The 114,161-nt window shown below is 71.6% G+C and carries 98 protein-coding genes and 10 pseudogenes (1 of these 108 running past the window's edge); 62 read left to right on the forward strand and 46 right to left on the reverse strand.

Going from position 1 to position 114,161, the window contains the following annotated elements:
• Positions 1-1,447: pseudogene (locus JF597_RS07240) on the forward strand (Secreted glycosyl hydrolase); the annotation flags it as partial.
• Between the two features lie 179 nt (positions 1,448-1,626).
• On the opposite strand, the gene JF597_RS07245 reads toward JF597_RS07240, so the two are convergent.
• Positions 1,627-2,829 carry an IS110 family transposase gene (locus JF597_RS07245; RefSeq protein ID WP_293990781.1) on the reverse strand — a complete coding sequence of 401 codons (1,203 nt, stop codon included), beginning with the start codon at positions 2,827-2,829 and terminating at the stop codon, positions 1,627-1,629.
• 210 nt (positions 2,830-3,039) lie between these two features.
• Between JF597_RS07245 and JF597_RS07250 the strand changes: the two genes are divergently transcribed.
• From JF597_RS07250 to JF597_RS07260, 3 genes are read left to right on the forward strand one after another with little or no spacing between them, the layout of a single operon-like run.
• Positions 3,040-3,780, forward strand: a complete 741-nt coding sequence (locus tag JF597_RS07250) for an SDR family oxidoreductase (RefSeq protein ID WP_293990783.1) — start codon at positions 3,040-3,042, stop codon at positions 3,778-3,780.
• A gap of 57 nt (positions 3,781-3,837) precedes the next feature.
• A complete protein-coding gene (locus JF597_RS07255) occupies positions 3,838-4,737 on the forward strand; it encodes an SDR family oxidoreductase (RefSeq protein WP_293990785.1) in 900 nt (299 codons plus the stop codon).
• Positions 4,738-4,747: 10 nt separating this feature from the next.
• Positions 4,748-5,080, forward strand: coding sequence for a nuclear transport factor 2 family protein (locus JF597_RS07260; protein WP_293990787.1), 333 nt, complete (start codon positions 4,748-4,750; stop codon positions 5,078-5,080).
• 100 nt (positions 5,081-5,180) lie between these two features.
• On the opposite strand, the gene JF597_RS07265 is transcribed toward JF597_RS07260, so the two are convergent.
• Positions 5,181-6,905, reverse strand: a complete 1,725-nt coding sequence (locus tag JF597_RS07265; protein ID WP_293990789.1) for a ricin-type beta-trefoil lectin domain protein — start codon at positions 6,903-6,905, stop codon at positions 5,181-5,183.
• A 287-nt stretch (positions 6,906-7,192) separates the two neighbouring features.
• Positions 7,193-9,799, reverse strand: a complete 2,607-nt coding sequence (locus JF597_RS07270; RefSeq protein ID WP_293990791.1) for a PA14 domain-containing protein — start codon at positions 9,797-9,799, stop codon at positions 7,193-7,195.
• A gap of 158 nt (positions 9,800-9,957) precedes the next feature.
• On the opposite strand from JF597_RS07270, the gene JF597_RS07275 reads away from it, so the two are divergent.
• The 6 genes and pseudogenes from JF597_RS07275 to JF597_RS07300 all read left to right on the forward strand — a co-directional run bounded on the left by JF597_RS07275 (position 9,958) and on the right by JF597_RS07300 (position 19,005).
• Entirely contained in the window at positions 9,958-10,971 is a 1,014-nt protein-coding gene (locus JF597_RS07275; RefSeq protein WP_293990793.1) for a LacI family DNA-binding transcriptional regulator, read from the forward strand.
• Between the two features lie 142 nt (positions 10,972-11,113).
• Positions 11,114-12,211: an ABC transporter substrate-binding protein gene (locus JF597_RS07280; RefSeq protein ID WP_293990795.1), complete on the forward strand. Its 1,098-nt coding sequence runs from the start codon at positions 11,114-11,116 to the stop codon at positions 12,209-12,211.
• 1 nt (position 12,212) lies between these two features.
• Positions 12,213-13,732, forward strand: a pseudogene (locus tag JF597_RS07285) (sugar ABC transporter ATP-binding protein).
• On the forward strand, positions 13,725-14,687 hold the full coding sequence (locus JF597_RS07290; RefSeq protein WP_293990797.1) for an ABC transporter permease: 963 nt from the start codon (positions 13,725-13,727) through the stop codon (positions 14,685-14,687). The pseudogene JF597_RS07285 and the gene JF597_RS07290 overlap by 8 nt, the downstream one beginning before the upstream one ends.
• Entirely contained in the window at positions 14,684-15,715 is a 1,032-nt protein-coding gene (locus JF597_RS07295) for an ABC transporter permease (RefSeq protein ID WP_293990799.1), read from the forward strand. The genes JF597_RS07290 and JF597_RS07295 overlap by 4 nt, the downstream gene beginning before the upstream one ends.
• A gap of 53 nt (positions 15,716-15,768) precedes the next feature.
• Positions 15,769-19,005 (forward strand): TIM-barrel domain-containing protein, encoded by a 3,237-nt coding sequence (locus tag JF597_RS07300; RefSeq protein ID WP_293991005.1) that lies wholly within the window; start codon positions 15,769-15,771, stop codon positions 19,003-19,005.
• A gap of 55 nt (positions 19,006-19,060) precedes the next feature.
• Here JF597_RS07300 and JF597_RS07305 read toward each other — a convergent pair whose 3' ends face one another.
• Positions 19,061-19,225, reverse strand: coding sequence for a hypothetical protein (locus tag JF597_RS07305; RefSeq protein WP_293990800.1), 165 nt, complete (start codon positions 19,223-19,225; stop codon positions 19,061-19,063).
• Positions 19,226-19,415: 190 nt separating this feature from the next.
• On the reverse strand, positions 19,416-19,988 hold the full coding sequence (locus JF597_RS07310; protein WP_293990801.1) for a TetR/AcrR family transcriptional regulator: 573 nt from the start codon (positions 19,986-19,988) through the stop codon (positions 19,416-19,418).
• A gap of 179 nt (positions 19,989-20,167) precedes the next feature.
• On the opposite strand from JF597_RS07310, the gene JF597_RS07315 reads away from it, so the two are divergent.
• Entirely contained in the window at positions 20,168-21,187 is a 1,020-nt protein-coding gene (locus JF597_RS07315) for an alcohol dehydrogenase catalytic domain-containing protein (RefSeq protein WP_293990802.1), read from the forward strand.
• A 137-nt stretch (positions 21,188-21,324) separates the two neighbouring features.
• Here JF597_RS07315 and JF597_RS07320 read toward each other — a convergent pair whose 3' ends face one another.
• On the reverse strand, positions 21,325-22,224 hold the full coding sequence (locus JF597_RS07320; RefSeq protein WP_293990803.1) for an NAD-dependent protein deacetylase: 900 nt from the start codon (positions 22,222-22,224) through the stop codon (positions 21,325-21,327).
• A 252-nt stretch (positions 22,225-22,476) separates the two neighbouring features.
• Here JF597_RS07320 and JF597_RS07325 point away from each other — a divergent pair.
• A pseudogene (locus JF597_RS07325) lies at positions 22,477-22,648 on the forward strand (VOC family protein); the annotation flags it as partial.
• Between the two features lie 87 nt (positions 22,649-22,735).
• Here JF597_RS07325 and JF597_RS07330 read toward each other — a convergent pair.
• A complete protein-coding gene (locus JF597_RS07330) occupies positions 22,736-23,269 on the reverse strand; it encodes a hypothetical protein (RefSeq protein WP_293990804.1) in 534 nt (177 codons plus the stop codon).
• Between the two features lie 58 nt (positions 23,270-23,327).
• Here JF597_RS07330 and JF597_RS07335 point away from each other — a divergent pair, with 58 nt between their 5' ends.
• The gene (locus JF597_RS07335) at positions 23,328-23,786 is read left to right on the forward strand and encodes a hypothetical protein (protein WP_293990806.1); all 459 of its coding nucleotides are present in this window, start codon (positions 23,328-23,330) and stop codon (positions 23,784-23,786) included.
• 133 nt (positions 23,787-23,919) lie between these two features.
• Here the strand turns inward: JF597_RS07335 and JF597_RS07340 are convergent, their stop codons facing one another.
• Entirely contained in the window at positions 23,920-24,669 is a 750-nt protein-coding gene (locus JF597_RS07340) for a hypothetical protein (protein WP_293990808.1), read from the reverse strand.
• Positions 24,670-24,836: 167 nt separating this feature from the next.
• Positions 24,837-25,488 (reverse strand): annotated as a pseudogene (locus tag JF597_RS07345) (dihydrofolate reductase family protein).
• Between the two features lie 388 nt (positions 25,489-25,876).
• Between JF597_RS07345 and JF597_RS07350 the strand changes: the two are divergent.
• The 5 genes from JF597_RS07350 (at position 25,877) to JF597_RS07370 (ending at position 32,198) form a co-directional block, all read left to right on the forward strand.
• Positions 25,877-27,892 carry a discoidin domain-containing protein gene (locus JF597_RS07350; RefSeq protein ID WP_293991007.1) on the forward strand — a complete coding sequence of 672 codons (2,016 nt, stop codon included), beginning with the start codon at positions 25,877-25,879 and terminating at the stop codon, positions 27,890-27,892.
• Between the two features lie 14 nt (positions 27,893-27,906).
• Positions 27,907-28,497, forward strand: a complete 591-nt coding sequence (locus JF597_RS07355; protein WP_293990810.1) for a TetR/AcrR family transcriptional regulator — start codon at positions 27,907-27,909, stop codon at positions 28,495-28,497.
• Positions 28,498-28,600: 103 nt separating this feature from the next.
• Complete coding sequence (locus tag JF597_RS07360) at positions 28,601-29,233, forward strand: hypothetical protein (RefSeq protein ID WP_293990812.1); 633 nt, start codon at positions 28,601-28,603, stop codon at positions 29,231-29,233.
• A 249-nt stretch (positions 29,234-29,482) separates the two neighbouring features.
• Positions 29,483-30,658, forward strand: coding sequence for a cytochrome P450 (locus JF597_RS07365; protein ID WP_293990814.1), 1,176 nt, complete (start codon positions 29,483-29,485; stop codon positions 30,656-30,658).
• A gap of 112 nt (positions 30,659-30,770) precedes the next feature.
• On the forward strand, positions 30,771-32,198 hold the full coding sequence (locus tag JF597_RS07370) for an MFS transporter (RefSeq protein WP_293990816.1): 1,428 nt from the start codon (positions 30,771-30,773) through the stop codon (positions 32,196-32,198).
• A gap of 135 nt (positions 32,199-32,333) precedes the next feature.
• Here the strand turns inward: JF597_RS07370 and JF597_RS07375 are convergent, their stop codons facing one another.
• Positions 32,334-33,746 carry a glutamate decarboxylase gene (locus JF597_RS07375; RefSeq protein ID WP_293990818.1) on the reverse strand — a complete coding sequence of 471 codons (1,413 nt, stop codon included), beginning with the start codon at positions 33,744-33,746 and terminating at the stop codon, positions 32,334-32,336.
• Positions 33,747-34,012: 266 nt separating this feature from the next.
• On the opposite strand from JF597_RS07375, the gene JF597_RS07380 reads away from it, so the two are divergent.
• The 3 genes from JF597_RS07380 (at position 34,013) to JF597_RS07390 (ending at position 38,232) form a co-directional block, all read left to right on the forward strand.
• Positions 34,013-34,909 (forward strand): aminoglycoside phosphotransferase family protein, encoded by an 897-nt coding sequence (locus JF597_RS07380; RefSeq protein ID WP_293990820.1) that lies wholly within the window; start codon positions 34,013-34,015, stop codon positions 34,907-34,909.
• Between the two features lie 213 nt (positions 34,910-35,122).
• On the forward strand, positions 35,123-35,425 hold the full coding sequence (locus tag JF597_RS07385) for a putative quinol monooxygenase (RefSeq protein ID WP_293990822.1): 303 nt from the start codon (positions 35,123-35,125) through the stop codon (positions 35,423-35,425).
• 428 nt (positions 35,426-35,853) lie between these two features.
• Complete coding sequence (locus tag JF597_RS07390) at positions 35,854-38,232, forward strand: endonuclease/exonuclease/phosphatase family protein (RefSeq protein ID WP_293991009.1); 2,379 nt, start codon at positions 35,854-35,856, stop codon at positions 38,230-38,232.
• 457 nt (positions 38,233-38,689) lie between these two features.
• Here the strand turns inward: JF597_RS07390 and JF597_RS07395 are convergent, their stop codons facing one another.
• Positions 38,690-40,024: an NAD-dependent succinate-semialdehyde dehydrogenase gene (locus JF597_RS07395; protein ID WP_293990824.1), complete on the reverse strand. Its 1,335-nt coding sequence runs from the start codon at positions 40,022-40,024 to the stop codon at positions 38,690-38,692.
• 437 nt (positions 40,025-40,461) lie between these two features.
• Between JF597_RS07395 and JF597_RS07400 the strand changes: the two genes are divergently transcribed.
• Positions 40,462-41,082, forward strand: a complete 621-nt coding sequence (locus JF597_RS07400; protein ID WP_293990826.1) for a TetR family transcriptional regulator C-terminal domain-containing protein — start codon at positions 40,462-40,464, stop codon at positions 41,080-41,082.
• Positions 41,083-41,193: 111 nt separating this feature from the next.
• On the opposite strand, the gene JF597_RS07405 is transcribed toward JF597_RS07400, so the two are convergent.
• The 8 genes from JF597_RS07405 to JF597_RS07440 form a co-directional block, all read right to left on the reverse strand.
• Positions 41,194-42,750 (reverse strand): MFS transporter, encoded by a 1,557-nt coding sequence (locus JF597_RS07405; RefSeq protein ID WP_293990828.1) that lies wholly within the window; start codon positions 42,748-42,750, stop codon positions 41,194-41,196.
• Between the two features lie 373 nt (positions 42,751-43,123).
• Positions 43,124-43,534 carry a nuclear transport factor 2 family protein gene (locus JF597_RS07410; RefSeq protein WP_293990830.1) on the reverse strand — a complete coding sequence of 137 codons (411 nt, stop codon included), beginning with the start codon at positions 43,532-43,534 and terminating at the stop codon, positions 43,124-43,126.
• 2 nt (positions 43,535-43,536) lie between these two features.
• Positions 43,537-44,343, reverse strand: a complete 807-nt coding sequence (locus JF597_RS07415) for an MBL fold metallo-hydrolase (RefSeq protein ID WP_293990832.1) — start codon at positions 44,341-44,343, stop codon at positions 43,537-43,539.
• 45 nt (positions 44,344-44,388) lie between these two features.
• A complete protein-coding gene (locus JF597_RS07420) occupies positions 44,389-45,006 on the reverse strand; it encodes a DsbA family protein (RefSeq protein WP_293990834.1) in 618 nt (205 codons plus the stop codon).
• A 119-nt stretch (positions 45,007-45,125) separates the two neighbouring features.
• Complete coding sequence (locus tag JF597_RS07425; protein WP_293991011.1) at positions 45,126-45,620, reverse strand: MarR family transcriptional regulator; 495 nt, start codon at positions 45,618-45,620, stop codon at positions 45,126-45,128.
• A 241-nt stretch (positions 45,621-45,861) separates the two neighbouring features.
• Positions 45,862-46,893, reverse strand: a complete 1,032-nt coding sequence (locus JF597_RS07430) for a serine hydrolase domain-containing protein (protein WP_293990836.1) — start codon at positions 46,891-46,893, stop codon at positions 45,862-45,864.
• Positions 46,894-47,728: 835 nt separating this feature from the next.
• A complete protein-coding gene (locus JF597_RS07435; protein ID WP_293991013.1) occupies positions 47,729-48,211 on the reverse strand; it encodes an MSMEG_6728 family protein in 483 nt (160 codons plus the stop codon).
• Positions 48,212-48,566: 355 nt separating this feature from the next.
• Entirely contained in the window at positions 48,567-49,229 is a 663-nt protein-coding gene (locus JF597_RS07440; protein WP_293990838.1) for a Tat pathway signal sequence domain protein, read from the reverse strand.
• A 308-nt stretch (positions 49,230-49,537) separates the two neighbouring features.
• Here JF597_RS07440 and JF597_RS07445 point away from each other — a divergent pair, with 308 nt between their 5' ends.
• Both JF597_RS07445 and JF597_RS07450 read left to right on the forward strand, forming a co-directional pair.
• Positions 49,538-50,281, forward strand: a complete 744-nt coding sequence (locus JF597_RS07445) for a helix-turn-helix domain-containing protein (protein ID WP_293990840.1) — start codon at positions 49,538-49,540, stop codon at positions 50,279-50,281.
• 53 nt (positions 50,282-50,334) lie between these two features.
• Positions 50,335-50,530: pseudogene (locus JF597_RS07450) on the forward strand (hypothetical protein); the annotation flags it as partial.
• Positions 50,531-50,624: 94 nt separating this feature from the next.
• Here the strand turns inward: JF597_RS07450 and JF597_RS07455 are convergent.
• Both JF597_RS07455 and JF597_RS07460 read right to left on the reverse strand, forming a co-directional pair.
• Positions 50,625-51,350: a class I SAM-dependent methyltransferase gene (locus JF597_RS07455; protein ID WP_293990842.1), complete on the reverse strand. Its 726-nt coding sequence runs from the start codon at positions 51,348-51,350 to the stop codon at positions 50,625-50,627.
• 139 nt (positions 51,351-51,489) lie between these two features.
• On the reverse strand, positions 51,490-52,626 hold the full coding sequence (locus JF597_RS07460) for an acyl-CoA dehydrogenase family protein (RefSeq protein ID WP_293990844.1): 1,137 nt from the start codon (positions 52,624-52,626) through the stop codon (positions 51,490-51,492).
• A 288-nt stretch (positions 52,627-52,914) separates the two neighbouring features.
• On the opposite strand from JF597_RS07460, the gene JF597_RS07465 reads away from it, so the two are divergent.
• A complete protein-coding gene (locus tag JF597_RS07465) occupies positions 52,915-53,367 on the forward strand; it encodes an excalibur calcium-binding domain-containing protein (protein WP_293990846.1) in 453 nt (150 codons plus the stop codon).
• A 187-nt stretch (positions 53,368-53,554) separates the two neighbouring features.
• Here the strand turns inward: JF597_RS07465 and JF597_RS07470 are convergent, their stop codons facing one another.
• Positions 53,555-53,785: a 4-oxalocrotonate tautomerase family protein gene (locus tag JF597_RS07470; RefSeq protein WP_293990848.1), complete on the reverse strand. Its 231-nt coding sequence runs from the start codon at positions 53,783-53,785 to the stop codon at positions 53,555-53,557.
• A gap of 232 nt (positions 53,786-54,017) precedes the next feature.
• On the opposite strand from JF597_RS07470, the gene JF597_RS07475 reads away from it, so the two are divergent.
• A complete protein-coding gene (locus JF597_RS07475) occupies positions 54,018-54,923 on the forward strand; it encodes a helix-turn-helix transcriptional regulator (RefSeq protein WP_293990850.1) in 906 nt (301 codons plus the stop codon).
• Between the two features lie 40 nt (positions 54,924-54,963).
• On the opposite strand, the pseudogene JF597_RS07480 reads toward JF597_RS07475, so the two are convergent.
• Positions 54,964-55,641: pseudogene (locus JF597_RS07480) on the reverse strand (AAA family ATPase); the annotation flags it as partial.
• 26 nt (positions 55,642-55,667) lie between these two features.
• Between JF597_RS07480 and JF597_RS07485 the strand changes: the two are divergent.
• The 6 genes from JF597_RS07485 to JF597_RS07510 all read left to right on the forward strand — a co-directional run bounded on the left by JF597_RS07485 (position 55,668) and on the right by JF597_RS07510 (position 61,334).
• Entirely contained in the window at positions 55,668-55,958 is a 291-nt protein-coding gene (locus JF597_RS07485; protein WP_293990852.1) for a hypothetical protein, read from the forward strand.
• Between the two features lie 483 nt (positions 55,959-56,441).
• A complete protein-coding gene (locus JF597_RS07490; RefSeq protein WP_293990854.1) occupies positions 56,442-58,775 on the forward strand; it encodes a heavy metal translocating P-type ATPase in 2,334 nt (777 codons plus the stop codon).
• A 67-nt stretch (positions 58,776-58,842) separates the two neighbouring features.
• Positions 58,843-59,040, forward strand: coding sequence for a hypothetical protein (locus JF597_RS07495; protein WP_293990856.1), 198 nt, complete (start codon positions 58,843-58,845; stop codon positions 59,038-59,040).
• Positions 59,041-59,192: 152 nt separating this feature from the next.
• Positions 59,193-59,879 carry a phospholipid scramblase-related protein gene (locus JF597_RS07500; protein WP_293990858.1) on the forward strand — a complete coding sequence of 229 codons (687 nt, stop codon included), beginning with the start codon at positions 59,193-59,195 and terminating at the stop codon, positions 59,877-59,879.
• Between the two features lie 120 nt (positions 59,880-59,999).
• The gene (locus JF597_RS07505) at positions 60,000-60,233 is read left to right on the forward strand and encodes a hypothetical protein (protein ID WP_293990860.1); all 234 of its coding nucleotides are present in this window, start codon (positions 60,000-60,002) and stop codon (positions 60,231-60,233) included.
• Positions 60,234-60,470: 237 nt separating this feature from the next.
• Complete coding sequence (locus JF597_RS07510; RefSeq protein WP_293990862.1) at positions 60,471-61,334, forward strand: endo alpha-1,4 polygalactosaminidase; 864 nt, start codon at positions 60,471-60,473, stop codon at positions 61,332-61,334.
• 17 nt (positions 61,335-61,351) lie between these two features.
• Here the strand turns inward: JF597_RS07510 and JF597_RS07515 are convergent, their stop codons facing one another.
• Positions 61,352-62,221, reverse strand: coding sequence for a polysaccharide deacetylase family protein (locus tag JF597_RS07515; RefSeq protein WP_293990864.1), 870 nt, complete (start codon positions 62,219-62,221; stop codon positions 61,352-61,354).
• Positions 62,222-62,445: 224 nt separating this feature from the next.
• Positions 62,446-62,934 (reverse strand): MarR family transcriptional regulator, encoded by a 489-nt coding sequence (locus JF597_RS07520; RefSeq protein WP_293990866.1) that lies wholly within the window; start codon positions 62,932-62,934, stop codon positions 62,446-62,448.
• An 88-nt stretch (positions 62,935-63,022) separates the two neighbouring features.
• Between JF597_RS07520 and JF597_RS07525 the strand changes: the two genes are divergently transcribed.
• On the forward strand, positions 63,023-63,610 hold the full coding sequence (locus JF597_RS07525) for an NAD(P)H-dependent oxidoreductase (RefSeq protein ID WP_293990868.1): 588 nt from the start codon (positions 63,023-63,025) through the stop codon (positions 63,608-63,610).
• 63 nt (positions 63,611-63,673) lie between these two features.
• On the opposite strand, the pseudogene JF597_RS07530 reads toward JF597_RS07525, so the two are convergent.
• Positions 63,674-64,661 (reverse strand): annotated as a pseudogene (locus tag JF597_RS07530) (alpha/beta hydrolase).
• A 13-nt stretch (positions 64,662-64,674) separates the two neighbouring features.
• Here JF597_RS07530 and JF597_RS07535 point away from each other — a divergent pair.
• The gene (locus tag JF597_RS07535) at positions 64,675-65,253 is read left to right on the forward strand and encodes a TetR/AcrR family transcriptional regulator (protein WP_293990870.1); all 579 of its coding nucleotides are present in this window, start codon (positions 64,675-64,677) and stop codon (positions 65,251-65,253) included.
• Positions 65,254-65,270: 17 nt separating this feature from the next.
• Positions 65,271-65,621, forward strand: a pseudogene (locus JF597_RS07540) (alkene reductase); the annotation flags it as partial.
• Positions 65,622-65,677: 56 nt separating this feature from the next.
• On the opposite strand, the gene JF597_RS07545 reads toward JF597_RS07540, so the two are convergent.
• Positions 65,678-66,478: a hypothetical protein gene (locus JF597_RS07545; protein ID WP_293990872.1), complete on the reverse strand. Its 801-nt coding sequence runs from the start codon at positions 66,476-66,478 to the stop codon at positions 65,678-65,680.
• Between the two features lie 394 nt (positions 66,479-66,872).
• Between JF597_RS07545 and JF597_RS07550 the strand changes: the two genes are divergently transcribed.
• On the forward strand, positions 66,873-67,502 hold the full coding sequence (locus JF597_RS07550) for a hypothetical protein (protein WP_293990874.1): 630 nt from the start codon (positions 66,873-66,875) through the stop codon (positions 67,500-67,502).
• A gap of 408 nt (positions 67,503-67,910) precedes the next feature.
• Positions 67,911-68,936, forward strand: coding sequence for a 6-phosphofructokinase (locus JF597_RS07555; RefSeq protein WP_293990876.1), 1,026 nt, complete (start codon positions 67,911-67,913; stop codon positions 68,934-68,936).
• A gap of 61 nt (positions 68,937-68,997) precedes the next feature.
• Here the strand turns inward: JF597_RS07555 and JF597_RS07560 are convergent, their stop codons facing one another.
• Entirely contained in the window at positions 68,998-69,888 is an 891-nt protein-coding gene (locus tag JF597_RS07560) for a universal stress protein (RefSeq protein WP_293990878.1), read from the reverse strand.
• Positions 69,889-70,417: 529 nt separating this feature from the next.
• On the opposite strand from JF597_RS07560, the gene JF597_RS07565 reads away from it, so the two are divergent.
• The 4 genes and pseudogenes from JF597_RS07565 to JF597_RS07580 form a co-directional block, all read left to right on the forward strand.
• Entirely contained in the window at positions 70,418-71,308 is an 891-nt protein-coding gene (locus JF597_RS07565; protein ID WP_293990880.1) for a universal stress protein, read from the forward strand.
• Positions 71,309-71,357: 49 nt separating this feature from the next.
• The gene (adhP, locus tag JF597_RS07570) at positions 71,358-72,380 is read left to right on the forward strand and encodes an alcohol dehydrogenase AdhP (RefSeq protein ID WP_293990882.1); all 1,023 of its coding nucleotides are present in this window, start codon (positions 71,358-71,360) and stop codon (positions 72,378-72,380) included.
• 5 nt (positions 72,381-72,385) lie between these two features.
• Positions 72,386-73,258, forward strand: coding sequence for a universal stress protein (locus JF597_RS07575; RefSeq protein WP_293990884.1), 873 nt, complete (start codon positions 72,386-72,388; stop codon positions 73,256-73,258).
• Positions 73,259-73,298: 40 nt separating this feature from the next.
• A pseudogene (locus tag JF597_RS07580) lies at positions 73,299-73,556 on the forward strand (phosphoketolase); the annotation flags it as partial.
• An 84-nt stretch (positions 73,557-73,640) separates the two neighbouring features.
• Here the strand turns inward: JF597_RS07580 and JF597_RS07585 are convergent.
• From JF597_RS07585 to JF597_RS07600, 4 genes and pseudogenes are all read right to left on the reverse strand, one after another.
• Positions 73,641-74,105 (reverse strand): pyridoxamine 5'-phosphate oxidase family protein, encoded by a 465-nt coding sequence (locus tag JF597_RS07585; RefSeq protein ID WP_293990886.1) that lies wholly within the window; start codon positions 74,103-74,105, stop codon positions 73,641-73,643.
• A gap of 181 nt (positions 74,106-74,286) precedes the next feature.
• On the reverse strand, positions 74,287-74,673 hold the full coding sequence (locus tag JF597_RS07590; protein WP_293990888.1) for a hypothetical protein: 387 nt from the start codon (positions 74,671-74,673) through the stop codon (positions 74,287-74,289).
• Positions 74,674-74,716: 43 nt separating this feature from the next.
• The gene (locus tag JF597_RS07595) at positions 74,717-75,070 is read right to left on the reverse strand and encodes a putative PEP-binding protein (RefSeq protein ID WP_293991015.1); all 354 of its coding nucleotides are present in this window, start codon (positions 75,068-75,070) and stop codon (positions 74,717-74,719) included.
• 21 nt (positions 75,071-75,091) lie between these two features.
• A pseudogene (locus tag JF597_RS07600) lies at positions 75,092-75,589 on the reverse strand (PEP/pyruvate-binding domain-containing protein); the annotation flags it as partial.
• Between the two features lie 236 nt (positions 75,590-75,825).
• Between JF597_RS07600 and JF597_RS07605 the strand changes: the two are divergent.
• Positions 75,826-77,571, forward strand: a complete 1,746-nt coding sequence (locus tag JF597_RS07605) for a GAF domain-containing sensor histidine kinase (RefSeq protein ID WP_293990890.1) — start codon at positions 75,826-75,828, stop codon at positions 77,569-77,571.
• Positions 77,572-77,767: 196 nt separating this feature from the next.
• Positions 77,768-78,184, forward strand: coding sequence for an Hsp20/alpha crystallin family protein (locus JF597_RS07610; RefSeq protein ID WP_293990892.1), 417 nt, complete (start codon positions 77,768-77,770; stop codon positions 78,182-78,184).
• Positions 78,185-78,368: 184 nt separating this feature from the next.
• Here the strand turns inward: JF597_RS07610 and JF597_RS07615 are convergent, their stop codons facing one another.
• Positions 78,369-79,034, reverse strand: coding sequence for a CBS domain-containing protein (locus JF597_RS07615; RefSeq protein WP_293990894.1), 666 nt, complete (start codon positions 79,032-79,034; stop codon positions 78,369-78,371).
• A gap of 567 nt (positions 79,035-79,601) precedes the next feature.
• On the opposite strand from JF597_RS07615, the gene JF597_RS07620 reads away from it, so the two are divergent.
• Both JF597_RS07620 and JF597_RS07625 read left to right on the forward strand, forming a co-directional pair.
• Positions 79,602-80,453 (forward strand): universal stress protein, encoded by an 852-nt coding sequence (locus tag JF597_RS07620; RefSeq protein WP_293990896.1) that lies wholly within the window; start codon positions 79,602-79,604, stop codon positions 80,451-80,453.
• A 163-nt stretch (positions 80,454-80,616) separates the two neighbouring features.
• Complete coding sequence (locus tag JF597_RS07625; RefSeq protein WP_293990898.1) at positions 80,617-83,016, forward strand: glycosyl hydrolase family 65 protein; 2,400 nt, start codon at positions 80,617-80,619, stop codon at positions 83,014-83,016.
• A gap of 180 nt (positions 83,017-83,196) precedes the next feature.
• Here the strand turns inward: JF597_RS07625 and JF597_RS07630 are convergent, their stop codons facing one another.
• Entirely contained in the window at positions 83,197-83,676 is a 480-nt protein-coding gene (locus JF597_RS07630) for a CBS domain-containing protein (protein ID WP_293990900.1), read from the reverse strand.
• A gap of 11 nt (positions 83,677-83,687) precedes the next feature.
• On the reverse strand, positions 83,688-84,689 hold the full coding sequence (locus JF597_RS07635; RefSeq protein WP_293990902.1) for a nitroreductase: 1,002 nt from the start codon (positions 84,687-84,689) through the stop codon (positions 83,688-83,690).
• A 354-nt stretch (positions 84,690-85,043) separates the two neighbouring features.
• Between JF597_RS07635 and JF597_RS07640 the strand changes: the two genes are divergently transcribed.
• The 3 genes from JF597_RS07640 to JF597_RS07650 all read left to right on the forward strand — a co-directional run bounded on the left by JF597_RS07640 (position 85,044) and on the right by JF597_RS07650 (position 88,931).
• Complete coding sequence (locus tag JF597_RS07640; protein WP_293990904.1) at positions 85,044-86,777, forward strand: GAF domain-containing protein; 1,734 nt, start codon at positions 85,044-85,046, stop codon at positions 86,775-86,777.
• Positions 86,778-87,128: 351 nt separating this feature from the next.
• The gene (locus JF597_RS07645; protein ID WP_293990906.1) at positions 87,129-87,617 is read left to right on the forward strand and encodes a flavin reductase family protein; all 489 of its coding nucleotides are present in this window, start codon (positions 87,129-87,131) and stop codon (positions 87,615-87,617) included.
• Between the two features lie 162 nt (positions 87,618-87,779).
• Positions 87,780-88,931: an acyl-CoA dehydrogenase family protein gene (locus JF597_RS07650; RefSeq protein ID WP_293990907.1), complete on the forward strand. Its 1,152-nt coding sequence runs from the start codon at positions 87,780-87,782 to the stop codon at positions 88,929-88,931.
• Here the strand turns inward: JF597_RS07650 and JF597_RS07655 are convergent.
• The 4 genes from JF597_RS07655 to JF597_RS07670 all read right to left on the reverse strand — a co-directional run bounded on the left by JF597_RS07655 (position 88,925) and on the right by JF597_RS07670 (position 94,079).
• Positions 88,925-89,479, reverse strand: a complete 555-nt coding sequence (locus tag JF597_RS07655; RefSeq protein WP_293990909.1) for a PaaI family thioesterase — start codon at positions 89,477-89,479, stop codon at positions 88,925-88,927. The two genes, JF597_RS07650 and JF597_RS07655, sit on opposite strands and share 7 nt — an antisense overlap.
• A 91-nt stretch (positions 89,480-89,570) precedes the next feature.
• Positions 89,571-90,545 carry an LLM class flavin-dependent oxidoreductase gene (locus tag JF597_RS07660; RefSeq protein WP_293990911.1) on the reverse strand — a complete coding sequence of 325 codons (975 nt, stop codon included), beginning with the start codon at positions 90,543-90,545 and terminating at the stop codon, positions 89,571-89,573.
• Positions 90,542-92,983, reverse strand: coding sequence for a GNAT family N-acetyltransferase (locus tag JF597_RS07665; RefSeq protein WP_293990913.1), 2,442 nt, complete (start codon positions 92,981-92,983; stop codon positions 90,542-90,544). The genes JF597_RS07660 and JF597_RS07665 overlap by 4 nt, the downstream gene beginning before the upstream one ends.
• Before the next feature lie 16 nt (positions 92,984-92,999).
• A complete protein-coding gene (locus JF597_RS07670; RefSeq protein ID WP_293990915.1) occupies positions 93,000-94,079 on the reverse strand; it encodes an amidohydrolase family protein in 1,080 nt (359 codons plus the stop codon).
• 184 nt (positions 94,080-94,263) lie between these two features.
• Here JF597_RS07670 and JF597_RS07675 point away from each other — a divergent pair, with 184 nt between their 5' ends.
• The 8 genes from JF597_RS07675 (at position 94,264) to JF597_RS07710 (ending at position 101,711) form a co-directional block, all read left to right on the forward strand.
• Positions 94,264-95,586 carry a phenylacetate--CoA ligase family protein gene (locus tag JF597_RS07675; protein ID WP_293990917.1) on the forward strand — a complete coding sequence of 441 codons (1,323 nt, stop codon included), beginning with the start codon at positions 94,264-94,266 and terminating at the stop codon, positions 95,584-95,586.
• Positions 95,586-96,317 (forward strand): hypothetical protein, encoded by a 732-nt coding sequence (locus tag JF597_RS07680; protein ID WP_293990919.1) that lies wholly within the window; start codon positions 95,586-95,588, stop codon positions 96,315-96,317. The genes JF597_RS07675 and JF597_RS07680 overlap by 1 nt, the downstream gene beginning before the upstream one ends.
• Before the next feature lie 2 nt (positions 96,318-96,319).
• Entirely contained in the window at positions 96,320-97,231 is a 912-nt protein-coding gene (locus JF597_RS07685; RefSeq protein ID WP_293990921.1) for an SDR family oxidoreductase, read from the forward strand.
• Between the two features lies 1 nt (position 97,232).
• Positions 97,233-97,676: an OB-fold domain-containing protein gene (locus JF597_RS07690; RefSeq protein WP_293990923.1), complete on the forward strand. Its 444-nt coding sequence runs from the start codon at positions 97,233-97,235 to the stop codon at positions 97,674-97,676.
• Entirely contained in the window at positions 97,673-98,821 is a 1,149-nt protein-coding gene (locus JF597_RS07695) for a thiolase family protein (protein WP_293990925.1), read from the forward strand. Before JF597_RS07690 ends, JF597_RS07695 begins: the two co-directional genes overlap by 4 nt.
• Before the next feature lie 16 nt (positions 98,822-98,837).
• A complete protein-coding gene (locus JF597_RS07700) occupies positions 98,838-100,061 on the forward strand; it encodes an acyl-CoA dehydrogenase family protein (protein ID WP_293990927.1) in 1,224 nt (407 codons plus the stop codon).
• Positions 100,058-101,173, forward strand: a complete 1,116-nt coding sequence (locus JF597_RS07705) for an acyl-CoA dehydrogenase family protein (protein ID WP_293990929.1) — start codon at positions 100,058-100,060, stop codon at positions 101,171-101,173. Before JF597_RS07700 ends, JF597_RS07705 begins: the two co-directional genes overlap by 4 nt.
• A gap of 103 nt (positions 101,174-101,276) precedes the next feature.
• Positions 101,277-101,711, forward strand: a complete 435-nt coding sequence (locus tag JF597_RS07710; protein ID WP_293990931.1) for a glutaredoxin domain-containing protein — start codon at positions 101,277-101,279, stop codon at positions 101,709-101,711.
• A gap of 22 nt (positions 101,712-101,733) precedes the next feature.
• On the opposite strand, the gene JF597_RS07715 is transcribed toward JF597_RS07710, so the two are convergent.
• The 6 genes from JF597_RS07715 to JF597_RS07740 are packed head-to-tail and all read right to left on the reverse strand — an operon-like array spanning position 101,734 to position 107,089.
• Complete coding sequence (locus JF597_RS07715) at positions 101,734-102,891, reverse strand: acyl-CoA dehydrogenase family protein (RefSeq protein WP_293990933.1); 1,158 nt, start codon at positions 102,889-102,891, stop codon at positions 101,734-101,736.
• A gap of 14 nt (positions 102,892-102,905) precedes the next feature.
• Positions 102,906-103,430, reverse strand: coding sequence for a DoxX family protein (locus JF597_RS07720; RefSeq protein ID WP_293990935.1), 525 nt, complete (start codon positions 103,428-103,430; stop codon positions 102,906-102,908).
• Positions 103,427-104,338, reverse strand: a complete 912-nt coding sequence (locus JF597_RS07725) for an SDR family NAD(P)-dependent oxidoreductase (RefSeq protein WP_293990937.1) — start codon at positions 104,336-104,338, stop codon at positions 103,427-103,429. Before JF597_RS07725 ends, JF597_RS07720 begins: the two co-directional genes overlap by 4 nt.
• A 28-nt stretch (positions 104,339-104,366) precedes the next feature.
• Entirely contained in the window at positions 104,367-105,521 is a 1,155-nt protein-coding gene (locus tag JF597_RS07730; protein ID WP_293990939.1) for a CoA transferase, read from the reverse strand.
• A 31-nt stretch (positions 105,522-105,552) separates the two neighbouring features.
• Entirely contained in the window at positions 105,553-106,323 is a 771-nt protein-coding gene (locus JF597_RS07735) for an enoyl-CoA hydratase/isomerase family protein (RefSeq protein WP_293990941.1), read from the reverse strand.
• Positions 106,324-106,333: 10 nt separating this feature from the next.
• Positions 106,334-107,089: a glucose 1-dehydrogenase gene (locus JF597_RS07740; RefSeq protein WP_293990943.1), complete on the reverse strand. Its 756-nt coding sequence runs from the start codon at positions 107,087-107,089 to the stop codon at positions 106,334-106,336.
• A gap of 101 nt (positions 107,090-107,190) precedes the next feature.
• Here JF597_RS07740 and JF597_RS07745 point away from each other — a divergent pair, with 101 nt between their 5' ends.
• The 6 genes from JF597_RS07745 to JF597_RS07770 all read left to right on the forward strand — a co-directional run bounded on the left by JF597_RS07745 (position 107,191) and on the right by JF597_RS07770 (position 113,855).
• Positions 107,191-108,333 carry an acyl-CoA dehydrogenase family protein gene (locus JF597_RS07745; RefSeq protein ID WP_293990945.1) on the forward strand — a complete coding sequence of 381 codons (1,143 nt, stop codon included), beginning with the start codon at positions 107,191-107,193 and terminating at the stop codon, positions 108,331-108,333.
• A gap of 109 nt (positions 108,334-108,442) precedes the next feature.
• A complete protein-coding gene (locus JF597_RS07750) occupies positions 108,443-109,933 on the forward strand; it encodes an aldehyde dehydrogenase family protein (protein ID WP_293990947.1) in 1,491 nt (496 codons plus the stop codon).
• Between the two features lie 25 nt (positions 109,934-109,958).
• Entirely contained in the window at positions 109,959-111,533 is a 1,575-nt protein-coding gene (locus JF597_RS07755; protein ID WP_293990949.1) for an AMP-binding protein, read from the forward strand.
• On the forward strand, positions 111,530-112,690 hold the full coding sequence (locus JF597_RS07760; RefSeq protein WP_293990951.1) for a thiolase family protein: 1,161 nt from the start codon (positions 111,530-111,532) through the stop codon (positions 112,688-112,690). The genes JF597_RS07755 and JF597_RS07760 overlap by 4 nt, the downstream gene beginning before the upstream one ends.
• The gene (locus JF597_RS07765) at positions 112,687-113,088 is read left to right on the forward strand and encodes an OB-fold domain-containing protein (RefSeq protein WP_293990953.1); all 402 of its coding nucleotides are present in this window, start codon (positions 112,687-112,689) and stop codon (positions 113,086-113,088) included. Before JF597_RS07760 ends, JF597_RS07765 begins: the two co-directional genes overlap by 4 nt.
• Before the next feature lie 17 nt (positions 113,089-113,105).
• A complete protein-coding gene (locus tag JF597_RS07770) occupies positions 113,106-113,855 on the forward strand; it encodes an FCD domain-containing protein (RefSeq protein ID WP_293990955.1) in 750 nt (249 codons plus the stop codon).
• Between the two features lie 4 nt (positions 113,856-113,859).
• Here JF597_RS07770 and JF597_RS07775 read toward each other — a convergent pair whose 3' ends face one another.
• Positions 113,860-114,161 carry the 3' portion of an LLM class F420-dependent oxidoreductase gene (locus JF597_RS07775; RefSeq protein ID WP_293990957.1) on the reverse strand. The gene runs 721 nt beyond the window's last position, so 302 of the gene's 1,023 nt are visible here — the last part of the coding sequence; its start codon lies off the right edge, out of view — the gene reads right to left on this strand; it ends in the stop codon at positions 113,860-113,862.

Here is a 114,161-nt window from a genome sequence, read left to right on the forward strand (position 1 = left end):
CAACGCCACCCTCGACGTCTACGTGGACGGCCAGTTCCTCAAGGCGATCGACCTCACCTCGAAGTACGCCTGGCTCTACGGCAGCGAGACCTCACCCGGCAACTCACCCGGCTCCGGCGCCCCGCGCCACATCTACGACGAGGCGAACCTGCTGCTCGGCAGGACCGTCCCGGCCGGCTCGAAGATCCGCCTCCAGAAGGACGCGGCCAACTCCGCCGCCTACTACGCCATCGACTTCGTCAACACCGAACAGGCCACGGCGGTCGCGAACCCGGACCCGGCCGCCTACACGGTCCCGGCCGGCTTCACCCAGCAGGACGTGCAGAACGCCCTCGACAAGGTCCGCATGGACACCACGGGCAAGCTGGTCGGCGTCTACCTGCCCGCCGGTGACTACGACACCTCCAGCAAGTTCCAGGTCTACGGCAAGGCGGTCAAGGTCGTCGGAGCGGGCCCCTGGTTCACCCGCTTCCACGCGCCCGCCTCGCAGGAGAACACCGACGTCGGCTTCCGTGCCGACTCCACGGCCAACGGCTCGACGTTCGCCGGCTTCGCCTACTTCGGCAACTACACGTCCCGGATCGACGGCCCGGGCAAGGTGTTCGACTTCTCCAACGTCTCGGGCATCACCATCGACGACATCTGGGCCGAGCACATGGTGTGCCTCTACTGGGGCGCGAACACCGACAGCATGACCATCTCCAACTCCCGTATTCGTGACACGTTCGCCGACGGCATCAACATGACGAACGGCTCCACGGACAACCACGTCGTCAACAACGACGCGCGTGCCACCGGCGACGACAGCTTCGCCCTCTTCTCGGCCATCGACGCCGGCGGCGCCGACGAGAAGAACAACCTCTACGAGAACCTGACCTCCACCCTCACCTGGCGGGCGGCCGGCATCGCCGTCTACGGCGGCTACGACAACACCTTCCGCAACATCCGCGTCGCCGACACCCTCGTCTACTCCGGCATCACGATCTCCTCGCTGGACTTCGGCTACCCGATGAACGGCTTCGGCACCGATCCCACGACGATCGAGAACGTCTCCCTGGACCGGACGGGCGGCCACTTCTGGGGCTCCCAGGTCTTCCCCGCCATCTGGGCGTTCTCCGCCTCGAAGGTCTTCCAGGGCATCCGGGTCAACGACGTCGACATCGACGACTCCACCTACGGAGGCGTCATGTTCCAGACCAACTACGTCGGCGGCCAGCCGCAGTTCCCGGTGAAGGACACCGTCTTCACCGACATCTCCATCACCGACTCCAAGAAGAGCGGAGACTCCTTCGACGCCAAGTCCGGCTTCGGCATCTGGGCCAACGAACTGCCCGAGCCCGGCCAGGGTCCCGCCGTCGGCGAGGCCACGTTCCGCAACCTGCGGATGAGCGGCAACGCCCAGGACATCAAGAACACGACCAGCACCTTCAAGATCAACGTCGAGTAGTTCCCGAAGGGCGGTGAGGGGAAGGGGCGTCCCGGCCGGGACGCCCCTTCTGTCGTGCGGTGGCGAACATCGCGACCCGCCCACAGCACCTTCAGATATGGACGGCACGTTCATTTCCTGGTTATATGGACGCGTCGTTCATTTGGATGGAACTGAACAGGAGAATCTCAATGACCGTGTCAAGCCGCTTGCGTGACCGGTGGAGCGGAGGTGAACAGCCTCTTGTCGCGCAGCATGGCCCACAGCACGTCGACCCGGCGGCGGGCGAGAGCCAGCAGCGCCTGGGTGTGGATCAGCCCCTCGGCACGTTTCTTGAGGTAGTAGTCCCGCGACGGGCCCGGCCGCATCATGGCGGACTGCGCGGACATGTAGAACAGCCAGCGCAGGCGCCGGTTGTAGCGTTTGGGCCGGTGGTAGTTGCCGGTGCGGCGGCCGGAATCGCGGGGCACGGGTGCCAGGCCGGCGTGCGAAGCCAGACGGCCGGCGTCGCGGTAGCCGGACAGATCACCGACGATGGCCACGAACTCGGCGCCCAGGATCGGGCCCATGCCGGGCATGGACTCGATGATCTCGGCACGCTCATCGAGGCGGAAGGTCTCGCGGATCTCCCGGTCGTTGTCCTTGACCCGCTCGTCCAGCGACAGGAGCTGGTGGGCGAGGTCGCAGACCAGCTTCGCCGCCCGCTTCTCACCGGGCAGGGCGGTGAGCTGGGACTGGGCGGCCTCGACGGCCCTGGCCGCGACGGCGTCGGCGCCGCGGACCTTGCGTCGTTCCAGCCAGGTGGTCAGCCGCTTGACGCCGATCCGGCGCAGTGCGGCCGGGGTCTGGTACTCAGTCAGCATGACCACCGGGCCCTTGGCGGCGGAGTAGTCGAAGGCTCGCTCCAGCGCGGGGCAGATACCGACCAGCAGGTCGCGCAGCCGGTTTACCAGCCGGACCCGGTCGGCGATCAGGTCACGCCGGTAGCCGGTCAGCAGCTGCAGCGTGGATACCAGCTCCGGCGGGGTCTCGATCGGGGTGAAGTCCCGGCGCATGCGGGCCTGGTCGGCGATGACCAGGGCGTCCTTGGCGTCGGTCTTGCCCTCGCCGCGGTAGGCGCCGGTCATCCGGTTGACGGTACGGCCGGGAACGTAGACGACCTGCTGGTCATGAGCGATGAGCAGGGCCAGCAGCAGGGCGGAGGCACGGCCGGAGATGTCCACGGCCCACCGCACCTCGTCGGCCTTCTCCCGCGCGGCCTCGATCAGCGTCAGGATCTGCGATTCGTCGTTGAGCACCTTCGTCGAGAACAGCGTCTCGCCGCCAGTGTCCACCGCCACCGCCCAGTGGTGGCCCTTGCCGGCGTCGATACCGACCCATATCCGCGCGTGCCGGGTAGTCAACCGCTTCGCTCCGTTCCTCCGTGACCAGCACTTCCACGGCCCGGGGAACACTCCGCCGACAGGTCCTTAACCAGCGATGCCCGCAGTTCTCAATCAGCAGTCGGAGCGTCCCGGAGGACCGGGCGGCCATTCTCCTGGAGCCATCAACGGCAAACACCCCATCAGCCACACCCGGTCCTCCCGGACCGCCTCACATTCTTAAGGACCCCCATGAGCACCCCCAGCACCGTCCGTGCCGCACTGGTCACCGGAGGCTCGGGCGGCATCGGCCGCGTCGCGGCCGAACGGCTCGCCGCGGACGGTTTCGCGGTCGCCGTGCAGTACGCGGGAAACAAGGCCAGGGCCGAGGACACCGTGGCCGCGATCACCGCCGCCGGCGGCAGGGCCCTGGCAGTGGGCGGCGACGTCGCCGACGAGCGTGCGATGAGCGCGGCCTTCGACGCCGTCGAGTCGGCCTTCGGCGGCATCGACGTGGTCGTGAACACCGCCGGCATCATGATCCTGTCCCCCGTCGCGGAGCTCGACCTCGACGACCTGGACCGGATGCACCGCACGAACATCCGCGGCACCTTCGTCGTCTCCCAGCAGGCGGCACGCAGGGTCCGGCCGGGTGGCGCGATCGTCAACGTCTCGACCTCGGTGGTCCGCACCCAGCTGCCGGGCTACGGCGCCTACGTCGCCAGCAAGGCCGCGGTCGAGGGCCTGACCCTCATCCTGGCCCGTGAGCTGCGCGGCCGGGACATCACCGTCAACGCCGTCGCGCCCGGCCCCACCGCCACACCGCTGTTCCTGGACGGCAAGGACGACGCCACCATCGCGAACTTCGCCAAGGCGACCCCGCTGGAGCGGCTCGGCGGGCCCGAGGACATCGCCGAGGTCGTCTCGTTCCTGGCCGGTCCCGGGCGCTGGGTCAACGGACAGGTCCTCTACGCCAACGGAGGACTCGCCTGACCCCGCCGCACAGGCCAACCCGCCCCAGCAACGTCATCGCGGAAAGGAACCCCGTCCATGTCCACCACCGGCAACGTCGTCGTCATCACCGGCGCCTCCAGCGGATTCGGAGCACTCACCGCCCGTGCGCTCGCGGACGCCGGCCACACCGTCCACGCAGGCATGCGCCAGACCACCGGCCGCAACGCGCCCCAGGTCCGGGCCGCCGCTCGCTACGCCGACGAGCACCACGTCGACCTGCGCTCCATCGAGCCCGACGTCAACGAGCAGCTCTCGGTCGACACCGCCGTCGCGGCGATCGAAGCCGAGCACGGCCGCATCGACGTGCTGATCCACAACGCGGGGCACATGGTGACCGGGCCGGCCGAAGCCTTCACCCCCGAGCAGCTCGCCGAGCTCTACGACGTGAACGTCCTGTCCACCCAGCGCGTCAACCGCGCCGTGCTGCCGGGCATGCGCCGACGTCGGCGAGGTCTGGTGCTCTGGGTGTCCAGCAGCAGCGTCAGAGGCGGTACCCCGCCCTACCTCGCCCCCTACTTCGCGGCCAAGGCCGCCATGGACTCCCTCGCGGTGTCCTACGCCGGCGAACTCGCCCGCTGGGGCGTGGAGACCTCGATCGTCGTCCCCGGCTCGTTCACCAGCGGCACCAACCACTTCGCGCACGCCGGCCACCCCGACGACACGGCCGTCGAGGCCGAGTACGAGAGCCGGTACCCCGGCCTGATGGACCAGATGGCGACGAAGCTCGCCGCCCTCGCCCCCGAGGACGCGCCCGCGTCGCTCGTCTCCGACGAGATCGCCCGGATCGTCGCCCTGCCCGCCGGAAAGCGCCCCTACCGCGTGCACGTCGACCCCGCCGACGACGGATCCGAGGAGGTCTCCCGGACCGCCGACCGCATCCGCCGCGGCTTCCTCACCCGCATCGGCCTTGCCGACCTGCTCACCGTCCAGAGCTGAGACATCCACCATGAGCATCATCGAAGTCCCCGCAGCCATCCGGACCTTCGTCGAGGCGACCAACCGCAGCGACGCCGAGGCGTTCGCCGCCGCGTTCACCCATGACGCCGAGCTCGACGACTGGGGCCACGCGTACCACGGCCGCGACGGTGTGCGCGCCTGGGACCGGACCGACAACATCGGCGTGCAGGCGCATCTCACGCTGGACGCGATCGAACCCGGCGCGTCGTCCGACACCTATGTCGCGACCCTGACCGTGACCGGCAACGGCTACAACGGCACCGGCCCCATGACCTTCCGCCTGCGCGACGGGCTGATCGCGAGCCTGCGGATCGCTCCGTGACACCACGCGGGACCTGACACGGAAACCAGGCATCGCCGGCCCGGCGGCGGCGCGGACAGGTGCGGGATCCCCGCAGGCTGCGGGTATCCCGCACCTTCGGTCACGCCAGGGCGAAGTTCTGGGCGCCGGAGCCGTTGCAGTCCCAGATCTGCAGGCGGGTGCCGTTCGCGGTGGCGCCCGAGGGTGAGTCGATGCACCGGCCGCTGGTCGGGTTGTACATCGAACCGTCGGCGTTGACGACCCAGTTCTGGTACCCGCCGCCGTTGCACGTGGCGAGTTGCAGCTTCGTGCCGGCCGCGCTGACACCGCCCGCTATGTCCAGGCACCTGCCCAGCGTGCGGAGGGTCTGGCCGTTCCAGGTCCACTTCTGGTCGAGCGAGGTCGCCTGCTGGCAGTCCCACAACTGCACCGCGGTGCCGTCGCCGCCGGTGTCGTCACCGGCCACGTCCACGCACTTGCCGCCCGGACCGTAGATCGGGGTGCCGATGGCGAAGTTCTGGGCGCCGGAGCCGTTGCAGTCCCAGATCTGCAGGCGGGTGCCGTTCGCGGTGGCGCCCGAGGGTGAGTCGATGCACCGGCCGCTGGCCGGGTTGCGCAGCGAACCGTCGGTCTGCCGCACCCACGACTGGTAGCCGCCGCCGTTGCACGTGGCGAGCTGCAGCTTGGTACCCGCGGCGCTGTTGCCGCCGGCGATGTCCAGGCACTTGCCGAGGGTCTGCAGGGTCTGGCCGCTCCAGGTCCAGTGCTGGTCCCTGGCCGCCGACTGGCAGTCCCACAGCTGGACCGCGGTGCCGTCGCCGCCGGTGTCGTCACCGGACACGTCCACGCATTTGCCGCCCGGACCGGTGATCGTCTGACCGGTCACCGAACCGCCGCCACCGCCGCCGGGAGCCTTGTTGTACACGGCCACCGAGTCGACGACCAGTTTGCCGCCGGAGACCGTGGCCGCATTCGGGCCCCCGCCGAACGCGTCCGGGAATCCGCCGCCGATCGCGAGGTCGTAGATGATGAAGAAGGGGTGGTCGATCGCGTCGGACCAGGTCGTCGCGTCCACCTGGCCGGCGTTGACCGTGAAGAAGTTGCTCCCGTCCAGGTAGAACCGGATCTGTTCCGGCGACACCGAGCGGTCGATCTCCACCGCGTAGTCGTGGAAGCCGGTCTGGCAGCCCGCACACGCGCGCTCACCCGAACCGATACCGGTCGACTCGTTGCACGGCCCGCCCGGGTTCACGCCGCAGTGGATGGTGCTGAAGTCGGAACCGCGGCCGTTGATGTCCTCCATGACGTCGATCTCGCCGGACTTCGGCCAGACCACACCGTCGCGCAGCGGCGCGCCGAGCATCCAGAACGCCGGCCAGTAGCCCGCGCCGTTGGCGGTGGTGACGTCGGGCTGCTGGAGGACGGACTCGATGCGGACGACTCCGCCGGCCGGTGCGCCGAAGGAAGCCGACTGGGTCTCCACGCGCCCCGAGGTCCATCCGCTGCGCGGGTCGGAACCGGAGTGCAGGGCCTGGAGCACCAGATGGCCCTGGCCGTCGTAGTAGACGTTCGAGGTGCTGCTGGTCATGGTCTCTATCTCACCGGTGCCGAAACTGCTGCCCGGCCCGGTGTCGTACTTCCACAGGCTCTGGTCGATGCCGGTACCGGACGCACCGTTGAAGTCGTCGCTCCAGGTGAGCGAGAAGCCCGCCGGCGTCGGGGGTACGGCCGCCTGGGCCGTGAGCGACGAGCCGGCGGTGGCCGCGAACGTCAGCGCGACGACGGGAATCAGACCGAGGGTTCGTCTCCATCCACGGCGAAGTGGTCTTGCGAGACTCCATCGCATGTACCTGACCTCCGGGTGAGGGAAATGACGGCGCGAGCCTCCTGGCACGATCCGGGACGTGCGGGGTCCAGGGCCCGCGAGTTGGGCATCGGGGCGCCTGGGAGTTTCAACGTTGGAAGGTACAGACCAATCCGCATGACAGCACGGACCGGGGACCATGTCCAGAGGGTGCGCAGGATCCGGGGCGGTCCGCCGTCGCGCGTACGGCGGCGGACCGCGCCCTTTTCACGGCCGGCGCAGGAGACTCGGCGATGCGCGGGGAGGCGTTCGCCGACTCCGGGCGGGCGTCAGGGAGCGCACCCGGCCGGGGTGGCCCGTGAGGCGTCCGAGATCAGCGCCCGCTGGGCCGTCCTGAGCCGCTGGACGTCGGGCTTGACGACCCTGCGGTCGTACGTCAGCAGGCCGTTGAGCTCACCCTCGACGTCCGAGATCTGGGTGTACACCGCGCCGTTGCCGCCCTGGCAGGCCAGCGCGTGGACCTCGGCGAGCTTGGCCAGGTAGTCGTCGGTGTAGGCCGCCGGGTCGACGTCGACGTACGACTGCTGCACGGACCAGGCGTGTCCCGGTACCGCGAGGCCGAGGCCGCCGTACTCGCCGCTGACCAGGGCACGCCGGCCGTCGGGGTGGGGCGGCAGGGCCGGACTGGGATAGCCGTGTTCGTCCATGATGTCGCCGGTGCCGCCGTCCTCGCCGAGGTTGAGCCCGGACATGGAGTCGACCAGCCGGGTCGGGTCCCAGGACTTGGCCTGGTCGGCGATGCGGGCCATGTCGTACTGGCCCCAGCCCTCGTTGAAGGTGACCCACATGACGACCGACGGGCTGCTGTAGTGCTCGTCGATCATCTGCTTCATCTCGCGCTCGTACTCGGCGCGCGCCGGCGCGGACGGGTTCACCCCGGCCGTCATCGCGGGCATGTCCTGCCACACCATCAGTCCGAGCCGGTCGGCCCAGTAGAACCAGCGGTCGGGCTCGACCTTGATGTGCTTGCGCACCGCGTTGAAGCCCATGCTCTTGTGCATCTTCAGGTCGTAGGCGAGCGCCTCGTCCGTCGGGGCGGTGTACAGGCCGTCAGGCCAGAAGCCCTGGTCGAGGGTGGCCATCATGAAGACGGGTTTGCCGTTGAGGAGGGTGCGCGGAACGCCGTTCACCTTCTCCACCCTGACCGACCGCATCCCGAAGTAGCTGCCTACGCGGTCGGACCCGACGCTCACCTTCAGGCCGTAGAGGTACGGGTCGTCGGGCGACCACAGCCGCGGGTTCCGGATGCGCAGGGTCAGCGGCCCGCCGCTGCGCCCGGTGGCGGTGGCCACCTTGCGCTTGCCCTCGTAGGCGGTCGCCGTGACCGGCAGGCCGTCGCGGACGCCCTGCGGCTCGACGGTGAGCGTGCCGGCGTCGACGTCGGGGGTGAGCTTGAGCCGGCCCACGTGGTCCGCGGCCACCGGCTCCATCCACACCGTCTGCCAGATCCCGGAGGTCGGCGTGTACCAGATGCCGCTCGGGTCCAGGCGCTGCTTGCCGACCGGCGGGTTCTCGCCACCGGCCGCGTCGGTGGGGTCGTAGACGCCGACGATGAGCTCCTGGGTGCGGCCGGGCTTCAGCGCGTCGGTGATGTCGGCGCTGAACTTGTCGTACCCGCCCTGGTGTTCGGCCACCTTGATGCCGTTGACGTACACCTCGGCCCGCCAGTCGACCGCGCCGAAGTTCAGCTGCAGCCGCTTGCCGGAGCCGATCCTCCAGCCGGCCGGGACGGTGAAGGTGCGCCGGTACCACATGCGGTCCTCGTGCCGTTCGAGCCCGGACAGCTGGGACTCGACGGGGTACGGGACGAGGATCTTCTCGCCGAGCTTCCTGCCCACCGGCGGCTGTTCTCCGGCCGTGGCGGTGGCGAACTGCCAGGTGCCGTTGAGGTTCTGCCAGTCACCGCGGGTGAGCTGGGGCCTCGGGTACTCGGGGTGGGCGTTGTCCGGACCGACCTTGTCGGCCCACTTGGTGCGCAACTCGTACGTCGACTTGTTGGCGCCGCTGCTCCAGAAGGGTCCGACAACGTTGCCATCCATGCCGGCCAGGCCGCCTCGACCGTCGTAGCGCACGTCGGCGAGACCCGACGCGGTACCGGTCTTGTTGCCGACGACGGGCTCCTTGAGTGCGATCAGCAGCTTCCGGGGGTCGGCGGAGTCCAGCCGGGCGTCCGCCAGGGGCCAGGTGGCGCCCCCGATCACGGCGTCGAGATGCTCGCCGAGACCGGCCGGCGGCGCGCTCAGCGGCCGCGCGAACTCCAGGGCGAGGGTACGGCCGCTCGCCTGGACGGCGGTGGAGACGGCGCCGTCGTAGTCGAAGCCGTCGGGCAGGCGGAACGCGGACTGCGGTACGGCCGTCTTGGTGCCGCCGGGCGGGGTCCAGCGCAGGTGGAGATTGGAACCGCCGTAGTGCTCGAAGTACTCGACCTTGATGTCGTAGGCCTTGTTCGCCGTCAACTCGACGGGCTGGCCCGCCTGTTCGACGTCCCAGTCGTCCACCCAGTGGTCGATGACCAGCCGGCCGTCCACCCACAGCCGGAAGCCGTTGTCGCCGATGATCGAGAAGGTGGTGGGACCGGTCTTCTCCGGGACGATCTTGCCGGTCCAGCGGACGCTGACGTCGTCCGACTGGCCGGTGGCGAAGTCCAGGCGCGGCTCCAGGGTGTCGAAGTCGAGGTTCGGGTCGAACCCGGTGGCTTTGAGCTCGTGGAAGTCGAAGGCGCCGGGGGCGGACTGGGTGTAATAGTCGCCCTTGAGGCCGTGGACCTCGACGGGATCGTCGGCCGCGGTGGCGGCGGGTGGAGCGGTGAGGCCGGCCAGGCCCAGTGCCGCGGCGAGCAGCAGGGCGAGGCGTTGCCCGAGGGTTCTGATGCGCACGAATCCTCCTTGGGTGAGGAAGGGTGGCGGCTCGTTGCTTCTGTCTGTACAACGTTGGAAGGAACGGCAGTTGGCATGAGAGCACGGCTCTCGGCCTGTGTCCAGGGACATGACAAATCCCCGGGGCGCGGGGCACTCATCGACGCTGAGGAGATCCCTTGCGGGTCAGCCTGAGGGACGTGGCGGAACGCGCGGGCGTTTCGATCAAGACCGTGTCCAACGTGGTGAACAACTATCCGCACGTCACCCCGGCCATGCGCGCCCGGGTGCAGGCGGCGATCGACGAGCTCGGCTACCGGCCCAACCTGACCGCGCGGCATCTGCGCAAGGGCCGCACGGGGATCATCGCCCTCGCCGTGCCCGAGCTCGGCAACCCGTACTTCGCCGAACTGGCCGGCGCGGTGATCGACGCGGCCGCGGAGCACGAGTTCACCGTCCTGCTCGACCACACGAGGGGCGAGCGCGAACAGGAGATCCTGGTCAGCCAGGGCTTCCGCGGCGGGGTGATCGACGGACTGATCCTCAGCCCGCTGACCCTGGAGGCCGCGGACCTGCGGGGCCGGCCGGGCGAGGTGCCGCTGGTGCTGCTCGGGGAGCGCGAGTACGGCCTGCCCTTCGACCACATCGCGATCGACAACGTGGCGGCGGCCCGGTGCGCGGTGCGTCACCTGCTGGGCCGCGGCCGGACCCGGATCGCCTACCTCGGTGTGCGCACCGACTCCGTGAACCAGCCCGCCCACCTGCGACTGGACGGATGGCGCGCGGAGCTGGCGGCGGCCGGGGTCCCCGCGCCGGACAGCCTGGTGGTGCCCGTCGGCGGCTGGGACCGGGACGACGGCGCGCGTGCCATGGCCGAGCTGCTGGACTCCGGTGTGCGCCCGGACGCCGTCTTCGCCTTCAACGACCTGATCGCGATCGGCGCGATGCGGGTCCTGCACGAACGGGGACTGCGGGTGCCCTGGGACGTGGCGGTGGTGGGTTTCGACGACATCGCGGAGGGGCGGTTCGGAGCCGTCACCCTGACGACGGTGTCCCCGGACAAGCAGGCCATCGCGAAGATGGCCGTGGCCTCGCTGCTGCGCAGCCTGTCGGGCCGCGCGGAGCCCGGCGGTCGCGAACTGACCGCGCAGTTCGCGCTGGTGGAGCGGGAGAGCACCTTGGGCCGACGGTGACGAGATTTCGGACGGAAGGCTTTACACGCCCCTTCCAACGATGTAAAAACCTCCCCTGAACGACGAGCACGCCGAGTTGACGCAAGAGCAAGCCTCCCCGAGAGCGCTCTCAGCTCCGGGGCCGTGCCGTTTGGGGACACTCATGAAGCCCACCGCACTTGCCCGTCGCACCTCCGCTCGAACACTTCTCGCCGCCGGCCTCGTGACGAGCCTCGCGCTCGCGACCGGATGCACCAGGTCCGAGGACGACGCGGACACGGAGCCCGCCGCCTCCCGGCAGGACGACGCCGGCCAGGTGGTCGCCTCACCCGGCACCGCCTCCGGCCCGACCTGCACCGTCGACGCCTACGGCGGCCGGAAACTCGACCTGCGGACCGCCACCGTCGGCTTCTCCCAGTCCGAGAAGGAAGCCAACCCCTTCCGGATCGCGGAGACCGCCTCCATCAAGGCCGAAGCCAGCGCACAGGGCGTCAGACTGCTCACCGCCAACGCCCAGTCGCAGTTCTCCAAGCAGATCAGCGACGTCCAGGACCTCATCGCCAAGGGCGCGAACCTGCTGGTCATCGCGCCGCTCAACTCCGACGGCTGGGAGCCGGTACTGCGCACCGCGGCCGCCAGGCACATCCCGATCGTGACCATCGACCGCAAGATCAACGCGACGGCCTGCAAGGACTACGTGAGCTTCATCGGCTCCGACTTCACCGAGCAGGGCAGACGGGCCGCGGACCGGATGATCGCGGCGACCGGCGGTAAGGGTGAGGTCGCCGTCCTCCTCGGCGCCGCCGGCAACAACGTGACCACCGAGCGCACCAAGGGCTTCGAGGACCGCATCAAGGAGAAGGCACCCGGCCTGAAGATCGTGTTCCGCCAGACCGGCGAATTCGCCCGCGAGAAGGGCCAGTCGGTCACCGAGAACCTCATCCAGTCCAAGCCCGGCATCACCGGGATCTACGCAGAGAACGACGAGATGGGCCTCGGCGCCGTCAACGCCCTGAAGGGCGCGGGCAAGAAGCCCGGCGACGTCAAGATCGTCACCATCGACGGGACCCGCAACGCCGTACAGAGCATCGTGGACGGCTGGATCTACGCGGTCATCGAGTCCAACCCGCTCTTCGGGCCGCTCGCCTTCCAGACCCTCGACACCTTCACCAGGGGCGGGAAGGTCGGGCAGGACATCGTTATCAAGGACGGCGCCTACGACGGGAGCAACGCCCGGTCGGACCTCGGCAAGGCCTACTGACGTGCTCTCGGCCACCCGGCTCTCCAAGACCTTCCCCGGCGTGCGCGCGCTGTCCGACGTGGACTTCACCGCGCGCGCCGGACAGGTGCACGCGCTCGTCGGCGAGAACGGCGCCGGCAAGTCGACGCTTATCAAGGTGCTCACCGGCGTGTACCGGCCCGACCACGGCGAGGTGACGTACGGCGGAGAACCGGTCCGCTTCACCACCCCCCGCTCCAGGCCCGGCAGGCGGGCATCTCCACCATCTACCAGGAGGTCAACCTCGTTCCGCTGATGAGCGTGGCCCGCAACCTGTTCCTCGGCCGCGAACCGCTCGGCCGGCTGGGCCTGATCGACTTCCGGCGCATGCACCGCGAGGCCGACGAGGCGCTGCGCGGACTCGGCATCCGGGTCGACGTCCACCGGCCGCTGCGCGAACTCGGCCTCGGCGCCCAGCAGATGGTCGCGCTCGCCCGCGCCGTCGCCGTCGACGCCCGCGTCGTCATCATGGACGAACCGACCTCCTCCCTCGAACCACGCGAGGTGCAGACCCTGTTCGAGGTGATCCGCATGCTGCGCGAGCGCGGTGTCGCCGTCGTCTACGTCAGCCACCGCATGGACGAGTTGTACGAACTCTGCGACACGATCACCGTCCTGCGCGACGGCCGCGTCGTGCACACCGGCCCGCTCGCCGGGCTCGACCGGCTGCGGCTGGTGGCCATGATGCTCGGCCGGGGGATCGGCGAGGTGCGCGCGGAAGGCCTGACCAAGTTCTCCGGATCGCACCGCACCGACGCCGAACCGGTCCTGAGCGCGGCCCATCTGACGGTGCGCCATCGACTGCGGGACGTGTCGCTGTCGGTCCGTCCCGGCGAGGTCGTCGGCCTCGGGGGACTGCTGGGTTCCGGCCGCAGCGAGACCGCGAGGGCCATCGCCGGGGCCCTGCCCACCGACACCGGCCGGGTCGTCGTCGCCGGCGTCCCGGTACGGCCCGGCTCGACCGCCGCGGCCATCCGCGCCGGCATCAGCCTGCTGCCGGAGGACCGCAAGAGCGAGGGCATCCTGCCGGGGCTGTCGGTCCGCGAGAACATCGCACTCGCCGCGCTGCCCGGCCTGTCCCGCTTCGGCCTCGTCGACGACGCCTGCGTCGACCGGATCGTGGAGACGTTCACGAAACGGCTCCGCATCAAGGCGGCGGGCCCGCACCAGAAGGTCGGCGAACTCTCCGGCGGCAACCAGCAGAAGGTCCTGCTGGCCCGCTGGCTCGCCCTGCACCCGAAGGTCCTGCTCCTGGACGAGCCGACCCGCGGCATCGACGTCGGCGCCAAGGCGGAGGTGCAGGCGCTCATCGACGAACTCGCCGGCGACGGCCTCGCCGTCCTGCTGATCTCCTCCGACACCGAGGAACTGATCGAGGGCAGCGACCGGGTGGTGGTCCTCAGGGACGGCGCCGTGGTCCGCGAGCTGACCGGTGACGCCGTCACCGAGGGCGAACTCATGCGCGCCATCGCCGCCGTACCCGCTGGTGGGAGCGATGACTGAACTCACCCTCGCACGCGGCACGCCCGACCGTGCCCGGCTGCTGCGTCTGCTGCAGGAGTACGGCGTGTACACCGGAGTGCTGGTGCTGCTGCTGTTCAACTTCGCCTTCACTCCCCACTTCGCCTCCGCGGAGAACTTCCGCACCCAGGCCGTTCAGGTGGCCCCGGTGCTGACCGTCGCGCTGGGCATGGCACTGGCGATCGGCACCGAAGGCGTCGACCTGTCGGTGGGTTCGGTGATGGCGCTGGCCACCTCCCTGCTTTCGCTCTACCTCGGCTACGGGCCCTGGATCGCCACGTTGACCGCGGTGATCGCGGGTGCCGTGGTCGGGGTCGTGAACGGTGCGCTGATCGCGTTCGTCGGCGTCCAGCCCATCGTCGCCACCCTCGCCCTGATGGTCGCCGGACGCGGCCTGGCCCTGGTCCTGCTGCCCCAGCTCAAGGACGTACGCGATCCGGGCCTCGCGGCACTCGGCTCCGGTGCCGTCCTCGGCGTGCCCTACCTGGTCCTCATCGCCGCGGCGCTCGCGGTGCTGGCGGCGTTCGTGATGCGCCGCACCACCTTCGGACGGCAGGTCCTGGCCATCGGCGACAGCCGCCCGGCGGCCCGGCTCGCCGGACTCCCCGAACGCCGGGTACTGGTCGTGGTCTACGTCTGCTCCGGCGCCCTCGCCGCGATCGCGGGCGTGCTGGCCACCGCCCGGCTCGCCGCGAGCGACCCCACCTCCCTCGGCACCCTGATGGAGCTGTCCGCCATCACCGCGGTGGTCGTCGGCGGCACCCCGCTCACCGGCGGCCGGGTGCGTATCGGCGGCACCGTCGCGGGTGCCGTGCTCATCCAGCTGCTCACCACCACCCTCATCAAGCACGATCTGCCGCCGTCGTGGACCCAGATCGCCCAGGCCGTGGTGATCGTCCTCGCCGTCTGCGCGGCCCGGGAACGAGGCAGGCGATGACCATGCAGACCGAAGAGGCCGGATCGCCGGCCGGCGTCGCGAGCCGCGAGAGCACCGGCGCCGGGCGCACGAACAGCTCCGAGCGGCTGAGCGGGCTCGCGCAGCAGCACGGCGCCCTGGTCACTCTCGTGATCGCCGCGGCCGCGGCATCGCTGGGCTTCGACACCTTCCTGACCGGCGACAACCTGGAGAACATGGCGCTGTCCTCGGCGTTCCTCGCCGTGGTCGCCCTCGGCATGACGTTCGTGATCGTCACCGGCGGCATCGACCTGTCGGTGGGCTCGTTGTTCGCCCTCGGCGGTGTCCTCGCCGCCTGGGGCTCGCGGTACGGCACGGCGGTGGCCCTGCTGCTGCCGCTCGCCGTCTGCGGACTGGTGGGCCTGGTCAACGGCGTGCTGATCGCACGGGTCCGGCTCGCGCCGTTCATCGTCACTCTGGCGGCGATGCTGGGCGCCCGGGGCATCCTGCTGGCCGTCACCGACGAGGGCTCGACGACGTATCTGGTCGACAAGGACTCCTGGTTCGCCGCCCTCGGACAGGCTTCCCCGGGCGGCATCGGAGTGCCCGTGTGGATCACCGTCGCGCTGTTCGTGCTCGGGGCCGTCGTGCTGCGCCGGACCAGATTCGGGCAGTACGTCTACGCGGTCGGCGGGAACGAGGACGCGGGAGCCCTGATGGGCGTGCCGGTGGCCCGTACGAAGATCTCCGTGTACACGCTCTCGGGCCTGTGCGCCGGGCTCGCCGGCGCGCTCAACGCGGCGTGGCTGCTGTCCGGCGTGACGATTCTCGGCAGCGGCATGGAGCTGGAGGCCATCTCGGCCGTGGTCATCGGCGGCACCCTGCTCAGCGGCGGTTCCGGTTTCGTCAGCGGCTCGCTCGCCGGGGTGCTGCTGCTGAAGGTCATCCAGAACGTGATCAACCAGATCGGCTCGCTCGACTCCGCCTACCAGCAGGTGGTCAGCGGGGCGTTCCTGGCCGTGGTGGTGGTGGCCCAGACATGGCTGGGCCGGAGACGGAGAGTGCTGTGAAACCTTCCTTGCCGAGAGACGGCCGCAGACTGGGCACCCTCGCCGTGGTGCACATGGCGGCTGCGGGGCTCTGCCTGGCCGTCCCGAGCCCGGCGGCAGCGGACACCGGGAGCCGGGCGGCCCGCCACGCGGCCGTGACCGTGCCGGACGCCCGCTTCGAAGTCCTGTCACCGACCCTGATCCGGACGGAATACGCGGGAGACGGCCACTTCGAGGACAGCCCCACCTTCAACGCCGTCGGCCGGAACTCCTTCACCCCGCCCTCCTACACCTCGTCCGTCAGCGACGGCGTCCTGACCATCACCACCAGCGCCATGACCCTGCGCTACCGCATCGGCTCCGGCCCCTTCGACGCCGACAACCTGACGACGTCCTTCAGGGCGGGGCCGACGCCGGTGCCGGCGGCACCCTGGCGCCACGACGTGTGCACCGTCGGTGCCCTGTGCGAGGCGGAGGACCAGCAGTACGACGGTCCCGGCCTGGCGACGGATCACGGAGGCTTCACCGGCAAGGGCTTCCTCGCCGGTTTCGAGGTGGACGGCAACTCCCTCGCCGCGGACGTGCGGACACCGTCCGCCGGCACCTACGACCTCGCCGTGCGCTACGCCAACGCGGTGGGCAGCGACGGCCACCACGAGGCACGCACCCTGAGCCTCAGCGTGGACGGCGGCAGCGACAGGACGTTCACGCTCCCGGCGACCCCGGACTGGAACACCTGGGGAGTGGCCCGCCTGCCGCTGACGCTCGGCGCCGGTCCCCACACCGTCGGACTCCATCGCGCCGCCGCCGACTCCGGAAGCGTCAACATCGACAGCCTCGCCCTCCTCGATTCCGGTGCCGCCTATCCCGGCCGGTCCGAAACCATGGTCAACGGGTGCCGTTTCGGGACCAGTTGCGAGGCCGAGGACACCGTCCTGTCGGGTTCCGCCATCATCGCCACGGACCACCGGGGCCATGCCGGCTACGGCTTCACCGCCGAACTCAACCAGGGGTCCGGTGTCTCGGACCGGATCACCGGCGTGCCCGCCGACGGTACCTACCTGCTGAACCTGCGGTACGCCAACGGCACCGGCGGCGACGGCCTGCACCAGCCCCGGACGATCGACGTCGGCACCGGCGACGGGACCTCCCACACCACCCTCACGCTCCCGGCCACCGACAACTGGGACAGCTGGCAGACGGCCTCCGTGCCCGTCGAACTGAAGGCGGGCACCGACCAGGTCACCCTGGCCTGCCCGGAGTCCACCAGCTGCCACGTCAACCTGGACACCCTGGCCCTGAGCCGGCCAGGAGAGCCGGCCCCCGCGCCCCACCTCGCCCTGGGTGGCTACCGCCGCAGCCTCGACGGACTCAACGGGGACAGCGACCCCACACCCTGGACCACGCCCGGTCTCCTGCACCGCGACGGCTGGTACCTCCTCGACGACACCCTCTCCGCTGTGTACGACACCAGCACCGGGAAGGCCACCCAACGCCCCGCCCACGGCGGCCGGCCCTACCAGGACGGCTACCTCTTCGCCTTCGGACACGACTACCGGCAGGGCCTGTCCGACCTCGCCACCCTGACCGGCCCGTCACAGCTGCTGCCCCGCTGGGCCTACGGCGTCTGGTACTCCGAATACCTCGACCGCACCGCGAGCGACTACGAGAACACCGTCGTGCCCGCGTTCCGCGCCGCGGACGTCCCCCTGGACGTGCTGGTGACGGACACCGACTTCAAGTCGCCCAACACCTGGAGCGGCTGGAACTTCGACCCGGCCAAGTTCCCCGATCCCAAGGCCTTCTTCGACTGGTCCGCCGGCCAAGGGCTGCACAACACCCTGAACGTGCACCCGAGCATCCTCGGCACCGACCCGCAGTTCGCGAAGGCCCAGAGCACGGCCAAGGGCAAGCTGCGCAAGGGCGGTTGTGCCGGCAGCGCGGGCTCCGACTGCTACACCTTCGACTTCGGCGACCCCGACCAGCTCAAGGCCTACCTCGACCTGCACCGGCCGATGGACCGGGCCGGCAACGACTTCTGGTGGCTCGACTGGTGCTGCGACGCCTCCCGCTCCTCCCGGTCCGGAGTCACCCCGGACGCATGGATCAACCAGAAGTACGCCGACCTCACCTCCTCGGAGACCGGCGACCGCGGCTTCGTCCTGTCCCGGGCCTACGGCTCCCTCCAGGCCGGCGGCTACAGCGGCGGCGTGGGCCTGCCCACCGGGCCCTGGGCCGACAAGCGCAGCACCCTCCACTTCACCGGTGACACCACCTCGAACTGGGGCACCCTGCGCGCCGAGGTCGGCTACACGCCGGGGGAGTCGGCCGCCACCGGCCTCGCCGCCGTCAGCCACGACATCGGCGGCCACAACGACGGGTACGGCATCCCCGGAGCCGAGACATACACCTCGGACGGCCAGACCCACCGCACCACCAAACTGCCCGACGACCTGTACGCACGGTGGGTGCAGTTCGGCACCTTCCAGCCCGTCGACCGGCTGCACAGCAACCACAGCGACCGCCTGCCCTGGCAGTACGGCCCCGCAGCACAGGGGGCCGCCGAGAAGTTCCTCCGGCTCCGCGAGGCGCTCGTGCCGTACACCTACACCCTGGCGCACGAGGCCGAGACCACCGGCACCCCGATCGTCCGCCCGCTGTACCTCCAGTACCCGGAGGAGGAGAACGCCTACACCGAGGCGGACAGCGAGTACCTCTACGGCCCCGACATGCTGGTCGCCCCCGTCACCACCCCCGGCACCGACACGACCACGCGGGTGTGGTTCCCGCCGGGCCGGTGGACGGACTACTTCACCGGCCGCACCTACACCGCACCCGCGGGCGGAGCCACGTACGACGTCACGACCACCCTGGACACCATGCCGGTCTTCGTCCGAGCGGGTGGCATCGTCACCACCCGGTCCGACAACGTGCCCGACGACAGCCGGAGCCCGCTCGACAAGATCAGCGTCACCGTGGCCCCGGGAGCGTCCGGCGCGTTCTCCCTCTACGAGGACGACGGCACGACCGCGCGGCCCGGCCGTACGGCGACCACCCGGATCCGCTACGCCGAGCACCAGGGCACCCGTCTGCTGAAGATCGCACCCGCCAGGGGAACCTTCCCCGGCCAGGCAGGCCGCCGCACCTGGACCGTGTCCTTCCTCGGCGTCGGCGCAGCACCGAACCGAGTGAGCGCGGACGGTGCCCGGCTGGCGCCCTCGGCCTGGCACTGGGACGCCGGCACCCACGTACTGCGGATCACCGTGCCCCCGCGGAGCATCCGCACCGCCACGGCCGTCTCGTACAGATAGCAGGGCAGGGCTCGGCAGACCTCGGCACGGCCGGCGTGCCGAGGTCTGCCGGCGGTCACTGCTCCGCGTCGGCCAGGGCCGGGGACTCGGGCTTCTCCTCGGGGGCGGCCGCGGTGCCGGTGACGATACGGCGGATCGTCTCCAGCGGCGGCTTCGGCGAACCGTCCGCGCAGAGCAGGCCGAAGAAGTCGTCGAGCGCTGTCGGCCATCGACGCGGCAACGCTCCACCCGGCCCCGATCAAGCCGCGGGCTCCGTGGGGGGCTGTCGCGTCCGGCGGTCCGCAAGGCAGTGTCCGGCCCTGTGCCGGACGGGCGCCTACGCGCCGGCGGACTGCCGGAAGCCCCGCAGTGGTGAGAGCGCGGCCCGGAGCTCGTGCGTGAGAGGCCCGGGACGCCCCGGGCGGGCGGGCTCAGCGCAGCACGACGTCGAACACCAGGCGGAAGAAGGCGTCGATGGGGGCGGAGGACTTGTCGGCGCGGGCCGCGATCAGGGCACCTTCCCAGGCGCTCAGGACGAAGAGCGCCGTCGCCGGCACGTCGAGCGAGGCGCTCGCCTGGCCCGATTCCTGGGCCTCGGTGAGTACGCGTTCGATGTGCGAGGCCCACTGCCGGAAGCCGCGCTGGACCGCCGCGCGGATCTCCTCGGAGTGGTCGGCCACCTCGGCGCCGAAGTTGCCTACCAGGCAGCCGCGGACGAAGCCGCTGTCCACCGTGTCCGAGCCCATGAACTCGAAGTGCGCCCGGAGGCGATCCAGCGGAGGCCGCCCGGCTGCGTCGAGCATGTCGAAACGCAGGCCGGCGGCATAGCGGTCGAGCGCCTCCAGGGCGCTCTCCTCCTTGCTGGCGAAGTGGTTGTAGAAAGAACCCTTAGGGGCGCCGGCGGCCGAGGTGATGTCGCTGATGCCGGTGGCGTTGAAGCCCCGGGTGCGGAACTGCTCCAGTGCCGCCTGCGCGATCTCCTCGCGCTTCGACGCACGTGCCATTCGGATCACCTCGATTTCAATATGTCCGGTCGTCTTGGCCGCTGTCAAGCCTGGTACGCGGCCCCGCGCACCCTCGGGACCGGGCTTGACGCCATCTAAGACGACTGGTCATATTGGTTGGGCTTCGGCACACAGAGTCCCGTCGGCCCTCGCCCGGCGGGCGCTACCAAGGAGTCACCATGTCCACCACCTACCGAGCCTTCGAAGCCACCGGGGTCCACAACCTGCGGCTGGTCGAGCGCGAACTGGCCGACCCGGCGCCCGGACACGTCCGCCTCCGGGTGGAGACCTGCGGCGTCTGTCACTCCGACGTCCTCGCCGTGGAGGGCCTGCGCGCCGACCCGTCGAGTCCGATCGTGCCCGGCCACGAGATCGTGGGCGTCATCGACGCCGTGGGGCCGGGGGTCACCGCATGGCACCCCGGCGACCGCGTCGGCGTCGGCTTCCTGAACGGGCACTGCGGGGAGTGCGAGCCGTGCCGCCGCGGCGACTTCGTCAACTGCCTCGACCAGGCGCAGACCGGCACGAACGTCGACGGCGGCTACGCCGAGGTGACCTACGCGCGCGCCAGCGGACTGGTCCGCATCCCCGAGGGCATGTCCGCGGCCGAGGCCGCCCCGCTGCTGTGTGCCGGACTCACCACCTTCTCCGCCCTCCAGCAGAACTCCGTCAGGGCGGGCAGCCTGGTGGCCGTGCAGGGCATCGGCGGGCTGGGACACCTCGCCCTCCAGTACGCGCGCAGCCTCGGGTACCGGGTCGCCGCCGTCGCCCGCGGCAGGGACAAGGAGCCGCTCGCCCGTGAGCTGGGAGCTCAGGAGTACATCGACAGCTCCGAGACGGACCCCGGCGAGGCGCTGGCCGGCCTGGGCGGCGCCTCGCTCGTCGTCGCCACGGCGTCGAGCGGCGCGTCCATGAACCCGCTGGTGCGCGGCCTGGCGCCCGGCGGGAAGCTCGTCGTCGTGGGTGCGGCGCCCGACCCGCTGTCGGTGGCCACCGCCGACCTGATCTTCGGCACCCGCAGCATCGTCGGCAGCCTGACGGGTTCGTCGATCGAGAACGAGGACAACCTCGGCTTCACCCTGGCCCACGGCATCCGCCCGTCGATCGAGACGATGCCCTTCGAGCGGGCCATGGACGCCTACGAGCGGATGCTCTCCGGCAAGGCGCGGTTCCGCGTCGTCCTCGACATCGCGGCCTGATCGTCACCGCCGTCACCGCCCGGGGCGGCTCACCCTCGAGTCACCGAAGCCACGTCATCGGTGTCGGCGGCGACGGCGCACTGCGACTTCGCCTTCCTGCCACGGCAAACGGCTGCGGCGCCCCCTGTGGCACCGCCTCAGTCCGTGGACCCGCCGTCGACCGCGATGCCCAACCGGTGGGCCACGGTGGTCAGGGCCGACCCGAGAGGGAGCGCGACCCGGGCGAGGGCGAGTGGGTCGCCCCGGGTCGGGTCCTGGTTGACGATCAGCACCGGCTTCCCCTCCTGGTGCGCCTGGCGGACGAACCGGAGTCCGGACATCACCGTCAGCGAGGAGCCCAGGACCAGCAGTGAGGACGCTTCACGGACCAGCCGCCGGCAGTGCTCGACGCGCTGCGGCGGAACCGCCTCGCCGAAGAACACGACGTCCGGTTTGAGGACGCCGCCGCAGCGGGCGCAGGGCACGACGCGGAAGTCCCCGACCTGCGCGTCGGTGAGGTCGGCGTCACCGTCCGGGTTGATGCCGGCGGCCACTGGGTCGAAGCCCGGGTTCTCGGCCTCCAGCCGCCGGGCGAGTTCGCCGCGCGGGCTGAAGACGCCGCAGGAGAGGCAGACGACCCGGTCGAGGCTGCCGTGGAGTTCCACGACGCCCTCGCTGCCGGCGGCCTGGTGCAGGCCGTCGACGTTCTGGGTGATCACAGCCGAGACATGGGCGTGCCGCGCGTAGGCAGCCACGGCCAGGTGCCCGGCGTTGGGGGTGGCACGGCCGAAGGTGCGCCGGCCGAGGTGGCTGCGCGCCCAGTAGCGGCGCCGCGCGTGGGCGCTGCCGGTGAACTCCTGGTAGGTCATCGGGGTGTGCCGGCTCAGGCTCCCGCCCTTGCCCCGGTAGTCGGGGATGCCTGACTCCGTGGAGATTCCCGCGCCGCTGAGCACCAGCACACCGCCGGTGCGCAGCGCGTGGACGACCGGTTCCAGATCGGTGATGCCCGGCGGCAGATCCGCGGCAGGGGTCCAGCTCAGGGTCGGGCGCATGCGCATGCCGCCAGGGTACGGAGTCGAGCCGCGATGCCGGGACGGCGTCAGCGGGCCGATGCCCCGCTCCCGTGGAGCGGGGTGTCAGACGGCCGTCAGCCGGGCTGGTCCAAGCCGTCCAGGCCCTCTCCGGCGGCGAGCCGCTCCCGAGCGGATGCGTCTCACCCGCGGCGCGATCCAGACCTTTCGCGGCTCGGCGCTCCGCGGACGTCGACAACGTGCCACCAGCTCCGTCCCAGGGACGACAGCGGGTGCCACCGGCCGCACGACATCCTGGGCACGCACCGCGTGATGTTCGTCGTCGACGACATCGAGGACACCGTCGCCCGTCTGCGCCCTCACGGCGCCGAACCGGTCGGCGAGATCGCCCGGTTCGAGGACAGCCTTCCTGCTCTGCTACCTCCGTGGCGCGGAGGGCATGCTGCGCTGAGCAGGAGGAACCGAACCACGAACGCCTCGGCGTCAGCCGGTCCCCGGGTCGCTTCGCCGGCTGAACCCCTGTTCGCAGAGCGCATCGTCAGCAATGCCTGCTGGTGAGCCAGAAGCAGGTACCGGCTCCCAGCCCGAACACGAGGTGTGCGCTGAGGTCCTCGGCCAGTGTCTTCGGGCTGTACTTCCAGATCGGCTGGTAGAGCCCGGCCTGCGGCAGGACCAGATACGCACCGGCCCACACAGCCGCGCCGAAGGGAATGCCGAGCAACGGGTTCGGGCGCCGGACCGATCCGGCGGCGATCCCGTACAGCGCACCCCAGGCGGAGCCGTACGACCAGTGCGTCGCGGTGCTCATGACCCACGCCCACCGGTCAGGGATCTCCCGCTGGGTGAACCCCTCCACCACCCGCTTCGCCACCTTGCCCGGATCCGGGGCCTCGTCCCAGCCTTCGACCGGTGCGAACTCCCAGTCCCTGGGGCTTGCGGTGCCTCCCCTGCGGCGGTACCGCAGATAGCGTGTGGCATCCATGCAGACCGTCCCCGCGACACCGGCGACGATGCCGTCGATGACGGCGGCCAGCGGCGTGAGAGGCCGTCGTCGCGGACGTCCGGTACTCATGATGCCCATCACCTCGACCACCTCGGGCAGCTGCCGGTGCCTAGGGTCGCGCTGTGGCGTGTCGGCTTGCAGGAAGTACAGAATCCCACCGGCCACCGTCGCCCGCACCCCAGGAGCGTCGCCGTCCGCCGACGGCGACCCGGCGAGCCTGCGGGCTCAGGCGGCCGGGGTGTGCGCGGACGCGTACCAGATCGGTACCACCGGGTACATCACGCGCGCCGGCAGGACCGTCGCGTCCGTCAAGCAGTTCTACTCGCCGTCCTGCGGCAAGAACTACGGCTACGTCTGGGTGTGGCAGAGCTTCCGGGACGCCGTCGGAGACTACGACGTGACCTCGGCCGTCTACAGCTACTCCCGGGACGAGGTCCTGGGCGAGCGTTCCTGGACCAACACCGCCGCCCAGGAGTTCTGGTCCAACGGCACCAGCACCGTGAGCGAGTGCACGGCCGGTTCGGGCACCGTACGGGCCGCCGGCGACCCCGCACCGGTTGGAGGCCACTCCGGCAAGCGCTGCTGAACTCATGCCCACGGTGGGGGAGGTGACCGATCGATCCTCCCCCACCTGAGGGGAAACCCACCTCGGAGCGCGGCGACGGGCGTCGCCCGGGGAGACGAGACCGCCATCCTCCCGCCCGCCTCGTGCGATCCGGTCAGGACGGGGAGGCGCCAGGCTTCGGCTTCCGGTTCACATCAGTCACGTTCGTGCCCTCCGTCTCCGGGGCCCCGAACGCTTCGACGATGACCCGATCGCCGACACCGGTGACCTCCAGAGCCAGGTGACTGCCCATCATGCGCAGGTCCAGTCGTGCCCGGAGCGCGCCCGACCGGTTCGGCATCCGGTGAATCCGCGACGCCGGGTAGTCCAATTCCGTCAGTCTCTCGTGCATGGTCCGGTAACTGGTCGCGCTCGCGTCCCTGAGCGCCTTGCTGATGCGCTTCACGTGCTCGCCGCCGTCACACTTCTCGACACCGGTCAGCGGCACCTCCTCGACCGGCTTGGCCTCGGTGGTGGCGGGAGCCGTGTCCGGCGGCGTCGGGCCGTCCACCGGAACCGGGATGTCTCCTCCGGCGTTCGGAATGCCCGGTGGGGTCTCACCTGCTCCGTATCTCGGCTCGGACGCTCCCTCCCAACCCGGCAGATCCTCGGGCTCGGGCACGCCACCACCGCTCGTGTCGGTGGGGGAGCCGGGAGCGCAGGCCCGATCGATGCGGGTCAGCAGTGCGAAGAACCGCATCTCCGGATCGTCGGCGCTCGCCGAGGCGGCCAGCGGGGCTGCCGTCGAGACGGCGCCCACTCCCGGGGTCCGATCGGTGGTGCTGTTCCGAGGGCCACAACCGGACAGGACCACGCAGCAGAGGGCGGCCGCGAGCGCGAGCCGCGGGAGGGATGCCGATCGCATGCACGCACTCTGCGGGATGCTGATGAGGGCACACATGAGTGCACGTACTCAACTCCTCCTGAGCCCCGCTCCGAGCACTCCATCTCGGCACTTGCCAAGAGGTACGGAGCCGCCCGCGACAGGGCGGCCCCGTACCTGAGACACGACACCTCCAGCGGGCCCTTGCCTCACTTCCGCCAGAACAGGTGGTGTGTCACGCCGCTCGGGCTGGGGATCACCTCCAGGTGGAACCGGTCGAGCAACTCGTCGGGGGATCCCCAGAGCCGTAGTCCGGACCCGAGCTTCACCGGCGAGACCGCCACGTGCATGGTGTCGACGAGGCCGGCGTCGAGGAACTGCCGGACGGTGGTGACCCCGCCGCCGAGTCGGACGTCCTTGCCCTGCGCCGCCTTACGGGCCCGTTCGAGGACCGTGGCGGGGGCGCCGTCGACGAAGTGGAACGTAGTGTCGGAGAGCGTGAACGACGGACGCGCGTGGTGGGTCATGACGAACACCGGCGTGCGGAAGGGGGGGCTCCTCGCCCCACCAGCCGCGCCACTCGTCATCCTGCCAGGGCCCGCGCTGGGGCCCGAACTTGTTGCGGCCCATGATCTCGGCACCGATGTTGCGCGGGAAGTCCCGCGTGAAGTAGTCGTCGAGCCCCCGGGTCCCGCCGGGCTCCGTGCGCATGGGCCAGCTCGCCGTGGCCCCCGCCCAGGCGAACAGCCTCTCGGCGTGATCGAGGCCGAACGGGTTCTCGAGACTCTGGTCCTCGCCGGCACCGGCAGCGACGCCGTCACTCGAGATGACGAAGTTCATGACCCTCAGTAGTTGTTCCATCGGCTTTCTCACCGCATCCTGTCCCATCCTCGCAGGGCCGGGCGCCCCGCATCATGACGTCGAACGGGATACGGCCGGATCGACAGCCGGACGGGAAAATCTTCCGCGGCTCCCCGGGGAGCGGTCCCGTGGGCCCTGCGGCCGTCGCTGCCACCACCTGTGTCGCAACCGTCCGACACGGTCCAGCCGGCCGTTCTGCACCGGCACGGGCCCTTCAGGTCAAGCGTCCCGGACACTTGACTCGGTAGACGCGCGGCCCGATCCTCGTCCAAGTATTGCGCGGTCCATGACAATCCCATGGTTTCGTCAACCGCGCCCTCCCGCCGACCGAGGGACGTGGGCCGTGACGCCGACTCGACGCTCTTACCGCAGACGCAAGAACGTCACCATGCTGTCGCTGCTGCTCCTGGTACTGGCCATGGCCCTCGGGCCCACCCCGAGCTCGGCGGCCGGCGACGAGTGGTGGATCCCGACCGCACGCCCCGCCCCGGACCTCCAGATCGGCGTCACCGGCGAGCCGTTCACCGGCACCGACGCGGCAGGCGAGGTGCGGGGGTTCGTCGACGCGCACAACCACCTCTTCGGCAACGAGGCCTTCGGCGGCCGGCTGATCTGCGGCAAGGTCTTCTCCGAAGCCGGTGTCGCCGACGCCCTGAAGGACTGCCCCGAGCACTACCCCGACGGCACCCTCGCGCTCTTCGACTACATCACCCACGGCGGCGACGGCAAGCACGACCCGGTCGGCTGGCCGACCTTCAAGGACTGGCCCGCGTACGACTCGATGACCCACCAGGCCGACTACTACGCCTGGGTGGAGCGGGCCTGGCGCGGCGGCCAGCGCGTGCTCGTCAACGACCTGGTCACCAACGGCATGATCTGCTCGATCTACCCCTTCAAGGACCGCGGTTGTGACGAGATGACCTCGATCCGGCTGCAGGCCAGGATGACCTACGCGCTCCAGGCGTACATCGACAAGATGTACGGCGGCACCGGCAAGGGCTGGTTCCGCGTCGTCACCGACAGCGCACAGGCGCGGCAGGTCATCGAGCAGGGCAAACTCGCCGTCGTCCTCGGTGTGGAGACCTCCGAACCCTTCGGCTGCAAGCAGATAATCGACATCCCGCAGTGCAGCAAGGAGGACATCGACAAGGGCCTCGACGAGCTGTACGCGCTCGGCGTCCGCTCCATGTTCCTCTGCCACAAGTTCGACAACGCGCTGTGCGGCGTCCGCTTCGACTCCGGCGGCCTCGGGACGGCCATCAACGTCGGCCAGTTCCTGTCCACCGGCACCTTCTGGCAGACGGAGAAGTGCACCGGCCCGCAACACGACAACCCCATCGGGAGCGCCTCCTCGCAGGCGGAGTCCGACCTGCCGGCCGGCGTGGACGTCCCCGCGTACGACTCGGACGCGCAGTGCAACAAGCGCGGCCTCACCGAGCTCGGAGAGTACGCGGTGCGCGGCATGATGAAACGCAAGATGATGCTGGAGATCGACCACATGAGCGTCAAGGCCGTCGGCCAGGCGCTGGACATCCTGGAGTCGGCCTCCTACCCCGGCGTGATCTCCTCGCACAGCTGGATGGACCTGAACTGGACCGAGCGGGTCTACTCCCTCGGCGGCTTCGTCGCCCAGTACATGCACGCCTCCACGGGCTTCGTCGCGGAAGCCGCCCGGACCAAGGCGCTGCGCGACAAGTACGGCGTGGGCTACGGCTACGGCACCGACTTCAACGGCATCGGCGACCATCCCGCCCCGCGCGGCGCCGACGCCGCGAACAAGGTGACGTACCCCTTCAGGAGCGTCGACGGCGGCTCCGTCATCGACAGGCAGACCTCCGGCGAGCGCACCTTCGACATCAACACCGACGGCGCGGCGCACGTCGGCATGATCCCCGACTGGATCGAGGACATCCGGCAGGTCGGCGGACAGGACGTGGTGAACGACCTGTTCCGCGGCGCCGAGTCCTACCTCGGCACCTGGAGGGCCACCGAACAACACCAGGCGTCGGTGAACCTCGCCAAGGGCCGATCGGCGACGGCCAGTTCGTCCGAGTCGAACCCGTTCACCAGTTACCAGCCGGGCCGCGCCGCCGACGGCGACGACGCCACCCGCTGGGCCGGCGACTGGAGCGACGACCAGTGGTGGCAGGTCGACCTGGGCTCCACCCACCTGGTCTCCCGGGTGACGCTCGACTGGGAGCGCGCGTACGGCAAGTCGTACCGCATCGAACTCTCCACCGACGGCACGGACTGGCAGACCGCCTGGTCCACCACGAGCGGTGACGGCGGCCTGGACACAGCCCGGTTCACCGGCACTCCGGCCCGCTACGTCCGCATCCACGGTCTCGACCGCGGCACCGACTGGGGATACTCGCTCTACGAGGTCGGGGTCCACAGCGCCTGAGGCGGAGGTTCACGATGGCACGCATGCCGTCGGCACGGCGACGCGAGCAGCTGACGGAAGCGGCGATCACGACGATGGCCCGGGACGGCGTCGCCAAGGCGACGACCCGGGCCATCGCCGCCGAGGCCGGCGTGTCGCTGAGCGTCTTCCACTACTGCTTCGACTCCAAGCAGGCCCTGATCGAGTCCGTCATCACCGCCCTCACCGACCACTCGGTGACCGTGGTGCGGGAAGCACTGCGGCCCAGGGCCACGCTGGAGGAGACCGTCAGGGCCGGCTTCGCGGCGTACTGGGAGCACGTCCGCGACCACCCCGACGAACACATGCTCACCTATGAACTGACGCAGTACGCGCTTCGCGAGCCTGGATTCGGGCACCTGGCCCGCCGGCAGTACGAGCTGTACGGCACCGCCTACTCCGAGCTGATCGAGCAGCTGCACCGCAGCCGTGACCTGCAACTCCGCGTCCCCGTCTCCGTGCTGGCCCGCTATCTCGCCGCCGTGACCGACGGCCTGACCCTCAACTACCTCGTCCTCGGCGACGAGTCGGCCTGGAACGACGTCCTCGACACGGTCACCGCCCACATCGCCGCTCTCGTCGCCTGACGGCCCCTCGGCGCGTCGGCTTCACGTGCACGCACCCTGTGCGGTCACACTGTCCCGACCACTACCAGCGACCCCGCCGGGACCACGAGGGACGGGCAGACGTATGACGAGGGTGTTCCGGCCGGGCGCCCGGCGCTCCCGGCTGCGCTTCGACGGCTGGATCGCGGGCCTCGGCACCACCTCCGGCACCCGCGTCGTCCTGGGCCACTGGCTCCGCTCGCCGTTCGGCCCGTTCAGCGACGTGATGGTGGAACGAGACGACGGGGAACGGCTGTTGCTCGCCCCGACCCCGCGGACGGCGGAGTTCGTCGGCGGCACCTACCGCTTCGACACCGTGCGCGTCGTACCGGTCGACGTCGCCGTCGTCGCGGACAGCTGGACCGTCACGGCAGGTTCGCTCCGCCTGCACTTCACCACCGGCCGCCGCACGCCCCTCGGCCGTCTGCTGCACGCCGTCCCGGGCCCGCTCGCCGGCCGCCCGGCGTGGGCCGTCGTCACGGACGGCGTCGCCCGCGTGCTGCTGCCCGGCGTACGGACCCGGGGCAGCGCGGGCGGAGGCCGCAGGGAGTGGTACGGCGCGCGGGACCTGCTCGCGATCCGCGAACTGTCCGGCGCCTACGACGACGAGAACCTGGGTGCGCTCGCACCGGTCGAACCGCCCGTGCGCTTCGGCTTCGGCTCGGTACCACGCACCCCCGCTCTCACCCGGGTCACCACGACGGTCGAGGCGCAGTGAGCCCTTCCCCTCCCGTGGGCCCAGGGCCGGGACCGAACTCGCAGCGCTGCGTCCCTACGAACGACGGCCGCTCCCCGTCGAGTTGAAGCCGCACCCGAGGGACGCCCCCGTCGTCCGGACGGATCCGGGCGGTGCCGGCGCGGCCTGCGGCAGCCCCGGGTGAGGAGCCCACACCCGCCGCCGACCTGGCTGCGTGCCGTGGTTACGATGACGCGTGAACCGTTTCCCTGCTCCCGGCCGGACGGCGTGATGAGCACCGCCGTGTCGTTCCCCCTCGGCGCCTCGACCACGCTCGCCGAACTCGCCCGGGATCCGCACCCGCGTCTCGCGCTGCTGCGCGCCCACGAGCCGGTGACATGGCTGCCCGAGCTGAACGGATGGCTGGTCACCCGCCGCGATCTCGCGCTCGACGTGATGCGGGACTCCGCCACCTTCACCGTCGACGACCCCCGCTTCACCACCGCCCAGGTCGTCGGGCCGAGCATGCTGTCCCTGGACGGCACCGCGCACACCCGCCACCGAGAGCCCTTCGCGGCACCCTTCCGGCCCCGAAGGGTGCACGACGGCTTCGCCGCGTTCATAGAGCAGGAGACCGACCGCCTCCTCACCGCCCTGGAACCGGCGGGCGCCGCCGAACTGCGCCGTTCCTTCGCCGGACCGCTCGCGGTGGCCGTCGTGACCGAGGCGCTCGGACTGGTCGGGACCACCACCGACACCGTGCTCAGCTGGTACGACGCCATCGTGCGGTCGGTCTCGGACCTCACCGCGGGCCTGGAGGCGGGCCCGGCGGGTCCCGCCGCGTACGCACAGCTGCGGGACGCAGTCGAGGCCACCGTCACCGACCGGGACGCCTCCTCGCTCCTCGTCTCGGCCGCAGAGCGACTGGAACTGCCCGAAGTCGCCTCCAACGCGGCGGTCCTGATGTTCGGCGGCATCGAGACGACCGAGGGAATGATCACCAACGCCCTGCTCCACCTGCTCGAGAACCCCGGCCAACTCGCCCTCGTGCAGCGCGATTCCAGCCTGCTGGACGGAGCCGTCGAGGAGTCCCTGCGCCTGGAGCCCGGCGCGGCGGTGGTCGACCGCTACGCCACCCGCGACACCATTCTCGGCCCGGCCACCATCCGCGGGGGCGACCTCGTCAGCGTCTCCCTGACGGGCGCCAACCGTGACCCGGCCGTCTTCACCGACCCGGACCGTTTCGACGTCCGCCGCGCCGAGGCCCGCCTGCAACTGGCCTTCGCCCACGGCCCGCACCACTGCCTCGCCGCCCACCTCGCCCGGCTCGAGACCCGCATCGCCCTCCAGCGCCTGCTCGAACGCCTCCCCGGCCTCCGCTCCGACCCGCAGCGCCCCGCCACACCGTACGGCCTGGTCTTCCGCAAGCCGGACGCCCTGCACGTGCTGTGGGACACCCCGGCCTGACGGCCCTCACCCGGCGACCCTGAATCTCTGCATATCTACCCTATTGTGGCTTTTGATGTCGGGTGTCAGGTTTCGGGTGTCGGGTCACTGTGGACGGGATGGAGTTGGGGCCGTGGCGTTCGCGGAGTCGGCCGACGGCGGTGCGGCGAAGCCCTCGCCCGATGCGGTCCCGGAGCCCCGGCAACGCTCCTGGGCACCGCTGCTCGCGGTGTGCGCGGGGTACTTCATGGTGATCCTGGACGTGACGGCCATCAACGTCGCCGTGCCGGTGATCGGCCGGGAACTGGCGGCCTCGCTCACCGGCATCCAGTGGATCACCGACGGGTACACCCTGGTCTTCGCCGGATTCCTGCTGACCGGTGGCGCACTGGGTGACCGGCTGGGCAACCGGCGGGTCTTCTGCGCGGGCGTGGCGGTGTTCACGCTGTCCTCCGCCGCCTGTGCGCTCGCGGCAAGCGCCCCGTTCCTCGTCGCGGCCCGGCTGGTGGAGGGGCTGGGCGCGGCCCTGATCGTGCCCGGCTCGCTGGCCCTGCTCCAGCAGGCCTACCCGGCGACGGCCGCACGCGCCCGGGCCTTCGGGCTGTGGGGTTCGATGGCGGGCATCGCGGCGGCCGCTGGGCCGCTCCTGGGCGGACTGCTCGTCTCCAGCCTGGGCTGGCGCTGGGTGTTCCTCATCAACCTGCCCGTCGGCGTGGCCTGCCTGGTATTGACGCTGCGGCACGTCACACGCTCGCCCCGGCGTGCCGACCGGGCCCTGGACTGGCCGGCGCAGTGCGCGGTGATCGCGACGGCGGCACTGCTGACCGCGGCGCTCAACGAGGCCGGACGGCGCGGCTGGTCCGATCCCGCCGTACTCGCCGGGCTGGGCCTGGCGGTGCTGGCCGCCGCGGCGTTCGCGGTGCGCGAGCGGCTCGCCCGCTCGCCGGTCCTGCCGCCGAGCCTGCTGCGCTCCCGGGCGATGAGCGGGGGAGCCGCCATCGGCCTGCTGTTCAACTTCGGCTTCTACGGCATGGTGTTCACCGCCAGCCTGGAGTTCCAGCACCAGCGCCACTTCAGCGCCCTCGGCACCGGGCTGGCGCTGTTCCCCGCGGTGGCGATGACCATGTTCGCCTCCGTCCTGTCCGGGCGGCTGACCCGCCGTACCGGCGATCGTCCGTTGGTGGTCTCCGGCATGCTGCTGGCCGCCCTGGGCCTGGCCGGCTGGGCCGCCGCGGGTGCCGACCCCGCCTACCCGTTGCTGGTGGTCCCGATGATGGCCGCGGGATTCGGTACCTCCTTCGCCCTCACCGGCTCCACCGCCACCGTGATGGGTGCCGCGCCCTCGGCGTACTCGGGTGCCGCCTCCGCCCTGTTCAACACCACCCGCCAGATCGGCAGTGCCACGGGCGTCGCGCTCGGCGGCAGCCTGCTCGCCACGGCCACCGACTACGACACCGGCCTGCGCACCGCCATGGCGGTCGGCGCGGTCGCCTACCTGGGCGCCGCGGGCCTCGCGTGGCTGTGCGTACCGGCCCTGCCGAGAGAACCCACGGCGTCCTGAGACCGTCGTACAGACCTGTGCGGGGCGGCCGGCCCGCAGCGGTGGGGCCGGTCCCGCCGGGCTCGTACCCGAAGGAGGTGAAAGGGCGGCGGACCGATGTGCCGGGGCCGGTCTGTGTCGGTGTGGCTTCCGGGGCTATGCGGTGGTGCCGGCGTGCGCCGGCTCCGGGGTGATGGCCGGTGGCTCGACGGTCGGTGCGGGCATGGACCGGCGGGGGTGGAGCTGCCGGGTGACTTCCGTCAGGTCGGCGATGAACGAGCTCGCGAGCTCGGCGGTGAACCCGGTGCGGACGACGAGGCGCAGGACCGAGACGTCCTGGCAGGGGGCGGGGAAGGTGTATGCGGGCAGGTGCCAGCCGCGTGCGTGCATGGCGCGCGAGACGTCGAAGACGGTGAAGCCGTGCGTTCCCGGCGCGAGGCGGAAGGCGAGGGCGGGGAGTTCGGATCCGTCGGTGACGAGTTCGTAGGGCGGTACGGCCCTGATGCGGGCCGCGAGGGCACGGGCCGTCGTACGGCTCTGGACCGCGAGGTGGCGCAGACCCTCGTGGCCGTACCGCAGGAAGCTGTAGTACTGCGCGACGACGTGGGCGCCCGGACGGGAGAAGTTGAGGGTGAAGCTGGGGGAGCGGCCGCCGAGGTAGTCCACCTCGAAGACCAGGTCGTCCGGAAGAGCCTCGGTGTCGCGCCACAGGGCCCATCCGAGACCCGGGAAGACGTGCCCGTACTTGTGCCCCGAGGTGTTGATGGAGGCGACGCGTTCGAGCTGGAAGTCCCACATCAGACCCGGGTCGAGGAACGGGGCCACCATCGCGCCGGAGGCGCCGTCGACGTGCACGGGGATGTCGGTGCCGGTCGCGGCCTGGTAGCCGTCCAGGGCCATGCAGATGTCGGCGACGGGCTCGTAGGAACCGTCGTAGGTGGAGCCGAGGACGGTGACGACGCCGATGGTGTTGTCGTCGCAGTAGGCCGTCAGGGTGTCGGGCGTGAGGTGGTAGCGGCCGGGCTCCATCGGGACGTAACGCGGCTCGACCTCGAAGTAGTTGGCGAACTTCTTCCAGCACACCTGGACGTTCGCCCCCATCACCAGGTTGGGGCGGGCCGTGTCCTTCACCTGCGCGCGCCGGCGCTGCTGCCAGCGGCGCTTGAGCGCGAGGCCGCCCAGCATCGCCGCCTCGCTGGAGCCGGTGGTGGAACAGCCGCGGACCTGCTCCGGGTGCGGTGCGTGCCACAGCCGGGCGAGCATCCGCACACAGCGCTCCTCCATGGCGGTGATCTTCGGGTACTCGGCCCGGTCCGCGAGGTTCTTCTCCGCGGTGTCGGCCATCAGCTGCCGTGCCTGCGGTTCCATCCAGGTGGTCACGAAGGTGGCGAGGTTGCGCTGTGCGTTGCCGTCGAGCGCGAGTTCGTCGCGTACCTGCTGCAGTACGAGGTCGGGCGGGGAGGCGGCCGGCGGCAGTTCGTCGGCGGGTCCGGGCAGGTGGGTGGCGGTGGGCGGGGTGAGGGTGTCGAGGTCGGTCGCGGAGATGACGTCGGTATCCGGGATGGGCATGTGCGTCTCGGTGCTTTCTGGTCCGTGTGGCCCCCGTGCACCTTCGACGCTAGATCGCCGAGCGGTACCGCATCTGTGCCGATTACACCGATCCAGCGACCGGTTTGCGGACCGATGAACTGAATTTTCCCTGGCGTATACGGGCGGACGGTGGCCGGGGGTGAGAAGCGGGCCGTGGGGGTTCCTCATCGGCCGCAGGCCCGTCGCCGTCGTTGTCGCCGATCTGCCGACGCCGCGGCCGCCCGTCTCGACTAGGGTGAGTCGGCATGATCGAATCCGAGATCGAGATCGGCGAGGATCTGGTCCGCGACCTGCTGCGGGAACAGCATCCGGATCTGGCCGGGCTGCCCATCCGCGAGGTGGAGGGCGGCTGGGGCAACCAGATGTGGCGCCTCGGTGACGAGTTGGCCGTCCGGATGCAGCGGATGGACCCGAGCCCCGATCTGCAGCTCAAGGAGCGCCGGTGGCTGCCGGCGCTGGCCCCGTGCCTGCCGCTGCCGATCCCGACCCCGGTGCGGAGCGGCGCACCGTCCGAGCGCTTCCCCAAGGTCTGGACCGTCATGACATGGGTCGAAGGCACGCCACTGGACCACGGCTCGATCACGCGCGTCGACCACGCGGCGGAGACGCTGTCGGGCTTCCTCAGGGCGCTGCACGTGGAGGCGCCCGCCGACGCACCGACCGCTTCGGACTTCGGCGCGCATCCCAAGGACTGCACGGACGGCTTCGACCACTTCTTCCAGGCCGTTGCCCCTGCCGACCTCGCCGACGGGATCCGTGCAGTCTGGGGCGAAGCGGTGGCGGCCCCGCGGTGGGAGGGCCCACCGGTGTGGGTGCACGGCGATCTGCATCCCGCGAACGTCGTCGTCGCGGACGGGACACTGGCCGGTGTCGTCGACTTCGGCGCACTCTTCGCCGGCGACCCGGCGTGGGACCTCGCGGCCGCCTGGCTGCTGCTCCCCGCCGGCGGCGCCGCGCGGTTCTTCGACAGCTACGCGCAGGCGGACGAGGCGGCGGTACGACGGGCGCGCGGACTGGCCGCGATGAAGAGCCTGTTCCTGATGCTGATGGGCCGGAACGGTGACCGCGGCCTGCCCGGCGGCAAGCCGCACTGGGGGCCCGCAGGCCGGTCGGCACTCGATCGCGTCCTGAAGGGCCTTTGACGGCGGCAGGGATCCTGCTGGCCCTGGCCCGCTCCGCTCCGCTCCTCGGAACGGGAACGGGAACGGGAACGGGAACGGGAACGGGAACGGGAACGGGCAGCGAAATGCGATCAGGGCGAGTCCATCGGGTCGCGGCGGGGTGCCGGCCGCGTCGCCCGAGGAGGTGGCCATGATGGTGCCTCGTGACAACAGCCCCGAGGAAGGCGGCGTGACATGGCCTATGGCTACATCGGCTCGATGAAGACCCGGCCGGGCAAGCGTGACGACGTGGTTGCGCTCCTGCTCTCCGGAGCGGAGAGTCTCCGCGAACTCGGCTGCAGCAGCTACGTGGTGGGCCTGGCCGCCGATGACCCGGACACGATCGTGGTCACGGAGGTCTGGGAATCGAAGGACCACCACGACGCATCCCTGCGGTTGCCCGAGGCCAAGGAAGCGATCGCTGCCGCCATGCCCATGCTCACGGGCGAGTTCACCAGTCGCGAACTGGTTGTCGCCGGCGGCCTCGGCGCCGGTTGACGCAGCGTTCGGCAGCGTCGCGGAGGCGGTGAGCGTCACGGTCGGGCGCGACCGGGCGCGACCGGGTGCGACCGGGCGGCGGCCACCGCGTGGATCGACGCGACCCGCACCGCGGCGCGGAGCGCGTTGGGCGCTCGGCAAGGCGCCGGACCCGTTGGCCGGACACGCGGGAACTCCGGGCTCCGGAACCGGAATACGGGACCTCCGTTTGTATCGCAGAGTTCATCTCCCAAGTGCTGCGGTCGCATTGTCTACGCGCGTATCTTGGCCCGGTCCGTACGCCCGGGCGGGCCCGGTGCGCTCGCGCACCCGCGTCATGCCGTCCGTATGAAGGAGACCCCTCCGTGTCGCACCCCTCCGAGGCCGCCGAGCCCCGCCCGCAGCGCTCCAGACGTAAGCGCGTCCTGCCCTACGGCATCGCGGGTGCCGTGGTGCTCGCCACAGCCGGTCTGAGCGTCAACGCCCTGGCCGCCTCACACGAGGCCCTGATCGCCGAGGTCTACGGAGGCGGCGGCAACTCGGGTGCCACGTACACCAACGACTTCGTGGAGCTGGCCAACGCGGGCAGCGGCCCGGTGGACCTGAGCGGGTACAGCGTCCAGTACCTGCCGGGCGCGCCGACCGCCTCCTCCAAGTGGCAGTCGACCCCGCTCACCGGTTCGCTCGCGGGCGGCGGCCGCTACCTGGTCCAGGAGGCCGCGGGCGCGGGCGGCACCAAGGCGCTTCCGACCCCCGACGCCACCGGCTCCATCAACATGTCGGGCACCAACGGCACCATCGCGCTGGTCACCGGCAGCGACCCGCTGACCTGCCTCACCGCCACCGACTGCCTGGCGGACTCGCGGGTGAAGGACCTGGTCGGATTCGGCACCGCCGTGGTGCACGAGGGCAACGGCGCGGCGGCCGGCGCGAGCAACACCGCGTCCGTGTCGCGTGCCGCCTCCCTCGCCGACACCGACGACAACGCCGCGGACTTCACCGCGGGCGACCCCTCGCCGCAGAACAGCGGGGACACCGGTGGCACCCCCACCGACCCGCCGTCCTCGCCGCCGCCCACCACCCCGCCGGCCACCCCGGCGAAGATCCACGACATCCAGGGCGACACCCGCCTCTCGCCGCTCAACGGCAAGGCCGTCTCGGGTGTCACCGGCATCGTCACCGGCGTCCGCGGGTACGGCTCCTCGCAGGGTTTCTGGGTCCAGGACCCGAACCCCGACGCGGATCCCCGCACCAGCGAGGGCATCTTCGTCTTCACCGGTTCGGCCACGCCCACCGTGAAGGTCGGCGACAGCGTCTCCCTCGACGCGACGGTCCAGGAGTACTACCCGGGCGGCCAGGACACCGGCATACAGTCGGTCACCGAACTGACCAAGGCCACGGTGACCGTGGTGTCCAGCGGCAACGCCGTGCCGGCCCCGGTCGTCCTCGACGAGCGTTCGGTGCCCGAGCAGTTCGCCCCGCAGGCGGGCGGCGCGAGCATCGAGAACCTGCCGCTGCGCCCGGACGAGTACGCCCTCGACACCTACGAGTCGCTGGAGGGCATGAACGTCCGCATCGGCAGCAGCCGTGTGGTCGGCGCGACGGACTCGTACTCCGAGCTGTGGGTGACGGTCCAGCCGGACCAGAACCCCACCAAGCGGGGCGGCACCCTGTACAAGGGCTACGACGACCCCAACTCGGGGCGCCTCATGGTCCAGTCGCTGATCCCGACCGCCCAGCAGGCGTTCCCCGTGGCGAACGTGGGCGACACGCTGGCCGGCACCACCGAGGGCCCGCTGGACTACAACCAGTTCGCCGGCACCTACGCGGTCCAGGCCCGCACCATCGGTACCGTCACCAAGGGTGACATCAAGCCCGAGGTGACGGCGAAGCAGAGCTCCTCGCAGGTGAGCGTCGCCACGTACAACGTGGAGAACCTCGCCCCGGACAACGCGCAGACGAAGTTCGACGCGCTCGCCAAGGGCCTGGTGACGAACCTCCGTTCGCCCGACATCGTCGCGCTGGAGGAGATCCAGGACAACAGCGGCGCCACCGACGACGGTACGGTCGCCGCCGACAAGACGCTGGGCAAGCTGGTCGACGCGATCGTCGCGGCCGGCGGCCCGCGTTACGAGTGGCGGCAGATCGACCCCGTCAACGACAAGGACGGCGGCCAGCCGGGCGGCAACATCCGCCAGGTGTTCCTGTTCAACCCCGACCGTGTGCAGTTCACCGACCGTCCGGGCGGCGACTCCGCCACGGCCGTCGGTGTGACCGGTACGGGTGCCGACACGCACCTGACCGCGTCGCCCGGCCGCATCGCGCCGACGGACGACGCCTGGACCTCCTCGCGCAAGCCTCTGGCCGGTGAGTTCACCTTCCGCGGCAAGACGCTCTTCGTCATCGCCAACCACTTCAACAGCAAGGGCGGCGACCAGGCGATCGACAGCCGCGTGCAGCCGCCGGCGCGCAGCTCCGAGGCGCAGCGCAACCGCCAGGCCCTGGTGGAGCGGGAGTTCGTCGAGTCACTGGAGAAGGCGAACCCGAAGGCCGACCTCGTCGTCCTGGGCGACCTGAACGACTACCAGTTCTCGCCCGCGGTCACCGCACTCACGGCGAACGGCACGATCCTCACCGACCTGGTGAACACCCTGCCGGTCAAGGAGCGTTACTCGTACGTCTACGAGGGCAACTCCCAGGTGCTGGACCACATCCTGGTCAGCCCGGGCCTGAAGCACGACGCCGACTACGACGTGGTGCACATCAACAGCGAGTTCGCCGCGCAGACCAGCGACCACGACCCGCAGATCGTGCGCGTGAAGCCGTAACGGTCCGATCGGCCTCGCCGCAACCGGCCGGGACCGGCAGCCCGCCCCCGCGGTTCTCGTTCCGCCGATCTGTGTCGGCGCGAGGACCGCGGGGACGGCGGAGAGCACCCTGACGCTCGACCCTGCGGCCCGCCCGCGCCGCGTCGGCGACGGTCGCGGGTGGTGAGACATCGCACTTCACGGTCTGGTCGCCGATGCCGAGCCGGTCGGCGATCTCGGCGTCGGTGCAGGCTTCGGCGACCAGCAGCAGCACGTCGCTGGCGGCGACCCGGACGGCGGCGTGAGCTCTTCGGCGCACGGCGGCCGCGCGCCCGCTGTCGCCTGTGAGCCCCTCGGCCCGGCATGCGCGGAGCCGGACGTGTGTCTGCACCCCTGGCATCGAGGGGGGACGGCGCGGGCCCCGGGCGGTGTGCCGTTCGGCACTGCCCGGGGCCCGGCCGCGGATCCGTGGTGCCGGTCAGGCCACCGTGCGGATCAGCTTCTTGTTGGTGAACTCCTCGATGCCGAGCCGGCCGAGTTCCCGGCCGAAGCCGGAGCGCTTGACGCCGCCGAAGGGCAGTTCGGCGCCCTCCGCGCCGACGCCGTTGACGAAGACCATGCCGGCCTCGATGCGGTCGGCGACCCGGGCGGCCTGTTCGGGGTCGGTGGTGAAAACGTAGGAGCCGAGGCCGTACGGGGTGTCGTTGGCGATCCGTACGGCGTCGTCCTCGTCGGCGGCCGGGAAGACCATCGCGACCGGTCCGAAGAGCTCCTGGCGGGCTGCCGTGTGCTCGGTGGTCAGCCCGGTGAGGACGCCCGCCGGGAAGAACGCGCCCTGCCGCTCGCCGGTGCCGTGCAGGGTGGCGCCCTCGGCCACGGCCTCGCCGACCTGCCGCGCCAGGGTCTCGGCGGCGGCCGCCGAGGAGAGCGGCGCCCCGGTGGCGGAGTCGAGCAGACGGGCCGTGAACTTCTCGACGAACGCGTCGTACAGGTCCGCGACGACCACGAACCGCTTCGCGGCGTTGCAGGCCTGGCCGGTGTTGTCCAGGCGGGCGGCGACCGCGGCCTCGACGACGGCGTCCAGGTCGTCGGTGGACAGCACCAGGAACGGGTCCGAGCCGCCGAGTTCCAGGACGACCTTCTTCAGGTGCCGTCCGGCGATCTCGGCGACGGCCGCGCCAGCCCGCTCGGAGCCGGTGAGGGAGACGCCGTGCACCCGGGGGTCGGCGATCACGTCGGCGATCTGCTCGTTGGTGGCGTACACGTTGACGTAGGCGCCCGCGGGGAAGCCCGCCTCGGCGAACAGCCGCTCCAGGAGCGCGGCGGTACCGGGACACTGCGGCGCGTGCTTGAGGACGATGGTGTTGCCGACGGCCAGGTTGGGGGCGGCGAACCGGGCGACCTGGTAGGCCGGGAAGTTCCACGGCATGATGCCGAGCAGGACGCCCACCGGACCACGCCGTACGACCGCGGTGCCGGGGCCGGAGGTGACGTCGAGGGGCTCGTCCGCGAGGAACTCCTCGGCGTGGTCGGCGTAGTAGTGGTAGATGTCGACGCAGAAGCCGATCTCGCCCTCCGCCTCGGCGAGCGGCTTGCCCATCTCCCGCACGATGCTCGCCGCGAGTTCGGCGCCGCGCTCGGCGTGCAGGTCGCCCAGGCGGCGCAGCAGCGCGGCGCGTTCGGCCACGGTGGTGGAACGGCCCCAGCCGGCGGCGGCGTGTGCGGCGTCGACGGCCGCGGCGACCTCGGCGTCGGTGGCGGTCGGGTAGGTCTCGACGACCTCGCCGGTGGTCGGGTCGGTGACGGCGTACATGGTTCCTCCAAGCGGCAGGGCACAGGGGGTAAGGGGACAGGGGGTGGCGGGAAGATCGGGGTCAGGGTTCGGGGGAGCCGGCCGGAGCGTTGCGGCGGCCGCAGGAGGCCTTCACTCTTCAGCGCGGGGGAGAGCCGGGGCCGTGGCCAGGCGATGCCGATCGCCTCGGAATGGCAGCCGCACCCCCTGCCGCCGTGGTGACGACGTGACCGGTACGGCTCCGTCGCACCTGGCCGTCGGCCCGGCTCCGCCGGCCGCTCGGCGGGGCGGCCGGTGCCGTCACCGCGACGGCAGCTGCCCAGGGGAGGCGACGGCCGACGCTCAGAACCACGCCCTGCCCTCCCTGCGCCGCTCTGAGCCCCGGCTTCCTGCCGGTCCCTGTTATTGGGCGCATAACCAATTGCTTTATTGGTTGCCCACTCAATAGCATTCGGCGTATGACGTCAAGAGCGGGCAAGCGGGTGCGCAAGGCGCCCGCCGAGCGCCGCGGCGAGATCGTCGCCACGGCGGCGCGGATCGGCCTCACCGAGGGCCTGGAGTGCGTCACCCTGCGTCGGATCGCCGACGAGCTGGGTGTCCAGCCGGGGCTCGTGGGCCACTACTTCCCCGCCGCGGACGAACTGGTCGCCGAGGCGTTCACCCATGCCACGATGAGGGAGCTCGACGGCCTGCTGCCGCCGGAGCCGGACGACCCCCTGCGCACCTTCCGGAGGTTCTTCGGCCTCACGACGAGCGCCGAGTTCGACGACGTCAGCAAGCTCTGGCTGAACGCGCGGCACCTGTCGCGCTACCGCCCGGTGCTGCGCGAGCACGTCATGAAGCAGGAGCTGCTGTGGTGCCGGCGCCTGGAGGAGCTCATCGCCGCCGGGACGGCGGCCGGGCCCTTCGCGTGCGCGGATCCCTGGGGCGCCGCCACCCGCGTCCTGGTCGCGATCGACGGCGCCAGTGCCTACGTCAACACCACCGTCGAGCACCGCAGGACGCCCACGGCGGACATGCCGCGCACCGTGGCCGAGTCCGAACTGGGCCTGGAGCGCGGCATGTTGCTCGCCGACTGAGCTTCCCCGTGCCGTCCGCCGGGCGGTGCGTGTCCGGGCGGGAACCGGACGCCCCGGCCCGCACCCGGCCGCCCGCTCCACGGGCGGCCGGCTCCGCGTCCGATCGTCCGATCACTCCTCGGCGGCGAGAGCGGCCAGCTCACGGCTGACCGCGACCTGGTGCGCCTCGGCGTCCATCCGTGCCTTCTTCGGGCTCCAGCGTCCCGCCATCAGGAAGACGAAGGGCACGAAGAGCACCTGGCCGCCGACACAGATCCACCACCACGTCCGCCACTCGCCCGGTCCGTCCTTCGACGCCTTCTGGATCCTGGCGCCGTACTCCTGCAACACCTTCAGCTGCGGCCCCGCCTTCTGGACCACGGCGAGGTCCGCCACGCCGACCTCCCGGACGGCGCGGGCGTTCAGCGCGGGCGGCACCGTGGCCGGGGTGTACTTGTTCAGCTCGGCGAAGAGCTGCGGGTGCGCGTCGACGACGGCCAGCGCGGGCGCCGCCTGAGCAGAGGCGGCCTTGACCTCGGCGCCGTGCTCGACGAGCGGGGTCGCGGAGGTGACCAGGACCGGGATGAAGGCCGCGGAGACGGCGACCACGATGCGCACCGTCCAGCCCCACACGGCCAGGCCCGCCGCGGTCGCCGCCGGGTTGTGCTTCTCCACCGTCTCGGTGAAACCCGCCATCCAGGGCGCGTAGGCGATGCCGCTGAAGACGCCGATCCCCACGAACAGCCAGGCGAAGGTGTAGTAGTCGGTCGCCGGGTGGGTGGCGCGGGTGGCGAAGACCGCGGTCATCACGACGGAACCGACCGCTCCGACGATCATGAAGGGCTTGCGTACTTTCAGCCGGTCCGAGAGCAGGCCGACCAGTACCAGGGCGATGGCGTTCGCCCCCCAGTACCAGTTGGCCAGCGCGTTGGTGCGCTGCTCGCTGTAGCCGAAGACGGTCGAGAAGTAGACGACGAAGTTGCCGACCGCCGCGTAGTACAGCAGCAGGAACACGGCGATGGCGAAGGCCGAGCCCAGCACGTCCAGGCGCATCATCTGCCGCCACTCGCCGCGGCGCAGTGCCTCGGTGTCCAGCCCCTTGGCGCGCGCCTCGACCAGCGCCCGGTCGCGCAGCGTCACCATGATCTGGTCGCGCAGCGCCGGGGACAGCTCGCGCAGCGCGAAGACCGCGACGACGAAGACGACGAACCCGGCGACCGCCGAATAGCGCAGTTCGTCCTGCCAGGTGGCGCTGTCGAGGGTGTTGCTGGTGACGGTGGTGACCACCAGGGAGCCGATGACCGGGCCCATCGTCCAGTACCCCATGGCGGTGGCCCGGCCCAGCTGTGGGGAGAAGTCCCTGATCAGCGCCGGGGTGGCGACCAGCACGATGCCCTCGATGAAGCTGACGAGCGCGAAGAGCACCAGGTAGGCGGTCTTGTCCGCCGCGTTCGGCAACCCGAAGAAGACCAGCAGGGCGGCGACCAGCAGGCCGAAGACCACCAGATTCGCCCGGCCCCAACGGTCCGCCAGACCCGCCACGAGCGAGGCGAAGGCCCCGATCGCGTTGCCTGTCACCGAGACCCAGATGAAGTAGCGGTACGTCATGCCGAAGTGCGTGATGATCGACGTCGCTACGGCGTACTGGATGTACAGCATGTAGTACAGGACGACGGTGGTGACCACCACGATCGCGAGATACGCGATGCGGCGACCCGTGGGCGGATACTCCGCCAGTTCGCGGCGGTACAGCCGGGCCAGCGGCGGGCGGTGTCCGTGGCGGGCGCGTCGGGTGCGGGTCTGTCGGCGTCGAACGGCGTCGTACTGGCGGACATACGGCTCCTCCCAGGGATACCCGGAACCAGGATGCCCGCGCCGGTGTGACGAGGACGGTGCGCGGAGACCCGGCTCCGAGAGCGTGGCCAGAGGCTAGTACCGACTAGTCGGTACGCCTAGGGGTCTGCGCAAGGTCGTCCTCCTGTACGCCGACCGGCCGGGGGCGGTGGCCGGAAGGGGCCACCGCCCCCGGCCGGGGGCGGTCACGGCTGTCGCGGTGCCGGCTTCAGCCGGTCATCGCCTCGCGGACGAGCGCGGTGTCGACGAACTGCTCGAAGCGGACGATCAGTCCGCCCCGCACCACGAAGTGGTGGGCGACGCGGACGTCGATCGCCTTGCCGGTGGCCTTGTTGGTCGCGGTGTAGCGGGCGAGGACGACGACGTTCTCGCCGTCGACGACGTAGGCGTCGTCGTGGGCGGTCCAGTCGTCCCAGTCCTTGCCCAGCCGCTCCATCACGTTGGACGTGACGCCCTCCGGGGTGCGGTAGGTGCCGGCCAGCGGGAAGCCGGCCATCTCGGTCCACTCCACGTCCGGGGCGAGAGTGGCCCGCAGCGCCGCCAGGTCACCGGCCGCGGAGGCCAGGTACTGCCGGCGCACGACATCGGCGGGTGCAGTCGATGTGGCGAAGTCGGTCATGGTCAGCCCCACTTCATCTCGCCCTTGGCGACCTTGGAGCCGATCTGGGCGGCGATCTGCATCCCGTTGGCCGGGTAGCGCTTGAGCAGGGCGTCGTTGAGCGCGGCGCCGTCGGTGGCGTGGGCGAGCTCCTCCTCGAAGGCGAGGAGATAGTCGCGGGTGGCGGCGATCGCGGAGGCGTCGGCGGGCGCGGCGGGCAGGCGGTGGCCGGGGACCACCAACTCCGGGTCGAGGGCCGCCATTTCGTCCAGGAGGCCGATCCAGGCGGCGCGGTCGCCGGGGGTGGGGGTGTCGGCGACCCAGACGTGCTCCTGCTGGAAGAGCAGGACGCCGCCCAGGAGGGCGCGGTGTTCGGCCTGCCACAGGTAGTGGCGGTCGGGCAGCGCAGCCGGGCCGCCCTTGAGCTCGAAGCGGTGGCCCTCCAGGCTGAGGTCGCCGGTGAGAGGCTCGATGTCGACCAGCCGGGTGGGCAGGTTGGCGCCGAGGGCGGCCCAGGCCTTGAGCTTGCCCTCGTAGGAGTGCTTGATGTGCTCGATGACGAGGGGCGTGGCGACGAACCTGGCGTCGGGGAAGGCGTCGGCGACCACTTCGGCGCCGAAGTAGAAGTCGGGGTCGCCGTGGCTGATGAAGACGGTGGTGAGGGTCTTGCCGGAGTCGAGGATCTCGGCGGCGAGGCGGTGGCCGTCGGCGCGGGTGAAGGCGGCGTCGACGAGGAGGGCCTCGTTCTCGCCGGTGACGAGGGTGGCCGTCTTGTTCTTGCTGCCGGCGGGGAAGTCGAGGTCGAGGACCTTGAAGGACAGGGTGCTCATCGATGGCTCCTAGGCGGGAGTCGGGGGCGGGGACGGGTGTGACCGTCAGGGCCTGTGCAGGGCGGCGAGCTGCCGGTCGACCTCGTCGGCGGTCGCCCGGCCGTGCGCGAGGGGGCTCACCCGGTCACCGTCCACGGCGAGCAGGGTGGGGAAGCCCCTGACACCGAGTGCGGCGGCCCGGTGGAAGTCGGCCTCGGCCGCCTCCTGCGCGGCGGGGGAGTCGAGGACGGCGACCACGGCGTCGGCGTCGAGCCCGGCCGCCTCGGCGACCTTCCGGTAGGTCGCGGGGGCGGAGAGGCTGAGTCCGTCGACGTAGAAGGCGTCCTGCAGAGCGGTGGCCAGCTCCGCCGCGCGGTCGGGGGCGACCTGGCGCAGGGCCGCCATGCCACGGGCCGCGGCCTCGGAGTCCATGACGAACGAACCGTCCGCGATCAGCCGGTCGTACGCCTCGCCGAACACGGCACCGGTCAGCCCGGCGATGTCGGCGTTCGCGCCCTGGACGTAGCCGAACTCCCGGATCGGGACCCGGCGCGAGCCGGTGAACAGGCCCCCGGAGACCACCTCGACCGGAAGGCCGGGGTGGCGGGAGACGACCTCGCGCAGGGTCGGGGAGAACCCGTGCGACCAGCCGCAGTAGGCGTCGAAGACATAGACGAGCTTCATCGAGGACCTCGGCAGATTGTGCTGCGCTCGCCGGTTGCGAGCGACTCGCCTGAGGAAACAGTAACTGACTCGTCAGATATTTCGCCGTATGTGTGATGCCGGTCACATGGGAGGGGTTTTCAGGGCAAGCGGGGCAGCACGTCCCGGGCCGAGTGGCTGAGGGTGCGCAGGTTGTCGGCGAACCGTTCGCGGTCCTCCGCGGGCAGCGGGGCGAGGAAGTAGCGGCGGATGTTCTCCACGTGCAGCCGGGCGGCGCGCACGCTGGTCTCCTCGCCGAGCGCGGTGAGGCGCACCAGCTTCCCGCGCCGGTCGTCAGGGTCCTCGACCCGCTCCACCAGGCCGGCCGCCTCCATCCGGTCCACCAGGCGCGTCGCACCGCCCGTGGTCAGGACCTGCTCCTGGGCGATGGCCCGCATGGACAGCCCGGCCCCTTTCGACCGGCCGAGAATGAGCAGCACCTCGAACATGAGGTGAGTGATGCCGCACTCCTGCTCGAGCGCCCGTCCCAGGATGTATCCGAGCCGGTTCGCGGCCCCCTGCAACCTCCCGAACGCCAGCACCAGCGGGTCGTTCGCGGCCTCCGCCGCCGAGGAGATCTCACTCTGCTCATCCACGTCGCCACCGCCTGTCCGGTCCTGCAAGCTCTTCATCCACTGATCATGCCGTGCCGGGGGCCCGGACGAGGAGACAGCCCGAGCGGCGCCGACGGACTGGGCCTGGCGCGACGGCACACATCTCGGACCGCACCTGGTCCCGGCGCGGCCGACCCGGGCCCGGGTCGCGCCGTCGCGCACCCAGCGGGGCTTGAGACGGCAGGTGAGCACTCCGGAGGCGGCTCTCGCGGAAACGTGCAGGTCAGTCGAGTACGGCGCAGTTGATCGCGTCCATCAGGGCAGCGCCGGTCTGGTGTGCCTGCCTGGTGAGTGTGGACGTGGCGAAGAAGAAGGCGGCCGTGCGACGGCCGGTGGAGTCGGTGACGTTGTAGGTCGCATAGCCCGGGACGATGCCGACGTGGTCCCAGACCGTGCCACAGTCGGTCTTCGCCGTCTCGATGCCCAACCCGTAGCCGAGCCCGTCCGGATCCCCCGGCCCGTCCTCCGGCACGGTGGTGCGCATCTCGGCCAGTTGGGCGGCGGGCAGCAGGCGGCCCGACATCAGCGCGCCGTAGAAACGGGACCAGTCACCGGCGGTGGACACGATCGCGGCGTCCGCTCCGTCGGCCGTGACGTAGTCGCCGGTGACGTCCACGTGGTCGTCGTGCTGCGGTCCGGCGTAGTTCCTGAAGTCGTCGGGGACGTCCGGTGGCATGTGGGCGGCGTCGGGTTCGTAGCCGTGCGCGTGCCGGCCGTGCCAGGCGGAGCCGGTGGCGTAGAAGGTGTGCCGGAGCCCCAGAGGTCCGGCGATCCGGTCCCGCACCAGCGCCGCAAGGCTGTTGCCGGTGGCCTTCTCCAGGACGGCGCCGATCGCGATGTAGTTGGTGTTGCTGTACGACCACTCGGTCCCGGGCTCGAACAGTGCCGGGTGTCTGTTCACCAGGCTCAGGATCTCCGCCGACGTCCATACGTGGGAGTCCCGGCCAGTCAGGGCCGGTGCGAGGGCGGGGTCATCGGTGTAGTCGAACAACCCACTCGTGTGGTTGAGCAGCATGCGCAGGGTGATCGCTCTGCCGTTGCGCACCTGGCCGGGCAGCCACTTGTCGACCGGGTCGGTGAGGGCGAGTCTGTGCTCAGCGACCAGTTGCAGGACGAGGGTGGCCATCACCGTCTTGGTGTTGGACGCCTCTCGCACCTCGTCGTCCGCCCTGAGCCGATGGTCCTTCTTCGTCCAGGCCGCCTGCTCGGAGATCTCGATGGGCCTGCCGTGACCGTCGTCCACCCGCACGATCACCCCAGGCACTCCTTCTTCCACCAACTTCCGCGCCAGCTCCCGCAGATGAACGCGTGTCTCCACAGTGCCGTCCTGTCGGACCGACGCACTCCCGTGGATCGTGTTCGCACTCGACGGGGCCGCAGCGAGGGGCACGACGAGGGCCGCGGACAGCGCAACTGCTGCTACGGCGCGACCCGTCAGTTGCGGGCGCCGTCCAACACGCACATTCACGCGCACTTCATGCTCCTTCGAGAATCCGGGAAGGCCGTCGGGCACGATCGGGGCACGGGGAGGAGGACACGGGACTCTGCCGGCGAGTTGTCGCCCGGCCCAGGGACGAAGCCTGCTCCGCCGGGCCCGCGCAGCCCTGGGGAATCCTTCGGAGAATAGCCGAAGGAGGGGGTGAAAAAGATGAGTACCGGCTACTCAACCGTGTTCCCGGGGTGAGGTCACGCGAGGCGCGCGGGCGGCCCTGCTGCGATCTTCTCAGGTCTGTGGCATCGCTTGTGAGAGACAGTGAGCGAGATGAGTTGTCGACCAAGATCGACCCGTCCGCGTGGACCTTCGAGGGTCCGGACGGCGCTGCGCCCCAGCCCTCAACACCCCACCCCTACCACGGAGATGTCGCAGAGCCTTGTCAACACCCTTCGGGGCGACGCGCGCGCCGACGGTCATGGGATGGCCGCACGACCCACTGACTCCGTCCCGCGCATCGCGTCACCTCATGCGACGCATTCCGTCGGCGGCCCCGACTGCTCCGGTGTGACGGGGTGGGCTCGTCGGACCTGATGACGGACGCGTTCGGCAGCGGGCCGATGCTCTGCACGCCCCGGCCGCAGCGGCGGCACGCGGTTCACCGGCCGGTGGGGCTGTCCGTGCGATCCGACGACGGCCACACGTACGGCAGGTCGTCGCGCACCCCGGAAAACAGGCCGGCGTACACGTCGTGGTCCTTGCGGACGAGTGCCGAACGGTGGCTCTCGTGGAACGCCTCGTCGCCGAGCCAGGGCGGGAGCTCCCCGGCGGCCGCCAGCTCCGCCTGGTCACGGACCCGGGCGCCCGGACGGTACGCGGCGAAGTCGGCGACCAGGGAGGCGGCGCAGCTGTCCTGTTGTCCCTGCTCCCGCCAGACCCGGCAGATCTCCAGGCCGTAGCGCACGAGCGCCTCCTCGTATCCGGTCCACATCCGTACGGCCGGATGGCGGCGCCATCCGTAGCCGGGGACCGTCAGGCCGCGGAGGACCTGCAGCGCCTCGACGCGCTGCTTGCCCAGTCGGCGCCGGTCCAGCAGGAGCGCCGTCTGCCGGAAGTCGGGGTCGGGCAGGAACGTCTGCATCACTCACCGGTCCGTCTCCCGCGCGGCACGGACGGCTCGTGGACGTCCGCCCGCTGCCGGTCCCGGCGCCGCGCACCTGGTGCGGCGGGTCCTCAGGAGGACCGTCGACGGTACGGCCCGCGGCCGCGGGTGATCATGGAAGGCGGTGACCCGACAGGGCCGCTGCCCGCCTCGACCGCCCTCCTTGCGTTCTTCGCATTCTCCGCGCGCCTCGTGTTCTTCGCCATCGCGGTTCCCCCGGCTCGCGCACTCGAACGGGTGAGTGAGGTCCGCACGACAGAGGTCCGGCCGGCTGTCATGGGGGCGGCCGGCCGGACCTCTGGGCAGGGCGTCAGTCCTTTCTGCCGGCCGGCGGTCAGTTGGTGTACACGGCCGGGGAGCCGCTGACGCTGCTGTCGACGACCGGCGCGTAGGCGGCCGTGAAGTATCCGCTTGCCGCGCACAGGGACGAACCGGACGCCTTGGTGAAGGCCTGGTTGGTGAAGGTGAGGCTGTTGGCGGTGTTGGAGCTCACCGCGGAGAGACTGGACGCCCGGTAGACGCAGTTGACGGTGCCCAGCAGGGTGGAGAGGACCACCGTGGTCTGGATGGTGCTGCCCGAGGCCGGGGTCACGGTCACGGCGCCGCCCGAGGCGGCGGACGTGGTGTAGGGCAGGTTGTTGACGGTGACGCTCTGCACGCCGGTGACGCCGAGGACGTTGCTGGAGCAGCCGCTGAAGGTCTGGGAGGTCGCGGACTCGGTCGCGGTGCCCGGGGCGGCGGGGTTCGACGTCACCTTGGCGGACAGCGACGAGCCGGTGCAGGTGATGCCGGTGGAGCCGCCGCTGGCCGTGGCGAGGGTGGCCTTGGTACCGCTCGCCAGTGACGCGGTGAGTACGTCGCCCACGGAGACCGCGTTGCCGCCGGCGCTGCCGTAGGTGAGCACGGAGCCGGCCGCCGACACCGAGGCGGCCGGAAGGAGGGTCAGGGCGGACAGAGCGGCGGTGACGGCTAAGGCGGAGACACCGATTCTGCGCATGCGGGAGTCCTCTTTCGGGCGTGCGGGTGCTATCAGGAAGGGCGCCCGTACCGGACACGGAGAAGGACGGGCGGCCCGGGCAGGGCGGTCCCGGGTGGGGGACCGCCGGACCGGTGCGTGTTGCTGATGGCTGACTGGGCGTCAGGGACGCCGGTGCACTTGTTGCCGCCTTGCGGGTGCGTGACACTGACGGCTCCAGCAGGTCGTCCACCGCAGGTCCGCGTGAGAAGAAAACCTGTGAAGGTTGTAAACCTGACGAGTATTCAACGTCAAGGCATGACACGTGACGTCGTGAGAAGGGGCCTGGAATGGCAGCAGGTTCGCCGGTGCCGCCTCCGCTGGTGCTGCCCGGTACCCGCAGGGGGCGCGACCCGGAGCGCTCGCTGCGGCGGGGGCCGCGCCGTACCTCGCCGGAGGCCGTCGCCGCCAACCAGCGGGACCGGCTCCTGGACGGGTTCGTCCGCACCGTCGCCCAGGTCGGCTACGCCGGTACCCGGGTCAGTGACATCTGCCAGGCCGCCGGCGTGACCAGGCCGGTCTTCTACGAGCTCTTCAGGGGGAAGGAGGACGCCTTCCTCGCCGCCCACCACCACGGCACCTCCCTGGTCTTCGCCGCGATGGAGGACGCCCGGGCCCAGGCCCGCGACTGGCCGGGGCAGGTGCGCGCCGGCCTGGGCGCACTGCTCGTGATCCTCGCCGAGGCACCCGCGTTCGCGGCGATGGCGATCGTCGAGATCGACGCGGTGGGCCCCGCCGGACGAGAGGCCCGCGAACACCTGCTGACCCGCTTCCGGAACTATTTCACCGACCTTCCCGACCTGGAACTGCCCGTTCCCGAGGAGGAGTTGGTCGACACGGTGGTCGGCGGTGTGTACTCGGCGATCTACCGCCGCATAGCCACCGGACGGACCGCCGACCTGCCCGCACTGCTGCCAGGCCTGACCTTCTCCGTACTGGCCCCGTTCCTCGGCCCGGAACGCGCCGCCGCCTGCCTGGCCGCCCCGCCCCCTGCCACGGGCCCCCTGCCGTCCTGCCTGAACCCGGAGGCCTGAGCCGAACACGCTCACGGCGGCCGAGCCGCCGCCGAAAAGGTGCTTCGGTCAACATGGCGAGAAGGCACGATGGCATGAGGTCTGACCTGTTGTGGGATGACGTCAAGAACTTCTTCGACCCCGATGTGATGGGGCCCGCTGCCGGACGTGACTGTCGCCGGTACCTCGATCGACGACTGGCAGGCGGTGCTGGTCCTCGTGCGCTCACGGGGATGGACTTGTGAGTACTCCGAGAACGGTGCCGTGCTCCGGCCGCCACCAGCAGGGCACATCGGAACGCACCGCTGTCCCCTGAAGGACACCCCGCCTGTGCCTGCGCATCGACGCCGAACCGGACTCCGTGTCACGGACGTCGCGCCAGAAAGACGAACTCCCTTCCTGGGCGGTCGGGCGCATTGCGGACGCCATCCACCACGTAACCATGCGCGCCCAAGTCCCTCTCCACTTCGTCCCGCCCGCGAAAGCGCAGGGTCGAATCCGACGTCAGCACCTGCCCGTCCGCCGCGAACCTGTAGGTCCAGCGGAACGTCACCAGAGGCCCGCTCACCGCCAACAGCTGCACCCAGCTCTCGACGGAGCCGACGCCTGGAATCGTGGTCACGCGGTAGGACTTCTCGCGGGTCCACTCCTCCCAGGCGCGTCTGGACGGATCGCGCGTCTCGAAGATCAGACGCCCGCCAGGCCGCAGTGCTTCATGGGCTCCTCGCAGGGTCTTCTGCCACGTCTGCGGGTCAGCGATGGCCTGGGCGACGTTCGCGGTCATCGTCGCGAGGTCCACCCGCAGCGGTGGAAGGTCTGTCGCATCGCCGCAGATCCAGCGCACCCGCCCGCTGCCCGGTTTGCTCCGGGCGACGTCGACGGACGCCTGCGCGGGATCCACACCCGTGACCTCGATCCCGCGGTCGGCCAGGAGAAGCGCGAACACTCCAGTGCCGCAACCGATGTCCAGTACGCGTCGAGCCTCGAACTCCTCTGCCATCCGCAGGTACGCGTCGAGGTCGCTGCGATCGGGGTCGAGCGGATCGTAGATCGCGGCGAGTCGTGGATGCGCGAAGCAGTCGTCAACCATGCGGTCGAAAGTATGCAGAGCCGGCGCCGAACAGCCATCCGGTTTCGCGACGGGCCCGGGACGCCAGTCCGATGTCCCTCGGCCAGACGGAACAGCTACTCCTTCGCTGGGATTCGCTGGGAATGGGAAGAACCCAGCACTAGAGGAACGGCGTCCCGGCGTCGAGCCCTGACAGCACTCTTCCGTACAACTCCAGATTGGCGGCGGGATTCACGAACGAGTGCAGGTTCAGGGCGTTGAGGTCCCGCACGATCCGCTGGATCGGCACCTCCCGGTGCAGGGACGAGGCACCCGAAGCGGACCCGACGAGGTCCGCGGCCTCCTTGCACAACCGCGCGAGATACCCGCACTGCGCCCTGATCCGGGACCGCTCCTGGACCGTGTAGGGCTCTCCGTCGGCCGCCCGGGACTCGATGAGCCCCACGAAGTCGGCGGCGAGGAGTTCCGCGGAGGAGACCTTCATCGCCGCCTCGGCGAACTGCAGATGCGTGACCGGGGCTTCGTGCTGGCGCTCGTAGAGGGTGTACGTGATCCCGCGCTGATGGATGCGCTCGTTGAACTCCGTCAGAGCCGCCCGTGCCAGACCGAGGGCGTTCGCGGCCGTCCAGGCGCAGAACAGCAGCAGCACCGGCATGTGGTAGAAGGGATCGGCGCCGGCCCGCTGCGACGGAAACACGCCCGCCAGCAACGGCCCGACCGGCAGTACGCGATGGGCGGGTACGTGCACATCCTGCGCGACGACGGTGTTGCTGCCGCTCCCGGCCAGGCCGGAGACGTTCCAGTCGTCCAGCACCTTGAGATCGGTCATGGGGATCGCCAGCCACAGCATCTCCGGCGGCCCCTGTCCGGTGTCGGCCGACGCGGTCAGCAGGTGCCAGTCGGCGTCCTGACAGCCGGTCGCGAAGGGAGAGTTCCCTCTCACCACATAACCCCCGTCCACCGCAACGGCCTTCGAGCCGGGGACGAGCGTGCCCCCCACCCTGACATCGGGACGGGTGAAAATCTCATCCTGTGCCTGGTCGGGGAACAGGGCCGCGATGAACGCGCACCCGGCCTGGATCAACGCCATGAACCCGGCCGACCCGCACGCGGCGGAGACCTCGCTCAGCACGTCGACCTGCGTCCGCAGCGAGCTCTGGTAACCCCCGTGGCGGCGGGGGACGTTCATACGGTGGATCCCGGCGTCCGAGAGAGCCTCGACGACCTCCCCGGCCACCCTCCCCTGCTGCTCCGCACGCAAGGCGTGCGAGCGGATGAGGGGTTGCAGCGCACGCACACGGTCGACGAGATCGGTATTCGAACGAGATACTGACGAACCGGCCAAGGGACGACCTCCGCTCTCGGGGCCCAGCAGCAACCCTCACCGTCGCGCCGATCCCGTCCAGTGTCAACGCGCGTTCGTGGCACGGAAGTTGCTGCGCCCTGCAGTACGGAGAGATCGTGAGCTGTCGCCGACCGCTAGGTGGCAGGAGCCCGTCACGAACAGATGACACCTGCCCCAAAGCCACTCCATCACCTCATCAGGCGACTACCGTCATCGTTCCCGCAGCAACCAGGGGGGACGATGACCAATCCGTACAATGCGCCACAACCCGGCAGACGCATACCCAAGTGGGCGCGCAAACGGGTCGTACTGCCCGCTCTCGCCGTGGCCTTCGTCGTCGGCATCGCAGCCGGCGGCAGTGGCAACGACGACAAGAAGAACGCCGCCGACGACAAGCCCCGGTCAACCGCGGCCGCCACGGTCACGGCTACGGCGACCGTCACGGAAACCGCCGCCCCCGAGCCGGCGCCCACCGTCACGAAGACGAAGACGGTCAAGGTCAGGGTGACCGTCACCGCGGACTCGGCTGGCGGAGGTTCTGTGGGCTCCGGCGACGACACCAGCGGCGACGGCGGTACCTACTACGCCAACTGCAGCGCGGCCCGGGCCGCCGGGGTCACCCCTCTCTACCGTGGCGACCCCGGATACGACTCGCATCTCGACCGGGACGGTGACGGCGTCGCCTGCGAATGACAGCAAGCGGGCCCGCCTCGACCGGCATGCGAGACGGGCCTTTGCTGATTCGCGCCGCCCGTTCGGGCGGCGGCTCGCCGCCCCGTTCACCTTCTGCCCCGCGGGTGAACGAGACCGCGTGGCCGACGCTCACCCCGGTGGCCGTCGGCTTCGAGTTGCTGTGCCGGACGAATGTCGGCCGGTGCGGTCAGGCTCCGCTGGTGTCGGTCGGTGCTGCCTCGCCGAGCATGGCGAGGGTCAGCACGTTGCCGGAGATGCCCCAGCCGCCGTCGGCGACTTCTTCGACCAGAACCATGGTGTTGGTGCGGGCGCGTTCACCGTAGATCTCGACATACAGCTCGGTGGTGCGGGTGACGATCTCCTCCTTCTGCTTCGGGGTGAGGGTCTTCTCGGGGACCTTGAAGTTCGCGAAAGGCATGATTGGTTGTTCCTTGTCTCGGTGGGTGTTGCAGGGAGTTGCCTGCGGTGCGCGGGCTGTCCGGTCCGATGCGGCGGACGATCCGATGCGGCGGAAGAGGGGGCGAGGCGCTTCCCTTCGCCCTGCTGCGTCCCCCACGATGGCCCCCCGCCCCGCCCTCCAGCCAGGGTTGTGTCCACCCAGGGGTTGCCACCCCCTGGCTACGGACCTGCGCGCCAACGACCATGGAGGGGTGAACCTTCCCGAACTCGGCGCCTTCCTCAGGACCCGCCGCGACCGCATCCGCCCTTCCGACGTCGGTCTTCCGCATGGCCCGCGCCGGCGCGTCCCCGGGCTGCGCCGCGAGGAAGTCGCCCAGCTCGCGGGGCTGTCGGCCGACTACTACACCGAGTTGGAACGGGGCGGCGGCAGGCATGGCGTGCAGCCCTCCGCCCAGACCTTGGCCGCCCTCGCCAGAGCCCTGCGGCTGAACGGCGACGAACGCGACCACCTGTTCCACCTCGCCGAACGGCCGATCCCCCGGTCAACGCACGGACCGTCGGCCCATGTGCAGCCCGCGCTTCTGGGCCTGCTGGACCGCCTTTCCCACACACCGGCACGCGTCATCACCGATCTGCACGAGACCCTGGTGGAAAACGACCTGGCCCGGAACCTGCTCGGCGGGTCTCCCGCCCACCGCGGCCCGACGGCGAGCTTCGTCTACCGCTGGTTCACCGACCCGCGCACACGCGAGATCCACCCGCCCGAGGATCACCCGCACCACTCCCGGGTGTTCGTGACCGATCTTCGGGCAGCAGCCGCCCGGCGTGGCCGGGACGCGGACGTCACGAAGATGGTCGCAGTCCTTCGCCGCCGCAGCCAGGAGTTCGCGACGCTCTGGGACACCCACGACGTCGCGGTGCGCCGCATGGACCGTAAGAAGATCATCCACCCCATGCTCGGCGTCATCGAACTCGACTGTTACAACCTCCTCAGCGAGGACGGACGGCAACGCCTGCTGTGGTTCACCGCCCCGCCCGGAAGCCCCGGAGCCGAACAGCTGGAACTGCTGTCCGTCATAGGGACCCAGGAGCTGAGCGTCACAAACGGCAGGGCGCCGGAGGTGGTGCCCGTGTCGGAATCCGAATCACAGCACTGACGCACGCCGCAGAGGCTTGCAGCACGGCCGCCCGTGTATCTCAGGCCGGTTCCATGTAGGGAGGGCGGAAGACCTGGGCCTGGCCGGAGCCCCACGGGCGTACGGCGGCCAGCGCCCGAGCGACCGCGAACTCCAGCGGGCCGCTGGTGCCGACCGCGACGGCCTCGGGCCACGGCGGTTCCACGACCCCCGTGGCGGCCGCGATGCCGGGGCCGGCGTCGGACGGGCCGGGGGCGCGCGTGCTCAGGCGCGCCGCTGACACGTCGGCCGGTGCGTGGCAGTGCAGGGCCACCAGGTCGGCGCTGGTGCGTTCGGCCAGGCGCAGGGCCGCCGCACGCTGTTCCGGATCGGACCAGGTGGCGTCCAGGACGACGGACTCACCGGAGGACAACAGGGCGGCCGCGCGGTCGAGCAGGGCGGCGTAGGTCCTGGCGGTCCACTCGGGTGTGTACAGGCCCTCGCCGTAGCCGGCCGCGGCGGACTGCTCCGCGGGGATGCCCGCCAGTTCCTTGCGGACGCGGTCGCTGCTGAGCAGGGTGACGCCCAGCCGGTCGGCCAGCGCTCCGGCGAGGGTGGACTTCCCGCTGCCCGGCAGTCCGCCGACGAGGGTCAGGCCGACGGCAGAGACACGGAGATGGCGCAGGGTCGTCGAGACCAGCCGTCGTGCCGCCGCCTCCGCGCCGGCCGCGCCCTGACGGGCCTGGATCACCGAGACCTTGCGACTCGGCTTTCAAGAAGGACGGCGTGGACTACGCGGTGTCCGCCGACCTCACCGCCGACCACCCGATCGACCTCACGCGCCGGCAGGTCGCCACCTGCTCCATGGGCCGCGTCGGCCTCGTCAACGGCGGCGGCGCCTCAGCCGGCCAGGGCGACCTGGCTCAGACGGTACGCACCGCGGTCATCGACAAGCGGGCCGGCGGCACCGGCCTCATCACCGGCCGCAGAGCCTTCCAGCGCCCCACCGCCGAGGGCATCGAACTCCTCCACGCCGTCCAGGACGTCTACCTCGACGACAGCATCACCGTTGCCTGACGCAGACGCGGCCGGACGCCTGGCGCGGTGACGCCGGCAGGCACGATCAGCCGGTGCCGACCGCGGGTGTCCGAGTGCCTCCCATCGGCGTCACCTCACTTGCGCCGACCGGGCGCGGTGGCGCCGGCGCGGTTCGGCGCACAGGCTGCACAGGCTCTGGCCCGGCACAGGCGACGCGGTCGACGCACGGGCGAAGAAGCGGCGCCCGCGGAACTTTCCGGCTGATCGACCTCGACGAACGGGCCGACCCCGTCGGTAAGGGCCGTGCCCGACCACCCTCCGAAACCACGCCCGCCGAGCCGTCGCCGCCTGCCCTCGCCCGGCTCTTCGTGCCGACCCGGGACGGTCATGACCAGCCACACCTCCACCGGCTGTCCGGCCCGGAAGCAGGGCCCAACGTCCCTTCCCATGACACCGAGCGGCGCGATGTCATGGAGGGGGAGTGAACCCGATGGACGCCGCGCCGGAGGACCGAGGCACGTCATGAACCACCGACCCGTCACCCACGCGACACGGCTGCGCCGCCTGACCGCAGCCGTGTCCCCACGGCTCGAACCCGCCCTCCTGGCCGTCACCGCGACGGCCCTGGCCGCAGGCGGCATCGCCTGGATCACGGGTGCCGGCCGGCTGGCCGATCTCTTGTGGGGGCTGGGCACTCTGTCGGCCGTCGTCCCCGCGGTGGGGTGGGTGCTGGTGGCTCTGCGGCACGGCCACGCGGGTGTGGACCTGATCGCCGTCCTCGCGCTCGGCGGCACCCTGGCGGTTCACGAGTACCTGGCCGGTGCGCTGATCGCGCTGATGCTGGCCACCGGGCGCACCCTGGAAGCCGCAGCCCAGCGACGCGCCTCCCACGACCTACGTGCCCTGCTGGAACACGCACCCCGCTCGGCCCGTCGCCGTACCGACACAGAAGTCACCACAGTGCCGCTTGCCGAGGTCGCCGCAGGTGACCTGCTCGTCGTCGGCCCCGGCGAGGTGGTTCCCGTCGACGGCCGCGTGGAGAGCGACGCCGCCGTCCTCGACGAGTCGGTGCTCACCGGCGAGCCCCTCCAGGTCCAGCGCAGGCAGGGCGAGACCGTGCGCAGCGGTGTGGTCAACGCCGGCGGCGCCTTCGAACTGCGCGCCACGGCCACCGAGCAGGACAGCACCTACGCCGGGATCGTTCGGCTGGCCCAGCAGGCCGGTGCCGAGTCCGCGCCCGTGGTACGGCTGGCCGACCGCTACGCAGCCCGGTTCCTCCCCTTGTCGCTGGTGGTGGCCGGACTGGCATGGCTGGTCAGCGGATCCGCCGTACGCGCCGTCGCGGTCCTGGTGGTCGCCACCCCGTGCCCGCTGCTGCTGGCCGCCCCGGTCGCCATCGTCTCCGGTCTCTCCCGCGCCTCCCGCCTCGGCGTCGTCATCCGCGACGGCGGCGCACTGGAGAACCTCGGCCGCGCCCGCACCCTCCTGATGGACAAGACCGGCACGCTCACCCGGGGACGCCCACGAGTCCTCGACATCGTCGCCGCCCCCGGCCTCACGCCCGCAGAGGTCCTCCGCCTGGCGGCCTCACTCGACCAGTATTCGCCGCACGTCCTGGCCCAGGCCATCGTGGACACCGCCCGGGAACGCACACTGGAGCTGTCGGCCCCGGCGAACGTCACCGAGGAGGCCGGCCGGGGCGCCACCGGCACCGTGGACGGACACCGGGTCACCGTCGGCCGTATCGATCCCGGAGACGACCGGCCGCCCTGGGCCAAGGCGGTCGACAACCGCGCCCTCCTCGACGGCGCGGCCGTCGCCTGGCTCACCGTCGACGAACACCTGGCCGGCGCCGTCCTCCTGCGCGACCCCCTGCGCCACGACGCCCCGCGGACCCTGCGCCACCTGCGAGCAGCAGGCATCGATCGGCTGCTGATGCTCACCGGTGACCGAGCCGCACCCGCCCACGAGGTCGCGGCCGTCCTCGGACTCGACGACGTACGTGCCGAACTCAGCCCGGCGGACAAGGTCGCAGTCGTGCGCGCCGAACGTGAGCGTGCGGTCACCGTCATGGTCGGCGACGGTGTCAACGACGCGCCCGCCCTCGCCGCCGCCGACATCGGCGTCGCCATGGGCGCCCGTGGCTCCACCGCCTCCTCCGAAGCAGCCGACATCGTCCTGACCACGGACCGCGTCGACCGCCTCGCCGACGCCGTCGCCATCGCCCAGCGCGCCCGGCACATCGCCGTTCAGAGCGCCCTCGGCGGCATGCTGATGTCCCTTGCCGCCATGGGCGCAGCCGCCGCCGGCCTCCTCCCGCCCGCCGCCGGCGCCCTGCTCCAGGAGGGCATCGACGTCGCCGTCATCCTCAACGCCCTGCGCGCCCTGCGCGTCGACCAGGCCGTGCGACCAGCCCTCACCCCCGTCGCCGAAGCCCTCGTCCACCGTTTCGCCGCCGAACACGCCGACCTCCAGGACGTCCTGGAAGCCGTACGCGACGCAGCCGACCGCCTCTCCGACGCCCCCGGCCCCCAGGCTCTGACCGCGGTCGAGGAGACACACCGGCTGCTCACCGAGCGCCTGCTTCCGCACGAGTACGCCGAGGAGCACGAGCTCTACCCCGCTCTCGCGCCGACTCTCGGCGGCCCCGAGGCCACCGCCACCATGAGCCGCGCCCACACCGAGATCGAGCGCCTCTCCCGCCGCATCGCCACCCACCTGCAACTGGCCGATGCCGACGGCGGCCTGGCCCCCGAACAACTCGACGACCTGCGCGCCTGCCTCTACGGACTCAACACCGTCCTGCGTCTGCACTTCACCCAGGAGGAAGAGAACTACTTCTCCCTCGCCCCATGACCCCGTGCGCGAGCGCGGCAACAGATAGGACGCCGTTCGAACCCTGCGGGTGGAGGTGGGCACGGTGATGTACTCCTGGGCATCGCAGCGCTACGCGAAGCCCCCGTGCCGGCCCGTCGCCGCTGCCGACCGGACCCCTCAGCCCACCGAGGTGCGCCGGCGGCTGATCGTCGAGGCGGCCGTCCCACTGATCGCGGAGCGCGGCCACGCCTCGGTGGGAGTCCGGGACGTGGCCGCGGCGGCCCGGTCTCGGTCAGCACGGTGACCCATCACTACTACTGACGGGGAGGTGGACGACGTAGGGCGTCGCCGTGGAGTCGATGCGGGCGAAGTCGCCGTCCCGCGGTTCGTCACGGTGTGGCCACGAGACGGCGCGCGGCCGACCGGGACACGGTCCCCGGGGAGTAACTTGCCGCAGTGACCACACATTCGAACACTCCTGACCCCAAGGTCAGCCGCCAGGTGCGGCAGCAGGCCGGGATCGCCCCGAGCGGTCCCGGTGGCGGCACCCTCTTCACCGAACCGGTTCTGGTCGTGAACCAGAAGGCCAAACTCATCGAGCTGACCAACGAGTACAAGGTCATGGACCAGCACGGCAACCAGATCGGGTCCGTGGCCGAGGTCGGGCAGAGCGCGCTGCGCAAAGTCGTGCGCTTCATCAGCGACTGGGACCAGTACTTCACCCACCGGCTGGAGATCCGGGACGCGCAGGGGCAGCCGGTGCTGCGACTGACCCGTCCCGCGAAGATATTCAAGTCGCGGGTGATCGTCGCCCGTCCCGACGGAGAGCTGGTGGGCGAGCTGGTCCAGCAGAACGTCTTCGGAAAGATCAACTTCGCCATCAACGCCGGCGGTCAGCAGATCGGCGCCATCAAGGGAGAGAACTGGCGCGCCTGGAACTTCGCCGTCGTCGACCAGGCGGGCACCGAGGTGGCCCGGATCACCAAGACCTGGGAGGGCCTCGCCAAGACCATGTTCACCACGGCGGACAACTACGTCCTCCAGATCCACCAGCAACTCCCCGAGCCGTTGCGGAGCCTGGTCGTCGCGACGGCGCTGACGGTCGACACGGCTCTGAAGCAGGACGCCCGCGGACTGGGCTGACGACGAGCCGCTTCGAGCGGTGCAAGGTGCACGCGTCGGGGCAGCGGAGCCTGCCCCGACCGGATCGACATGGCATCACCTTGCCCTCCCCTGACGGGCGTTGACGGGGAGACGGGTCGCGTGGGTCTGCCCGGTTGCGCCACCTGCGCACCTCCCGCGCGGGGCGGCGGGGCACGGGCGCGGCCACCGGGACCCGGGACCACGATCCCGCGCGCCGTCAGACCCGCGTCCGCACGGGACGTCGTACGCAACCACGGCGGGGTCCTCACCGTGACCGACGCGCCCGGAGGCGGCGCCGCCTTCCTGGTCACCCTGCCGCGGGCACCGCTCGACGCGGGCGGCGACCGGGTCTGACCGCACCCCGCGCCGCGGCCGGACGTCCTCCGGCCCCGCCCAACCACGAGGCGGCACACGTCGGTTGCGACGGCTTGATATCGTCACGGTGTCGGATCGCCCAGCGCCGTCGTGGTCCGCGGAACCATGGCATTCCCAGCCGGTGACACGGGCCTTCGACCCGTCAGCCCGGCCCCAGTCGCCAGGACCACGCGCGTCCGAGGCGGGGCATGCTCTCCCGTCCAGAGACAGGCCGTCATGCGCAAGTCCCCGGCAGACTCACCCCGCACCGCCGTCCCCCGGGCCGCCGTCGCCGTCGTCCTGGCCGCAGCCTCCCTCACCGCAGGTTGCTCCAGCACCACCACCCAGACGGGCAGCACCCCGAAAGCCCCGACGGCGAAAGTCTCCGCACCGCCCGTCCACGCCGGCGTCGACTACCAGCTCGGCGGCGCCTACACCCCGCCGAAGGGCGTCTCCGTGGTCTCCCGCGACCACACGGCGTCGCCCGCCGCGGGCCTGTACAACATCTGCTACGTCAACGCGTTCCAGGCCCAGCCCGACGCGGAGAAGGAGTGGGACGCCGACCTCCTGCTGCGGGACGCCTCCGGGAAGGTCGTCATGGACGAGGACTGGGGCGAGGCGATGCTCGACATCAGCACCCCGGGCAAGCGCGCACGGATCGCGGAGAAGGTGGACGGCTGGATCGACGAGTGCGCCGACAAGGGATTCGACGCCGTCGAGCCGGACAACTACGACAGCTACACCCGCGCCCCGCACGGCCTGCTGACCGCGGCCGACGCCGAGGCGTTCCAGACCCTGCTCGCCCGCCACGCACACTCCCGGCACCTTGCCATCGCGCAGAAGAACACCCTCGAACTCGCCAAGGACCGCAAGCGGGTCGGCCTCGACTTCGCGGTGGTGGAGGAATGCGGGCAGTACGACGAATGCGGGTCCTACGTCGCAGCGTTCGGCGACCACGTCATCGTCGTCGAGTACACCGAGAAGGGCATGAGGAAGGCCTGCGCGGGCTGGGGCGACCGGATCAGCGTCGTGCGGCGTGACCTCGACGTCACCCCGGCCGGCCACGACGGCTACCTGCGCGAGACCTGCGACGGCTACTGACGTGGCCAATCACGGGCTCATCCGGCCGGCGGCTGGATGTAGTCCTCCAGGCGGCCAACGGCGAAGCCCTGCTCATGGATGCGCCGGAGCAGGTTGGCGAACATGTGCGTCATCGTGGTGCCCTTGAGCTCGGACGGTCCGCGGAAGTGGGCCAGGATGATGTCTCCGGGGCGCAGCTTCCTGTCCGCTGACTGGTACTGCATGTCGCGGATCTGCATGGACTCCCGCCACCACACGATCGCACGGGGTCCGCACTCCCCGACCGCGATCTTGGTGTTGGTGTTGTACGCGCCGTAGGGCGGGCGGAAGAGCAGCGGCGCGGTGCCGTACTCCTTGGTGAGGATCTTCTGGTCACCGCACACCTCTTCCTTCTGCCGGGCCGGCGGGAGGGTGCTCATCACGGGGTGGTGCAGGGTGTGGTTCTGGATGTGGTTGCCCAGTGCCTGCAGCGGTCTGAAGTACGCGTAGTCCGATTTGATGGCGTCGTTCATCAGGAACATGGTGATCGGGACCCTCAGGTCCCGCAGCATCTGGATGAACTGGGGGTCCTTCTCCTGCCCGTCGTCCACGGTGATGAAGACGACCTTCTGCGCGGTCGGTATGTGGGTGAAGACCGGAACCGTTCCGGTCGCCGAGAGCCGCACCGGCTTGTCGGCCGGCGGCCGCGGGGCGGCGGGCAGCGGGGTCAGGCCCCACTTGCGCCAGGCCGCCGCCGAGTCGGAAATGGCGGGCGCGGTGCTGACGGTGCCGTCCGGCGCGGCGGGCCGGGAGGTGCCGGCGGCAACCCCGGTCCCGCCGACGGCACCGCAACCTCCGACCGCCAGGCCCACTGCGACCGCCCCTGTCACCGACCGGTACAGCCTGCCCCGGTTCCTGCGCTGCTTCACCGTGTCCGTCCCTCAACTGACATCGATCTTGATCAGCCGAAAGGTAACCCAGCGAAACTAAAAAAAGATCAACAGTCAGGTGTGATTACGCCAGGCAGTGCCTCTCCATTGCCGCCCCGCTCCCGCACGCTCCCGCACCACCTTCAGCGGACCCGCGACCCGCTCAGCCCCTACACCCCAGCCGTGTACGGGAGATGCCCAGCTCGGAGCCCTGTGGGACACATTCAGGACGCGCCGTCGCCGGCAGCCTCGCTGCGCTGTGAGTCGAGGCGATCGACTGCTTGTCCGCTCCATGCCCGGATGACCGACGCTTGCTCGGGGGTCAGTGAATCGAGGAAGTGGCGGCGGATGTTGCCGCCGTGCACGAGGACGGCGTGCTGGGCGGCGCGGCGGCCCTCGGCGGTCAGCCCGACCCCCGCACGGCGGCCATCGGCTCCGTACCGGGTGCGCTCGACGAAGCCGCGCCTCTCCATGCGGGTCAGCTGATGGGCGACGCGGCTCTTGTCCCAGTCGAGCGACTCGGAGAGCTCGCCGACGCGCATCTCGCGGCCGGTGGCCTGCCACAGCGTCACCAGCACGCTGAACTCGGCCTTCGAGATGTCGCAGTCACGCTGCAGACCACGCTCCAGCTCCCTGGTGAGCAGGCGCTGCGCGCGCATCCAGGTATCCCAGAACTCCCACTCCTCGGGTTCCAGCGATCGAGTCTCCGTCATGGCGTCGAGGATACCGCGACCAGCAGAGTTGTCACTTCAACTCCCTTCGATCTAGAGTTGACGCATCAACTCCACCGAAAGGCAGACCATGACGCTCCGCATCGCACTCATCCTCGGATCCACCCGCCCCGGACGCCGCGGTGACCAGATCGCCGCGTGGGCGCTGGAGGCCGCCCTGGCCCACGGCGGCGCCGACTACGAACTCGTCGACCTCGCCGACCACGACCTCGGCAACCTCGACGAGCCCGGCAACCCGAACTTCCAGCAGTACCGGCACGACCACACCCGCACCTGGGCCGCACTCGTCGACAGCTTCGACGGCTACGTGTTCCTCGTCCCCGAGTACAACCACTCCTACCCCGGAGCCCTGAAGAACGCCCTCGACTACGTCTACCGGGAGTGGAACGACAAGGCCGCCGGGATCATCAGCTACGGCGGCTGGGTCGCCGGGGCGCGGGCCGCCGAGGCGCTGCGGCTCGTCCTCGCCGAACTCCAGGTGGCCACGGTCCGTGCCCAGCCCACCATCTCGACGCACCCCTCGTTCCGCACCGGCTCCTTCGTCCCCCAGGAGGGACTGGACACCGCCGTGGGTGGCATGCTCGATCAGTTGCTCCTCTGGTCCGGCGCGCTGCGGGGGGTGCGCCAGGCCAAAACTCAGACGGCCGCGGCTGCATGACGCCGCGTTCGAAGCCGATCACGCGACAGGGAGTCGCGAGCCGACGGACACAGCCCGGTGGGGTCAGTTCAGGAAGTCCAGCAGCCGCTTCGTCAGCTCGTGCGGGACTTCCTCGGGCAGGAAGTGACCGGCATCGGGGATGACCAGTTCGGTGACGTCGGTGGCCACCATGCGCATGGTCTCCGCCGGCATGGTGCCGGTGCTGTACTGGCCGCCGACGGCGAGGACCGGGATGGTCAGCGGTCCCTGGTCGCGCCAGCGCTGGACGTGCTCGGCGGTGGTGTCGAGGGTGCGGTAGTACTCGAAGCCGGCACGCCGGGCGGCCGGGTCGCGCAGGTGGTCGACGTACAGGTCCACGGCGTGCTGCGGGATGGCGCCGGGGGTGGCGGTCTTGGACGCGAACTGGTGGCCGAAGTAGATCTCCTCGCGGCCGGCGATCAGGCGTTCGTTGAGGTCTGCGAGGCGGTTGATGACGAAGTGCGCCATCACCTCGTTGGTTCTCGGGTCCGTCAGCATCGGCGGGAACGGGGTGAGGCCGGGGAGGATCGACTCGGCGCCGACGAAGCGGGTGACGCGGTCGCGGTGGCTTGCGGCGAGGGCGTAGGCGACGAGCATGCCCAGGTCGTAGCCGACGACGGCGAAGCGTTCGTGCCCCAGGGCGGTCATCAGCTCGGACATGTCGTCGGCGAGGGTGGCGGCGTCGTAGCCGGTGGCGGGCCTGTCGCCTGGCGCCCATGCCGCGCAGGTCGGGGGCGATGACGGTGAAGTGCTCGGCGAGGGCGGGCATGGCCAGGCGCCAGCTGTACCAGAACTGGGGCCAGCTGGGCAGGAGCAGCAGCGGCGGGCCGTCGCCGCCGACGACGGCGTGCAGGGTCACCTCGCCGGTGGTGACGGTGCGGCTGGTGAAGGTGTCGGTGAACCCGGCGGGCAGGCCCGGGACGTCGGTGACGGTGAACGCCATGGTGGTTTCTCCTCGGGACGCGAAGAGGCGCCCCATTGAAACGGATGATCTATCCACTTCAACGTAACACGAAACGGATGACTCATCCATTTATGCTGTGGGCATGACCCCTGCACCGATGCGCAAGGACGCTGCCCGCAACCGGCAGCGCATCCTCGACGTGGCCCGCCGGCTCATCGGCGAAGGAACCCCCTTGCAACTCAACGACATCGCCCGCCTAGCCGGCGTGGGGGTGGCCACGACCTACCGGCACTTCCCGACCCCCGAGGCCCTGATGGAGACCGTGGCGACCCCGGGCCTGGAGGCTCTGATCACCCGCGCGGAACAGGCCCTGGCCGAGGAGGATCCCTGGGGCGCCCTGACCGGCTTCCTCGGCGCCACACTCGAGATGCAGCTGACCGACCCCTCCATCACCCTCGTCCGCGCCGCCCCCGAACGCGTCCTGCCCCGAACCGAGGAGCTCACCGCCACGCTGGACGCACTCGCCGGCCGCCTGCTGGAGCGCGCGCAGGCGGTGGGATCCGTGCAGGGCGTCGTCACCTGGGACGACCTGCTGCCCCTCATGTGCGGAATCGCCTACGCCGCTGGTGTCCACGCCGACGGCCAAGAGAAGCGCCTGGAGTCGGGGTGCCGCTACCTGGGGGTGATGCTCCGGGGGCTGCGCAGTGCCGATCCCGCGTGAGCCGAGAAGAGATGACGATGTCGAAGGCGTTCGGGCCCTACCGTCTTGGCGGCAGGCTTCTGGCCAACCGTCTGGTGATGGCACCGACGCCCCGCAGTCGTGCCTACGGGCCCGGCCAGAGCCCCACGGCGCTCATGGCGGACTACTACGCGCAGCGTGCCTCCGCCGGACTGATCGTCACTGACGGCGTCCAGCCCTCCAGGGTCGGTCAGGGCTACCCCGACACCCTCGGCATCCACACCGCCGAGCAGATCGCGGCCTGGCGTACGGTGACCGACGCGGTGCACGCCCGCGGCGGCGTGATCTACCTCCCGATCATGCACACCGGACGGGTCGGCCACCCGGCGCTGATGGGCCTGCAGCCCGTCGGCGGGTCGTCGGGGCTCGGCTCGTGCTCGGACCTGTGCCGGCTCGGTGGTGCGCGTCAGCGGTGGCTGACGTAGGCGACGAGTCCGCCGACGGTCAGACCCACTGCGCATCCGTAACGGAAGTATTCGTGGCGCATGCTCGGGGTGTACTGCGCATCGGTCATCGCGTACGGTGCGCGGACCCCCAATTTCACGCCGCACAGGCACACGACGTATCCGTGACGCAGGGCGGCGGCCTCCCACTCGGGGTCGTGCGGGACCCAGGTCCGGGAGTAGATGTTCCCGTCGGGCGTCCGCAGTTCCAGCCGGGAGTAGGTGCGTCCGAAATCCTGCCACGGTCCTGGCTGGTCATCGGGCATCTCGTGCAGTTCCCAGCCAGGGATCGAGTGCAGGTCGGCGTGGCCGGGCGGCCTGCGTCTCATGCCGAAGTAGACCTCGTCGGGGTCGCGTCGCGGTGGTTCGCGCATGCGCAGCTCGTCGAATATGGTGGGCCGCCTCTCGTCGAGGCAGACCCCGTCGTCGGAGCTCGGCGGGTCGGGCAGGCACAGGTCGGAGAACTCGGGCGGTAGGCGCCTCATGCCGAACAGGATGGCGCCTTCGATCTGCGGTTCCTTGGGTACCTCGTCGATCGAGGCCGCCTCCGGTACGGCGTACTGGATCCCGTAGCCGCGCACTTTCAGGGAACGCCTGAACTCGAAGAGGGCAACGGGCATGTGACGTGTCTGTGCGTGGTCGAGGGTGACGGTGCCTTCGGCGGTCTCCAGGCCCATCAGGACGGCCTCGAGCCGCAGCGCGGGGTCGTCGCTGAACAGGATCTGCCCGTGGTCGTCCACCTCTTCGAACTGACGACTGCTCATCTCCTGGAGGCCTCCGGTCGGTTACCGTTCCGCGCCCGCGACGCCGACGGCCGGGACTTCAGTCATCCTATTGAAGGATCGTTGAACGATCCATGTGCGGGACAGTATGCATCGCTGGGCCGGCGGTTTTCCGGATAGGCGCGGGTCGGCGGGTGCTGGTGCACGCCGCAAGCATCGGCGCGGCGTGGAGATCTTCCTCGGCCGCGTGTTCCTGAAGGCCTTCGCCGCACCAGCCCCGCGCTGACGGGTACTCAACGTCCCTTGCGAACCGGGACTTTCGGCCCTGCGAGGCGGGCGGTGCGGCCTCCTGTGGAGCGGCCGGGTGAGCGGGACATTGAAGGCGCAACGAGAGTCGTCGGATCGCACGCACCACCCCTTGGAAGGGATGACCATCATGGCAGTCCACCACGACCAACCCCGCCGGCACCTGGGGTTCCACCTCCCGGCCCTGCGCAGGGCCGGGACGGCGTCCGAGTCCGGTGCCGTGACGACCGCGGCGACGGCGACCAGCGCGTACGCGCTCGCCGGGCTCCGCCTGGTGACCGGGTTCGTCTTCCTGTGGGCGTTCCTGGACAAGACGTTCGGCTTCGGTTACGCCACCCCGTCCGGCAAGGGCTGGATCGACGGCGGCTCGCCCACCAAGGGCTTCCTCACCGGTGTCGCCGCCGGCCCGATGGAGTCGACGTTCCACGACTGGGCCGGACAGGGCTGGGCGGACTGGCTGTTCATGCTCGGCCTGCTCGGCATCGGCCTCGCGCTGATCGCGGGCATCGGCCTGCGGATCGCCGCGGTCGCGGGCACCCTGATGATGGCGTTCATGTGGATCGCCGAGTGGCCGCCGGCCAGGCACCTCTCGGACGGCTCGGTGAGCATGTCCACCAACCCGTTCGCCGACTACCACCTCGTCTACGCCGTCGTCATGATCGCCCTCGCGGCCGCGGCCGCGGGCGCCGGCACGGTCTGGGGCCTGGGCAAGGTCTGGGCGCGGCTGCCCTTCGTCAGCCGCAACCGCTGGCTGCTCTGACCGTCGGGAGCTCACGGCAGCACGGCAGGCCCCCCGGCACGGGGCCTGCCGTGCTGCCGTGGTCGGTGGCTGAACGCCGCACGGAGCGATGTCCGGGTACAGCGGGCCGAGCTCCGAGGCCAGGTCGCGCCGACGGTGCGCTCGGAAGGATCCCTTCACCCGCGACGACCTGCTGCCGGCCGAGGAGATCGCCGTCCGGGACGCCGTGGCCGAGGACGACGCCCGCCGGTACACCCTCGCGCGCGGCACCGCACCGACCCTGCAGTGCGGCCTACCGCCGAGCCGCCTTTCGGCTCAGGGTGCAGCGAGTCGCCGACGAGAGCGCCGTCGCCCAGAATGGATCTGGCGATCGACAATGGTCTGGCGATCGACGGAGAACCTCACCCACGTGCAGAGGGGGAGGGAACCATGAAGGTAGGAGTACTGACCGGCGGCGGTGACTGTCCCGGTCTCAACGCCGTGATCCGCAGCGTCGTCCGCAAGGGCGTCCAGGAGTACGGCTTCGAGTTCGCCGGCCTGCGGGACGGCTGGCGCGGCGCCCTCCAGGGGAACGTGGTGCCGCTGGGCATCCCCGAGGTGCGGGGCATCCTGCCGCGCGGCGGCACCATACTCGGCTCGTCCCGCACCAACCCGTTCAAGCACGAGGACGGCGTGCGCCGCATCCAGGACACCCTCGCCGCGCACGGCATCGACGCGCTCGTCGCGATCGGCGGCGAGGACACGCTGGGCGCGGCGGCCGAGCTGGGCCGCCATGGGATCCCGATCGTCGGCGTGCCCAAGACGATCGACAACGACGTGCCCGGCACCGACTACACCTTCGGCTTCGACACGGCCGTGGGCATCGCGACCGAGGCCATCGACCGCCTGCACACCACCGCCGAGTCGCACATGCGCACCCTGGTGGTGGAGGTGATGGGCCGGCACTCCGGATGGATCGCCCTGCACGCGGGTGTCGCGGGCGGCGCCAACGTGATCCTCATCCCGGAACGGCCGTTCGACATCGAGCAGGTCTGTGCGTGGGTGAAGAGGCGCTTCGAGTTCCACTACGCGCCGATCGTCGTCACCGCCGAGGGAGCCGTCCCCAAGGAGGGGCAGATGGTCCTCAAGGACCGGTCGCTGGACGAGTACGGCCATGTGCGGCTGTCCGGGATCGGCGACTGGCTGGCGCGGGAGATCTCGCAGCGCACCGGCACGGACGCCCGCACGACGGTGCTCGGCCACGTCCAGCGCGGCGGCACCCCGAGCCCCTTCGACCGCTGGCTGGCCACCCGCTTCGGACTGCACGCCGTCGACGCGGTCAAGGACGGCGCCTTCGGGACCATGGTCGCCCTGAGCGGCACCCGGATCGTGCGGGTTCCGATCCCCGACACCGAGACGAAGACCAGGACGGTCGACCCGTCGCTGTACGACGAGTTCGGGGTGTTCTTCGGCTGACCCCCCGGAGTCCTTCCACGGCTGATGACGGCGCCGCTCCCCGCCCGACCGGTGCACGGCGTCAGACGGAGTGCGGTACGACCGCCACCGGGCAGCCGGCGTGGTGCAGTACGGCGTGCGCGACCGGCCCCAGCCGGCCCTCGCCGCCACCCCGGCCGGCACCGCGGCCCACGACCAGCAGATCGGCTCCCCGGGAGGTGTTCAGAAGCGCCTCAGCGGGATGGAGCAGGACGACATCGGTGCGGACCGTCACCTCCGGGTACTCCTCCTGCTGCGTGCGCAGCGCGTCGGACAACCGAAGGTCCTCCTCGTCCTCCCAGGTGGCACGGTCCTCCTCGGTCACGAACAGCATCCGGGGTGACACGGCCTCGGCGGGAAAGGCCCACGCCTGCACCACCCGGAGCACCGCTCCGCGCGTCCGGGCCGCCCCGAACGCGAAGTCCGCCACCTCGGCGAGCGGGCGGTGCGCGTCGAAACCCACCACCACGTCAGGGCCGGCGTCCGCCGGGCGTGCACCGTTGCCGAAGCCGCCGGGCCGCAGCCCGGGCACCACGACGACGGGACATTCGGCCGCAGCCGCCACCCGAAGGGCCACCGAGCCGACCGCCAGGCCGTTGAAGCCGCCCGAGCCCCGGGCCCCGACCACCAGCAGCCCGGCACCGGGAGCCGCGGACAGCAGCGCCTCGGCCGGGGTTTCGGCGCTCTGCTCGCCCCGCACCCGCAGATCCGGGTAGCGGGCACCGAGATCGGCCATGACCCCCTTGACGACCCGCTCACCCACGCGGCGCAGGGTCTCCCCGGCCTGGCGGGGGACCGCATCGCCCGGAAGAGGCGGGGCGGCGTGCACGAGACGCAGGGGAACATCACGCAGTACCGCCTCCCGCGCCGCCCACTCGGCCGCGACGAGGCTGTGCTCGGACCCGTCGACACCGGCCAGCACGGGGTGACCCATCGCGTCCTCCTTCGCCCACCGGGCCCGTTCACGCCTTCCTCCACTGTTCCACCGCTGGCCCCTCGAAAGTCCCGACAGGCCGGGCGTTCGCCCTCCCGTGGTCCGTTCGGGGTGCGGGGACAGCTCGAGGTCCGCGTCCACCACGCCTTCGACGGCCCTGACCAACCACGCCGCCACGGGGACCAGGGACATGTCGCGTCTCCGGCCGGCGAGCGTCACTACCCCGTCGTGGACGACCCGGCCGGTGCGGCCGCGCTCCTCGAAGAGCCGGGCCCCAGGGGCGAAGGACACCGCCAACCCGTTCGCTGACCACCCCGTCGTCCTGATCGCCCTGGTGGGCGAAGCTCCCGATGCTCCGTCTCAGCCACCGGGCTGCGCCGACCCGAGAGGTGCGACGAGCCCCGCTCCGGGCTGCCGCGTCGCATACCGGCCAGGGCCGATCGGCCCCTCGCAAGGACCTGCGGCCCCTGCCGGACACCCGGTCCGGAGACGACCCTCGTACCGGATCCCCGTTCAGGAGGCAGAGATCATGACCCGTACCGTCACCGTCGGCCTGGACGGCTCTCCCGAGGGCCGCGCCGCGGCCGAATGGGCGGCCCGCGAGGCGGAGCTGTTCGAACTGCCGCTGAAGCTGGTCCACGTCTGGGAGCCGGTACCGGCGCCCATGGCCCAGGCACCGCTGCTCGGCCCCGGGACCCACCAGCACCGGATCGAGGCCGAGGGCGTGCGGCGGCGCCACCCCGGCCTCGACGTGAGCACCGAGCAGGTGTCCGGCCGGCCCGCGGACGTCCTGGTGGCCGTGGCGAACGACACCGAACTCCTCGTCCTCGGCTCCCGCGCCCTGGGCGGCATCAGGGGGTTCATGGCCGGCTCCGTCGGCCTGTCGGTCGTCGCCCACGCCGAACGGCCCGTCGTCCTGGTCCGCGCCGGACAACAGGCCGACGACGAGCACGAGACGGCCCCGGTCGGCACCCCGTCCGCGGCGACGCCGTTCCGGCCGGTCGTGCTGGGCCTCGACATCGAGAGCCCCGACGACGACCTCATGGCGTTCGCCTTCGCCGCGGCCGCCCGCCGGGGTACGTCCCTGCGGGTCGTGCACGGCTGGAACCCGCCCTACTACTTCGACACCTACGGCACCGCCGCCGACGTCGGACTGCGCGAAGAGCCGGCACAGCAGGAGAGCAGCGTGCTGACCGAGGCCCTGGGCCCCTGGCGGGAGAAGTTCCCGGCCGTCGAGGTCATCGAGCAGTCCCACTACGGCACCCCCGGCGACCACCTCGTCGACGCGTCCCGCGAAGCCTGCCTCGTGGTCGTCGGCCGGCGTCCCCGCCGTGGCTCGCTGGGCATCCACATCGGCCCCGTCACCCATGCCGTCCTGCGCCACTCCACGGCCCCCGTCGCCGTCGTCCCGCACGCCTGACCCCACCCCCGGAACCCTTGAATCGCTGAACCCCTGAGGAGCAGACACCATGAAGGCAGCGGTCGTACGAGCCTTCGGCGAGCCCCTGGTCATCGAGGAGCGCCCCGATCCCGAGCCCGGCCCCGGCCAGGTCCGCATCCGCGTCGAGGCCTCCGGGCTGTGCCACACCGACATCCACGCGGCGCACGGCGACTGGCCGGTCAAGCCGAACCCGCCGTTCGTGCCGGGACACGAGGGCGTCGGCATCGTCGAGGAACTCGGCGACGGCGTCACCCTGCTGAGCACCGGTCAGCGGGTCGCCGTGCCCTGGCTCGGCAAGGCGTGCGGGCGGTGCGAGCACTGCTTGTCCGGCTGGGAGACCCTGTGCGAGCAGCAGGTCAACACCGGCTACGGCTGCGACGGTGGGTACGCCGAGAAGATGCTGGCCTGGGCCGACTTCGCCCAGCCCGTGCCGGACGGCGTCACGGCCGTCGACGCCGCGCCGCTGACCTGCGCCGGCGTCACCACGTACAAGGCGCTCAAGGTCGCCGGCGTACGGCCGACCCAGCTCGTCGCGATCTCCGGGATCGGCGGACTCGGCCACCTCGCCGTGCAGTACGCCAAGATCGCCGGCGCCACCGTGGCGGCCATCGACGTCACCGACGAGAAGCTCGAACTCGCCACCTCACTCGGCGCCGACCTCGTCATCGACGCCCGCAAGGACGACGTCGGCGAGGTCCTCAAGCAGCACGGCGGCGCGCACGCGGCGATAGCGCTCGCGGTGAACGACGCCGCCTTCGAGGCCGTCAACTCCGGGCTGCGGCGTGGCGGCAAGCTGGTGATGGTGGCCCTGCCGGCGCACGGGACCGTGCGGGTCCCGATCTTCGACACCGTCCTCAACGGCACCAGCGTGATCGGCTCGATCGTCGGCACCCGGCAGGACCTCGCCGAGGTCTTCCAGCTGCACGCCGCCGGGCGGACCCAGGTCATCAGCGAGACCCGCCCCCTGGACTCCGTCAACGAGTGCATCGACGAGGTGCTGCGCGGCCAGGTCACGGCACGGATCGTCTTCGACCTCGCCACGGGCCGGTGAGGACGATGACCCTGCCGATCGTCGTCGCCGTCGACGGCTCCGAGCCGAGTCTGCGGGCCGTCGACTGGGCGGCAGACGAGGCCACCGTACGCGGACTGCCGCTCCGGCTGGTGTACGCCTCGCTGTGGGAGCGGTACGAGGGCACCCAGCTCGCCGCGGACCCGCACAAGCCGTCCGAGGAGACCATGGCCGAGGACATCGTCCAGGTCGCGGCGCGGCGTGCCCGGAGCCGGCGGCCCGATGTGACGGTGTCCACCGAGGTGCTGGCCGAGGAACCCGAGTACGCACTGGTCCACGAGAGCCGGGAGGCCGTCCTGCTGGTGACGGGCACCCGGGGGCGCAGCGGCCTCGCCGAGGCACTGCTGGGCTCGGTCAGCCTGACCCTCGCCGGGCACGCGCACTGCCCGCTGGTCGTCGTACGCGGCAGCCGCGACAACCAGGCCGCGACGCCGGTCCACGGCAGGATCGTCCTGGGCGTCGGTGAGGCCGGCAAGGAGTCCGCGGCCGTGCGCTTCGCCTACGAGGAGGCGTGGCGGCGCGGGGTGCCCCTGGACGCGGTAAGGGCCTGGCGCACGCCCGCGCGCGAGACCACCGATCACCCCCTGATGTCCGCGGAACCCTCCCGGCTCCACGAGCAACGGGCGGTGGAAACCCTCGACACGGCGCTCCACAACCTCCCCGGCGACATCGAAACGCACCGGCACACGGTCGAGGGCCACGCCCGGTCCGTGCTCGTGGCCGCCTCGCACGGCGCCGACCTCCTGGTCCTCGGAGCCCGGCGCCGCCCACGCACCTTCGGGCTCCAGCTGGGCCGGGTCGCCCACGGCGTGCTGCACCACGCCGCGTGCCCGGTCGTCATCGTGCCGGAGCCGGTGTGACCGCCGTGACCGGCCTGGCCGACCCCGCCGCCTACGCCCCGCTGTGCGGGTGGTCGACGTCGTCGACCTGACCCGGCTGCTGCCGAAGGACGAACACCCGCACGGGACGACCGACGTCGAGTACGGCTGCTCGTTCACCGCCGACAGACCGGTGGTCTTCGCCCACCACGGCTGCCCCCGGCTGATCCACCGCCTCGCCCACCGCCGTACCGGCCGCCCGCACCTGCCCGTGCGCGGCTACAAGGAGCCGGGGACCGCGACCACGCCGTTCGACATGGTCGAAGGCGAAGTCGACCGCGGCGCGGCCGGACGCGGTTGCGGGTCCGGCACGGCATGCCGAGCCCGGACCAGCCGGTCGCGGTCGTACCGCACGACTGACCCCTCAGCCGTCGTCGCCGACGAGGGCGATGCCGGTCACCGGGTCGGGACGAGTGCGGACCGCGTGTTCCATGGTCCGGTTCAGCCGGTTCAGCCAGGGGCGCAACAATCCCTCGTAGCGGGCGAGTTCGCGCGGGTCGGTGACCAGGTGCGCGTAGCCGGTGACCACCACGCTCCAGCCCAGGTGGGTTTCGGAATCGATGGCGTCCGCCTCGTAGGCGACCACGACCCCGGCGCCGTCGGCCGGCCGGGTGCGGGAGGTGAGAGCGGCGCTCTCGTGGGTGCGGATGACGATGTCGCCGTCGACCAGCACATGGTTGACCGGGCGGACGGTGGGCAGGGCCTGCCGGGTGAAGACGATCCGTCCCAGGGACACCGAGCCCAGCAGGCGCAGTGCCTGCGCGCTGTCGAGCTCGACGCTTCTGCGCGCACCCGGCGAAGCGGCGGGTGCGCCGTCCCCGTCGGCCATGGCGGGGCTCCGTCGGTGAGTCGCGCCGCAAGGCGCGGGCGGGGTTCGTCGACGTGGTGCGGACCGGTCGTACGGACGGAGCGACACCGCGGGGGATCGGTGCCGCTCCTGACCCAACTCTCCCTCCGGCCGTGCTGCGGCGCAGGTGCCGTTGGTCCCACGTCCTGGGCCGGATCGGCCCTTACGTGGCGGACGGGGTGTCCTCGTCCGGTCCCGCGGGCCCGCCGCGCCACGGCGGCGGCGCGGCCGACCGGCGGGCCGTGTCCGTGCGGTCCGCCCGCGCCTGCGCACGGGCCCGCACCCGGTCCTCGAGCCGGTCACCGAGTTCGTGGGCGGTGGTCTCCTCCGCGTGCACGACGACCACGCTCCCGGCCACCAGGAGCCGGGCCGTGGCCGACCACGGCCGCCGGACGTGCGGCGCGGCCGCCCGGACGACGGTCAACGGGCCCTCGGCGGGCGGCAACCCGAGCCGGTCGAAAGCCGCGTCGACCTTCGACCGGACATAGCCGGGCGCGTCCTCGTCCACCTCGCCCTGGGCCCGCACCCGTACCGCGTCTCCGATGGTCATGTGCGCCACGTCCTTTCCGTTCTTTCGTGTACTGACAGGGTGTTCACCGGCTGTCGCTGACGCCGGTCTGGGCAAGGGCGGCCCGTCCGGCCTCCAGCCGGGCCACCGGGACGCGGAAGGGCGAGCAGGAGACGTGGTCCAGGCCCGCCGCGTGGAAGAAGTGCACCGACTCGGGGTCGCCGCCGTGTTCGCCGCACACGCCGATCTCCAGGTCGGGGCGCGCGGCACGGCCCTCGTCGACGGCGATCCGGACCAGCCGGCCCACGCCCTCGCGGTCGATCGTCTCGAACGGCGAGGAGGCGAAGACGCCACGGTCGAGGTAGGCGGAGAAGAACGCCGCCTCGACGTCGTCGCGCGAGAAGCCCCAGGTGGTCTGGGTCAGGTCGTTCGTGCCCAGCGAGAAGAACGCGGCCTACGTCTCCACCAGCCAGGCGAGGTCGCTCGCGTCGAGATGGACGTCGTCCGGTGCGTCCCGGGCCTCCCTGAGCAGGCAGATGGCCTCTTCGAAGAGGGCCGGGTCGACACCCATCACCGTGCTGCCGAACATCTGGACGAGCCGGCAGTAGGAGTCCCAGGCGAAGCGCTCACTGCCGGACGCCTTCGCCAGGCCCTGCACCGTGTCGTCGTTCAGGCCGATGTCCAGGACCGTCTCCATCATGCCCGGCATGGAGAACCGGGCGCCGGAGCGCACGGACAGCAGCAGCCGGTCGTCCCGTTGCCCCAGCGACCGTCCGGCGGCGGTCTCCAGGCCCGACAGGTGCCGGGCGATCTCCTCGGCCATGCCCTCGGGCGACACACCGTCGGCCAGAAAGGCCCGGCAGGCCTCGGTGGTCACCGTGAAACCGGGCGGGACCGGCAGGCCCAGCCGGGTCATCTCGGCGAGGTTCGCACCCTTGCCACCGAGGAGCTCGGCCATGTCACGGCCGCCCTCGGCGGAGTCGTACACCTATCGGACCATGACGCCGGTCTCCGGTCTCCTAGGTCTGGCTCGGGGCTGGTCTCAGCTCAAGCGTCGACCGGGCCGGGCTGCCCGGGCAGGTGCTGTCCGTCCTCACCGGTGGGCCGAACGGCCCACCTGGACTTGCCCCGTTCCCGGTGCCCTCCGCCGACGCCGACCGCTAACGTGTCCCATGACCGGACCTGCCGGTATGCATGAGTCGACAGGATCTGGAGGACGAGGTGGAAGGCTCCGAGGAAGCCCGCGTACGGCTGCCCCAGCTCAGGCTCGACGAGCTGCTGGACGAGCTGCAGGCCCGGCTGGACGCGGCCCGCGGCACCCGCGACCGGGTGCACAGCCTGCTGGAGGCGGTCCTCTCCGTCGGCCGGGAGCTGGACCTGGAGCAGGCGCTGCACAGCATCGTGGAAGCGGCGGCGGTGCTGGTGGACGCCGAGTACGCCGCCCTGGGCGTGATCGGGCCCGACGGCAAGCGGCTGTCCGCCTTCCACACGGTAGGCGTCACCGAGGAGCAGATCGCCCGGATCGGTCCTTTTCCGGAAGGCCACGGCATCCTCGGGGAACTGATCCGCAACCCCGAACCGTTGCGGCTTCCCAAGCTCTCCGAACACCCCGCGTCGTACGGCTTCCCGCCCAACCATCCGCCGATGAACACGTTCCTCGGCGTCCCCATCCGGGTCCGCGAGCAGGTCTTCGGCAATCTGTACCTGACCGAGAAGCGGGGCGGGGCCCAGTTCGACGAGGAGGACGCGTCGGTCACGTCGACGCTGGCCGTGGCCGCCGGTGTCGCCATCGACAACGCGCGGCTCTACGAGGAGTCACGACAGCGGGAGCGGTGGCTGCGGGCCAACGCGGAGATCACCCACAGCCTGATGTCGGGCGGTGACCTGACCAAAGCCCTGGTCCTGATCGCCGAGCGGGCGAGGGACATCACGGGGTCGGCGCTGGCCGCCGTGGCGATGCCCATGGAGGGAGCGGGTTCGCTCGGCGTGGAGATCGCCGTCGGCATGGACGCGGACCACCACCGGGGGCTGGTGCTCCCGCTGGACCGGACCCTCATGGGCCTGGCGTTCGCCGGCGCGGCCCCGGTGTCCAGCCAGGACGTCGGGCACGACGACCGGGTCAGTCAGGAGCCGCCGCGTTTCCAGGGGCTCGGCCCCGCGGTGGCCGTTCCCATCGGCACCGGCGACGGCGGTGTGCGGGGTGTGCTGCTGCTGGCCCGTGAGACCGGCGGCACCATCTTCTCCACGGAGGAGACCGATACGTTGCAGGGCTTCGCGGCGCAGGCGGCGATCGCGCTGGAGCTGGCCGAGCGCCGCCGGGACGCCGAGGAGATCGCGGTCCTCCAGGATCGCGACCGGATCGCCCGCGACCTGCACGACCTGGCCATCCAGCGGCTCTTCGCCACCGGGATGACCCTGCAGAGCGCCGGCCGTCTCATCGAGCACACCGAGGCGTCCGAGCGGGTGCTGCGGGCCGTGGACGACCTCGACGAGACCATCAAGATCATCAGGTCGACGATCTTCGGGCTGCGCGCCCGTGCGGACGGTGCCGGGACGGGCCTGCGGGCCCGTGCGGTGCGGGTGGCGGGCGAGGCGGCGCCGGTGCTCGGCTTCGCCCCGAGTCTGCGCATGGACGGACTGCTCGACACCGACGTGCCCAGGGAGATCGCCGACCACGCCGTGGCCGTCCTCGCCGAGGCCCTGACCAACGTCGCCCGGCACGCCCGCGCCGACCGGGCCGAGGTGAGTCTCTCGACCGACGGGCGGGAACTGGTGCTGACCGTCCGGGACGACGGTGTGGGCATTCCGCCCGAGGGCCGCCGCAGCGGCCTCGCCAACATGGCGGAGCGGGCCGCCGAACTCGGCGGCAGCCTGGAGTGGGACTCTCCCGCAGGCGGCGGAACCACACTGGTGTGGCGGGTGCCGGTCAAAGCCCCTTAGGACTCCCGGACCGCGGGGACTCCGGACCGCTGCCGGGGGCCGCCCGGCCTGTGTCCGTGCGGCGATGCGGCCGAGCCCGGAGGTGTCACGACACGGCGCCGGCCTCTGGAGGCCGCCGTGACCGGCACTTCGGCGGCGGCAAGAACTGGTCCACGGACAGGGGCCGACCGGAACCCGGATCGGGACCCTCGGCCCCATGCCGTCACAACTCCCCTGCCCGACGCTGGAGATGAGCGCGAGCGAGGGGAGGCACAGCATGAGCGGCATGCTGGAGCGCCGGCCCGGCCGGCCGGTGCTGCCCGACCTGTTCGGCTGGGCGGAGTCCGGCTTCCCGGGAGCACACGGGGCTCCGGTCCTGCACGGCATCCGGGTCGAGGAGCACTTCACGGACGGCACGTACCTGCTGCGGGCCGAACTCCCGGGCGCCGCCCCCGCCCAGGACGTCGAGATCACCATCGCCGAGGGCGTTCTGAGCGTGCGGGCCGAGCGCCCGGAGAAGACCGGCGAGAAGCACTGTACGCAGTTCCGCTACGGCACGTCCGCACGCTCCGTCCGGCTGCCGTGGGAGCCAGGGGCGACGAGGCGACGGCGGAGCACAAGGACGGTGTCATGACCATCGCGGTCCCGGTCCCGGTCCCGCAGGAGAAGGCGGGGACCAGGACCCTCCCCGTGCGGACGGGCTGACTCGAGGGGGGACGCCCCACCGCACGAGGTGTGCGCGGCCGGCGGTGACCGGCCGCGCACACTGCTGTGCCCACTCCGGCCGACGGGCCGTCGGCGCGGGTCTCCACCGCGCGTCAGCCGGTGCCGTTCCTGACGGAGACGGGGGCCAGCCGGCAGCGCACGTCGACCACGCCTTCCACGGCGCGTGCCAGGCGTTCGGCGACCGGCGCCAGAGCTGTGCCGTCGATCCAGCCGGTGAGGGTGACGACGCCTTCGGCGACCTCGACCTGGATGTGGTCGGCGGAGAGGGGGAACAGCCGGTCGACCACATCCCGGCGTACCTCTTCGGTGAGCTCCTCGTCCTCGCGGAGGAACACCTTGAGCAGGTCCGCACGGCTGGCGATGCCCTCCAGCATGCCGACGCCGTCCACGACGGGCAGCCGCTTGACCCCGCGCCGCGCCATGATGCGCGCGGCCTCCGCCAGCGTGGCGTCTGCGTGCACGGTCACCGCGGGCGTGCTCATCAGTTCCCCGGCGGTCACCCCGCCGGCCTTGGCCAGGTCCGCAAGCCGCTCCCGTTGGACGAACAGGTCCGGGTCGCTGTCCCGGAACTCCTCCTTCGGCAGCAGATCGGCCTCGGACACGACGCCGATCACCCTGCCCTCGCCCTCCAGCACCGGAAGGGCACTGACCTTCCACTGGTCCATCAGCGCGACGACGTCCTTGAACGGGGCGTCACGGCCGACGGCGACAGCGCTGCGGGTCATCACGTCGCCGACGGTGTGCGGGCTGCCGTGCATGATTGCCTCCTCGGAACTCTCTCCCAGCCTGAGCCCGACGCGGCCGGCGCACCAAGGGCCGTCCAGACCCTCCCGAAGGGACTCTTCGGCCCATGGCGATCCTGGCGGGACGGGTCCCGCCAGGATCGCCGGAGGGCCGTAGCTCCCGGCCCACGCCTCCCGGCCCACGCCGCCGCGGTCCCGGACCGTCGACCGACCGCGCCCGCCCACGGCCACGGGCGCGGCGTACCCGGTGCACGGTGAACCGGACGCTGCGACCGCGCCGCGCGACCGCGGCGACCGGACCCCGGCGGCGTGGGCCGGACGGTCCCGGACAGGGGACGACCCGCACCCTCGCGCGGACCGCTCGGCGTCCTCACCGCCGACGGAGTCGGCTGTGCCCGAGGGGAACGATCCCCACTAGGGAGGGCGAGGACGGTGTCCCGCCCGTGGCCGCTCCTCCACGGGGCTCAACGGGTACCCGAACGGACCGAGTGGCCCTCCTGCCGACCGCCTGCCGGTGCGAAGGTGAAAGGGGGAACCACCTGCCCCCGAGAGGCGGCAGTCCTAGGAAAGGCGGTGAGGACGATGACGCTTCCGCTGGTCGTAGGCGTCGACGGATCGGACGGCAGCCTGCAGGCGGTCGACTGGGCGGCGGCCGAGGCCGCCCGTCACGACGTCCCGCTGCGGCTGGTGTACGCATCCCTCTGGGAGCGCTACGAGGGTGGTGTCCCCGGGATCGGTGCGGAGCGCCCTTCCGAACGTGTGCTGGCCGAGCACATCGTCGCCTCGGCGGCGGACCGCGCGGCCCGGCGCGCCCCGGACGTGAAGGTCACCACCGACATCCTCCCCGAGGACCCGGTGGAGGCCCTCCTGCACGAGGGCAACAACGCCTCCCTGCTCATCACAGGATCGCGTGGCCGCGGCGAGTTCCAAGGTCTGCTCCTCGGCTCGGTCGGGCTGGCGGTCGCGGGCCGGGCGCACTGCCCCGTGGTCGTGGTCCGCGGGGACAGGGCGGGCCTGTCGGGCATCCATGAACGGATCCTGCTCGGCGCCGGCGACCCGGCCTCCGGCGGTGCTGCCGCCCACTTCGCCTTCCGCGAGGCGGCGGCGCGCGGATGCACCCTGGACGTGGTCCGCGCCTGGCGTCGTCCCCTCACGGCGGAGGAACCCGCCCGGGAGGCCGAGCCGCACGCCTCGGCCCTGCTCGACACACTCCTGCGCGAACTCATGGCCGAGCACCCCGACGTCCGGGTGCGCAGTGTGACGGTCGAGGGCCCGGCCCACCGGATCCTGGTGCACCGATCGGCCGCCGCCGACCTCGTGGTCCTGGGCGCCCGCCGCCGGCACGGCCACCGCGGCCTGCAGCTCGGCCGGGTGGCCCACACCCTGCTGCACCACGCGGACTGCCCGGTGGCCGTCGTACCGCAGACAGCGTGATCGCCGCCCCCGGTGCGCGCCTGAGGGAATGCCGATGGCCGCCCGGGCCCACGGCCCGGGCGCTCCGGCGCCGCGCGACGTCGGCCCTTTCGACGCCCTGGCCGACGGCGGGACGGCCGGGCCGGGGCGAGCGGGCGAACCGGGTCGTGAGGGGAGGACCGCGGTGAGGTGGGAGTACGACGGCTACGTGCCCGCCGACGAGCGGCTCAGGGAGTCGCTGTGCACGCTCGGCAACGGCCGCTTCGCGACCCGGGGCGCCCTGCCCGAGTGCGCCGCGGACGACGTGCACTACCCCGGCACCTACGTGGCCGGCTGCTACGACCGGCTCACCTCGGACGTGGCGGGACACCGGGTCGAGAACGAGGACCTGGTCAACCTGCCGAACTGGCTGCCCCTGCGGTTCCGGCTGCCCGGCGCGGACTGGCTCAGCCCGGACACCGCGCCCGTGCTGGAGCACCGTCAGGTCCTGCACCTGGCCGACGGGACGCTGGAGCGCCGGACCCGCTACGGGCTCGGTGGCGGACGGGTGCTGCACATCCGTCAGCACCGGCTGGTGCACATGGCGGACCCGTATCTCGCCGCCCTGCGCACCGAGTTCACCGCCGAGGGCTTCGCCGGGGAGCTGGAGGTCGAGGCGGCGCTCGACGGGAGCGTCCGCAACGCCGGGGTGCCGCGCTACCGGGACCTGGCCGACGACCACCTGACCTCCGTGCGCACCGGTACCGCCGGGACGGACACGGTGTGGCTCGGCTGCCGTACCCGCACCTCGGACATCCGGATCGGCATGGCCGCACGACTCACCGCGAACGCCCCGATCTCCCAAGGAAACGGCCTGCTGAAAGCCGTCCTGCGGCTGAGTCTGCCGCTGACGTCCGGCCGTACCCGCACCGTCGACAAGACCGTCGCCCTGCACACCTCCCGCGACCCCGCGATCGGCGTCCCCCTGGAGGCCGCCGTCGACCGGATCGGCGCCGCTCCCGGATTCGACGAACTGCTCGGGACCCACCGCGCCGCCTGGGCCCAGCTGTGGCGCCGCACCGCCCTCGACGTGCCCGGCGAGGCGGGCCGCATCCTGCGGCTGCACCTCTTCCACGTGCTCCAGACACTCTCCCCGCACACCGCCGACCTGGACGTCGGCGTGCCGGCCAGGGGCCTGCACGGCGAGGCCTACCGCGGACACGTCTTCTGGGACGAACTGTTCGTCCTGCCCTTCCTCGACCTGCACTTCCCCGAGGTCTCCAGGGCCCTCCTCCGCTACCGGCACCGGCGCCTGGACCGGGCCTGCGCCGCCGCCCGCGCGATCGGCCGGCGCGGCGCGATGTACCCGTGGCAGAGCGCCGCCGACGGACGCGAGGAGTCGCAGTCGCGGCACCTGAACCCACGCTCCGGACGCTGGCTGCCGGACCACTCGCACCTCCAGCGGCACGTCGGCCTGGCGGTGGCCTACAACGTGTGGCGGTACGGCGAGTCGAGCGGCGACACCGAGTTCCGGCACACCAAGGGCGCCGAGATGCTCCTGCAGATCGCCCGGTTCTGGGCCGACTCGGCCACCTGGGACGACCGCCTAGGACGCCACCGCATCCGCGGTGTGATGGGCCCGGACGAGTACCACGACGCCTACCCCGGCGCCTCCGGGCCCGGCCTCGACGACAACGCCTACACGAACGTCACCGCCGCCTGGGTCCTCGCCCGCACCCTGGAACTGCTGGACACCCTGCCCGAGCCGCGCCGCCGCGAACTCACCGAACGCACCGGCCTGGACGATGCGGAACTCCGACGGTGGGAGGAGGTGTCGCGCACGCTCCACGTCCCCTTCCACGACGGAGTCATCAGCCAGTTCGAGGGCTACGGCGGACTCGCCGAACTCGACTGGCCCGGATACCGCAGGCGCTACGGCGACATCCGCCGCCTCGACCGGATCCTCGAGGCCGAGGGCGACACCGTCAACCGCTACAAGGCCTCCAAGCAGGCCGACGTCCTGATGCTCGGCTACCTCTTCTCACCCGCCGAACTCCGCGCTCTGTTCAAGCAGTTGGGCCACGAACTCGACGAGGAGACCTGGACCCGCACGGTCGACCACTACCTGCGCCGCACCAGCCACGGCTCCACCCTCAGCGGCCTGGTGCACGGCTGGGTGCTGGCCCGCGCCCGCCGCGCCGATGCCTGGACGTTCGTTCAGGAGACCCTGCGCGGCGACATCGCCGACGTCCAGGGCGGCACCACCGGCGAGGGCATCCACCTGGGCGCGATGGCGGGCACCCTGGACCTCGTGCAGCGCGGGCTGACCGGGCTGGAGACCCGGGACGCAGCGCTCTGGCTCGACCCGGTGCCGCTGCCGGAACTGTCGTCGTACGGCATGTCCCTTCGTTACCGGGGACATTGGGGCGTACGGCTGCGGCTGCGGCGCGGGCGGCTGGAGGTCACCGTGCCGTCGTCCGACGAGTCGCCCATCGACATCCGGCTGCCGGACCGTGCGGTGTGCGTCGAGCCGGGGGACACCTGCGTGCTGGTGCTCCCGGACGGCAACGGTCCGCCCGCGCCCGGGCCGACCGGCCCCGGGTGAGGCCCGGGCGGCCCGCCGCGTGACGGCGCTGGTGCCCGAGGGGCTGCCGGCGACGCTGCCGGTCTCCCCGGCGATGGGGCTGCGCCGGACGGCTCGGCCGCTCTCGCCCGGGGTGCGCCCGGCGGCCCCGGACTCCGCGGTGACCGCGGGCGGTCTCCGGCACGTCCACCTCCCGCTCGGTCAGCCGGTGGCCGACGACGAGCCGGCCTGCGAGGTTCCGCCCGCGCAGTCGCGCCCGGACGGCTCCTGAAGCACGGTCCGGGCGACCGGCCCCAGCAGGTCGGCCAGCCGGCGGAAGACGTCGAGGAACAGGTCGTCGACCGTCAGTACGCCCACCACCCGGCCCAGCTCGAGGACCGGCAGCCGGCGTACGCCGGTGCGGCGGAACGCCCGGTAGGCCGCCTGGAGGTCGTCGCCCGCGTCCACGGTGACCACCCGGTCGGACATGACCGCATCCACCGCCGCGTTCCGGTCCAGGCCGCCGCCCAGGCCGCGCAGGGCGATGTCCCGGTCGGTGACGACACCGACGAGCACGCCTTCGCCGTCGACGACGACGACCGACCCGACCGCGGCTTCCGCCATCCGGCGGGCCGCCTCCGCCAGCCGCACGTCCGGCGCGACCGTCACCGGCGGGGCGGTCATCACCTCGGAGACCTTCATACGACAACTCCTCATACCGGATCTCGGACGACGTCGAGCACCTCGTTCACCGGGCGCCGGGGGCTGGGGTGGCCCTCCGGGCCGTAACCGAGACGGATCACCATCTGCACATGGGCCATGCCGGAACTCGGGTCGCGGGTCACCCACCGCAGCTCGGGCCACTCCAGGGTCTGGGAGGTCATCGAGGTGACCAGCCCGCCGGCCGTGGCCACGAGCAGGACCCGCTCCAGCGCCTGACCCGCGCGCAGCCAGTCCGCCGGCCCGTCGCGACCGGTACCCAGCAGCGCGAGGTGCGGGTTCCTCTCGTACACCGCCCAGCCGCGTCCGGGTACCGGCCGGCCTGCGGCGAAGTCGCGCACCGGGGTCGCCGGACCGTACCGGCCGGGACCGAACGCCTCGGCGGGTATGCCGTCCGACGCCCGTCGGGAATCCGCCGGCCCGGTCCGGGCCCAGCGGGCCGTCTCGGCGCGCAGGACGGGGTCCAGCGCCTCGCGGCCCTCGGCGTCCTGCACCAGTTCCAGCAGTTCCTGCACATGCCAGACGCCGGGGAAGAACAGCTGCGCGCCCTCGGCGCCTGCGGCTTCGCACATCCGGTCCTGCAGGCCGGCCGGCAGGGGCCGCTCGCTGAAGGGACGGCGGCTGGAGTGGCGCCGGGGGATCGCCGGATACAGGGCCGCGAGGGTCTGATCAGGCGGTTCGGCACCGTTCAGGGCCACTTCGGCGAGCAGTGCCGGGTCCGCCGGGTCCGGCAGCAGCCGTACGACCGGGGTCCGTCCGGCCGCGGCGGCGGCCACGCGCAGGTTGAACAGGGCGGCCCCGCAGCCCATGTGCAGGCCGCGGGTGTCCGGGTCGGTGCGCGGCAGCGCGCGCGACAGGTCGGCGTACAGGCGCAGAACCCCTTGGCCGGCGAGGTGACGGAAGTTCCAGGGCTGCGCGTTGTGCAGCGACGGTGCCGCCGTGGCATCGGCCACGAGTGTGGCGAGCGTGTGCGCGTCCACGTCCTGAGCGGTCACGGTGACTCCCTTCGCCGGGCCCCGCTTCCAGCGTGGACGATCCCCACCGTGGCGCGGCATGGGCCGCATGGACCCGGCGAGGGACCGAGTGGACCCGGGCCGCCGTCCGGATGATGCGGCCCCCACACCTCGCCGTCCCCGGCCGCGATGCCCTCCGCGGCGCCGTGCCCCGCCTGGTCGAGAGTCGTCTGCGCGAACCAGTCGTACTCCGTGCTCCCGACGGAGTGCGAACGCCGCATGACCGCTCTCGCCGCCCGTAGCCGGAGTATGCGCTCCGCGCTCCGAGGTCTACGGTGAGAGTGCAGCGACTCGACGTCTCCTCGCCGACGCACCGACGGGCCCAGGAGGAACGTGGTGACCAGCCCCGGGAGTGATCGCGTACAGCTGCCGCAGTTGAGGCTCGACGAACTGCTGGAAGAGCTGCAGGCACGGGTGGACGCGGCCCGAACCACCCGTGACCGGGTGCACAGCCTGCTGGAAGCGGTGCTCACGGTCGGGCGCGACCTGGATCTGGAACACGCCCTGCGCACCATCGTGGACGCGGCCGCCGCACTCGTGGATGCCGAGTACGCCGCTCTCGGGGTCATCGGACCCGACGGCAGGACCCTCTCGGCGTTCCACACCGTCGGCGTGAGCGAGACGCAGATCGCCGAGATCGGCGCCCACCCGCAGGGGCACGGCATCCTCGGTGAGCTGATCCGTGATCCTGAGCCGCTGCGGCTGACGAGACTCGGTGACCACCCGGCCTCGTACGGTTTCCCGTCCCACCACCCGCCGATGAACAGCTTCCTCGGCGTCCCGATCCGCGTCCGCGGCCGAGTCTTCGGCAACCTGTACCTCACCGAGAAGCGCGGCACGGCCGCGTTCGGCGAGGAGGACGAGGCGATCGTGTCCACCCTGGCCGTGGCCGCCGGCATGGCCATCGACAACGCCCGGCTGTACGCGGACTCCCGGCTGCGTGAACGCTGGCTGCGGGCGAACGCCGACATCGCCCACAGCCTGATGTCCGGCAGCCCGCGGGCCGAAGCGCTCGGCCTGATCGCGGACCGGGCCCGGGAGATCACCGGTTCGGCACTGGCCGCGGTCGCGACACCGATGGCGGAGACCAAGACGCTCACCGTGGAGATCGCCGTCGGACTTGACGCGGAGGCCCACCAGGGGCTCGTGCTGCCCCTGTACGGAAGCCTGATGGGACTGGCCTGCGCCACCGCTGCCCCGGTCGCCAGCGACGATGTCGCCCATGACCCGCGTATCTCCCCGGAACCCCCGCGTTTCCAGGGGCTCGGCCCCGCGGTCGCCGTCCCCATCGGTACACCCGAGGGCGGCACCCGGGGCGTGGTCCTCCTGGCCCGCGAGGCCGGCCGGACCGCGTTCGCCCGGCAGGAGACCGAGTTGCTGCGGGGGTTCTCGGCACAGGCGGCCCTCGCGATGGAACTGGCCGAGCACCGGCAGGACGCCGAACGGATCGCACTGCTCCGGGACCACGACCGGATCGCCCGTGACCTGCACGACCTGGCCATCCAGCGCCTGTTCGCGACGGGGATGACCTTGCAGAGCACGGGACGCTTCATCGAGCACCCCGAGGCCGCGGACCGGGTCGGGCGAGCCGTGGACGATCTCGACGAGACCATCAGGATCATCAGATCGGCCATCTTCGGTCTGCGGACGCGCGAAGGCGCCACCGCCGGCGGGCTGCGGGCGCGGGTGGTGGACGCGGTGGGCGAGGCCGTTCCCACGCTGGGCTTCACCCCGAGTCTGCGGATCGAGGGCCTGCTGGACACCGACGTACCGCGGGTGATCGCCGACGCCATTCTGGCCGTGCTCGCCGAGGCCCTCACCGGCATCGCCCGGCACGCCCGCGCGAGCCGCGCGCAGGTGGGGCTCACGGCAGACGGCCGTGAAGCGGTCCTGACGCTCGCGGACAACGGGACGGGCACCCCGGACGGAGTCCGCGGCGACGGTCTGCGCGCCATGGCCGAGCGGGTGGAACGACTGGGCGGTCACCTGAGCGTGTCCCGTCCCGACCGCGGCGGCACCGAACTGGAGTGGCGGGTCCCGCTGCCTGCGGAGCAGAAACCCCGACGCTGAGTTCCCTTGAGCCGGCCCCCGTCACGCGAACGACCCGGCCCCGTTCTCGCCAGTCGCCACATGCGGCTCACGCCGTTGTGGAGACGGACTTCGACGCCGTCGTCGCCCGGTCGGGGACGTCGTGCCGGTGGGTCGGCCGGGGGCGCCGACGGCCGTGCCGGTGTTGTCGAAAGGCGTCATGGGTGGGGTACGTTGCGGTCGACGTCGAGGCTGCGCTCGGCTGGACCGGTGCGCGCGACGCTCCGCCGGTGACCAGTGGCGTCCCGGATCGACGGGCGCGTGGACCAGCCGGTACCGCAAGCTTCGAAGTCCTGCCCGGCAGCCGACATCCCGAGCCAGGAGCCCAGAACCGTGACCGAACTCGATCCGTTCTCCGACCCGCTCGACTATCCGTTGTACATCGTGACCGCGGAGGCCGCCGGTGAACGGGCGGGCTGTCTGGTCGGATTCGGCTCGCAGTGTTCGATCAGACCGCCCCGCTTCGTGGTCTGGCTGTCCAGGGCCAATCGGACGTTCCGGGTGGCCGAGCAGGCCGAACGGCTCACGGTTCATCTGCTCCGAGGGGACCAGCACCGGTTGGCCCGGCTGTTCGGTGGTGAGACCGGAGATCACCTCGACAAGTTCGCCGATGTCCCATGGCACCCGGGGCCAGGCGGATCTCCCGTCCTCGACGAAGCCCCCGCCTGGTTCGTGGGCCGCGTGCAGGACCGGATCGACGGCGGTGACCACGTCGGATTCCTGCTGGCCCCGGAGACGGTGAGCAGCGGCCCGGGCGGCCGAATCACTCCACTTTTCCTGACGGACGCGCTGGATATCAGGCCTGGCCATCCCGCGAGCTGATCGTCTCCTCCCTTCGCGACGATCAGTCCGTACCCGACGCTCGTCTTCCGCGTCGTGTCAAAGCCTGGAACACCGACTCGGTCGGCCCGCCATGTTCCCCACTATCCGCTAACATAGATTTATTAGGTAGATAAATAAGCTACTCGTGGCGGAGGAGTGGTCGTGGACTTCGGGCTGACTGACGAGCAGGACCTGTTGCGCGCGACGGCACGGCAGTTCGTCGGCGATGTGTGTCCCGCCGAGAAGGCCAAGCAGTGGGACGAGGAGGGCGTCGTGCCGCCCGAGCTGTTCCGTGGCATGGCCGATCTGGGCTGGTTCTCCCTGCCGTTCAGCGAGGAGGAGGGCGGTGACGGCGGCGGACCGCTCGAACTGATCCTGATCGCCGAGGAGCTGGGGCGGGCCAGTTTCGACGTCGCCATGTGCTACATCGGCGTGCTCATCCCCGGCATCACGGTGTTCCGCTGGGGCAGCGAGGCGCAGCGCGACTTCATCCGTGAGGAGGTCATGACGGGACGCCACCGGCTCGCGGTCGGCCTCAGCGAGCCGGACAGCGGTTCGGACGCCGCCGCCCTGCGCACCACCGCCGAGGATCACGGCGACCGCTTCCTGGTACGCGGGCAGAAGGCGTGGTGCACCGGCGCCGGGCTCCCCGACACCACCATCGCGACCTATGTCCGCACGGGGCCCCGCGAGCCCAAGCACGGCGGGATCAGCCTGCTGCTCGTCGACCCGGCGACGCGGGGTGTAGAGGTGCGCCGGACCCCGACCCTCGCCCGGCACATCCTGGGCACCAACGAGGTCTTCTTCAACGACGTCTCCGTGCCCAGGGACAACCTCGTCGGCCCGCGCGACGAGGGCTGGAAGATCATGCTCTCCAACATCGAGCTGGAGAAGGTGATCATCAGCGGCGGCTACCTGGGGGCGGCCCAGGCCACCCTGGACGAGATGCTGGAGTACGCCCGCACCCGGCAGGCCTTCGGCCGCCCGATCGGCAACTTCCAGGCGCTCGCCCATGCCATGGCCGACCTGCAGACCGAGATCGACTCCGCGCGACTGCTCGCGTACCGGGCCGCCTGGCTGCTCGCCCAGGGCAGGCCCTGCACCCGCGAGGGCTCGATGGCGAAGCTGAAGGGCTCGGAGACCTACGTGGCGGCGGCCCGGCTCGGGATGCAGGTCTGCGCGGGCCACGGCTTCTCGACGGAGAGCGTGATGAGCTTCCGTTACCGGGAGTCGATCGTGGCCACCATCTCCGGCGGAACCAGTCAGATCCAGCGCAACGGGATAGCCCGCAGCATGGGACTGCGGTCCTACTGATCCCCGGCGATGCCGTTCTGCTCGGCCAGCCAGCGCTCGTGCCGTGCGAAGTGGCCCCGGTCCCGGGTCACCCAGATCCCGGAGGCCCGGGCCAGCACGGCACCAGCCGGCAGCAGGACCATCTCGCCCGCGATGTACCAGCGCGAGCCCTCGCGGCGCTCCACCCAGGCACGCACCTGGAGCGGGTGCTCCACCGGTACCGGCTTCACGAAGCTCACGGTCAGTTCCGCTGTCACACTCAACACCCGGTGCAGCAGCGGGAGATGGCCGAGGCAGTCGTCCAGCACGGCAGCCGTCCAGCCGCCGTGCGCCACCTCGGGCCCGCCCTCCTGGTCCCGGGGGCAGGCGAGTTCGAACCACGCCACGCCGTTCGCGTCGAGCCGCTCCCGCTCCACGCCGAGCCGGCAGGAGCCGGCACCGCGGCACGCGCCGCACAGCGCCACCCCGCCGGGAGTCCGGGGCGGCTCCTGGAAGTCGGCCCCCGCCCAGTGCGCGGCCGCTGCCGCATCCCCCCGGTCACCGGGGACGGAACCCGCTCGCGTGGACATGACGCAACAACTCCTCGTATCCGAAGGCATCCTGGGCACCCCGGTCATCCCGGTCATCCCGGTCATCCTGGGCCGCCGTGGTCATCCGGGCTCAGGCGTCGGCAAGCAGCGGCCGCAGCTTCCCGGCGACGAGCTGGACCTGGCGGGCCACCATCTCCTCGGGCATTCCGGCCAGTGAGGCCCACAGGAACACCCCTTCCACCGGCAGCCCCGCCACATACGCCCTGATGGCCTGGGCGGTTTCCTGCGGGGTGCCGTAGAGGAACTGGCCGACACCGGTCGCGGTCAGCCCGGTCGCCCGCCACCTCTCGGGGTCGATGGGGCGGGGGACCGGCCGGTCCGTTCCCTCCACCATGTACCGGCGGTAGCTGTCCCACTGGTACGCCAGGTGCTTGCGCACCACCGGCCAGTCGCCCTCGGGATCCTCGGTGACGAACGTCGTGAACGAGCCCTGCATCCGGGCCGTCGACGCGTCGTGGCGGCCCTCGGCGAGGCCTTCCCGGTACGGCGTCAGCAACGCCGGGTTGAGCGACAGCAGTCCCGTGCCGAGCCGGCCGGCCCGGCGTGCGCCCTGCGGGCCCTGGTAGCCGAGCCAGATCGGCAGCGGATCCTGGACTGGGCCGGGAGTCACCAGGGACTCGGCCCACAGGCGCCGGATCTCCCTGACCCGTTGGTCGGTCGTGGTGTAGCGCTTCGCGAGGTCGGCACCGAACAGCCGGTACTCGGGCACCCGGTAGCCGGTGCCGAGGCCGAGGTCCAGGCGGCCGTCGCTGATGATGTCGACGACCGCCGCCTGTTCGGCCAGTTCGGGGGCCGCGTGCAGCGGTGCGGGGACGACCGCGGTGCCCAGCCGCACCCGGCGCGTGCGGGCCGCGGCGGCGGCCGCCATGGTGAGCGGCTGGGGAAGGTAGCCGTCCTCGAAGCCGTGGTGTTCGGAGAACCAGACGGAGTCGATGCCCAGCCGGTCCGCCTCCTCGCACATCTCCAGCGCGAAGCCGTACACCCGCGGCCAACTCCGCTGCCACGGCGGTGGGTTGCGCAGGTCGAAGTAGATGCCCACCTTCACGCCGGAGCGCCTCCTGTCGTGTCGCCCGCGAGCCGGATCGCCGCGTGTGCGACGGCGACCCCCTCCCCGGGCGGCAGCAGCCGCACGGGGCGCAGTTCCAGGGCCTCGATCTCCGGCAGGTCCTCGACCATCGCCGAGACCCGCAGGACCGTCTCCTCCAGAGCCGCCAGATCGACACCCCGGCCCCCCGCCCGGCCGTCCAGCAACGGGGCCGCGCGCAGCGAGCGGACCATCTCGCGGGCGTCGCGGTCGCTCAGCGGGGTGACGCGGTGTGCCACGTCCGCCATGAGGTCGGCGTAGTCCCCGGTGAGGCCGAAGGAGACCACCGGACCGAATACCGGGTCCGCGCCGACGGCTAGGAACGCGTCCAAGCCGGCGTCGCCTGCGTCCGGGACGGTGTCCGGGCCTGTGTCCCGTACGGCGATTCCGTACGCGCCCAGCAACTCGGCGGTGGCCGCTGCCGGGGCCGGGCCGGGGGCGCAGGCGGCGACCAGCGACCGGGCGCGCTCGCTGTCGACTCCCGCGAGTTCCGGAACGACGCCCGCGGGAGTGCTGCGCCAGACCTGGTAGGCCGCCGCGTGTCCGAGCGAGGTGGCCGCCGCCTCGGGGAACGTGTAGGTCGGTACGACGAGTCCGTCCCGGTGCAGCAGATCGGCGACCCCCGCCCCGCCGAGGAAGCTCGTCACCACCGGCTTGTCGGGACGGCCCGCGGCCGCGTCGAGGATCGCCGACGCCACCTCGTCGGCCTTGTCCGCCAGCGGCGGCATGAACAGCACGACGGCCGCGTCGATGCCGTCGTCGGCCAGGACCGCGTCCAGCGCCTCCCGGTAGTGCGCGGCGGTGGCCGCAGGGGTCAGGTCGACGGGGTTGGAGACGTCCGCATGGGGTGCGAGGGCCGAGCGGAGCCGGTGCCGCGTGCGCTCGCCGAGCTCGGGCACGAGCAGCCCGCTCGCCGTGCACGCCCCGGCCGTCAGTGCCGCCGGGCCGCCCGCGTTGGTGATCACGGCGACCCGGTTGCCGGGCGGGGGAGGCTGGTGGGCCAGCAGCAGGGCGACGTCGAAGAGTTCCTGGAGGCTGCGGGTGCGGATCACGCCGGACTGGGCGAACAGCGAGTGCACCGCCGAGTCCTCGGGGCCCGGGTGGACCGCGACGATCGGCTTGCGGGGCGCGACCCGGCGGGCGACGCGGGCGAACCGGCGCGGGTTGCCGAAGGTCTCGACGTGCAGCAGGATCACCGAGGTCGCCGGGTCCTCCTCCCACCACTGGAGGAGGTCGTTGGTGGACACGTCGACGGCGTGGCCCACCGACACGAAGCCGGAGAAGCCGAGGCGCAGCCGCTTGGCGAAGTCCAGCACCGCGAGCCCGAGCGGCCCGGACTGGCTCGACATCGCGACCCGGCCCGGCGTCGGCAGCGCGGGCGAGAACGTCGCCGCCAGCCGTGCCGCGGGGGTCGTGTTGACGACGCCCATGCAGTTCGGGCCCACCAGCCGCATTCCGGAGGCGCGGGCGAACCGGGCCAGCTCCAGCTCGGTCGAGCGGCCTTCGGCCCCGGTCTCCCCGAAGCCGGTCGAGACGACGACCACCGCCCTGGCCCCGGCCTCGGCGCACTCGCGTACGACGGCGGGCACCGCCTCGGCCCGCACGGCCACCAACGCCAGGTCCGGCGGCTCCGGAAGGTCACGGACCCGTGGGTACGCCCGGACCCCGGCGACCTGCTCCGCCCGCGGGTTGACGGGGAACACGCTGCCGCCGAAGCCGCCCCGCAGCAGGTTCGCCACGATCTCGTGTCCGATCGTCAGGGGGCCGCGGTTGGCGCCGATCACGGCGACCGACCGCGGTTCGAGCAGGGGTCTGAGGGATCGCCGTACCACCGTCTGCTCGCGGCGCTCCGCCCGGGCCACGGCCTGGGCCTGCGGGTCGACGGCGATCTCGAAGTGGATGATCTGGCCGGGCGGCCCGGCCTTCACCCGGTAGCCGGAGCCGAGGAAGACGTTGATCATCCGGGTGTTGTCGGCGAGGACGTCGGCATCCAGCACCCTGATGCCCCGGGCCCGGGCGGCCGCCGCGATGTGCTCCAGGAGCAGCCTGCCGAACCCCTCGCTCTGGTGGTCGTCCCGGATGGTGAACGTGACCTCGGCGCGCTCCGGGTCCCCGGTGTCGCGGACGTAGCGGACGAGGCCGGCGATCTCGTCGCCGGCCAGGGCGACGAGTGCCAGCTCGTTGAGGTAGTCCACGTGCGCGCCGCGCCGGATGACGTCGTCGCGGACCCGGACCACCGGGCCGAGGGACCGGTAGGCGAGGGTGGCCCGGGAGAGGCTGCCGACGAAGGCGACCAGGCGGTCCGCGTCCTCGGGCCGGACCGGCCGGACGAAGGTCGACCGTCCGGTCCGGACGAGCCCTGGCCGCTCCAGGTCCTCGGGGTAGGGGGGAGTGGTCACGGTGGTACGCCGCCGCTCAGACGGCGGCCTCCTGCGGGGTCTGCTCGGACAGGTCGAACAACTCGTTGAAGGTGCCGCGCGTGACGCGTTCGCGGACGTCGACCGGCACGCCGTCGAACAGGTCGTGCAGCGTGGCCTGGGTGTGGCCGTAGGTGCCCTCCAGGTGGGGGTAGTCGTCGCCCCACATCACGTTGCGGTAGCCCGTCGACTCGACGATCTCCACCGAGCTCCTGTCGTGCTGGAAGGACGCGTACACCTGCTGCCGGATGATCTCGCTGGGCAGCCGGCTGAGCTTGGGGCGGACGAACATGCCGTGCTGCCGGTAGGCCTCGTCCATCCGGTCGCCGATGGCGGGCACCCAGCCCGCGCCGCCCTCCGCGATCAGGATCTTCAGGTCCGGGTGGCGGTCGAGGGCACCGCCCGCGACCATGTGGGACACCACCCGCATGCCCGGGTAGGTCGTCTCCATGTAGTTGACGACCGCGCCGCCGGGCCCGCGGAAGACGACGTTCTGGGCGCCGGTGCCGATGTGGAACCCGAGCACCATGCCCGCCCGCTCGGCCGCGGTCCACAGCGGTTCCCAGCGGTCGAGGGCGTACTCCTCGCCCTGCCGTGTCGAGCACGGCAGGAAGACCGCCTTGAAGCCGAGCTCGGCCGCCCGCTCCAGCTCGGCGACCGCGTCGTCGATGTCGGCCGTGGAGACGCAGGCGGTGGTGATCACGCGCTTGTTCTTGCTGAGGATCTCCTCGTGCGCCCAGTCGTTCCAGGCCCGAACGGTCTCCCGGGCGAGCTCCCGGTCCGTGATCGACACCAGCCAGAACCCCATGGAGGGGAAGGCCAGCTGGGACCACACGCCCTCCTGGTCGAGGTCCTTGAGCCGGACCTTCAGGTCCCAGGCGCCCGGCGGGCGCATGGCGTCCATGAAGTCGCCGAGCTGGCGGTCGATGCGCTCGCCGTCGATGTAGAGCATCTCGTACTTCTCCCCACGCTCGCTGCGCGGGGCCCGTGCGCCCAGCCGTGCCGGCAGCCGCTCGGTCCACACGTCGGCGGGTTCCATCACATGGGAGTCCCCCGAGTTGACCCAGATCTTCGACATGACGCTCCTTGCGGGTCAATGGATGTAATCAGTTAGCGATTTTAGTTGTATGGCGACGGAAAGGGAAGGCCGGGCGGCCGGAACATCGGCTCGGGGCTTCGGCCCGACCCCTCAATCCGTAGAATTGGTTGACTGATTGCGCTGATAGCTGGAAGATCTGGGCACTGAGCCGCAAGGAGGCGCCATGGCCGGTGACCGGGACACCGCTGACAGGTACTTCGAGCCCCAGGTGGAGACCATGCCCCGCGAGGAACTGCGGGCACGGCAGGAGGAACGGGTCCTGGAGCTCGTCGAGTACGCCTACGCCAACTCGGCCTTCTACCGCGAACTCTGGGACGAGCACCGGGTACATCCCCGTCAGATCCGGTCCCTGGCGGACTTCCGCGCACGCGTGCCGTTCATCACCAAGGACATGGTGCGCGCCTACCGGGCCCGCACCGGTGACCCGTTCGGCGGCCTGCTCTGTGTGCCGACCGAGGAGCTGACCTCCGTGTCGTCGAGCTCCGGCACCACCGGTGACCCGGAGTTCTTCGCCGAGATCTGGCAGGACGCCCCGCCCCTGGTCACCGCACAGGTGCGCGACCTGTGGGAACTGGGCCTGCGGCCCGGCGACCGGGTGCTCAGCCCGCCCGGCACCTTCCGCAACCTCATGGACCGCGGTTACCAGGCGCTGGGCGCCGTCGTGATCGAGGTCGACACCTGGATCGGGAAGATGGACCAGGTCGTCGAGGCGCTGCGCACCTACCGGCCGGCCTACCTGCAGATGATGTATCCGCAGATGGTGGAGCTGGAGCACCTGGCGGAGCGGACGGACCTGAAGGAGGCGTTCTCCTCGCTCAAGGGCGCCTCGTGCGCCGGTCAGCCACTCAGCCGGAAGATGCGCGAGCGGATCCGTGACGACTGGGGCATCGACGTCTACGAGTACACCAGCGCCGCCGACACCGGCACCGCCTGGGAGTGCCGCGAGCACGACGGCTTCCACCTCTGGGAGGACACCGTCTTCGCCGAGTGCGTGGAGGCCGGGGAGGACGGCTGGCATGACGTCCCCGAGGGCGAGCTGGGCGAACTGGTCGCCACCGACCTGGACAACCGGGCCGCACCGCTGATCCGCTACCGCAGCGAGGACCTCGTCCGGCTGTCCGGCGACACCTGCGGCTGCGGCCGTACCCACGCCCGCATGTGGGTGGCCGGCCGGCGTGGCGACGAGACGCTGGTGCGGGGGCGCTCCGTGGTGCTGCGGGACGTCTGGCAGGCCGTGGAGGACCAGCCGGAGACGGTGGCCGGGGTGTTCCAGATCGTCCGGGACCGCCGCGAGGTCGACGAACTGCGGCTGCGCGTCGGCTACGACCCCACGCTCACCGGCGACGTCGAAGCCCTGGCCGGCCGGCTGGGCAAGGCCGTGCGCGAACGCACCGGGGTCGAGCCGGTGCTCGACATGCGCACCGAGGAGGACCTGTTGAGGACCATGACCAGCGTCGCCAAGTTCCCCCGGGTGGTAAAGAGCTGATGGCCCGCGCCGACACCCTGGCCCGGGCCGGGGAACTCGACCGTCCCGAACTCGCCTATCTGGTGCCCTTCCGCACCGCCGACGGCATCCGCGAGACCGAACTCACCTGGGCCGAACTCGCCCGGGACACCGACTGGGTCACCGCACGGCTGCGGGAGCACGGCCTCACCGCAGGGCAGCGGGCCCTGCTGACCGCCTCCGGCTTCGAGGGCTTCTGGGGACAAGCGGTCATCCGGGCCCTGCAGGACCTGAGGGTGACGTACGGCATCGCCGAGGCCATGGGCTGGGACCACCGCCGCACCTCCGTCTTCCACCGCGAGCTGCGGCCGCACGCGGTGATCGGCCTGTCCGCCGAGACCCTGGAGGGACTGTCCGCAGCCGCCGACATCGGCCAGATGTTCCGGCCGACGCAGATCGTCCTGGCCCGGCCCGCCGCCGTGCCGATGCTGCGTGCGCTGGGCGTGCCCGCCTGCCTGTTCTCGGCCGTCGGACCGGCCCTCGCGCTGGAGTGCCCCGAGCGGAGCGGCGCGCATGTCAACGGCGCCGAATGGCGCCTCGGCGAGCGCGACGGGGAGCTGTTCGTGGCCGCGGGGGAACAGCGCACATCGCCCCTGCCCGAAACCCCGCTCGGCATCGCGGGCAGGGTCGTCTCCGGCCGGTGCGGCTGCGGCAGCGAGGACCCGCGGGTGCTGCTCGCGGAGACCGCCCAACCACTGTCATCGAGGAGCTGAGGATGTCCGAAGGAGTGGTGGACGGCCGGGTCGTGGTCGTCACCGGAGCAGGCAACGGCATCGGCCGGGCTCATGCCCTGGGCTTCGCCGCGCACGGAGCGAAGGTCGTGGTCAACGACCTCGGGGGCGCGCGCGACGGCGGGGGCGCCTCGGCCGGACCCGCCCAGTCGGTGGTGGACGAGATCGTCGCGGCCGGCGGCGAGGCCGTCGCCGGCACCGACGACATCTCCACCTGGGACGGCGCCGGCCGGCTCGTCCGTCAGGCCGTGGAGACCTACGGCGGCCTGGACGTACTGGTCAACAACGCCGGCATCCTGCGCGACCGGATGATCGTGTCGATGACCGAACGGGACTGGGACAGCGTGCTCGCCGTCCACCTCAAGGGCAGCTTCGCCACCCTGCACCACGCAGCCGCCTACTGGCGCGAGCGCGCCAAGGCCGGTCGCGCCAACGACGCCCGGGTGATCAACACGACCTCCCCGTCCGGCATCTTCGGCAACCCGGGGCAGTCCAACTACGGCTCGGCCAAGGCCGGCATCGCGAGCCTCACGATCATCGCCGCCGCCGAACTCGCCCGCTACGGCGTGACGGTGAACGCCATCGCCCCCACGGCCCTCACCCGGCTGACCGAGGACATCGAGATGATGCGGCAGGCCGCGCAGCACCAGGACCTCACCCCGGAGGCCATCTCGCCGCTGGTGGTGTGGCTGGGTTCGGCGGCCTCGCGCGAGGTCACCGGCCGGGTCTTCGGTGTCGTCGGCAACCGGATCACCGTACTGGAGGGGTGGGTCAACGGCCCCGGCGCGAGCGCCGAGACCCGCTGGACACCCGAGGAGCTGTCCTTGGTCGTCCCGAACCTGGTCGCCAAGGCCGCCCCCAACGCCGACGCGCTCGGCAACCGGAACGGGGCCTGAGATGACGACGACGCAACGCCCCGTGGCCGAGGGCCTGTTCACCTGGCCGGCCGGCCCCGACGACCCGCCCCGGCTCATCGGCTCCGAGTGCGCGGACTGCGGCCTGGTGAGCTTCCCGGCCGCCCCGGACTGTGTGCGGTGCGCGAGCACGGAGTCGAAGCGCCGCCTGCTCGCCGACCGCGGCACGCTGTGGACGTACACCACCCAGGACTTCCGCCCGCCGTCCCCGCCGTACGACGGGCCCGAGGCCTTCGAGCCCTACGCGGTGGGCTACATCGAACTCCCCGGGGAGCTGCTGGTCGAGGCACGCCTGACCGAACCCGACCCCGGCAAGCTGCGCATCGGGCAGCCGATGCGGCTCACGCTCGTGCCCTACACGGTGCAGGACGACGGCACCGAGGTGCTCACGTTCGCGTTCACCCCGGCCGAGGAGGCGACACCGTGACCGCAGCCGTCATCATCGGAGTCGGGCTCCATCCCTTCGGCCGCTTCCCCGGCAAGCCGGCGCTCGACATGGGCGCGGACGCGGTACGGCTCGCGCTCGCCGACGCGGGCGTGAACTGGCCGCAGATCCAGGGTGGTTACATCGGCTCCTACGAGGTGGCCAACCCGGACGCCATCGTGGGACGCCTCGGCCTGACCGGAATCCCGCTGCGCGGGGTGTTCAACGGCTGCGCCACGGCCGGTACGGCCCTCGCCCTGGCCGCCCGCGCCATCGAGACCGGCGAACACGACCTGACCGTCGCGATCGGCCTGGACAAGCACCCGCGCGGCGCCTTCGCGGCCGATCCGTCCGTGGCCGGCATCCCCTCCTGGTACGGGCAGACCGGGCTCTTCCTCACCACGCACTTCTTCGGCATGAAGATCAACCGCTACCTGCACGAGCACGGCATCTCCCACGCGACGCTGGCCCGCGTGGCCTCGAAGAACTTCCGCAACGCGGCCGCGAACGAGAAGGCCTGGCGCCGGACTCCCCTCACCCCGGAGGACATCCTCGCCTCGCCGGTCCTCAACTACCCCCTCCGCCAGTTCATGTACTGCGGTCCCAACGAGGGCGCCGCGGCACTCGTGCTGTGCCGCGCCGACCAGGCCCACAGGTACACCGGGAAGCCGGTACGGGTCCGGTCCACCGCCCTGCGCAGCCGCCGGCTCGGCGCCTTCGAGGTACAGAGCCCGTCGTTCCCGGTCGGTGAGCCGGTCGACAGCCCGACCGTGGACGCCTCCCGGGCGGCCTACGAACTGGCGGGCATCGGCCCGGAGGACGTCGGCGTCGCCCAACTCCAGGACACCGACGCCGGGTCCGAGATCATCCACATGGCCGAGAACGGGCTGTGCAAGGACGGCGAACAGGAACGGCTCGTCGCCGAGGGCGCCACCGAGATCGGCGGCCGTATCCCCGTCAACACCGACGGCGGACTCCTCGGCAACGGGGAACCGATCGGCGCGTCCGGACTGCGCCAGATCCACGAGATCGTCCTCCAGTTGCGCGGCGCCGCCGGGACCCGGCAGATCCCCGGCACCCCGCGCGTCGGCTACACCCACCTGTACGGCGCGCCGGGCGCGTCGGCGGTGACGATCCTGTCGACCTGACAGCGGAGCGAACGCGATGACATCCGACGACCTGCAGGACTTCGCCGCCGAGGCGCGCTGCTTCCTCGACGGGCACGCCGCGAAGGCCCCCGACCGCGCCACCGTCGCCTGGGGCCAGGGCGACGACTCGATGGCCTACTTCAGCAGCCTGCCGCCCGAGGAGGAGGCGGAACAGGTACGGCGGGCCCGCGCCTGGCAGCGCGTCCGCCACGAGAACGGCTTCGGCTGGATCACCGGCCCGCCCGAGTACGGCGGCCGGGGCCTGACCCCCGTCCACGAACTGGCCTACGCCGCCGTCGAGTCCGAGTACGACGTCCCGGACACCGGCGTGCTCGGCGTGGTCGGACTCGGCATGATCGGACCGACGATCCTCGCCCACGCCCAACCCCGCATCAAGGAACGCTGGTTGCCCGCGATGTACCGCGGGGACGCCATCGCCTGCCAGCTGTTCAGCGAGCCCGGTGCCGGATCCGACCTGGCGAGCGTGGCGACCCGGGCCGTCCGCGAGGGCGAGGAGTGGGTGCTCAACGGGCAGAAGGTGTGGACCTCCGTCGCCCACCACAGCCAGATCGGCCTCGCGCTGACCCGGACCAACCCCGACGCGCCCAAGCACCGCGGCATCACGGCCTTCCTCGTCCCCATGGACGCCCCCGGCGTCGAGGTCCGCCCGCTACGGCAGATGACCGGCGGCGCCGACTTCAACGAGGTCTTCCTCACCGACGTCCGCATCCCCGACGACCACCGCCTCGGCGAGGTCGACGGCGGCTGGACGGTCGCCCTGACCACCCTGATGAACGAGCGCGACACCGTCGGCGGCGAGGGCGCCGGACCGGTGGCCGCCGCCCTCTCCCCGGACCACCTCTCGGCACTCATGCGCGCCACCTGGACCTGGGACGACCGAGCGCTGCGCGCACGCCTCGCCGAGATCCTCGTGGACGCGATGGCCACCGGATATCTCAACGCCCGCGCGCAGCGCACCCTGCGGGCGGGGATCGCACCCGGCCCCGAGAGATCCGTCGCCAAGCTGATGTACGGCCAGAACCTCACCCGCGCCGCCCACTTCGTGTCCGAGTGCCTCGGCCCCCGCATCATCGCCGACACCGGCCGCTGGGGCACCTACTCCTGGTCCGAACTCCTGCTGGCCACCCCGGCCTTGCGTATCCTCGGCGGCACCGAGGAGATCATGAAGAACATCCTCGCGGAACGTGTCCTCGGCCTGCCGAAGGAGGCACGCGCATGATCGCCGACGAGAGCGAGCTCAAGGAACTCCGGGCATCAGTGAGGGAGTTCCTGGAGGCCAAAGCACCGGAAGAGGCCGTGCGCAAGCTCATGGAGAGCGAACCGCACTTCGACCCCGAGGTGTGGGCGCAGGCGGCCGACCAGCTACGGCTGCCGGGCCTGGCCATTCCCGAGGAGTACGGCGGCGACGGCTTCGGCCTCGTCGAACTGGGCGTGGTCCTGGAGGAGATGGGCCGTGCTCTGTTCTGCGCGCCCTTCTTCGCCACCGTCCTGCTGGCCGCTCAGGCGCTGCTGGCCTCCGGCGACAAGGACGCCTGCGCGCGCCACCTGCCGGACATCGCCGCCGGACGCACCACGGCCACCCTCGCCGTCGCCGAGGACGACGGTTCCTGGGACCCCGCGCTGATCACCGTGCGCGCGGTGCCGGACGGCGACGGCGGCTGGCGGCTGACCGGCCGCAAGTGCTTCGTCATCGACGGCACGACGGCGGACCTGGTCCTGGTCGTCGCCCGCACCGTCGCCGGTCCGTCCCTGTTCGCGGTCGACCGGTCGGCTGCGGGACTGTCGGCCGAGCCGCTCGACACCCTGGACGCCACGCGGGCCATGGCCCGGCTGGCGTTCGACGCCACGCCCGCGACCCTGGTCGGCACGGACGGGGCGGGCGGACGCGTCATGGCCCGGGTCCTGGACGTGGCGTCGGTCGGGCTGGCGGCCGAGCAGGCGGGCGGGGCGCGCCGGTGCCTGGAGATGAGCGCGGAGTACGCCCGTACCCGGCACCAGTTCGGCCGGCCGATCGGCTCCTTCCAGGCGGTCAAGCACAAGTGCGCGGACATGCTCGTCCAGGTCGAACTCGCCGAGGCCGCATCACGGGAGGCCGCGCTGCTGGCCGCCGAGGGCTCCGCCGACTTCCCCGTGGCCTCGGCGGTCGCCCACGCGAGCTGCTCGAAGGCGTACATGGTCGCCGCCATGGAGAACATCCAGGTCCACGGCGGCATCGGCTTCACCTGGGAGCATCCGGCACATCTGTACTTCCGCCGGGCGAAGTCCTCCCAACTGCTCTTCGGCGGACCGGCGATCTACCACGAACGCCTCCTGGACCGGCTCGGCATCTGACGACCGGCCCGTCGGGAGGGCCCCGGGGCTTCGGACGTCCCCGGGGCCCTTCTGGACGACCCGGTCCGTGGCACTCTCCGGGCCTCGCATAGCCTTCGTCCTCATGACGCGCGTCTGGCTCCCGCCGATCCTGTTCCTGCTCTGCGGCACAGGGCTCGCGGTCGGGCTGCTCATGGAGAAGGACCCCGGTACCGCCGTGGCGCTCCTGCTGCTGTTCGTGCTGCTCGCAGGGGTGAACTCACCCCTCGTCTTCCCCAGGTCGATCGACGCGGAAGAGGCGCGCCGCCGCAGCGCGGTCGACGGCCGCCCGGTCGTGTTCTGGCGGCCGGGCTGTGCGTACTGCCTCCGGCTGCGCCTGCGGCTGGGCCGCAGGGCCCGCCGGGCGCACTGGGTCGACATCTGGCGCGACCCCGAGGGCGCGGCGGTGCGGGCGGCCAATGACGGGAACGAGACCGTGCCGACCGTCGTCGTGGCCGGCCGGTCCCACGTCAATCCCGATCCGGCGTGGGTGCGCGAACAGCTCTCCCGTTCCGCGTGACCACGAGGCCACGCGGGCGGGTTCAGCCGCGTGCCGCCTCGCCCAGCAGCGCCTTCGCGATGATGACCTGCTGGATCTGGCTGGTGCCCTCGTAGATGCGGAACAGGCGCGCGTCGCGGTAGAAGCGTTCGACGGCGACACCGCGCATGTAGCCCGCGCCGCCGTGGATCTGCACCGCCCGGTCGGCGACCCGCCAGACCATCTCGCCCGCGAAGTACTTCGCGCAGGACGGGCCGATCTTGGTGTCGGTCCCGGCGTCGAAGGCGGTCGCCGCCTCCAGGACCGTGGCCCGGCCGGCGTAGTAGTCGGTCTGCGAGTCGGCGATGAGACCCTGGACGAGCTGGAAGGCGCCGATGAGCTGTCCGGACTGTCTGCGGGTGCTCGCGTAAGCGACCGACTCGTCGACCAGCCGCTCGGCCATGCCGACCATCAGCGCGGAGATGTGGACGCGGCCGTGCGCGATGCAGCCCATGGCCGTGGAGAAGCCCCGGTTGAGCCCGGCCTCACCGCCGACCAGCGCGGAGGCCGGGACGCGTACGTCGTCGAAGTACACGTCCGCGGTCCAGGCACCGAACTGGCCCATCTTGTGGTCCCGGGGGGCCACCGTCAGGCCCGGGGTGCCGGCCGGGACGAGGAAGGTGGAGATGCCCCGGGTGCGCGGGGCGTCGGGGTCGGTGCGGGCGAAGACCATGAAGACGTCGGCGAGCGGGGCGTTGGTGATGTACCGCTTGGCGCCGTCGATCACCCACTCGTCCCCGTCGAGGCGGGCGCGGGTGGTCAGCGTCGACGGGTCGGACCCGGCTTCGGGTTCGGTGAGCGCGAACGACGCCAGGACGTCGCCGGAGGCGATCCGCGGCAGCCACTCGGCCTTCTGCTCCGCCGTGCCGCCGACCATCAGGACGTGTCCGGCGATGCCGTTGTTCGTGCCGAACATGGAGCGCAACGACGGCGTGGTGTAGCCCAGTTCGAACATCAGCCGGGCCTCTTCGTGCATCGACAGACCCAGCCCGCCGTACTCCTCGGGCAGCGCGAAGCCGAACAGTCCCATCTTCTTCGCCGCCTCGCGGATGTCCGCAGGCATCTCGTCCTTCTCGTCGATCTCCGCCTCGAGCGGCACGACGCGCTCCCGGACGAAACGCCGGACCTCGGACAGCACCGCGCTGAAGTCAGCCGCGTCCATGTCGACTCCCTTACCTAGTGATCCGTCTGTGTCTCGTCCGCTGTCGGCCGCGGCCGGTAGCAGGCCGCCAGCAGCGCCGCCGCGCTCGCCGTGCCGAGTCCCGCAGCCAGCAACGCCTGCCCCACGCCCGCGCGTTGGCGGCGCAGCAGCCCGTCGAGGGAGTACCTGCCGTTGCCCAGTCCTGCGAGGGCGACGGCCGCACCGCCCACGACGCCGGTGTACTCCCAGCCGCCCTTGAAGACGAAGAAGCCCTTGCCCCGGTGGTCGGTGCGCGCCGCCACGGTCATCAGACCGACGGCGGCCGCTGCGGGGAGGGGACCGGCCACGCCCAGGGCGATGCCGACGCCGGCCGCCAGCTCCGTCCCGGCCGCCGTCCGGGCGTGCACCGCGGCCGGTCGCAGGCCGAGCGCCTCGAACCAGCCCGTGGTGCCCTTGAGCCCGCCCGGTCCGGCGATCTTGTTCCAGCCGTGGGCGACGAGCACCGGGCCGAGCGTGGCCCGCAGCACGAGGGCGGCGGCGTCGTGCCCCTCGGTCCTCACTGGCCCGCTCCGGTGGCCCGGCCCGCGGGCGCGACACCGTACAGCTGCGGGACCGCCTCGACGAGCTCGTCGTAGGTGAGGGCCTTGCCCGACCCGCTGGGGTGGACGGCGGCGACGGTCCAGCCCTGGAGCCGGTTCAGCCGGTTGCCCTCGATCCGCAGGACCTGCCCGGTCAGCCAGGCCGCGCTGTCGGAGGCGAGGTAGACGACGACGCCGGAGGCGTTGGCGGGGTCGCGTGGATCGAACCCGCCGGCGGGCAGCAGGGACGCGCCGACGTCCAGTCCGTCCGTCATCCGGGTGGCCGCGATCGGCGAGATGGCGTTGGCTGTGACGCCGTAGCGGCGCATCTCCAGGGCGGTGAGGACGGTGAGCCCGGCTATCCCGGCCTTCGCGGCGCCGTAGTTGGACTGCCCCTGGTTGCCGAACAGGCCCGTCCCGGACGTCGTGTTGATGACCCGCCCGGCGACCCGCTCACCCCGCTTGGACGCCTCGCGCCAGTACGCGCAGGCGTGCCGGGTGAGAGCGAAGGTGCCCTTCAGATGGACCGCGATCACGGCGTCGAACTCGGCCTCGGTCATCGAAAAGAGCATGCGGTCGCGCACGATTCCGGCGTTGTTGACGACGACGTCCAGCCGCCCGAACTCGGCGACCGTGTCCGCCACCATTACCTCCGTGGCCGCCCAGTCGGTGACCGAGGCGTGGTTGGCGACCGCCCGGCCGCCCAGCTTGGTGATCTCCGCGACCACCTCGTCGGCGGGCGAGTCACCGGTCCGTTCGCCGTGCACGCCCGAGCCGAGGTCGTTCACCACCACGGTCGCGCCGGCCTCGGCGAGCGCCAGACAGTGCGCCCGGCCCAGGCCCCTGCCGCCGCCGGTCACGATGGCGACCTTGTCGTCGAGAATGCCCACGTCCTGCCTCCTGAGCGGTCGAATCGGGTCAGTCGAGTTCACGGAGCACGTCGTCGGTGTGCTCCCCGAGGGTGGGCGCGCCGGAGCGCGGCTTGTCGTCCACGCCCCAGAAGCTCACCGGGGTCGCCACCGTCCTGAGCGGTGGCGCGTCGCCCATGCCGGGCTGTTCGACGAACGCCCCGACGGCCTCCGCCTGCGGGTCCGCGGAGACCTCCGCCAGGGTCTGCACCGGCGCCCACCACACGCCTTCGGCGTCGAACCGGGCCGCCCACTCGGCCAGCGGCAGTTTCGCGAACTCCTCGTCGAACACGGCGATCAGCTCGCGGACGTGGCCCCGGCGGGCCCTGCCGGTCGCGAACCGCTCGTCCGTCTCCAGATCCGGGCGGCCGAGCGCCTTGACGACGCCGGGCCAGTGCCGGTTGCCCTCCAGGCCGACCAGCCAGAACCACCGGTCGTCGGCGGCCCGGTAGCAGTTGTAGAGCGGGGACTCGTGCTCGGTACGGGGGCGGGTGCGGCCTCGTCTGCCGAAGAAGTTCTGCAGGGCGAGGTCGTTGCCGTTGGCGTACGTCCCGGAGCGCAGCAGCGAGACGTCCACCACGCCGCCCTCGCCGGTGCGCGCCCGGCGCAGCAGCGCGGCCAGCACGCCCGCCACCAGGTTGGCGGCGGCCGTGCGGTCGCCGAGACCGGGCCGGATGCCGGGCGGCGGCTCACCGGCCGGGTTGAGCATGGCGGCGATGCCGGGCCGGGCCCAGAAGGCGGAGACGTCGTACCCGGCCCGGTCGCGTTCGGCCCCCGCCCAGCCGTAGCCGGTCAGCGTTCCGACCACCAGCCGGGGGTGGCGGGCGCGCAGCTCGTCCGGGGCCAGGCCCAGCCGCTCCAGAGCGCCCGGGCGGAGGTTGGTGACGAAGACGTCGGCGCGTGCGAGCAGCCGTTCCAGCACGTCCTTGCCGTCCGGCGCGCGCAGGTCGAGGACGATTCCGCGCTTGCCGCGGTTGTCGGTCTCGAACGGGGGCGCGCTGTCGATGTCCTGGCCGACGTGCCTGAGCGTGTACCGGTTGGGGTCGCCGGTCGGCGCCTCCACCTTCACGACGTCGGCGCCCCAGTCCGCGAGCATGGTGGCCGCGGCCGGGGCGGCCACCCACATGCCCAGCTCCACGACGGAAATGCCTTCCAGGGGCCGCACGGCCCACCTCCAGATCTGTCGGGTCGGTCGGCTACGCGCCGCGGAACTCGCCGGGGCGCCGTTCCCGGAAGGCCCTCAGCCCCTCGGCCCGGTCCTCGGTGGAGAACAGCACGGTGACGGTCTCCCGCTCGTAGGCGATCGCCGTCTCCAGGTCCAGGCCGGGCCCGTGGCGGATCAGCCGCTTGCCCGCGGCGAGCGCGAGGGGCGCCCCCGCCGTGAGCGCGCCGGCCAGTTTCTCGGCGGCGGCGAGTGCGCCGCCGGGCTCGGCCAGTTCGTTGACCAGCCCCAGCTGCCAGGCGCGCTCCGCGTCGATCGGTTCGCCCGTGAGGATCATCTGCCTGGCGATCGCGGGCGGCACCAGGCGCGGCAGCCGCTGGGTACCGCCCGCGCCGGGCAGGACGCCCAGTTTCATCTCGGGCAGGCCGAGCCGGGCGCCGCGCTCCGCCACCCGCAGGTCGCAGGCGAGCGCCAGTTCCAGTCCGCCGCCGAACGCGAACCCGTGCACGGCCGCGACCGACGGCTTCGGGAACTCCTCGAGGAGTGCGTACGCCTCGGTCAGCCGCCCCACGAAGGCCCGGAACTGCCCGGGGGAGGTGAACGACTCGATCTCGCCCAGGTCGGCACCTGCCGAGAAGGCACGGCCCGCTCCGGCCACGACCAGCGCGCGTACGCCGTCGTTGTCGCGAACGTCGTCGAGCGCCCGTGTGAGCAGGTCCACGGTCTCCGAGCCGACGGCATTGAGCCGTTTGGGCCGGTCGAGGGTCAACACGGCGATCCGGTCCCGGAGTTCGACACGCAGCACGGTGCTCGCCTCAGACCATCGTCAGGCCGCCGCTGACCGAGAGCGTCTGCCCGGTCAGGTAGGCGGCGTCGTCGGACACGAGGAAAGCCACCGCACCGGCGATCTCGGCGGGCTGCGCGACCCGACGCAGCGGGATGGCCCGGACCGTCGCGTAGTACATCTTCTGGCTGTACTCGGCGACCTGGCCGAGCAGCGCGGTGTCGGTCGGACCGGGACAGACGCTGTTCACGGTGATGCCGTGCCGGGCGACCTCGCGGGCGAGGGCCTTGCCGAAGGCGATGACGCCGCCCTTGGTCGCGGAGTACACGACCTCGCCGGACGAGCCGACGCGGCCGGCGTCCGAGGCGATGTGGACGATCCGGCCGAAGCCGCGCTCGATCATCGGGTCGAGCACCGCCCGGGTCATCGTGATCGTCCCGCGCAGGTTGACGGCGATGATCCGGTCCCAGGTCTCCTCGTCGGAGTCGACGAACCGGCCGATGACATCGACGGCCGCGTTGTTGACCAGCACCTCCACCGGGCCGAGCGCGGCGCTCACCCGTGCCACGGCAGCCCTCACGGCCCCGCTGTCGGAGATGTCCGCGCCGACTCCCGTGGCGCGGACCCCGTACCGCTCGGCGAGCTGTGCGGCGACCTTGTCGGCGGCCGACGGGTCGAGGTCGCAGACGGCGACCGCGGCTCCCCGCGCCGCGAGCCGGTCGGCGATCGCCTCGCCGATGCCGCGCCCCGCCCCGGTGACGAGCGCCACCTTGTCCCGTACGCTCACGCGCCCTCCCTCGCCCAGGTCCAGAAACAGCGCTATCGTATAACTACTTCAGCTAAATAAGCGAGATGTTGAGCACGTGGGACACAGGAGTGGGGTCGAGCATGCGCCGTACGATCTTCACCAAGGAACACGACCTGTTCCGGGACACCGCCCGCTCCTACTACCTGCGGGAATGCGCCCCGCACACCGAGGAGTGGGAGCGGGACGGACAGGTCGGCCGTGCCGCGTGGACCGCCGCGGGCAAGGCCGGGCTCATCGGCTGGCAGTTCCCGGAGGAGTACGGCGGGCAGGGGATCTGGGACTTCCGCTACAACGCGATCATGGCGGAGGAGATGGCGGCCACCGGCTCGGTCGGCATCGGGCTCGGCCTGCAGAACGATGTCATCCCGCCCTACCTCATGCACCTCACCTCGCCGGAGCAGAAGGCCCGTTGGCTCCCCGGGGTGATCGCCGGCGAGACGATCTGCGCGCTCGCCCTGTCGGAACCGGCCGCCGGGTCGGACCTCAAGGGCATCCGCACCACCGCCCGCCGGGACGGCGACGAGTGGGTGATCGACGGCTCCAAGACCTTCATCACCAACGGCGTCCTGGCCGACCTGGTCGTGGTCGCCTGCAAGACCGACCCGGACGCCGGGCACAAGGGCATCAGCCTGATCGTCGTCGAGCGCGGTGCCGAGGGGTTCGAGCGCGGACGCAAGCTCGACAAGGTGGGAATGAAGGCCCAGGACACCGCCGAGCTCTTCTTCCGTGAGGTCCGCGTCCCCGCCGAGAACCTCATCGGGCAGGAGGGGCGCGGCTTCTACCACATGATGGGAAACCTCCCGACCGAGCGGCTCGCCATCGCCGTCGCGGCGCTCGCCTCCGCCGAGCGGGCGTTCGGGTGCGCGGTGGAGTACGCCAAGGACCGCACCGCCTTCGGCCGGCCCATCGGCCAGTTCCAGGCGAACAGGTTCGCGCTCGCGGACATCAGGGCCCGGCTGGGGGTCGCCCGGGTCTACCTGGACGGCTGCATCATGGCCCTGGTCGAGGGCGAGCTGACGGCCGAGGAGGCCGCCGCGGCCAAGTACTGGGCCACGGAGACCGGCTGGGAGGTCATCGACCGCTGCATGCAGCTCTTCGGCGGCTACGGCTACGTCAACGAGTACGAGATCGCCCGCATCTGGCGGGACAGCCGGGTGCAGCGGGTCTTCGGCGGCACCTCGGAGATCATGCTGGAGATCATCGGGCGCTCGCTGGGGCTGTGAGGCGGCGCTCTCCACGGCGCCGGATGGTGCGGAGCATTGATTGGTTCGGCTAAATAGGTTATCTATTTAAACGGTACGGAAGTCAGGGCGGCGGGCTCCAGGAGGCACCGTGGTCACGGTCGACGTGAAGCTGCACCAGGAACGGGCCGAGCGGGACCTGCCGCGACCCCGGATCGTCATCGGCGGCAAGGACCTCCACGAGGCGAGCGGGGGCTGGTACGAGCACATCAACCCGGCCACCGGGCTCGTCCAGGCCCGCATCCCGCTCGCGGGGCGCGCCGAGGTGGACCGGGCCGTGGCCGCCGCCCGGCAGGCCTTCGACGTGTGGGGCACCATGCGGCCCGCCGGGCGGCGCCGCCTGCTCACCCGCTTCGCCCAGCTCATCCGTGACCACATCGAGGACTTCGCGGCCATCTGCCCGCTGGAGAACGGCGTCTGCATCGGCGGCTGGGCGGAGAACGTCGGACCGCACGTCGCCGAGTGGACCGAGTACTACGCCGGCTGGGCCGACAAGCTCGAGGGCATGGTCGGCGCCGCCTACAGCCCGCACGAGAACGTCGAGTACACCCTCGCCGAGCCCTACGGCGTCATCGGCCACATCATCACCTGGAACTCGCCGGCCCTGTCCCTGGCGATGAAGGTCCCGCCGTCGCTCGCCGCCGGGAACACCGTGGTGATCAAGCCGGCCGAGAGCACGCCGTACTCCGCCGTACTCTTCGCCGACCTGGCGCGCGAGGCGGGCATCCCCGACGGCGTGATCAACGTCGTCACCGGACCCGGTGACGCCGGAGCCGCCCTCGTGACCCACCCCGGCGTGGACAAGATCTCCTTCACCGGCGGGCCCGCCACCGCGCGCCGCATCATGGCGGCCGCCGCCCAGAGCCTCAAACCCGTCCTGTTCGAGCTGGGCGGCAAGTCCGCCAACCTGCTCTTCGCCGACACCGACCTGGACACCGTCGTGCCCTACTGCGCGGCCTTCGCGCTGAGCAACACCGGCCAGGGCTGCGCGCTACCCACCCGCCTGCTGGTCGAGCGCCCGGTCTACGACGAGGTCGTCGCGCGCGTCACCGCGGTCGTGGCCCACCTGCCCGTGGGCGACCCCCTCGACCCGACGACCTACATCGGCCCCCTGATCGACGCCACCGCCCGCGCCCGGGTCCAGGGGGTGATCGACAAGGCGGTCGAGGAGAGGGCGGGACGCCTCGTCCTCGGCGGCGAACGCATCGAGTCCGACGGCTACTTCGTCTCCCCGACCGTGTTCGCCGACGTCGACAACCGCAGCGACCTCGCCCAGCGGGAGATCTTCGGTCCGGTCCTCGCCGTCATGCCGTTCGACACGGAGGACGAGGCCGTCGCCCTCGCCAACGACACCGAGTACGGCCTGTCCGCCTACATCCAGTCCCGCGACATCGCCCGCGTCAACCGCCTGGTGCCCCGCCTGCGGGCCGGGACGGTCTACGCCAACCCCGGCCCGAACCCCATCACCTCACCGGCCACGCCCTTCGGCGGCGTCGGCGTCAGCGGGTTCGGACGGGAAGGCGGCAGGGCCGGGCTGGCGGAGTTCATCCACGTGAAGGGCGTCGGCGTTGCCCGCGTCTGACGAGATCCCACAGGAGCGACCGACCGTGAATCCCGCCCGCAGCCTGGCCTTCGGCGACCTCATCCGTGAGCACCGCAGGTCCTACCCCGACGGCGTCGCCCTCGTCGACGGCGACATCCGGCTGACCTGGCCGCAGCTCGACGAGCGCACCGACCGGCTCGCCCACGCCCTCACCGACGCCGGGGTCGGACCCGGCGACCGGATCCTGTGGCTGGGCCAGAACTCCTTCCGCATCTGGGAACTGCTCGGCGCCGCGGCCAAGACCGGCGCCATGGTCTGCCCGGGATACTGGCGCTGGGCCGCACCCGAGATGGCCTTCGCCGTCGAGGACTTCGATCCCAAGGTCGTGGTCTGGCAGGACGAGGAGATCGGCGACACCGTCCGCAAGGCACGGGCCGAACTCGGCGACGACCAACGGGCGTTGTGGCTCCAGCACGACACCGAGGGCCCCGGCTCGTACGAGGCGTTCCTCGCCGCCGGCTCGCCCGGGGCCCCGGCCGCCCAGGTCGACCCCGACTCCGCACTCCTGGTCATCTACACCGCGGCGATCTCCGGACGGCAGTCCGGCTCGATGCTCTCGCACCGCAACCTCCTCGCCATGGGCGCGAGCGCCGCGTGGATGGGGGACATCGGTACGGAGACCGCCTTCCTCGGCGCCGGACCGATGTTCCACATCGGCAACTACCAGTTCTGGGGCGTCCCCGCCTTCGTCCACGGCGGCAAGAACGTGATCGTGCGCCGCGTCGTCGCCGAGGAACTGCTCCCGCTCCTGGCCGCCGAACGGTGCACCCACGCCTACCTGATGCCGCCCACCGTCGCCCAGCTCGTCGCGCTGAACCGCGAGGCCGGCCACGACCTCTCCCACCTCAGGGCGAGCGTCGCCGCCCCGCTGTGGCAGGGCACCGTCCCCACGGACGCCAGCCGCTTCACCCGCAACGGGGGCGGAGAGGGCCGCGGATACGGCCAGACCGAGGTGACCGGCTTCGCCGTGACCGGCGCCTACGGCGGGAGCGGCCTCGGCAACGCGGGACGCCCCGGCCCCGGCACCGCCGTGCGCGTCCTCGACAGTGCCGGCGAGGAGTGCGCGAGCGGGGCGGCCGGTGAGATCTGCGTCCGCGGGGACCTCGTGCACCTCGGCTACTGGAACCGGCCCGAGATCAACGAGGAACGCTTCCGCTTCGGCTGGTGGCACACCACCGACCTCGGCCGCCGGGAGCCCGACGGCACGATCAGCTTCCTCGGCACGACCACCCGCATGCTGAAGTCGGCCGCCGAGAACATCTTCCCCGCCGAGGTGGAGAACTGCATCGAGTCCCACCCGGCGGTGAAGGAGGCCGCCGTGATCGGCGTGCCCAACGAGCGCTGGGCGCAGGACGTCAAGGCCGTCGTCGTCCTGCAGGCCGACGCCGGGCAGGTGACCGCGGCGGACATCGTCGAGCACTGCCGGGCACGGATCGCCTCGTACAAGAAGCCCAAGACGGTGGAGTTCCTCGACGCGCTGCCCCGCACGAAGGACTACGCGAAGGACTACGAGGCGCTCGACGAGCGCTTCGGCGGCGGCGGTTACCCGGGCGGCGACACGCTCGGCGCGGGACGATGAACCCCGAGGACCGCCGCCGGCCGGTCGTCGCCGGTGTGTACGCCACCGAACAGGCGCTGTCCCTCCCGGACCGGGACGCCATGGACCTCGCGCTCGAAGCGGTGAGCGGCGCGATCGCCGACGCCGGGCTGACCCCGGCGGACGTCGACGGCGCCCAGGTCGACTGGCCAGGACCGGGCGGCGTCCCCGGCGAGGGCAGTTCCTGGGCGCGCCTGCTCGGCCGTGACCTGCGCTGGACCAGCGACTCGATGCTCGACAACGCGGGCTCGCGGGGCCTGCTCAAAGCGGCGGCGGCGGTCCGGGCAGGGTTCGCCGACACCGTCGTGGTCGGCGGCTGCAAGCTGGTCTCGCGCGGTACGGGCCCCGTCGGCGCGGGCGTACCGCTGGAGTTCGCCGACGTGTGGGGCAGTTACGTCGTCGCCCAGTTCGCGCTGGTGGCCGCCCGGCACATGCACGAGTACGGAACCACCTCCCGCCAGCTCGCCGAGGTCGCCGCCATCATCCGGAACAACGGCACCACCAACCCGGAGGCGATGATGTACGGGCGCGGCCCGTACACCGCCGACGACGTGCTCGCCTCCCGCATGGTGGCCACGCCCTTCCATCTGCTGGACTGCTGCATCGTCGGCGAGGGCGGCGCGGCCCTCGTGGTGACCACCGCCGAGCGGGCCCGCGACCTGCCGCACCCGCCCGTCGCTGTCCTCGGCGGCGGCATGGAGTACCACCAGGCGGCGTACGCCAACCCGGCGCTGTACCGGGAGGTCGGCCCCCTCGGCCGGGAGGCCGCCGAACGCGCCTACGCGATGGCCGGCATCGGCCCCCACGACGTGGACGTGTTCTCCCTCTACGACCCCAACTCCTTCGAAGTCATCCGCCAGTTGGAGATCCTCGGCCTGTGCGGCGAGGGCGAGGGCGGTCCGCTGGCCGCGAGCGGCGCCATCGCCGTCGGCGGCAAGCACCCGGTCAACCCGGACGGCGGCTGCCTGTCCTACGCCTGGAACGGAACCCAGCAGATGACGCTCAAAGTCGTCGAGGCGGTACGGCAGTTGCGCGGCGCGGCCGTGCATCAGGTCGACGGCGCGGAGCTGGCGGTCGTCGGCAACGCCGGCTCGGGAGCGCAGCACTACGAGATGAGCGTGCTGGGGAGGCAGCGATGAGCAGGCCCGTCCCCGTCCCCACCGCGCTGTCCCGGCCGTTCTGGGACGCGGCCCGGCACGGCGAACTGGTCGTCCCGCACTGCCCGGCCTGCTCCTTGCGCTTCTTCGTCCCCGAGCCGGCCTGTCCCGGCTGCCTGTCACGGGACTGGCAGTACGCCCCGAGCGCCGGGCGGGGGACCGTCTACTCGGTGACCGTCGTGCACCGCGCGCCCGGCCCCGGCTTCGAGACCCCCTACGCACTGGCCGTCGTCGACCTCGACGACGGGGGCACCCTGCTGACACACGTCGACGCGGGCGACCCCGGCCGCGTCGTCATCGGTCTGCGCGTCCGCGTGGACTTCCGCGCCCTCACCGACGAGATCGCGCTGCCGTACTTCGTACCGGAGAACACCCACTGAGGGCGGAGGTGGGCGCCGTGGCGAACACGCCGGTACGCGTCCCCAAGATGGCCGAGCTGGTGGCGGCACGGCTGCGCCGGATGATCGTGCGCGGCGAACTGGCCGAGGGGGACGCACTGCCGTCCGAGACCGCGCTCATGGAGGAGTTCGCGGTGTCCCGGCCGACCCTGCGCGAGGCGTTCCGGGTGCTGGAGTCCGAGTCGCTGATCAGCGTGCGCCGGGGCGCCCGGGGCGGGGCGCGGGTGCAGGTCCCGGAAGGCACGGTGGCCGCCCGCTACGCCGGCGTGGTGCTGGAGTACCGGGGGACGACCCTCAAGGACGTGTACGACGCCCGCACGGTGATCGAGGCGCCGTGCGCCGGTCTGCTGGCCGAGCGGCGCACGGACGAGGACCTGGCGCGGCTGCGGGCCGCCGTCGCCGGGGCCGAGCGGCTCATGGACGACCCGTCGGCCTTCATCCGTGCCCACATGGAGTTCCACGCCCTCGTCGTCGAACTGGCGGGCAACGAGACGCTCGGCGTCCTCAACGGCATGGTCCGGGACATCATCGACCAGGCGAACTGGTCCCACGTCGACCTCGACGCCGGCAGTCCGGAGAACATCCGGGCCAACCGGCGGGGCTTCCGCGCCCACGGCGCGCTCGTCGACCTGGTCGCCGCGCGCCGCGCGGAGGCCGCCGAGCAGCTGTGGCGCCTGCACCTCCAGGAGGCCGAGGACTACCTGCTGCGGAGCAGGTCCATGACCACGGTCCTGGACCTGCTCGGCTGACCGGTCAGCTCTCGCGCAGCTCCCGCACGATCGGCTCCCACACTTCGGTGCCGATCTCGTAGGCGGTGTAGAAGGACACCCGGTCGACCAGCGCCCCGTACCGGCGCCGGATCTCGCCCGCCACCCGCTCCGGCTCCGCGACCACCGCGAAGGTGTTCAGGACCTCGTCGTCGACGAGGCCGCTCATCGCCTCCCACTTGTCGTCGCGGTCCGCCTTCGACAACGCGTTCAGCTCGTCGCCGAGTTCACCCCAGCCGTGCAGTTCCAGCACGCCCCGGTAGGCGGGTGTGCTGCCGTAGAAGGCGA

The organism is Streptomyces sp., from assembly GCF_019510245.1.
Taxonomy (GTDB): Bacteria; Actinomycetota; Actinomycetes; order Streptomycetales; family Streptomycetaceae; genus Streptomyces.

Excerpts from the sequence above, each read along its gene's own strand:
- JF597_RS07250 (WP_293990783.1), top strand. The coding sequence starts at position 3,040 with ATGAGCACCCCCAGCACCGTCCGTGCCGCACTGGTCACCGGAGGCTCG.
- JF597_RS07255 (WP_293990785.1), top strand. The coding sequence starts at position 3,838 with ATGTCCACCACCGGCAACGTCGTCGTCATCACCGGCGCCTCCAGCGGA.
- JF597_RS07260 (WP_293990787.1), top strand. The coding sequence starts at position 4,748 with ATGAGCATCATCGAAGTCCCCGCAGCCATCCGGACCTTCGTCGAGGCG.
- JF597_RS07265 (WP_293990789.1), bottom strand. The coding sequence starts at position 6,905 with ATGCGATGGAGTCTCGCAAGACCACTTCGCCGTGGATGGAGACGAACC.
- JF597_RS07280 (WP_293990795.1), top strand. The coding sequence starts at position 11,114 with ATGAAGCCCACCGCACTTGCCCGTCGCACCTCCGCTCGAACACTTCTC.
- JF597_RS07290 (WP_293990797.1), top strand. The coding sequence starts at position 13,725 with ATGACTGAACTCACCCTCGCACGCGGCACGCCCGACCGTGCCCGGCTG.
- JF597_RS07295 (WP_293990799.1), top strand. The coding sequence starts at position 14,684 with ATGACCATGCAGACCGAAGAGGCCGGATCGCCGGCCGGCGTCGCGAGC.
- JF597_RS07300 (WP_293991005.1), top strand. The coding sequence starts at position 15,769 with ATGGCGGCTGCGGGGCTCTGCCTGGCCGTCCCGAGCCCGGCGGCAGCG.
- JF597_RS07310 (WP_293990801.1), bottom strand. The coding sequence starts at position 19,988 with ATGGCACGTGCGTCGAAGCGCGAGGAGATCGCGCAGGCGGCACTGGAG.
- JF597_RS07315 (WP_293990802.1), top strand. The coding sequence starts at position 20,168 with ATGTCCACCACCTACCGAGCCTTCGAAGCCACCGGGGTCCACAACCTG.
- JF597_RS07320 (WP_293990803.1), bottom strand. The coding sequence starts at position 22,224 with ATGCGCATGCGCCCGACCCTGAGCTGGACCCCTGCCGCGGATCTGCCG.
- JF597_RS07330 (WP_293990804.1), bottom strand. The coding sequence starts at position 23,269 with ATGAGTACCGGACGTCCGCGACGACGGCCTCTCACGCCGCTGGCCGCC.
- JF597_RS07340 (WP_293990808.1), bottom strand. The coding sequence starts at position 24,669 with ATGCGATCGGCATCCCTCCCGCGGCTCGCGCTCGCGGCCGCCCTCTGC.
- JF597_RS07350 (WP_293991007.1), top strand. The coding sequence starts at position 25,877 with ATGCTGTCGCTGCTGCTCCTGGTACTGGCCATGGCCCTCGGGCCCACC.
- JF597_RS07355 (WP_293990810.1), top strand. The coding sequence starts at position 27,907 with ATGGCACGCATGCCGTCGGCACGGCGACGCGAGCAGCTGACGGAAGCG.
- JF597_RS07360 (WP_293990812.1), top strand. The coding sequence starts at position 28,601 with ATGACGAGGGTGTTCCGGCCGGGCGCCCGGCGCTCCCGGCTGCGCTTC.
- JF597_RS07365 (WP_293990814.1), top strand. The coding sequence starts at position 29,483 with ATGAGCACCGCCGTGTCGTTCCCCCTCGGCGCCTCGACCACGCTCGCC.
- JF597_RS07375 (WP_293990818.1), bottom strand. The coding sequence starts at position 33,746 with ATGCCCATCCCGGATACCGACGTCATCTCCGCGACCGACCTCGACACC.
- JF597_RS07380 (WP_293990820.1), top strand. The coding sequence starts at position 34,013 with ATGATCGAATCCGAGATCGAGATCGGCGAGGATCTGGTCCGCGACCTG.
- JF597_RS07385 (WP_293990822.1), top strand. The coding sequence starts at position 35,123 with ATGGCCTATGGCTACATCGGCTCGATGAAGACCCGGCCGGGCAAGCGT.
- JF597_RS07395 (WP_293990824.1), bottom strand. The coding sequence starts at position 40,024 with ATGTACGCCGTCACCGACCCGACCACCGGCGAGGTCGTCGAGACCTAC.
- JF597_RS07400 (WP_293990826.1), top strand. The coding sequence starts at position 40,462 with ATGACGTCAAGAGCGGGCAAGCGGGTGCGCAAGGCGCCCGCCGAGCGC.
- JF597_RS07410 (WP_293990830.1), bottom strand. The coding sequence starts at position 43,534 with ATGACCGACTTCGCCACATCGACTGCACCCGCCGATGTCGTGCGCCGG.
- JF597_RS07415 (WP_293990832.1), bottom strand. The coding sequence starts at position 44,343 with ATGAGCACCCTGTCCTTCAAGGTCCTCGACCTCGACTTCCCCGCCGGC.
- JF597_RS07420 (WP_293990834.1), bottom strand. The coding sequence starts at position 45,006 with ATGAAGCTCGTCTATGTCTTCGACGCCTACTGCGGCTGGTCGCACGGG.
- JF597_RS07435 (WP_293991013.1), bottom strand. The coding sequence starts at position 48,211 with ATGCAGACGTTCCTGCCCGACCCCGACTTCCGGCAGACGGCGCTCCTG.
- JF597_RS07440 (WP_293990838.1), bottom strand. The coding sequence starts at position 49,229 with ATGCGCAGAATCGGTGTCTCCGCCTTAGCCGTCACCGCCGCTCTGTCC.
- JF597_RS07445 (WP_293990840.1), top strand. The coding sequence starts at position 49,538 with ATGGCAGCAGGTTCGCCGGTGCCGCCTCCGCTGGTGCTGCCCGGTACC.
- JF597_RS07455 (WP_293990842.1), bottom strand. The coding sequence starts at position 51,350 with ATGGTTGACGACTGCTTCGCGCATCCACGACTCGCCGCGATCTACGAT.
- JF597_RS07465 (WP_293990846.1), top strand. The coding sequence starts at position 52,915 with ATGACCAATCCGTACAATGCGCCACAACCCGGCAGACGCATACCCAAG.
- JF597_RS07470 (WP_293990848.1), bottom strand. The coding sequence starts at position 53,785 with ATGCCTTTCGCGAACTTCAAGGTCCCCGAGAAGACCCTCACCCCGAAG.
- JF597_RS07490 (WP_293990854.1), top strand. The coding sequence starts at position 56,442 with ATGAACCACCGACCCGTCACCCACGCGACACGGCTGCGCCGCCTGACC.
- JF597_RS07495 (WP_293990856.1), top strand. The coding sequence starts at position 58,843 with ATGTACTCCTGGGCATCGCAGCGCTACGCGAAGCCCCCGTGCCGGCCC.
- JF597_RS07510 (WP_293990862.1), top strand. The coding sequence starts at position 60,471 with ATGCGCAAGTCCCCGGCAGACTCACCCCGCACCGCCGTCCCCCGGGCC.
- JF597_RS07520 (WP_293990866.1), bottom strand. The coding sequence starts at position 62,934 with ATGACGGAGACTCGATCGCTGGAACCCGAGGAGTGGGAGTTCTGGGAT.
- JF597_RS07525 (WP_293990868.1), top strand. The coding sequence starts at position 63,023 with ATGACGCTCCGCATCGCACTCATCCTCGGATCCACCCGCCCCGGACGC.
- JF597_RS07535 (WP_293990870.1), top strand. The coding sequence starts at position 64,675 with ATGACCCCTGCACCGATGCGCAAGGACGCTGCCCGCAACCGGCAGCGC.
- JF597_RS07545 (WP_293990872.1), bottom strand. The coding sequence starts at position 66,478 with ATGAGCAGTCGTCAGTTCGAAGAGGTGGACGACCACGGGCAGATCCTG.
- JF597_RS07550 (WP_293990874.1), top strand. The coding sequence starts at position 66,873 with ATGGCAGTCCACCACGACCAACCCCGCCGGCACCTGGGGTTCCACCTC.
- JF597_RS07555 (WP_293990876.1), top strand. The coding sequence starts at position 67,911 with ATGAAGGTAGGAGTACTGACCGGCGGCGGTGACTGTCCCGGTCTCAAC.
- JF597_RS07560 (WP_293990878.1), bottom strand. The coding sequence starts at position 69,888 with ATGGGTCACCCCGTGCTGGCCGGTGTCGACGGGTCCGAGCACAGCCTC.
- JF597_RS07565 (WP_293990880.1), top strand. The coding sequence starts at position 70,418 with ATGACCCGTACCGTCACCGTCGGCCTGGACGGCTCTCCCGAGGGCCGC.
- adhP (WP_293990882.1), top strand. The coding sequence starts at position 71,358 with ATGAAGGCAGCGGTCGTACGAGCCTTCGGCGAGCCCCTGGTCATCGAG.
- JF597_RS07575 (WP_293990884.1), top strand. The coding sequence starts at position 72,386 with ATGACCCTGCCGATCGTCGTCGCCGTCGACGGCTCCGAGCCGAGTCTG.
- JF597_RS07585 (WP_293990886.1), bottom strand. The coding sequence starts at position 74,105 with ATGGCCGACGGGGACGGCGCACCCGCCGCTTCGCCGGGTGCGCGCAGA.
- JF597_RS07590 (WP_293990888.1), bottom strand. The coding sequence starts at position 74,673 with ATGACCATCGGAGACGCGGTACGGGTGCGGGCCCAGGGCGAGGTGGAC.
- JF597_RS07605 (WP_293990890.1), top strand. The coding sequence starts at position 75,826 with ATGAGTCGACAGGATCTGGAGGACGAGGTGGAAGGCTCCGAGGAAGCC.
- JF597_RS07610 (WP_293990892.1), top strand. The coding sequence starts at position 77,768 with ATGCCGTCACAACTCCCCTGCCCGACGCTGGAGATGAGCGCGAGCGAG.
- JF597_RS07615 (WP_293990894.1), bottom strand. The coding sequence starts at position 79,034 with ATGCACGGCAGCCCGCACACCGTCGGCGACGTGATGACCCGCAGCGCT.
- JF597_RS07620 (WP_293990896.1), top strand. The coding sequence starts at position 79,602 with ATGACGCTTCCGCTGGTCGTAGGCGTCGACGGATCGGACGGCAGCCTG.
- JF597_RS07630 (WP_293990900.1), bottom strand. The coding sequence starts at position 83,676 with ATGAAGGTCTCCGAGGTGATGACCGCCCCGCCGGTGACGGTCGCGCCG.
- JF597_RS07655 (WP_293990909.1), bottom strand. The coding sequence starts at position 89,479 with ATGTCCACGCGAGCGGGTTCCGTCCCCGGTGACCGGGGGGATGCGGCA.
- JF597_RS07670 (WP_293990915.1), bottom strand. The coding sequence starts at position 94,079 with ATGTCGAAGATCTGGGTCAACTCGGGGGACTCCCATGTGATGGAACCC.
- JF597_RS07675 (WP_293990917.1), top strand. The coding sequence starts at position 94,264 with ATGGCCGGTGACCGGGACACCGCTGACAGGTACTTCGAGCCCCAGGTG.
- JF597_RS07680 (WP_293990919.1), top strand. The coding sequence starts at position 95,586 with ATGGCCCGCGCCGACACCCTGGCCCGGGCCGGGGAACTCGACCGTCCC.
- JF597_RS07685 (WP_293990921.1), top strand. The coding sequence starts at position 96,320 with ATGTCCGAAGGAGTGGTGGACGGCCGGGTCGTGGTCGTCACCGGAGCA.
- JF597_RS07690 (WP_293990923.1), top strand. The coding sequence starts at position 97,233 with ATGACGACGACGCAACGCCCCGTGGCCGAGGGCCTGTTCACCTGGCCG.
- JF597_RS07700 (WP_293990927.1), top strand. The coding sequence starts at position 98,838 with ATGACATCCGACGACCTGCAGGACTTCGCCGCCGAGGCGCGCTGCTTC.
- JF597_RS07705 (WP_293990929.1), top strand. The coding sequence starts at position 100,058 with ATGATCGCCGACGAGAGCGAGCTCAAGGAACTCCGGGCATCAGTGAGG.
- JF597_RS07710 (WP_293990931.1), top strand. The coding sequence starts at position 101,277 with ATGACGCGCGTCTGGCTCCCGCCGATCCTGTTCCTGCTCTGCGGCACA.
- JF597_RS07715 (WP_293990933.1), bottom strand. The coding sequence starts at position 102,891 with ATGGACGCGGCTGACTTCAGCGCGGTGCTGTCCGAGGTCCGGCGTTTC.
- JF597_RS07745 (WP_293990945.1), top strand. The coding sequence starts at position 107,191 with ATGCGCCGTACGATCTTCACCAAGGAACACGACCTGTTCCGGGACACC.
- JF597_RS07760 (WP_293990951.1), top strand. The coding sequence starts at position 111,530 with ATGAACCCCGAGGACCGCCGCCGGCCGGTCGTCGCCGGTGTGTACGCC.
- JF597_RS07765 (WP_293990953.1), top strand. The coding sequence starts at position 112,687 with ATGAGCAGGCCCGTCCCCGTCCCCACCGCGCTGTCCCGGCCGTTCTGG.